This is a genomic window from Streptomyces sp. NPDC014894 (assembly GCF_043080985.1).
In the GTDB taxonomy this organism is placed as follows: Bacteria; Actinomycetota; Actinomycetes; order Streptomycetales; family Streptomycetaceae; genus Streptomyces.
The window spans coordinates 805,589-917,541 of sequence record NZ_JBIBWD010000002.1 but is presented as its reverse complement, the minus strand read 5'-3'; the positions used below and the strand labels follow the sequence as shown (position 1 = coordinate 917,541).

The window sequence follows — 111,953 nt, the reverse complement described above, 5'->3', positions numbered from 1 at the left end:
ATCGACTCGGACCCACCAGCACCAACCAGCTACCTGATCACCCCAGCTCAGAAGCCCATCAAACGCACATGATCACTGGGCGGGAACAGTCGAGGAGATCCGGCGGGCCGCCGACTACGTGGAGCCGGTCCGGCAGGAGCAGGGCAGTGAGGAGGAGGAGGCCGCGCTGGCGGAGTTCCACGCCGACGGCCCGGAGCTGGCGCGGCTGATCGGCGAGTTCGTCACGCCGCCCCTGACTCTGCCGCGGTACATGCGTGCACCTCGCCCTGGCGGGCGGATTGTCCGTCGCATGTCGAGTCGATCACGGTAGGGGTTCTCCTGCGGTAAGTCCGGTATTTACTGCGGCAGTTCTTCCGGTTCCCGCTGGGCGGCTGCGGTGAGCTGGGCGGCCAGATCCTTGAGCGCCTGTCGTAGTTCGTCGGGCTGGTGGATGGTGAAGGGCCATTCCAGGGAGGCGAGTATGTGGGCCATGCCGTCCAGGCGTTCTGCCCGTGCGCGCATGAGGACGCCGGTGGGCTGGGCGGTGAGGGTGACCGCTGAGCGGGGCAGTCGGCGGGCGATCTCGTCGAGGGGGCCGTGGATCGTCACCTCGACCTGCCAGTGGTAGGGCACTTGGGCAAGGGTCGAGGTCAGGTCGGCGACGGCGTCGAAGCCGTTGGGCGGGGTGAAGCTGTCGGCTCGGGGGATGACGGAGGCGATGCGGTCGATTCGGAAGGTTCGCAGGCTGTCACGGAGGTGGTCGTGGCCGACGACGTACCAGCGGCCGGTGTGGAAGACCACGCCATAGGGGTCGATGTCGCGTTCGGTGTGTTCCTGACGCCAGGACTGGTGCCTGATACCGACGGTGGTGTGGGCGCGGGAGGCCTGGGCCAGCGCCAGCAGGACGCCGGTTCCGGGCGCCTGCCCGATGACGGCGTTGGCGGTGAACGAGAGGGTGTCCCGCATGGCGGCGAGCGGTTCGCGCAGGGCGTGCGGGAGCACCCGCTCGATTTTGGCCAGGGCGCCGGCGCTGGCGGGTGCGGCAGTGCCCATGCCCAGGTGTTCCGCGGCGAGCAGGCCGAGGACGACGGCGAGGGCTTCGTCGTTGGTGAGGACCAGAGGTGGCATGCGGTAGCCGCGGGCGAGGCGGTAGCCGCCGTGGCGGCCGCGTTCAGCCTCCACGGGGATGCCCAGTTCGCGCAGGTGGGCGATGTACCGGCGCACCGTGCGGACGTCGGTGTCCAGGCGGTCTGCCAGCTCCGTGCCGGTGAGTCGGGGGCTGGACTGGAGGAGTTCCAGCAGGGTGAGGACGCGGGTGAGGGGATGCGACACGGATCACCTGGTATTTGAGGGCGGATTCTGTCCTGTATCGACTCTACGCTCCGGGCAGTACCTACTTCTGGGAGATCACATGGCCACCTTCGTACTCGTTCCCGGCGCCTGGCTCGGGGCGTGGGCCTGGGAACACACCGCCCGCGCTCTGCGGGAGCACGGGCACACGGCGCTGCCGCTGACACTGACCGGCCTGGCCGAGCACGTGGACCGGGGCGGACCCGGGACGGACCTGGATACGCACATCGCGGACATCACGGAATTCGTCGAGCGGAACGACGTGCGCGACGTCACGCTGGTCGCCCACAGCTACGCGGCCGCCCCGGTGACCGGGGCGGCCGGACGTCTCGGCGACCGGCTGGAGCGCGTGATCTACGTGGACAGCGCCCCGTTCACCGCGGGCATGTGCATGCTCGACCTCATGCCGCCGCAGGTGGCCGACCAGCTGAACCGGCAGGTCTCCGCTTCCGGTGACGGGTGGCGGCTGCCGCTGCCGCCGTTTGAGGTCCTGGGCCTGTCCAGCAGCCTCGACGGGCTCGATGAGGGCCGGCGGGACGCTCTGCGCTCGCGTGCCACTCCTCACCCGTTCGGCACCTACACCCAGCGCCTCGACAACCCGGCCGAACCCGACCCCGGTGTGGACCGTGTCCTGGTCGCGTGCCATGACTTCACGGGGCTGCTGGACTCGGGGATGCCGATGCTGGCCTACCTGAACCAGCCGCCATGGCGGCGCTTCGACCTGCCCACCGGGCACTGGCCCATGCTGTCCGCGCCCGCCGAACTCGCCGGCGTCCTCGACACGGCCGTCTCCTGACCACGCTGGACGAGAGGCACAGCCCCATGCATGACCACGAAAGCCTCCGCAGGCCGCGGGCGCCCGCCCGGGCCCTGGCCGACGGAGCACGGGAGACATCTGCGGAGGAGGCCGTCCGACAGGTCTTCGCCGTCCAGGCCCAGGACGCCTCGGCCCCCAACCTGGGTGTCCGAGTACGCGGCTCCACCACCGCCTCCGTCGACGCGATCGTCCCCGCCCACCCCGACATCGACTGCGACCAGCTCCGCGCGGTGGAGCAAGACCGGCGCTCCCCGCTCGCCGCCCCGCACCCCGCCCGGGCCGCAGCCGCCTGAGCCGGCGAGTCCGGCACGACGGCCGCGCCGCTCCCCCACCCGCCGTGCCCCGGCCGTCGAGGAAGGCGGCCAGGGCGCGGCGCCGTTCTTCCTCGCGGGGGATCATCTGCCGGTCGAGGACGGTGCGGTCGACGTACGGGGCGGCGACGGCGAGGACCAGGCGCCGAAGCTCGTCCGGCTCCAGGGCCTCCACCTCCCACCGCACCGGCCGGGCGGGGTCGACGCCGTAGCGGCGGGCGAAGGCGGGCCACCGCAGGCGGGAGGAGCTGTTCGGGCATGGCGGCCTGCTGGTGCGCGACGAAGTCGTACCCTCAGCACTGTCCGGCGGCGGTGAGGGTGGTGCGGAGCTTCCCAGGGATCACTCCGGCGGAGGACGGCCCGGGCGTATGTGAGCGGGACCCGCAGGATCTCCCACTCCCCCAACGTCTGGTCCGGGAGCCGGTGCGTGGCCGGGGCGCCCGTGTCGGGCGGGAGCTGCTTGTCCTCGGCCGGGGTGGCCGGCCGCCGGCGTGCGCCGCATCGACAGCGGCCACGCCACCAAGGCCGAACAAGCCCTCGTGGCCCGCGCCACCACAGCCCCGATCCCCGCCACCAGACATCCACAACACGACACCGGCCCCACCACCGACGAGTCAGCGCAGCACCGCGAGGACGACAGCATCGACGAACTGGACAGCGCACCCCCCAACGCGGACAGCGACGGTACCGCCGAGCCGTCCTGGCCTCTGACCATCCGGCAGGGCCGGCACCGCTTAGCCACCACCGACCCGCCTGCCCCGCCGAGACACCCCGCAGTGCGGAAGAACGCCTCGCCTACCACTCCGCGTTCGTCACCATCAGCACCCTCGCCACCCACGTCCGCACCCTGATGATCCTCGGCCGCCATCAGCAGACCAACGCACGGCCCTCCCTGATCGTCACCGGTCCTGGGGGCCGTCCTGGGCGGGCTCGATGTGGCTTGTGTATCCGTCAAGGTCGCGCACCTCAACGGACAGGTGAACCTCGGCATCCGGGGTGGGCCGGAGTTTCGTACGCAGGAACGCGAGGACGGATTCGCTCAGGTGTTGCTTGGCCTCGGGGCTCAGGCCGGGCGACAGCGCGATCTCAATGCGCATCGCTTGATGGGTCTCTGGCGTGCCCCCTGCGACAAGCCATACGTCATCCGGGCCGGTGAAACGGATTTGGCATTCCCCGGGCCGCGCGCCGCCGACGGCCACGACCACCGCCTGCAGATCCAGGGCAAACTGCTTTCCCTCTGAGTCACTACCCCATGGGTCCAGAGGGTGCAGGTAGGTATTCGTCACGGTTATATACGCCATGGGCTCAGCGTAGAGGTGACCGATCCGCGAGACGGCACCGTCTGACGGGCGCGGTGTTCACACCGGGCCGTCACGAGGACGACGGGCCCGGCTCGCCGGGATCTCTCCGGGCAAGCACGGCCACTGGGAACGGATCTGCGTCCTGGACGACGGCCATGAAACCTTGACGGAGGAGCCGCACTGGGGCCGCACCAGCGAGGGCCGGCCGGTCGCGTGGGCGGGCAGCGCACCCGACGACTGGGCCGCGGCTTCCCCCGGCCGGGAGGGTCTCCGCGGCCCGTGTCGTGTTGCGACTCGTCCGGGTGAATGATGCCCGGCTTCCATTCCCGGAAGCGGCTTGCGTGTGAGCGTCTGCACAGAAGGTTGCCGGGGTGTCACCGAGCGGCGTGTTCCGGGCAGGGCGGCCATATCGGTTCCCGTGCGGATCAGGCCGGCAAGGAGTGGATTCATGATCAAGGTTTCGGGCCGCAGGGTGGGAACGCTGGCCCTGGGGCTGGTGACGGCGGCCGGGGCCACGCTGCTGCCCCGGTCGCGGCGGCGCCGGCGCCGGCCGGGGTGGAGCAGTGTCCGGAGGGAAGTTTCTGTATCTGGTCGGAGCCCGACTTCACGGGGCAGTTCAAGGAGAGCGCGCTGCCGTTGGGCACGTGCGCCGCTCCCATCGCGGCCTGGCCGGACGGAACCTCCTCACGCATCCGGTCCCTGGTCAACAGGACCCGCTTCCAGCTCGAAGCCTCCGAGACCGAATCGTGCACCGAGGGGCTGTACCACGTGCTCAAGCCCGGTGGCGGCGCCAAGTCCGTCACCGACCGGCTGACGACGCTGCGCCTGGCGCCCGACTGCGATCTCAACAACGTCTGCGTCTACGAGAACAAGGACGCCACCGGAACCCGCTGGCAGTTCCGCCCCGCCACGGTCAACGAGTGCTACGAAGGCGGCTCCGACGTCTCGGGATATGCCTTCTACAACAACACAGCGCACTCCGCCACTTTCCACCACAGCTACATCTGCACCATCCGGCCCACCGCGCTCGTGGCGAAGCGGAGCTTCGGCGCCTTCAGCGAAAAGATCGGCCCCGTCTTCAAACTCGAATGATCCACCAGGACAGCCCCGGCCCACCGCCGCAGAACACCATCAGCCAGACAGGGCCGGGGGAAGCCGTCGCGGGAGGGCGCGGCCCCCGGCCCTGCCAACGCCGCCCTCCCGGCCGTCAACCCGGGGGTACTCCGGCGGCCGGCTTCCCGTCTGCTGGAGGAGTCTTCACCGAACACCCGCCGGGGCGCGGGGGCCGCGTCATCGTGGACGGTGCGAAGCGAACCAGGCCCCGGGGACGTTGGTCTCCGGGGCTCGTGGTCCGGCCGGGGGTCAGCTCTCGTTGTCGCGCGGGTAGGTGAGCCAGTCGACGACTTCGGCGTCGGTCATGACGATCGCCTGCGTCTCGTGGACGGCACTGTGCTGGACGACGTGGAAGCGGCCCGGGTGGCTGCTCTGCTTCGGGGCGGGCCCGACGACGGGGGCGAGCCTGCGCCAGGTGTCGGCCGTGACTTGGACAAGGATCACCGTGGCGAACTGATCGCGGGCCGCCGCTCCGAGGACCGGCGGCGGATCGCCCGTCGAGAATGACGTGGACGCGGGCCGCGCGCCCCGACCAGAGGGTGTCCTGGAGAGCGGTGATGGGCCGGACATTCTCGCGTTGTCGTTGTGCCGGAACGTCTTCCAGCAGCGGGCGAGTTCCCGCACGGTGGCGTCGGCCTCGTCGAGAGCGACGATCAGGCGGGGCATGCCGTCGAGGTCGTCTTCGAGGTCGAGGCGGCCGCTCAACTTCGGTGGCGAGGCCGGTCAGGGCGTCGTGGATGCCAACGATGTTCCTGCAGTGGGTGACCGTCGGCAGGGCCTTGGCCCACAGGTGGGAGATCCACTTGGGGCGAGGATGAAACGGGAGCGAGCCCCGGTGGAGCATAGGGCAGGTGATGGTGCGCAGGGGCACCGACTTCCCGCCGCTCGGCGAGGCGTTGACCGGATGTGCGGGGACTCGGCGTCCAGGTCCACGGAGACCACACGGCCGCCGGACCCGATCCCGACCCCGATGACCGGAGCGGACTCCGCCGCCTTCGTCACCCGCTCCCGCATCCCCGCGCCCTTGAAGACCGCTTCCGCCGGGGGCCAGCGGGCCTTCTTCACCATCACGTGCGGCTTCCGGCCCGCAGGGTGCCAGGAGAACGACACGCCCTCCAGGGCGAGCTTCTGTGTGATGACGTCGGCGACCACCTCGCGGGAGGACCGCAGGTGCGTGGGCAGGTCGACCCGTATTCGGGCGTCGTCGGTGAAGTACTCCGGGATGTGGAGATAGCGGCGCGGGCCGGTCTGCTCCGCGATCCCGAACGGACCCGCGAGCGCCTGGTGCAGCGGGCGACCCGCTCCTGGCGCAGGGAGCTGCGCCAGGAGCGGGTCAGAACTCCGTACGCGAGCCCGCCCACCGCGGTCGCGGATCCTGCGGTGATGCCGCCCGTCTCCAGAGCGGCGAGGACCTTGTCCTGGTTCTCCCGTAGGTTCTGGACGCTCTCCGCGGTGGCATCGAGGTCTGCGGCTGCCACATAGCCGCCCGCCCCGATCCCGCCCAGTACCGCGAGGCGGGGTATCGGGCGCTGCCAGCCGGCCAGGTACGAACGGCGGGGCACCCGGCCCTCGGTCTGCGGCAGGATCCGGGTCCCGCCCCCGCCAGAAGGCGGCGTCCGATGGATTGAACGTCTGAGCAGCTCGGAGCGGTTTCGGTCGGGTGGGAGGGCGTCACCACGGTGCGGTGCGCGGTCCAGCTCGGCGGGAGGGTCGGCGCGGAGCGGGCGGCCGGCGGGCCGTCCAAGCGGGGACGCATGGACCGGGGCCCGTGTCGATCCCCCGCAGGTGGGACAGGGCTTTGAGCCGACATGTTCGCGGCGGGGCCGCTGCCGCCCCTCGTCCCGACGGGCGGCAGGGCTTCAAACACGGACTTCGCTGGCTTGTTTGACGGCGGGGCAGGCATTCACCCGCCTGTGGGCTCATCGCATCGCGGAGGATGGCGGCCACTGACCGGTGCGAGGAAGGGGAGTTCTCGGCATGGCGGATTGGGTGAAGGTCGCGGGCAGTCTCACGGCCATCTCGGCGGGGTCCAGGACGACGGTGTGGGGTGTGAACGCGGCGAGCGCCGTCTACCACTACACGAACTACGACGGCAGCCCCTGGATCAACGTCCCCGGGGGCCTCAGCGACATCGGCGCCGCGTCGGACGGCACCGTGTGGGGCGTCAACAGCGGCAACCAGATCTACCGGTACACCGGCGACCAGTCCACGACGAACTGGGTCGGCGTCAGCGGGAGTCTGGTCCGTATCGACGCGGGCTCCCGGACGAACGTGTGGGGCGTCGACTCAGCCGGGGGCATCTACCGGTACACCAACCACGACGCCAATCCCTGGATCAAGATCCCCGGGACGCTGAGCGACATCGGCGCGGGCGCCGACGGCACCGTGTGGGGCGTGAACGCCGGGAACCAGGTCTTCCGGTACACCGGGGACCAGGACAGTGCGAACTCGTGGAAGAGCGTCAACGGCAGCCTCAAGCGCATCGCGGTGGGCTCCCGGACCAATGTGTGGGGCGTCGACCCGGCCGGCGGCATCTACCGGTACACCAACAACGACGCCGCCGGCGGCAACCCGTGGGTCAAAATCCCCGGCACAGCCACCGACGTCGCCGCCGGCGCCGACGGCACCGCGTGGCACGTCAACACCGCGGGCGAGATCTACCGCTACACCGGCGACCAGCCCAGCTGACCGCCGCCCCGCCCCGCGTGCGGGCCTCGGTCGGCACGCGGGGCGGGAGCGCGCACGCGTGTACCGAACCGGCCGCAGGCCCGCGGCTGGTGGCGGCCGTTCAGAACCCCGCGTGCAAGCCCTGCCCCCAGGGCCCGAGCCCGTACTCCTGAACCGGGCAGCCGACGGGCGGCACGGACGAACGCGTTCCGTGCCGCATACCGCGGCGCAGCGCCCCGTGCACGGGAAGGCGCTGGTTCACGGCGGCGGGCACGGGGGCCTTCCCCGGCGGGCAGGCGCGCTCCTGCGGCGGCCGGCCGTGGGGCTTCGCGTACGGGTCGGTGACCGCGGGCTGGGGCGGGAGAATCGTCGCGGTGGTCGAAGCGGAGGGCCGCCGGGGCGTGCGCGCGGCCGCCGGGGGCGTAGCGGGTTCATCATCCGGGGCGGTGTTCCGGGCCCGGGGGCTCGTCGCGCAGGGCCGAGCGGCGCAGCTTTCCCGACGGGGTGCGGGGCAGGGAGGTGCGGAACTCCAGGGCGCGGATCCGCTTCTCCTCGGGGAGTTCGGCCCGCAGCAGGGCGAAGACCGCGCGGGCGGCGGCGCCGGGACGGGAGCCGGGCGCGAGGACGGCGTACGCCTTGGGGACCTGGCCGCCGGCCGGGTCCGGGGCAGGGACCACGGCGGCCTCGCGGACGGCCGGGCAGCGCAGTACGACGGCCTCCAGTTCCTGGGGGGAGACGCGGTGGCCGAAGGAGTTGAACTGGTCGTCGGTGCGTCCCAGGCAGCGCAGGATTCCGTCCGGGGAGCGGATCATGAGGTCTCCGGTGCGGTAGAGGCCGCCGGCGAACGCCTCGGCGGTGCGTGCGGGGTCGCCGGTGTAGCCCCGCATCAGCCCGACGGGGTTCTCCGCGAGGTCGACGCACAGCTCGCCCGGGGTCTCGTCGGCGGCCTCGCGTCCGGTGTCGGGGTCGATCAGCAGGGCCCGGCAGCCCGGCAGCGGCCTGCCGATGCGGCCGGGCAGCGGGGTCGTGCCCGGCGTCCAGCCGATCCGGGCGGTGGTCTCGGTCTGGCCGTACCCGTCGCGTACATCGACGCCCCACGCCCGCCGGAAGGATTCGAGCAGCCCCGCGTCCAGGGGTTCGCCGGCGGACACCGCCTCCCGCAGCGCGAGCGGCCGGGGTCCGGGGCCGGCGGCGAGGAGGGCGCGCCACACGGTCGGCGGGGCGCAGAAGGAGGTGACGGCGCGGGTGCGCAGCACGTGGAGGACGGTGTCGGGCCGGGCCGAGTGGGCCGAGTCCAGCGCGACGACGGCGGCCTCCGCGTTCCACGGGGTGAACAAGGAGCTCCAGGCGTGTTTGGCCCAGCCGGGTGCGGAGACGTTGAGGTGGACGTCGCCGGGGAGCAGTCCGTTCCAGTACATGCCGGAGAGATGGCCGATCGGGTAGCTGGTGTGGGTGTGCTCGACGAGTTTGGGCCGGGTGGTGGTGCCGGAGGTGAAGTACCGCAGCAGCGGATCGTGCGCGCCCGTGGGCCCGTCGGGGCGGAAGGACGCGGAGGCGGTGCGGTGGTCCTCGTACGGCTTCCAGGGGGGCCCGGCGGCGGGTACGGCGATCGCGAGGGGGACCTCGGGCTGCCACTGCCGTGATCTGTCGATCAGTGTGGCGTCGGCGATGACGCAGCGTATCCGGGCGCGTTCGACGCGGTCGGCGAGTTCGGCGGGGGTGGCGGTGATGTAGGTCGGGACCAGGACCGCGCCGAGTTTGACGCAGGCGAGCATGGTCTCCCACAGCGCTTCCTGGTTGTCGAGGAGCAGGAGGACGGCGTCGCCCCGTCTCACGCCGAGGCCGCGGAGCCGGTTCGCGACCCGCGCTGAGCGGCGGGAGAGTTCGCCCCAGGTGAGGACGGCGTCGTCCTCGGGACGGGGTCCGCGCACCAGGCGCAGCGCTGTGCGGTCCCGGCGGGCCGGGTCGGCCGCGACGGTGTCGAACCAGTCGAGTGCCCAGTTGAAGGCGGCGGGGCGCGGCCACCGGAAGTCGCGGTGGGCGGCGGCCGGGTCGGTGCGGTGTCGCAGCAGGGTGTCGCGGGCCGTCCGGAACGCGGTCGTGGCACCGGACGGGGGCGGGAGCGGGAGCGGTCGGGTGTTCATCGCGGGGCCTCGTTCGTGGCGGGGTGCGAAGTCGGGGGCGGGACGGGGACGGGTGCGGGGACGGGCAGGGCCGGGACGGGTGCGGGGACGGGCAGGGCTGGGACGGGTGGCGGGACCGGGACGGGTGCGGACCGGCTCTCTGCGGGTGGCAGGGCCGGGACGGAAGAAGCCGGTGCGGGTGGGGCGGGGTGTTCGCGGGCGGGGCGCGGGCACGGCGCTCCCGCGGTCCCGGGCGGCGGCGGGCGGTCGGCGAGCATCGCGGCCGCGACGGCGTCGGCCTCCCGGTGGAAACGGGTGGGCGCGCCGGGCCTGCCGCTGCCGACCTGGGTGAACCAGCGGGTGTGCTCGGTGGGGATGCCCAGGGCGTAGAGACCCGCCGCCGGCTCGCCCCGGCCGTTCAGCACCCGGCCGCAGCCGTCGGTGACGTCGAGACCGCCCGTCGGGTGCCGCTCCCCGTCCGGGCTCACGGTCACGAACTCCCTGATCAGCCCCTGCGCGAGAAGCCACCGGGTGAGAGGCGAAGTGTCCCGGCGCAGGTCCGGAGCCGGGACACGGGCCTCCACCAGCACGGCGGCCGTGCGGACGGAGCCCCGCACACGGGGCGAGGAGACCGCGAACAGGCCGCTCGCCTCGTCGGCGCGAAACGCCGCCTGCGGGCCGACGACCTCGACCAGACCCTCGCGGATCAGCGCGCGAAGCTGCTCCACCCGTTCGGCGGGCGGGCCCGCCGACAGAAGCGAGTTGCAGGGGAGGAAACCGCGCACGAAGTCCTCCCGGTGGGACCGGGGAAGCAGCCCGCCGTGGTCGACGGCGTCCCGGAGCGTGGAGCGGATGTCCCTCAGCACGTCCAGCGCGGCCTTCGACGGACCGCCGACGTTGCCGAGCGCGGCCTCGGCCAGATCCTGGTCCAGGACCTCGAGGACCCGCGCACGGAACTGCCCGGGCCCCGAGAAGTCCTCGCCGGCGAACGGCCGGGCCAGCGCCGCCAGATCGAGCGGCGGGACGCCGCTCAGCCCCTCGCCGGCGAGAAGGGGCGCGGGGTCGCGGCCGCCGTGCAGGGCGGCGGCGTGACGGGCCGCGAAACGCGCCGCGCGCCGGGCCCCCGAGCGCGACCGGACGTGCGCCGTCCAGTAGACGTGTTCCAGCTCCTTCAGCAGCAGCGGCAGAACGTCCGCGGCGAAGTCCAGCCGCGGATCGCCGCCCGTGGCCGCGGCACGCCGTGCCCGGGCAGCCGCGAGCGCGGACGCGGTGAGGAACAGCGCGTGATGACGGTGACCGGGGCACTTCTCGTTGCGCCCGCGCGCGGGAATCGGAAGCCCCCCGCGGGACCCCGCGACGATCCGCGGCTCCCGCCCGCCGGACTCGTACCGCAGCAGCCCGCCCGGGGCGCGGACGAAGCGCCCGCCGCGCCCCACCGTGAGAGTGAGCAGCACGTCGTAGAAGGAGAGTCCGAGCCCCCGCACGGCGACCGGGGCGCCGGGCGGGATCGCGGACTCGTCGAGTTCGGCCTCCAGATCGGCCGCGGAATCGCCGCGCACGTAGTGCACGCCCGGGCGCCGGCGGGCGAACTCCAGCAGTTCGCGCTCCGAGGCGTCGGGTTCGGTGGGCGGATGGCCGGTCGCGAGCAGGACCGCGTGGGCGCGCAGGGCGTACGGGGGGCGGTCCAGGGTGAGCCGGTAGCCGCCCGTGGTCAGGGGCGCGATGGCGTCGACCCGGGCGGTGTGGGCGACGAGCCGCGTGCGGGGCGGCAGATGCGCGGCGATCGAGCGGTGCACGGAGCGCAGGTAGCGGCCGTACACGGCCCGGGGGGCGTAGTCGTCGGGTCCGGTCACCCGTTCGCCGGGCCGGGCGTGCGCGGCGAGCCATTCACCGAGCGAGGGACCCGCGCCCGGACGCGGAGGGCCGCCGTCCGGGCCGCCGGAGTACATGGTGACCTGGCCCGCGACGGTGTTCATCGTGTACCAGCCGGACTGGTCGGTGCGCCAGATCCGTCCCGCGCCCACCTCGTGGGCGTCGATGGCGTGGAGGGTGACGTCGGCGGGCCGCCGGCCCGCGCGCCGGGCTCGGGCCGCTTCCTCGGTCAGCCGTACGGCGAGCCGTTCCAGTACGGCGATTCCGCGCGGGCCCACGCCGACGACGGCGAGGGAGAGGGAGGGAGCGGGCGCAGCACCGGGTGCCGTTGCGGGAACGGGAACGGGCGCCGTTGCGGGCACAGCACCGGGTGCCGCGGGAACGGAGCCGGACGGCGCTGCGGGCACGGGACCGGGTGCTGCTGCGGGCATGGCGGTCTCCCTCGTTCGTCCCTGGCCGGGGGGCCGGTCCGGGGTCCGCGGGAAGGGGCCCGCGGTGTTCACGGGGTGGCGGGGGGTGTGTCGCATGGGGTTCTCACCGCTTCTGTCGAACAGGGGTGGAGGGGGCCGGGCCGGAGGGCCGGGGCGGGGGCTGGACCACGGACGGGCCAGAGGGCGGGTCAGGGGGCGGGAGAGGCTGGGGCGGGCCGGGAGGTTCGGGAGGCGCGGCCGGGAGCGGGGCGAGGGGCTGGGGTTCGCCGTCGTGGGCCCGCTGGACGTACGCCAGCATGTCGAGCAGGTCCCCGGCCTTCAGCGGCCGGCCCTCGCGGCCGGACGGGCTGCGCACCGGCATCGCCCCGCCCTCGCGCCACTGCAGGCTGCCGCGCCGGTCGATGAAACCGCGCGCGCGGTTGGCGTTGTCGGGATGCAGGCAGTAGGGCACGTCCAGCAGCCCGGCGGCGAACGCGCGGACCAGAGCCGTGCCGACGTCCGGTGCGAGACCGAGGACGGTCTCCACCAGGGTGCGGGCCTCGGCGAGGACGCCGAACTCGCCTGCGGCCACACCGCGGTGACCGGGCTCCGGACGCGGAGTGCGCCGGGCGGCGGCCGCCGCCTCCTCCAGCGCCAGGACGTTCTCCTCGACGGTGGGGATACGGTGCGCCTCGGCCGGGGTCTTCACGATGAGCCGCTCCACACCGCTGCGGGCGGCGAGTTCCGCACTCGCCCGCAGCAGCCGCAGCGCGCCGGACCGCGAGCGCGGGAAGACGCCCATGTAGGTGTAGAGCACCAGATGCACATCGGCTCCGGGAAGATACTCGGCCGCCAGAGCCCGCAGCGCGCCGACCGCCTCGGCGTCCTGGGCCGGACTGGTCTGCTGGGCATAGCTCAGAGAGATGCTGCGCAGCCCGTGCCGGCGGAAGAACAGCCCTTCCAGGACCCCGATCGCGACCAGCAGCGAGGGCGGGCAGAGCTGCCCGAGCAGACAGCCGCCGAAGCTCTCCAGATGAGCGGCGCCGCCGGACCGCTCGGCGAGCAGTTCACAGCTGCGGGCCCACGCCTCGACCGAAGCCCGCAGCGGGGTACGGCTGTAGGGCAGGCAGTACGAGACCGGACCGCCTTCGGTCGCGTCGAGCCCCGCGTCCAGCAGAGTCCGCACGATGACGTACGGATCGGCCGAGCCATGGCGTATCTGCACAGCGAAACCGGACGGCTCGTCCACAAGGCCCTCCAGCATCCGCCGGGTCACACCGGGGCCGTGCGCGACGAGCGGGTAGCCGTTGAGAGCGGCGCCGGAGCCGAGCGCGGCACGGGCACGGGCATGGTCGCCGACCCGGGTGTAGCTGTCGAGGGTGACGGTGCCGACCGTACGGGCGCGCGCGGCTCTCACCGCCAGCAGCCCCCGCCGCATCGCTGCCGGGCCGGGGAATCCCATACGCGGCTGGACCACCAGTTCTCCGCGCCGGCGCGCCGCCTCGACGGCGGCGGCGAACGCGGAGAGCGGCCGGGGGCGTACGGCGTTCCCCCCGGGGGCGGCCGGGGTGTTCCGTCCTGGGCGGTGCGGGAGGTTCACGGCGATCCTTCCGAGGCGGCGCACCCGCGGAGCGGCCCGCTGTCGTGCACAGGCTCGTACGCGGTCTCGTACGCGGTGGGGCGCGCGGCAGGGTTCGCGATGGGGTGCGCCGGGCGGTGCCCGGGGCGGTCGTGTGCCGACTCGTGTGCGCCGGCGAGTACCGGTACGGCCCGGCCGAGGCTGCGGCAGAAGTCCCCGGTCGGGACGCCGTCCTCGAAGACCGCGTCGAACCCGGCCTCGAGCAGCCGGGGTCCGTGGGCGCCGGAGGCGCCGTCGACGCCCAGCTTGCCGCCGATGACCGCGAACAGGCGCAGCAGTTCGGGATCGCGCCGCAGCCGGGCGATGACCCTGCCGCCGTCCAGGGCCCCGTGGCCGTTGACACTGCTGAGCACCAGGGCGTCGGGGCGCAGCCGGCGACAGGCGTCGATCAGCAGGTCGTCGGGGACACAGCTGCCGAGGTTGGTCACCCGGTACCCCATCTCCTCGAGGAGCAGATGAAGGAAGACGAGATTCCAGGTGTGGGCGTCGGAGGAGACACCCGAAACGAGGACATGCCGACGCGGGGGCGCGGGGCGCGCGTCGGCCGGTCCGGGGAACGGCCGTCGGGGAGCGACAGGAACCGGGGAGAGGGAGGTCATGAGGTGGTCTCCTCAGTGACTCGGAGCCCAGGGCGCGGGGGGCGCGGGGCCGGGGGCACGGTTCTCACTCCGCGTCCGGACCCCCGGGAGCCCGGGGGACACGGGGCGGAACGTGATCCGTACGGCCCGTACGGGCCGGGTTCGTACTTGCTCTCCGAGTCTGTGCCGGGGTGGCGCAAGGGGGTATCCCGAGTCCTGGGGGGGGTGGGATTCCCCAGCCGGGCGGCGTCTTCCAGACACGGGACCGAACGACACCACCCCAGGCACCAGACCACAGGCGCCGCAGCCCCAGGCACCGTACGAGGGGGGGCTCAAGCGATCAGACACCGGCCGGGTACCAGGGACAGCGAGGAATCAGCCGGTACGGGAGGAGAGGCCGCACACGGTCGGCCCTCCCACACCGACCGGGCACGGGAAGAGGACGATTCGCCTTCCGTACCCGGGCGGGTACGGGCACGCCGGCCCGGCCGGCGCCCCACACGCGGCCGTCACGCCAGGAGGAGGAGACCCGAGAGCACACAGCCGGGACAGAACACGCAGCAAGCCGGCAGGGACGGACGGAAGGCGAGGCCACCGGGGCCAGACGGGGAGGCGGGCCGGTCACCGGGGCCTGCGGACGGTCAGTGACCGAGCGCGGCGATGAGTTCGTCGCGGCCGTCCGCGCCGGTCTTGCGGAAGACCGCCTTGAGGTGGTCGTTGACCGTGTGCACCGACAGATCGAGACGGCGGGCGATGCGCTGGGAGGCCGCGCCCGAGCGGAGTTCGTCGATCACGTCACGCTCGCGGGGCGTGATCCCGTACCAGGCGCAGAACGACGGCAGGACCAGCTCGCCGACGGGGGCCTCGATCACCAGCGCGACGTCACCCGCGTCGCCGAGCGTCTGCCCCTGACAGACGATCCAGCGGCCGCAGACAGCGGGCGGGGAACAGATCAACGGCACGGAAGCGTTCCGCGGGCGTTCCGGGTTCCGGGTCTCGAGGGAGAGCGCCATCAGGAAGACCTCGGGCATCCAGTCCGGGACGATCCGCCGGCCATGCACACGGAAAAGATCCAGCCACGCACCCGCCTGCGGACTCACCGTTCTGACCCGGTGGTCGGGTCCCATCGTGATCACCCCAGCCGGCAACGCCGCCACGGCCGGCAGCAGCGGGCCCGCGAGAACGTGCTGCCGGACGGTGCCGATCAGCGCGGGCGCGAGGAGGCCGGCCAGGCGGGCGTCCTGGGCGTCGAAGGGCGGCCCGCCCTCGAAGCGGATCAGGGCGAGCACCCCCCAGACGCCGTGCTCGTCGCACAGCAGCATCCGAAGCTCGGACACGGCCTGGTGCGCCGCGAGGACCTCGGCGCGCCGCCGGTCGGCCGGGGGCAGGAACGGGTCACCGACGGTGATGACGTGGGCGGCTCCCGGGACGGCCGTTTCGGCGGGGCCGGTCCCTTCGTGGCGGTGGCGGACGAGCGCCCTGACGAGCCCGGGCGGGAATCCGTGCCAGAAGCTGAAGCTTCCGAAGCCGAGGCCGATCGCCGGGTCGGAGCCGACGAGGCTGAAGGCGTCGTGCGGGAGGACCGGGGCGATCAGCAGGGAGAGCATCCGCCCCCGGTCGTCGGCGTCGGCCCGCTGGACCGCGACGTAGCCGAGTTCGCGTGCCATCCGCCGGTCATCGACCGTCATACGACGCATAACCCAAAGTTATCACTTTGTCATATTTTTCACCATCTTGATTGAACGTCACACTATTTCTCCTGGTGGACCGAGCCGCGTACGCGGCCGCACCGGACACCGGGGTGCGCGAACGGGCGAGAACCCCGATCCGGTACCGCGAGTCGTGGCCCCTGACGAGCCGGCGGCCCCTCACCCGCCGGTGCGCGGAGCCGCCGCGGGCAGTTCCACCGTGACGCGGAGTCCCCCGGCGGAGCGCGGAGTGAGGGTGAGGGTCCCGTCGTGGGCCCGGGTGATGGTGTCGACGATGGCCAGGCCCAGGCCGACGCCCGCGTGGTCGGTGTGGACGCGCTCGGTACCGCGCTGGAAGGGCTCGGTGAGGGTCGAGACCCGCTGCGGAGTGAGCAGGTCGCCGGTGTTCTCGACCGTGAGCATGACGGTGCCGGGGCGGGCGCCGGTATGGATCCACACGGTGCCGCGCCGGGGCAGATTGTGGACGATGGCGTTCTGCAGAAGGTTCGTGACCAGTTGGAGCAGCAGCGGCGGCGATCCCGCCGCCTGGGCGACGTCACCGCTGGTCTCGAGGGTGACCCCGTGCCGTTCCGCGAGGAAGAGGAGCGTCTCGGCGGCTTCCTCCGCCACGAGGGACAGGTCGGTCCGTTCGCGGGTGAAGGTCCGCCGGTCGGCACGGCTGAGCAGCAGGAGCGCCTCGGTGAGGTCGATGGCCCGGGTGTTGACGGTGTGGAGACGGTCGACGAGTTCGCCGGCGCCGTGACGGGGATCGGAACGGGCCACGTCGAGCAGCGCCTTCGAGATCGCGAGCGGGGTGCGCAGCTCGTGGGAGGCGTTGGCCGCGAATCGCCGCTGTCCGGCGACGTGCGCCTCGAGCCGGGCGAGCATCGTGTCGAAAGCGTCGGCGAACTCACGGAACTCGTCCATGCGGCCCGGCAGCCGTATGCGGTGGGAGAGCGACCCGTTCGCGGCCATCCGGGCGGCGCGGGTGATGCGGTGCAGCGGGGCGAGCATGCGGCCCGCGAGAAACCACCCTCCTCCCAGGCCGAACACCAGCAGGAACACCATCGTGACCGCCGCCACCGGAACGAAGTCCCGCGCGACGGAGAGTCGGTACTCGGGTACGAAGACGAGCCCGACGTGCTGGACCCGGGTCAGGAACAGCCACCCGGCGACGAGCGTCAGAGCACCGGCCAGCACGAGGAATCCCGTATAGCTGAGGGTGAGTTTCAGGCGAACGCTCGCTCCGGGCCGCCTATCCACGGCGTCCCCCCTCCTCCCCGGCCGGGGACACCGCGTCAATCCGGTAACCCACACCGGGCACGGTGGCGATGAGCCAGGGTTCGCCGAGACGTTTGCGCAGCGCCGAGACGGTGATGCGCACCGCGTTGGTGAACGGGTCGGCGTTCTCGTCCCACGCCCGCTCCAGAAGCTCCTCCGCGCTGACGACACCGCCTCCGGCGGCGACGAGGACCTCCAGCACGGCGAACTGCTTACGGGTGAGCGCGACGTACCGGCCCTCGCGGTGGACCTCCCGGCGGAACGGGTCCAGCCGCAGCCCCGCGATCTCCCGCACGGGAGGCCTGTTGTGGGCGCGCCTGCGGTCGAGCGCTCTGATCCTCAGGACCAGCTCCCGGAGTTCGAACGGTTTGGTGAGATAGTCGTCGGCGCCGAGCCCGAACCCGGAGGCCTTGTCGTCGAGCCGGTCGGCGGCGGTGAGCATGAGGATGGGCGTACCGCTGCCGGAGGCGACGATGTGCCTGGCGATCTCGTCCCCGGACGGCCCCGGGATGTCGCGGTCGAGAACGGCGATGGCGTAGGCGTTGACGCTCAGCAGCCGCAGCGCGGTGTCGCCGTCACCCGCGATGTCCGCCGCGATCGCCTCCAGACGCAGGCCGTCGCGGACGGCTTCCGCCAGATAGGGCTCGTCCTCGACGATCAGCACGCGCATGCCGGCCAGACTACGAGCCCGCGCCTATCGCCGGCGTATCGAAAACCGCGTACGCGCCGACAGCGCCGTGCCGCCGCGACCGGAACCGAACCCTTCCTCACGGCGCCGGCCGGGCGACGCCCGCCTCGGGGTGTATCGCGGACGTATCGAGAAACGCATACGTCACCGCAACACTCCCCCGCCTTCAGTGGAGGCATGGGCGGCCGCGCGTCGACGGCCGGCCCTCGGCTCAGGAAAGGAACTGCTCATGGACTCGGATTCCGTACGGGGTCTCGACCGGCGGCGGCTGCTCGGGTGGAGCGGCGGGCTGGCGGCGGCCGGCGTGGCGGCGGCCGGGGCGCAGCTGGTGGAGGCCCCGCCCGGCCACGCCGCCCCGGCCTCGGCCGGTCCCGGCGCCGTCCCGCCGGAGACCCGCCCCGGCGGCGCCTACGACCGGTTCGTGGCGAAGCTGGCCGCCGAGGACCGGTTCTCCGGTGTGGTGCTGCTGTCGCACCGGGGCCGGACGGTGCTGTCGCGCAGCTACGGCATGGCCGACAAGGAGAAGGGGATCCGCAACCACGAGGACGTCGCGTTCAACCTCTCCTCGGCGGGCAAGCCGTTCGGCGCGGTGGCCGTCCTGCAGCTCGCGCAGCAGGGCAGGCTGCGGCTCTCGGACACAGTGGGGACCCATCTGAGCGGCTTCACCCGAGAGATCGCCGAGCGGGTGACCCTCCACCATCTGCTCTCCGGCACGTCCGGTCTGAACACGCCGGCGGAGGACCTGCGGCGCGTCTTCCACAGCCGGGACGAGGTCTACGCGTTCTACGAGCGGTGGGCCCGGGAGTCGAAGCCGGTCGCCGCCCCGGGCACGCCCACCGACCACGCCGGGGCCGAGGTCGCCATTCCCGCGCTGATCGTGGAGGCCGTGACGGGCACCAGGTACTGGGACTACGTCGAGAAGCACATCTTCGAACGCTGCGGCATGACCGGCACGGCGTTCCGCACCAGGCCGCAGTGGCTCACCGACGAGCGCGTCGCGCACTCGTACATGCGGCAGGCCGACGGGAGCCGGGTGGACGCCGTACGCAATCTGGACAAGGGCAGCCCGGACCCGCACCAGCTGGGCAAGAACCCGGGCCGCAGCTTCATCGATCCTCCCGGGGACGGCGGCTTCGCCACCGCGCCGGACCTGGTCCGGTTCGCGCACGCGCTGGGCGACGGCACGCTCCTGGACCGGCCCTACGCCGAGGTGGCCACCGCGGCCAAGATGCCCCTCGCTCCCCAGGGCGGCGGCCTGACGGGGCGCGCCGCCCCCGCGGACGCGTCGTTCACGAGCTACACGATGCCGATCAGCCTCGTCGGCGGCCAGTGGGTGAAAGGGCGCGCCGGCGTCAACCCCGGCAGCGTCGCGAGCTGGAACATCTACCCGTACACCGGCTGGGTCGGCGTCGTCCTCGGCAACTACGACGATGTGCCGTTCCAGGAGATCATCCAGCAGGAGATCCAAGCCGTCACCGGCCGACGCTGACTGAGCGATCGACCGGGGCGCGTTCGGTCCCGGGGGTTCCGCGCCGGTCCCGGGTGACTCAGCGGGTGGGGCCGTGGTGCGCCGGCCGGCCGATGCCGTGTTCGACGATCCACGGGTGCGGGATCACGACGGCCTGTCCGACGGGCGGTCGCCGGTGCGCGTCGCCGGCCGGACCGCGGAAGGCCGGCCGGCGCTGCTACGGGTGCCCGCGTCGGGTCGAGAGCGTCGCCGGATCCCGCTCCGGGTGCAGGTCCAGCATCATGTCGAGCGACCGGGAACCGTCCGCCTCGGTGAAGTGGCCGACCGGTTGGAAGCCGTTCTTCTCGTAGTAGCGAACGGCGCGGGGGGTGTCGGCGCGGACGCCGCCCCACAGGATGATCCTCGTCCTGCCGAGCAGTCGTACGACCTCCGTGACGAAGGGGAAGGCGAGCGTCCCGAGTCCTCGGTCCTGCTGGTCGTCGGCCAGGGTCGGGCCGAAGCGGCAGTCAGTCGCCCCGGTGAGGCGGATGCCAGCATTCCGGTAGCGCTCGATGTCCGCGGGAGTCAGAGCGAGGCTGAACTCGAGAAGGCCGACGATCCGGCCGGACGGCGCGTCCTCAAGCACCAGCCTGAGCTTGTCGTGGCGCGCGATCGCGTCACACAGCTCCCGGGCGGCCGCGAGATCGTACCCGCCGAACGTGCTGAAGCGCCTCGATTCGGAGGACAGCGAACCGAGGAACTCGGCCAATGGTCCCGTATCGGCTCCGGTCAGGGGGCGGAGGACGACCTCCGGACCGCCCTGGGGTGTCAGACGGCTCGTCACGCGAAGGGGATCGGCGGCAATCTCCGACAGCGTCAGCACCTCACAGCAGCCTCTCTCTCCGAAACGGCTTCGAGAGCGGAGAGGCCACCGGCCCCGGGATTCCGCACGAACGATTGCCCCTCGCCGGCACGGCACCGTGATCCACAGCTCTTGGCCGGGGCTCGCCGCCGGGACTCCACCACCCCCGCCGGACGCGCATCCGGACCTGGGGGGGAATCCCGGAGTCGCGTCCGGTGCGCGCCGTTCCTCGGGGGCGGTGGTGGTCGGGCCGCGGGACCCGTCGGTCAGACGTCGGCGCCCGGCTCGCGGCGCATGCACCACACCGGGGGCCCGCCGTCGGCGCCCGGCAGTTCGGCGGTGGTGCGGAAGCCCAGACGTTCGTACAGCCGGACGTTGCGTCCGGTCGCGGTCTCCAGGTAGCACGGCTGCCCGGCCCGGTCGGCGGCGTCGAGGCCGGGGCGGATCACGGCGGCGCCCAGCCCCCGGCCCTGCGAACCGGGGTCGACGGCGACCGCGCCGAGGAACCACACCGGCTCCTGCGGGCGGTACGCCTCCACCACGGCCTCCGTCGCCTCGTAGGCGGCCGCCCGGTCGCCCGCCAGCTCGGCGATCAACGGGCCGACCTCGACGAACCCGGGCGTGGGGTCCTTCTCGGGAGTCGTCCACACGGCGACGGCACGGCCCTCCCCGCCGACCCACACCCGGCCGTACGGCATCCCGATCCGCGTGAGGAACAGCTCCTGGAGCCGTCGCACCCGCTCCTCGTGACCGTCCGCGGCCACCACATGCCGGGTGTACGGATAGTCCGCGAACGCGCCCGCCAGGGTGCGCACGGCCGCGGGGACGTCCGCGGAGGTCGCGGGACGTACGGAGCCGGGGTCGGCGGAGGCGGGGATGCCGGGGCCGGGAATGCCGGGGCCGGGGGGTGTCATGAAGTCGTACTCCTGGAGTCGGGGGGCGAGGCCGCGCCGGAGGAACGGCCGGGAGAAACGATCAAGCAGAGAGCGGGGTCCCCGCAACCGGGTTTTCGGCGGGCGGGCGCGGTGCGGGCGGGCCGGGACGCGACCGGTCCGGCGGGGAGCGCCGTCACGGGACGGACGGGGAAGCGCTAGCCCTTGGGGTGCTGGCCCGCCCGTTCGAGGTGGATCTCGGTGAAGACGGCGACCTTGGCCCGCAGGGCCCAGGGGTCGAAGGGCTTGCTGATGTAGTCGACCGCGCCGGCCGCGTACCCGCGTGCGGTGTGTTCGGGATCGACGCCCATCGCGGTGAGGAAGATGATCGGCACATCCCTGTTGCGGGGGCGGCGCTTGATGTGGGCGGCGGTCTCGTAGCCGTCCATCTCGGGCATCTGGACGTCCATGATGATGACGGCGAAATCGTCGTGATGGAGCAGCGCCTTGAGGGCTTCGCGGCCGGAGGCGACGGTGACGAGTTCCTGGTCCAGCGTCTCGAGGACCGCTGTCATCGCGAGCAGGTTGTCGGGCTGGTCGTCCACGACGAGGATCTTGGGCATGCGCTGCGGCAGGGGGTGAGGCAGGGCCGTTGGACGTTCGACGGCTTCGAGCTGGCGTTCCAGCAGGTCGCAGCGCGCCTCCGCGTCCGCCCGCTGTGCCTGCGCCACCTGGAGTTCGCTTCCCAGCCGTGTCACCTCCTGGCGCAGGACGTCGCGCTCGCCCAGCAGCTCCGAGACGTCGGGGTGGGCCGCCGCCAGCTGGCCGGCGCGTTCGCGCTCGGCGGTGAGCATGGCCTCCATCTGGTTGAGACGCACCTCCAGGTCGGCGATCCGGTGCTTGCGGTCCAGCAGGGCATCGCCCAGGACGTCGCCCCGGACGCTGGAGCGGCGCGAGACGTGGTCGGCGTCGGCCAGCTGCTGCTCGATGATCTGTACCGCGTGCTTCGGCGAGGAGTTGGCGTCGAACGCCGAACCGTAGAGCCCGCGTACGTACTCGATGGTCTCGGGAGTGACGGTGGTGCCACGGTGCTCCGCGAGATCGGTAAGCATGTCCATGATGACCGGCCAGGGAGGTAACCGGGTCCCGTTGAGGTAGCGGGAGAACGTCCCCGGGTCACGCCGGCGTCTCGCCGCGTACCGGCGCACCGACACCTCCAGTCCCTCGAACAGCTCCCGCAGGACCTCGGCCAGCGCCCGTGACTCCTGTGTCAGATCTTGTCCCAGCGGCCGCAGTTCGCCCATGGCGCTACACCTTCCCGCCGGCGTCGCCGGTGCTCTCCGAGGTGATCAGACGGTCGAAGAACGGCACCGCGAGTCCGGTGACGGCGAGGCCGGCGAGCAGGCTGCGCGGTGCGCCTTCTCCGGCCAGCCAGGACAGCGTCCCCGCCGCCGCGCCGCTGAGCACCGCGAGCAGGAAGACCAGGGCCGTTCTCAGCGGAAGCAAGGGCCGATCCACATGATTCTCCATTCGTCCGTCCCGCGTCCCGAGCCGTGCGGGGTGGGTGTCCGTTCGGCAGTCCGCCGAGTGGGTGACACACAGCATGGAGCGTCACAGGGGTGTTGCCGTGCGTCATCGGGGAAAGAGGCAACGAAATCAGCCGTCGCGACGGATCCGGCGCAGCTGGAGGCGGCTGTCCCCGCAGATCAGAGTGCTGAGCGGGCGGCGTGTTGCCAATGCGTTGCCGTGCAACGTTGGCACGGCGGTGCGGGAGCGGCGGGCAACACCTCCCGGGGCCGGTCCAGGACGACGCCCAGGCCGTGGACGTCCCGACGCGCCGCCCGGTTTCCGCGCCGCGGGAGCCCAGGCCCCGGGCCCCATCCACGCGCGGCCCGTCCTCCCGGACCGACCGGCCGGCTTCGTGCGGGGCGGCGGGCCGTGGCCGGCGTCCGGTCGTGCCGTCGATCGGCTCGCGGAGGATGTCCGGGTGACCGGCCGATGGGATCCGCGCGCGGCCGGCTCGGGTACTCCGCACTCTCGCCTTCGGCAACCGCCGCTTCCACGAGTGGCGGGTGAACGGTGCGCCCGGGTGCTGGTCCGCCACGGGCGGCGGGGCCGTCGCCGATTCCGTACGAAGATCCTGGCCGGGCTGACGGTCCTGGTCTGCGCGCTCGCTACCATCGGCGGAATGGTCAGCGATGCGATCACCGGACTGCGCCTGCGGGGCGTGCCCACCGTCGGGCACATCGACTTCGAGGCGCTCGACGCGTACCGCTTCGCGGACGGCGGAGGGTTCCCCGCGTCGTATCGTGCTTTCGTTCGCCGTGCCGGGTGGGGACGCGCCTTCGGGCTGTGGCTGGTCTATCCGCCGGTCCTCCCGGGGTACGCCGACGGCTGGCACGGCCGGGGAACGGAGCTGACGAGGCGTTTTCGCGCGAGCTGCCGGGACGGAGAGAACGAGGCGTTCGACTGGATGGTGGAACCGGACGGGAACTGGTCCCTGCCCGCCTCGCTGGAGGTCTTCGCGTGGAGCGAGAACGGCGACGCGCTGCTCTGGAACAGCTCGGCCCGTGACCCGGACGGCGAGTTCCCCGTCTGGGAGTCACGCTCTCTCAACTCCCTGCACCGCCTCGGCCCGGACCTTCACCAGGCGCTGCCGCTGATACGCGCTCGATCCGCAGACACCCTGGGGTCCCGCCCCTTCGATGTGGAACCGCTTCGCGCCGCCCGCCTCGAATAGTTCACGGCCCCCTTCGCGACGCCACTCCTCCCTTCGCGAAGCCACGCCCCCTTCACCGCCGATGCCGAACCGGACGCGTCTCCGCGCCGGCGGCAGAGGCGGCCTTCCACGGACCGCGCGCCCGCCCCACGACAGCGAAAGGCTCCGGCCCCCTGAGGGGGCCGGAGCCTTGATCGAGCGCTGGGCAGGCCTCGCACCTGCATCCCCCCACGGGAAGTGGGGTGTCTTTCCTTGGACCACCAACGCCGGTCCCACCGCCGTGAACCACGGCCGCGAGCACATGATCACTATATCGCAGGAACAGCCGCCTTGGCTCGGGCCGCCGATCGCGGCCCGAGGCGTCCGCGGGTCAGGGCACGGTGATGACGATCTTGCCGCGCGCGTGGCCGACGGCGCTGACGTCATGAGCTGTGGCGGTCTCCGCCAGCGGGAACACGGCGGGCAGCGGGACGGCGAGGCGGCCGTGGTCGGCGAGGTCGGCCGCCAGGGAAAGTCCCGCCCAGCCCGGCGACCCTCCGGCCTCGGAGCGGGCGAACCGCACTCCGTGCCGGTCGGCGTCGAAGTCGGCGATGGTCACCACGCGGCGCGGGTCACCGACGATGGCCACCAGTTCGGCGAGAGAGCCCTTGCCGGCGGCGTCCAGAGCCACATCGACACCGAGCGGGGCCAGCGGGGCGAGGCGATCGGCCGGCCCCGCCCCGTAAGTGACCGGTACGACGCCGAGCCGGCCGAGGAATCCGCGGTCGCCTTCGCTCGCGGCGCCGATCACGGTGAGGCCGCGGGCCTGGGCGAGTTGCGCGGCGATGGAGCCGACGCCTCCGGCGGCGCCCTCGATCAACGAGGTCATGCCCTCGACGGCTTCCAGCACACGTGTGGCCGAGTCGATGTCGCCCGCGGCGCCGCCCGCCTCCTCGAACGACCACGACCACGACCGGGGCTTGGACGCCCACGCCTCCAGTACGGCGTACTGGGCCGCGGCGCCGCCCCGGTCCCGGAAGGGGACGAGGCCGAAGACCGCGTCCCCCACGGCGGTGCCGGTCACCCCCTCTACCGGCACTTCCCGACACGCGGCTCGCTGATCGCCGCCGCGTTCGCCGAACAGCTCGGCCGGTGCGTCGCGGCCCTCGACGAGGCCCTGCGGGACGACGATCCCTGGCGCGGACTTCGCGATGTCCTCACCCAGGTGTGCGTGATGCAGGCCCAGGGCCGCGGGTTCGGCGCCGCGTTCCTCTCCCGGTTCCCCGACGCGCCCGACGTCCACCGTGAGCGTGCCCGCGCCGAGGCGGGCCTCGCCCGGCTGATACGGCGCGCGAAGGACACCGGACGGCTGCGCGCGGACGTCGACCCCAGCGACGTCACCCTCCTGCTCCTGGCCGACAACGGCGTCGTACGAGAATCCCCGGCGGCCTCCATGGCCGCGTCCCGCCGCCTGCTCGCCCACTTCCTCCAGTCCTGCCGTCCGGCGGACGGCACGCCCCTGCCCCGGCCCGCGCCGCTCCGCCTCGACGACCTCTACGGGCCACCGCGCCGAACGGGGTGACCGCCGGGCGTCCTCGTACCGCCGGACGCCGAGTGCGGCGGGAGCGGTGGCCGGCCACCGCCGGTTCGCCGTCGCCCAGCGGCGGTCGGCCACCGCTGGGCGACGGTGAACCGGCGGGCGGCCCTTCGGCGATCTCCGGTCGTCGGCTCGGACTCCGACTACGCGCGCGATCACCGGCGGCGGCTGTTCGGCCGGGGCCCGCCGAGGCGATGCTCTCTCACGGGTTCTGTTGTTCTGTGCGCCGTCGAGAGCTGGAGGGCTGTTGTGTGGTTCTGGGTGTCGACCGACGATGTCGCGGCGGAGGACCGGGCGGACTGGTATCACGATGTGGTGTCCCAGACGGTGGCGCCCCATCGCCTGGTGATACCCGACCGGACGGCGTTCCGCGCGCGGGCCGGCGTACTGGGGATCGGGCGGATCGAGCTGTCCCGGCACGCCCACACCGACCATCGGGCCTGGCGCACCGAGCGGCTGATCCGCCAGAGCGACCCCGAGCACTACATCCTGGCGCTGATCACCCAGGGGACGAAGGGGATCTCCCAGTCCCGCAACGACACCAGGGCCGACCCGGGGGACATGGTCTTCTTCGACACCTCACACCCCTACGCCGCCGGCAATCCGGGCGTCGACGACCCCGTCATGTCCCTGCTGCACATCCCCCGCGACCTGATCAGGCTCCCCGCGGACCGTCTGGACGCGGCGCTCGGCAGCCGGCTCAGCGCCCGCCGGGGCATCGGCGCCGTCCTCCGCCAGTTCCTCATGTCCCTGGAAACGCTCGGCGCCGAATGCACCCCGCAGGAACTCCAGCTCCTGGAACGGCCCGTCCTCGACCTCGTCTCCGGGGTCCTCGCCCAGCAGCTCGACGCCTGGGACAGCCTCCCCGCCGGGACCCGCAACCAGGTCCTGCTGCGGCGGATCGACGCCTTCATCGACCACCATCTCGCCAACCCCGAGCTGACGCCCCGGGCCATCGCCGCCCACCACCACATCTCCCTGCGCACGCTCCACAGCGTCTTCCAGTCCTGCGGCGAGACCGTGGCCGCCTCCATCCGCCGACGACGTCTGGAGCGGGCCCACGCCGACCTCGCCGACCCCGGGCAGGCCTGCCGGCCCGTCCACACGATCGCCTGCCGCTGGGGCTTCACCAGCCCCGCCGCCTTCAGCCGGGCCTTCCGTGAGGCGTACGGCCTATCACCCCGTGAACTGCGCGGTTCCCGACCCGGCTGATCAGCCCGCACAGATAGTCAACAACCTTGCACTACGCGCCAACTCCCGGACCGGGCGACGCCCTAGCGTGTGACGGACCAGGCCCGGGGTGCGGATACGCGCCGCGGACGCGAAGGAGGCGGGTGCGGGACCGGGCCGGGTGCGAGCCGCGCTGACGAGCGCGGAGCGGTACGCGCGGAACGCCGAGGGGGCAGGCACGGCCTCCCGCGCCCCTCGTCCACCCGTCTGCCCGTCGTCCACCCGTCTGCTCGCTTGCCCGTCCGCCCGCCCCGGTGTCCGTGCCGGACGGATCGGCTCCAGCCGTCTCCCGTCCACCCGGGCACCCACCCGCCGCCGCCGGCGCGACCCTCACGCACACCGTCCGGCGGGCGTGCGCCGAGGGGCGCGTCACCCCGCCGGAGCGCCGCCCCTCGGGCTCCCCCGCGCCTCCGGCCCGGCTCCGGCGCCGTCCGCCCTCTCTCTCCGTCCACCGACCCGATCGGAGTATTGACGTGTCCATGCCCTCACTGCGTTCCGTTCTCACCGCCGCCGCACTCGCCGGCGTCGTGCTCGCCACCGTCCTCCCGGCCAACGCCGCACCCGCCCCGGGGGCCGCCGTCACCGGACAGGCCCCGAGCGCCGCGTCGAGCGTGGGCGGCCCCATCAGCCGCGGCGAGATCCTGCAACGCGCGCAGTACTGGGTCGACCAGCGCGTTCCGTACAGTCAGTCCGCCTTCCACGGGGACCCGCAGGGCCGTACGTACCGGACGGACTGTTCGGGCCTGGTGTCCATGGCCTGGCGTCTGACCGGGAGCGCGGTCACGGGGACGCTCCCGCAGTTCTCGACCGGGCTGGCGAGTCTGGACGACCTCCAGCCCGGGGACGCGCTGAACGACGTCGAGACGCATGTGATGCTCTTCGTCGGCTGGACCGACAGCACCCGCACCAGGGCCGAGATCATCGAGCACGCCAGGCCCGGAACCGTCGCCCGCAAGGAGTCGTACCCGCGCAGTTACCTCATCGACAAGGGCTTCAAGCCCTACCGCTACAACAAGGTGACCGACAGCCCGGTGACCGTTCCGGACAAGGGCATGACCCATGTGACCCCGGTCGGCGATCTGACGGGCGACGACATCCCCGACGTCATCGCGGTCCAGACGTCCAACGGCGACCTCTACCGCTACACCGGGCCGGCCTACACCGGCGGCGCCGCCCGCGTGAAGATCGGCAACGGCTGGAACGGCATGAGCGATGTCGTGGGCACGGGGGACCTGACGGGCGACGGCATCGCCGACATCATCGCCGTCGACGCCGACAACGGAGACCTCTACCGCTACACCGGACCCGCCTACGCCGGCGGCACCAGGGCCAAAATCGGCACCAGCTGGGACGCCATGACCAACATCACCCCCGTCGGAGACCTCACCGCCGACGGCATCCCCGACATCATCGCCGTCGAAAAAGCCACCGGAGACCTCTACCGCTACAGCGGCCCCAACTTCACCGGCGGCGCCGCCCGAACCAAGATCGGCAACGGCTGGAACACCTACTCCACCATCGTCGGCACCGGCGACCTCACCAACGACGGCAAAGCCGACATCATCGCCGTCCACGCCGAGAACGGAAACCTGTACCGCTACTCCGGACCGCACTACAACGGTGCGACCAAGGTGCAGATCGGCAACGGCTGGCACGCCATGACCAACCTGACCGGAGTCGGCGACATCACCGCCGACGGCATCCCCGACCTCCTCGCGGTCAACGCCAAGTCCCAGAAGCTGTACCGGTACTCGGGACCGGGCTTCGCCGGCGGCAGCGCGGTGCAGATCGGCAACGGCTGGTAGCACGCCCTCAGCGCGGCGGCGCCCCGAACCGGCGGCGCCGCCCGTTCCAGCCCCTTCCCGTCGTCGAACCGAGGTGCCTCATGCCCGTACGCCCCCGCACGAAGTCCGTCATGGCGACTCTGGTCGCCGCCCCGCTCGCCGCTCTGCTCCTCCCCCTGCCGGCCGCGCCGCCCGCGGCGGCGGCCTCCGTCGCCACCTGGGACAAGGTCGCGCAGTGCGAGTCGGGCGGGAACTGGAGCATCAACACCGGCAACGGCTACTACGGAGGACTCCAGTTCTCCCGGTCCACCTGGGACGCCTTCGGCGGCAGGCAGTACGCCGCCTACGCGCACCAGGCGACCAAGGAGCAGCAGATCCGTATCGCCGAGAAGGTCCTGGCCACCCAGGGCGAGGGCGCATGGCCCAACTGCGGACGCGCGGCAGGACTCGGCAGCGACCCCGCCGATCCGTACCCCGCGGAGCCGCCGCGCCCGCAGTCCAAGATGGCGCACCTGACGCCGGTCGGGGATCCGACGGGCGACGGGCGGCCCGACATCATCGCGGTGGAGAAGGCCACCGGGGACCTCTACCGCTACGCGGGACCGGGCTTCGCCGGCGCCGCCGCCCGGCTGAAGCTGGGGTACGGCTGGAACGGCATGAGCGATGTCGTGGGCACGGGAGATCTGACGGGCGACGGCATCGCCGACATCATCGCCGTCGACGCCGACAACGGAGACCTCTACCGCTACACCGGACCCGCCTACGCCGGCGGCACCAGGGCCAAAATCGGCACCAGCTGGGACGCCATGACCAACATCACCCCCGTCGGAGACCTCACCGCCGACGGCATCCCCGACATCATCGCCGTCGAAAAAGCCACCGGAGACCTCTACCGCTACAGCGGCCCCAACTTCACCGGCGGCGCCGCCCGAACCAAGATCGGCAACGGCTGGAACACCTACTCCACCATCGTCGGCACCGGCGACCTCACCAACGACGGCAAAGCCGACATCATCGCCGTGAACAAGGCCGACGGGGATCTCTACCGGTACTCGGGCCCTCATTTCAACGGCGGCGGCAAGCTGCGGATCGGCAATGGCTGGGGCTCCATGACGAGCCTGACCGGAGTCGGCGACATCACCTCCGACGGCATCCCCGACCTCCTCGCGGTCGACCCCGCCACCGACCGTCTCTACCGCTACTCGGGACCCGGCTTCACCGGCGGGAGCCGTGTCCAGATAGGCGTCAACTGGTAGTCCCCGCCGGACCTCTCAACCCTCTGGAGCATTCATGAGACGCGTCATCTCCCTCTGGGCCGGACTCAGTACGGTCGTCCTGGCCCTCATCGGCACCCTGGTCCTCGCTCCCGCCGCCCAGGCGGACAGCGTGGCCGGCCCCGACGCCCCGCCGGTCCGCTTCGTCAGCTACAACATCTGCGGCAACATGTGCGGCGACGCGGGCGGTTTCGACAACGCTCGCCGTATCGACACGGTCGTCGCCGAGGCCTCGGGCGCCACCTGGAACGCCGACCAGCTGCACCTTCAGGAGGTGTGCCGCCCCCAGTACGAGGCGATCCGCACCAGGCTTCAGCCGAAGGGATTCCAGGGGCTGTTCACCACCACCCTCCCCGGACGCCCGGGACTGTGCGGCGGAGCCGACTACGGAGTCGCCGTGCTGGTCAAGGGACCCGTCGTGGACACCAAGGAACTCAATCTGACGATCGGCGGCGAGTCCGAGCCGATCAAGGTCCCCTGCGTCAAGACCTATACGCAGAACCGCGCCAACTGGGCCTGCTCGGTGCATCTCTACTGGAGCGACGCCTCGCTGCGCGAGCAGGAGGCCGCCCTGCTCGCCGCTCAGGCCCGGCAGTGGCTCGACGCCGGAACGCCCGTGGTGCTCGGCGGTGACTTCAACGGCGGGCCCCGCTCCAAGATGGCCTCCTCCTTCTACGAGCCCGGCATCAACGACGGAGGCCGGGGCGACTTCATCGAGGCGGACGAGACGGACCGCGACCACTTCGTCGCGGACCCGTGCCGCGCCGACGGCCGTGACCGCTGCCGCAGCGGCGAGCCGACCCTGAACTCCACGAAGATCGACTATCTCTTCCTCTCCGCCCGCCACTTCAAGAACGCCAAGGCGGAGGTCCTGCCCCAGGACCCCCGGGTCTCGGACCACCGGCTGATCCGGGGCGCCGCGTACTGGGCCGACTGCGGCCCCGTCGGCAACTCCTCGGGCTCGCTCTTCCGCAGGGACGCCTCCGGCGCGCTCTACCGCTACGCGGGCCGCGGCGACGGCTCGATCGCGGGCGCCTGCAAGGTCGGTACGGGCTGGAGCGGTATGAAGGCCGTGACGCAGCAGGGCTCGGCGCTCCTCGCCGCCGACGCCGGCGGGGTCCTCTGGCGCTACCCGGCCGACCCCGCCACCGGCGCGTACTCGGGCTCCACCCGGGTCCGGGCGGGCGACGGCTGGGACGCCATGGACGCGCTGCTCGCGCCCGGTGACTTCAGCGGCGACCAGAAAACCGATCTCGTCGGCCGCGACAACGCGGGCGACCTCTGGCTCTACCGAGGCGACGGCCAAGGCTCCTACACCCCCCGCACCAAAATCGGCAACGGCTGGCAGATCTACACCGCCCTGCTCGCTCCCGGCGACTTCACCGGCGACCAGAAAACCGACCTCATCGGCCGCGACAACGCGGGCGACCTCTGGCTCTACCGAGGCGACGGCCAAGGCTCCTACACCCCCCGCACCAAAATCGGCAACGGATACCCCGCCGGAGAACTGCTCTTCTGACGGATCGGCGTCCCCGTCCCGCGCCGGGAACACGGCGCGGGGCGGGGGCGTCCCGCGATCGGCCGTACGCGTTACGGCTGCGGCCCGTCGTCCGGTTCGGGCCGCAGCCGGTACGGTCGGCCGCCGGGCGCCCCCGCAGCGGGGCCGCGCGACGGTACGGCCTCGACTCCGCCTCGCCTAGTTCCGGAACCGCTCCAACGGCGTGCGCCGACCGGCCCGGAAGTGGGTCAGGGCGGCGCCGATGTCGAGCGCCGAGCCGAAGAAGAGCACCGACCGGTCGGCTGCCACGAGGACCGTTCCGCCGCCGCGTGCTCGGTGCACGACGGCCACCGCCCCGTCCTCGGGCAGCAGCACGTGACCGAGGTCGGCGTCCGGAGCGACGCGACGGTACAGCGCACCGCCGAACTCGATGAGGCGACGCTGCTCGGGCGTGGGGTCCGGCCCGCGGGACGCCGACGTCTCTCCCCCACCGGCTTCCTTCACACCGCCGTCCCGTCCCCGTCGTGGACCGCCGCGAGGTCCGCGATCAGGTCCGCGTCGCGTATTCCGGGCAGGCTGTACCCCTCCGCCTCGTCCCAGGGGACGTCGAGGTCGTCCAGGTGCACACGCCACTCGGCGTCGGGAACGGCCCGGCGCAACGCCGACACGGAGTCCAGCAGATGGGCCGTCACCGGCAGCAGACGGGCGGGGTCGAAGGGCATCTTCGTGGACCCGGCGATGACCTCCCGCGGTTCGTCCTCGGCCTGGTCGTACACGTACAGGCCTTCCTCGTCGTCGTACGGGAAGGTCGCCGTGCGCGCGGCGACGACGCGCCTGACGGAGGCCGACTCCGCCTCGGTCAGGGGTGTCGCGCGGTGTGCCGTGTAGTAGAGAGAGACGCTCATGACGAAAGCGTAGGACCCGGGTCTGACAACGCGGGCCGGACGCCGGGGCGCTCCCCCCGCAGGCGCGGGTGCGGGCCGACTCCCGGATCGGCGGGGCGTCCGCGGGGACCGCCGTGACCTGGGCCACTCTCCGCGAACGGAGCGCGAGATCATCACTCCGCTGTGCTATACAAGAACCGAGGCCCGTACAGGGCCTGCGGACGACGGATCAGTACCCGCTCAGCGACAAGACTGGCCATATCAGGAGGTCAGTTCCGCCATGGCGTGGTTCATTCTCGTCGTATCAGGAGTGCTGGAGGCCGTATGGGCCACCGCACTGTCAGCTTCCAAGAACTTCAAGCGCCCCATCCCGACCGTCGTCTTCGGCGTCGCCCTCGCGGCGAGCATGACCGGTCTGGCATTCGCCATGAAGAGCCTGCCCACGGGAACCGCGTACGCGGTCTGGGTCGGCATCGGCGCGGTGCTCACCGCCGTCTGGGCCATGGCGACCGGCCAGGAGCGCGTCTCCACCGGGCGCGTGATCCTGCTGGTGGGTCTCGTCGGTTGTGTCGTCGGACTGAAGGCGGTCAGCTGATGCCTTGGGCGATTCTTCTCATCAGTGCCGTGTTCGAGGCCGTCTGGGCCACGGCCCTCGGTCTCTCCGACGGGCTGAGCAAGACCGGTCCCACCGTCGTCTTCTTCGTCGGGCTGGCGCTCAGCATGGCGGGTCTGGGCTACGCGATGATCCGGATCCCGATCAGCGTGGCCTACTCGGTCTGGATCGGCATCGGGGCGGCCCTGACGGTCATCTACGCCATGCTCACGGGCGAGGAGCCCGCTTCCGTGCTCAAGGGCGTGTTCCTCGGCGGGATCATCCTGTGCGTCATCGGCCTGAAGTTCGTCAAGACCAAGCCGGGGCCGAAGGCCGAGCAGCAGCTGCCGGAGGCGCAGAGCCCGCGGTGACCTCGGCCGGAGACCCCGGCGCGAGACCTCGGCGGGATGCGAGGCCGAGGTCTCCGCTCCGGTGTCAGCCGGACACGAGGACACCGCGATACCGCACCGCGCAGAGCCCGCCGGGCCGACCTTTCCAGGTCGGCCCGGCGGGCTCTTCCGCGTTCCGGAGCCGGGAGGCCCCGGCGCCGTCGAAACGGACGGACGCCTCGGTCCTGGCCGGCGGCGGGGCCGGGGACGGAGCGCCGCCGCCGGGATCGCCGGGCCGCCCGGGCGGGGCGCAGGTCAGTCCGCCGCGGGGCGCGTCCGGCGGGCGTAGGCGCGGGCCGCTCGGGCGCGGTCGCCGCAGCGGGTGGAGCACCAGTGGCGGCGGCCGTGCCGGAGGAGGTAGCGGTCGCAGGGGCTGGAGCCGCAGGCGGTGAGACGTTCGGCGTCCGGGCCGGTCAGCAGGTCGGCGGCGCCGGCGGCGAGGACGGCGAGGGCGTGCTCGACGATCTGGGTGACGGGGTGGGACGCCTCGCGGTACAGGCCGCGGGCGGGGTCCCAGTGGAGCAGGGAGGCGGCGGGGGCCCGGGTGAGCGCGGCGTTCACTGCGGTCAGCGCGTCGGCCGGGGCCGGCAGCCCCGCGACATGGGCGGCGAGCAGGGCGCGCACGTGGTCGCGGAGGGAGCGCAGCCGGGTGGCGCACATGTCCAGCAGCCCGGTGTCCGCCGGGGCGAGGCCGCGGTCGGCCAGCCACCGTTCGGCTCCGCCGGGCGTGCCGAGCAGGTCGCTGCGGTGACCGCCGGGGAGGGCGACGGCGCTGTTGGCCAGGTCGAGGGCGAGGTACTGCTCGGCGCCCGGCGCCGGGTGCAGCGATTCGGCGGTCACGGTCTCCTTCATATTTCTCATGGTACGGCTTGCTTGTATACGTGAGAAACGCTTACGGTGACTCACGAATAAGCGACCCTCTATCCGTGAGGTTTTGTTGTTCATGTCTGCCACCAGCCCTTCGGGCGAGCAGTTCCCCATCCGCGTGTTCGGCGGCCCGACCGCTCTCTTCGACTACGGCGGCCTGCGGTTTCTGACCGACCCGACCTTCGACGCCCCCGGCGACCACCGGACGCCCGGCGGCCCCCTCCTGACCAAGACCGCGCCCTCCTCCGGCAGCCCCGCCGACCTCGGCCGTGTCGACGTGGTCCTGCTCTCCCACGACGAGCACGCCGACAATCTCGACACCTCCGGCCGGGCCCTGCTGGCCGGAATACCGCTCACCCTCACCACCCCCGGCGGCGGTCGGCGTCTGGGCGGCCGCGCCAAGGGGCTGGCCGACTGGGAGTCCGTGGAGCTGGACCGCCCCGGCGGCGGCTCCGTCACGGTGACCGGCGTACCCGCCCTGCACGGTCCTGGGACGCGCGAGGAAGTCGAGGCGATCACCGGTCAGGTCGTCGGCTTCATGCTGACCGGGGAGGGGCTGCCCAGCGTCTACGTGAGCGGCGACAACGCCTCCCTCGATCTGGTCGGGCGGATCGCCGAGCGCTTCGCTCCCGTGGACACCGCCGTCCTCTTCGCCGGGGCTCCCCGCTTCCCCGGACTCTTCGACGGCGAGCCGATCGTCCTGGACAGCGCGCAGGCCGCCGAGGCCGCGCGGATCCTCGGCGCGCGCCGGGTGGTCCCCGTCCACCACGACAGCTGGGCCCACTTCACCGAGGGCCGTGACGAGCTGATCGCCGCTTTCGCCGCCGCCGGTCTGGCCGACCGCCTCCAACTGGGCTGAGCGGCCGGTCCGTCTCCTGGCGGCAGGCACCTCCCGGGGGTGGCGTCGGGCCCCCTCGCCCCGGAGCACCTGCACGGCGCCGCTGAGGGAGGCATGGATTCCGGCGACGATGGCGATCCACACGCCGAGCGTGGCGAGGAGCGTGGCGGCGGCAGCCGCGACGGCGGGGCGGCGGCCCCCGATCGTGCCGACGATCCGGGCGAGACCGGCGGTGCCCAGGGGCGCGCCGACGATCAGCGGAGCGCCGTTCACGAGCGACTGCTTCACCCGGTGGTCGGCGCGCCAGTCGGTGGCACTCTCCTTCTGCAGCGCCTCATGGGCCGCGTACCACAGCCCGGCCGGCAGGGGGAGCGGGAGCAGGGCGGTCACCACGAGGAGCTTGACGGCCGTCCGGCCGCGGTCGCCGGGCCGTCGCCGCGGGGGAATCCGTCGCTCGCGCCTCCTGCCCGGCGGTCGCGGCGCACCGCCATCCGTACAGGTGCTCAGTACGCGGGCCCGGTGCGTCGCCCGACGGCCCGACCCGACGGAGCGGCGCGTCGGTCGCGGGACGCCGGAAGGGCCCCGTCGGAGACGACGGGGCCCTCATCGGTCCGGGATCACGCCTGGTCGCCGAGATCACCGCGCCGGAGCCGGCGCTTCTTCCCCAACTTCCTCAGCACCGGCCAGGGATCGCGCACGGCTCGGCCGTATCCCCTGAGCTTGTGCGGCCTGCACAGCCCACAGCCTTTGCGGCGGCGGTGCGGTGAGTGAGCCATCTCTTCCTTCCCCACGCGCCCCGCCCTGGGGCCGGCGTAGGGAGTACGTCCTCAGCATGCAAGTCACTTTATCGACTCACGGGAGACCGCTCCGAGGCGGCCCGGGGAGTACGGACCCTCCGGTGACGGGCCGAAGACCCGCGGAGGTACGACGGTGTCGGCGGGCGGGCGGCGCGCTGCTCGGCCTCGGGGGAGGTTGTGCGTCGGGGGCGTCGTCGTACGGGTCGACGACGGTGAGGGCCCGGGCGCCGGATTTCCGGCGCGGCCTCCCGCTCTCCGCCCGACGCGTTGCGCGACACGAGTAACTCGTTTGGATGACATGGCCTTTCGCCGTCCACCGGAGCGGGCACGCCCTGTACAGGAGACCGGCGCATCTCCCCGAGCCGAAGGGCTGACCGCCGCGCCGCGGCGGGCGGCCGGGCCGGGTCCCGGCCGCCCGGCACAGGTCCGGCCGGCGGCCGGCGGACGGGGAGGTCACCGGACGCCGCGGAACTCGCCGTCGTCCGCCCGCCGTCGGCGCGACCGTCCATCGCCCCCGCACCGAAAGGACCGGCCATGATTCCGTCCTCCGCCTCGCCAATTCGGTGGAACCACCGAAGAATGCGGGTCGCCGCCACCGTCCTCGCGCTCGCCCTGTCCGTCCTCGCCGCCGGCGTCGCCCACGCAGCCACCGCCGGCCCGACCCCGGCCGTCGCCGCGCCACCGCTCTCCCCCGGCGTATCCGCGCACCCGGCGCAGAACGAGCGGCGCGCCCTGATCAACTTCGGCACCGTCAAGTTTTTCAACGCCGAGAAGGGGTTCGGGTTCATCGCTCCCGACGACGGCACCCAGGACGTCTTCGTCCACTACTCGAACATCATCGGCGTCGGCTACCGGACCCTGGACGAGGGCGAACGGGTCGAGTACCAACTGCGGCAGAGCCCCAAGGGTCCGGAAGCCGTCCTCGTTCTGCGCCTCGGATTTCCCTCCTGAACGGTACGGAGCCCTCACGCCGATCCGCCGCCGGGCGGCGACGCCCCGCGCACCGTCCGACGGGCGCGCGGGGCGAACGGCGCGCTCGCGGGACCGCCTTCCCCCAGCCGGACGCCCCCGGGGCATCGCACGAGAGCGATGCCCCGGGGGCGTCCGGCGTACTCACACCCCGCCGGCCGGGCCGGGCGGTTCCGCGCTCACCGTGCCGCCCGGCCGGGGTTCCGTCCCCTGTCGGGCGGCACACGCGGGTGAGGGGGCGCGTTGACGCCGGCCGGTTCAGGCCGCGTCCGCCTTGGCGAGACGCTCCTCGCCCTGGGAGGAACCCGGTGCGGACGGGGTGCGGAGGGTGAGCAGCGAGGCGAGCGCGCCGACGGCGGCGAGGGCGGCCGCGCCGAGGAAGGCGGCGGAGAACCCGTTGGTGAGCGCGCCGGGGTCGCCCAGCTCGCGGGCGCCGTACGCGGCGGACACGGCCGTCATCGCGGCCAGTCCGAGGGCCGAGCCGACCTGGTAGCTGGTGTTGACGATGCCGGAGGCCAGGCCGCCCTCCTCGGGGCGCGCGCTGGACAGCGCGGTGCCGAGGGAGGGGATGAACGCCAGCGACATGCCGGCCGCGGCCAGCAGGGACGCGGGCAGGACGTCGACCCAGAAGGTGCCGTCGGCCCGGGCGAAGGACAGCCACAGCATTCCCGCCGCGAGGGCCAGCAGACCGGTGACGATCAGCGGCTTGGCCCCGAAGCGGGCCATCAGCCGGGGCGCCAGCACGATCATCATGATCATGATGGCGACCGTCATGGGCAGCAGTGCCGCGCCGGAGGCGAAGGCGCCCAGACCCAGGACCTGCTGGAGGTAGAGGTTGAGGAAGAACCACATCGGGATCCACGCGGCGGCCATCAGCAGCTGCGCGATGTTCGCTCCGGCCAGGTTGGGGGCCCGCCAGATGCCCAGCCGCATCAGCGGCTCACGGCGCTTGGACTGGATGGCGACGAACGCGGCGATCAGGGCGACGCCGGCCAGCAGGACGAGCCAGGTCTCGGCCGAGCCCCAGCCGGTTTCGGGGGCGCGGACGATGGCGTAGACGGCGGTGGCCAGTCCCAGCGTGACGGTGGCCGCTCCCGCGAGGTCGACGGAGCCGCGACGGATCGGGGCCGAGGGCATGACGCCGGGGGTGAAGGCCAGTACGACCAGGGCGATCGGGATGTTGATGTAGAACACCCAGGGCCAGCTGGCGTACTCGGTGATGACTCCGCCGAGGAAGACGCCGGCGGTGCCGCCCGCCGGGGCCGCCGCGCCGTACAGGGCCAGCGCCTTGGTCAGCTCCTTGGGCCGGGAGCCGAAGAGCATCATGAGCAGCGTCAGGGCGGACGGGGCGATCAGCGCGGCGCCGACGCCCTGCAGGGCGCGGCCGGCCAGTTCGACCCACACCTCGGAGGCGAGTCCGGCGACCAGGGATCCGGCGGCCATCACGGTCCAGCCGGCGACGAAGATCCGCTTGGCTCCGAACAGGTCGGACAGCCGGCCGCCGAGCAGCAGCAGTCCGCCGAAGGCGATCACGTACGCGTTGAACACCCAGGACAGGCCCTCCTGGGAGAAGCCCAGGTCAACCTGCATCTTGGGGAGAGCCACACCAATGATGGACGTGTCCATGATGACCGTGAACTGGGCCAGGGCTATGAGAACGAGCGCTGTCCAGCGACGCGGGCTCGGCGGGGCGGATGGGGTTGACATAGCTGTCTCCTATACGGGAGGGGGGTATATCCTCTCGGGTGAGCAATATACCCCCCTCCCGTATTCCGAGCTGCACTGGTATCCGAATCGGCGACGACTCTCCCTCATCCGGGGTCCTCAGAGCAGGGGTGTGCGCCCCGGCCGGGGCGGCCTCCGCCCAGCGAGGTCATGACGGCGGCCTCCCCGCCGCCCCTCGGCAGTCCGGGCCGTCACGTCACGAGAGACCGGTCCGTCCACGGGCTCACGGAGCGCCGCCGCCCGCACGCGCTCGCCGAGGCTGACCCCGCCGTTCCGAGGCCGTGACGAGGGCATCGCCGCTGCCGCCCGGCGAGCGCCGGCGGACCGGGTCCGGGAGACCGGCCGGTGGCCGCTCCGGCACGGGACGGACGTCGTTCCGGTGGCCGTCGGGCGGGCTCTGCTCGCCGAGGTCGGGACGGTGGACGACATCCCGGGGATCCAGACCGTCGGTCTGGTCTCCCGAGTCTTCGGGCCCCTCGCGGTTCAGGCGCGGGAACGTCTGCCCGGTGGTGTCGAGGCGCTGATCCGGCTGGCCGAACGGGTCACCGGCTGGGGCCGCGTCCATACGGTGCTGAGCTTGTGCGCGCCCGCGAGGACCGGCGACGCGTCGGCGCACGCGAGCTGTACGCCGTGCGCCGCGCTCTCCCGTACCGGGGTCCGGCCGTGGACGGTGCGGTGGACGAAGCCGTGGCGGACTCCGTCGCGGACGCTCCCGGCCGTCCGCTGTCCGGCACCCGGACGGTACGGGAGACCGTGGGGCGGAGCCGGGCCGAGGAACCGGACGGCGGCCCGCCGGCGGCGGGCTCGGTGCCCGGGCCGACCGATCGCCCGGGGCCCCGGACCTCGTCGGCCGCGCCGGGAGCGATGTCTCCCACTTCCGCGCCGGCGGCACCGCCCCCTCCCCCGGATCCGAAGCCGAATCCGAAGCCGGACCCGGACCCGGTGCCGGACCCAGACCCGAAGCCCTGCGCACCGCCCCCTCCGGGATCGCGGCGGGGCGGATTCCGGGATGCCCTGCGACGGTTCACGCGCGGACGCCGGACGGCGAGCGAGCCCGATCGATCGGACGGCGCGGGCCCGGGCGGTGGTTCCCCGGCCCGGCGATGAGTTTTCGCTGCGGCACGGGTCTCACCGGCGGACACTGTGATCGAGTGAGGGAGACGCACGATGAACGACGTCTGGCCGCTGGTGCACGCGGAGCGCGCGGCGCTGATCGACGATCTCGCGCGTCTCGACGACGCGCGGTGGGAGGAGCCGTCGCTGTGCGCGGGGTGGACCGTGCACGACGTGGCCGCGCATCTGGTCGACACGGCGCGGACGACACGCCTCGGTTTTGTGGCCGGTCTCGTCCGGGCGGGATTCGACTTCGACCGCCAGAACACCCGCGGGGTGGAGCGGGAGCGGGGCGCGTCGCCGCGCGAGACGCTGGAGCGGCTGCGCCGGGTGGCGTCGCGCACCTCGACGCCTCCGGCTCCCCTCGACAGCCGGATCGTGGAGGAGGTCGTCCACGGTGAGGACATCCGCCGGCCTCTGGGGCTCAGCCGCGCCTACCCGAGCGAAGCCGTGCTCCGATCGCTCCGGTTGCAGCTCCGTACGCCGGCGTCCTTCGGCGGGGCCAAGGAGCTGACGGCGCGTGTCCGGTTGACGGCGACGGACGCCGATCTGTCCGTCGGCGACGGTCCGGAAGTGACCGGCGACGCGCTCTCCCTGCTGCTGGCGGTCTCCCGGAGACGGGTGGCGCTGAGCGAGCTGGAGGGGCCGGAAGCCGGCACGCTCGCCGGCCTTCTGTGACGGTCCGGGGCCGCGATCCGTCCACGCGGCCCGGCCCGAGGGCCGGGCCGCGACGCCGCAGCGAGGTGGTGAACCCCGCTGCCTCACCCCTTCGGTCATGACCCGATGTCGTGACATCACTGGACGGCGGTCGCCTAGGGGTGTCCGCGGCGGCTCATGCCGCGGAAACTCGTGACAAGAAAATCGTCACCATCAGAAGACCCGGAGCACGGGCAAGGCTCGTAGGACGAGGAAGGTCCGCGGGTCGAGGAAGGCCCGGGACGCCCGGCTCCGTCGCCCCGAGGGCGCACGGGCCGCGACGCCGGTCACTCCGAGCCGGTGCCCAGCGTCACCGCCGCGAGGAAGTCCACCGACTCCTCGGGAGGCGAGTACGGCGGCATGAAGACGGCGGCGCGGACATCGCGGTAGGCGCGGGCGAGCGGATGGTGAGCCGTGTAGCTGGCCCCGCCCGTCACCCGCATGGCGTGGTCGACCACGGTGGCGGCGGCGCGCTCCACCACCGTGCTGACGGTCTGGCACTCCTTCATCATGGCCCGGCTCATATCGTCGGTGGTCACCTGTGGCTTGTTCGTCAGCAGATAGGAGTCGAAGTCCTGGAGGGCGGTGGCGAGGGCGCCCCGCGCCGCGGTGAGGGCGATCTCCATCTCGGCCACCGAGGTCTTGACGGCGGCGGAGGCCGTGCGGCGACGGCCCGAGGAGCGGCTCAGCGCTGCCAGGGCCTCGTCACGGGCGGCTTCCGCCAGCCCCAGACAGACCCCGTTGAGACCCATCCCGCTGACCGCCCTGCCCTCCAGCATGCTCGCGTCCCGTTTCCCCCACGCGCCCCGGACCATCAGTGACTCCTCCGGGATGACGCAGTCGCTGAACTCGACGGTGCCGCTGCCCGATCCGCGCAGCCCCAGTCCCCGCCAGTCGTCCTCGACCCGCACGCCCGGGGTGTCGGCGGGGATCATCGCGCTCGCCAGATGGGCGCCCTGGCCGCGCTCGGCCTTGAGCCGGCAGTAGAAGTGGGTCGCGGCCGGCGAGATCGAGGCGAGAATCTTGCTGCCGTTGACCACCCAGCCGTTGTAGGAGGGCTTCGCGGTGGTGGCCAGGTTCCAGTAGTCGGCTCCTCGTTCGGCGACCGCCGAGCAGAGGAGCATACGGCGCGCGCCAATGGCTTCCAGCCACTCCCGGCGTGGCAGATATCCGGGCTCGCCGTCCGCCTCGAATCGGACGACTCGCGCGAAGTACCAGGCCAGCGCGGTGTGCATGTAGTGGGCGACGGCGACGGAGGGGTCGGCACGGGCGATGGAGGCGGTCAGGACCGTCAGGTCGTGCAGCCGCTCCACCCCGAATCCGCCCAGGTCGGCGGGGGCCGCGGCGGCGAACACGCCCGCGTCGACGAGGGCCTGGACGCTCTGCCGCGCGAACCGGCCCTCGCGGTCGGTCGCCTCGGCCTCCTTCACCAGGAAGTCGTGCAGTTTCGTGACCGCCGCGACGGCCTGTTCGCCGCTGGCGGTCGCGGGCCGCAGTTCCGAGTTGAGCGACAGGAGATTCGCCATTTCACGCCCTTGAGGTTTATCGGAGCACCGACGCGTTCAAGTCATAGCTGAGAGAAGATGCATCACGAAAGTAGTATCGGATGATGACTGGTCGTTCACGGTGGCATTGCATCGCCCGGGGGCTCGTGTATAACGTGAGATCTCTCCGGAGTGTGCGACTGCGAATCAGATGCTCCGGTCGACGAAATCGGCGAGGATTTCGACTGTGTGGTCATTGATGCTGCAATTTTCCGGTTGGTGGGGAGAGGATCCGGCGGGCCCCACGGTGCAGAACACCGCCGGTGGGCGCCCGAATCGCTGCGAGATAGGCGAGGACGGCTCGGCCGTCATCCGGTACGACGCGGACCGGGACATCCTCGCGTTCGCCCCGGTCGACGCCGGTGAACCCGGCCCGGCGGGAGCCGCGGTCGTCACCGCCCGGCGCGGGCACTGGTGTCTGACGAATCTGCACGCGGAGGACAGCTGTTTCGTCGAGAACATGGAGGGCGGCGGCGGAGAATTCGTGAAGGTCCCGCCCCGTCGCCGGGACACTCCCATCCCTTTCGAATTGGCGAGACTGGTGCTCGCGGTACCGCGCGGCACGGGCCTGGTGAGCATATTCGGCCCGGAGCCTCCATATCTCGCCGCCGCCGATACGGCATTGTCCGATCGTGTGACGAATTGGCCGCGGCTGGATGAGCAGGCCCTCTATTTCCGGGTTCTGGTGGCGCTGTGCGAGCCGCAGCTGCGGGGCGGTCCGCCGGGGGCCGTGCCGACGGTCGGCGAGGTCATCGCCCGGCTCGGCGCCGGTCGCCGGTCCGCCGAGATGACCCGCGCCGCCGTCAATCACCACATCGCCTATCTCGCCAACGAGAAGCTGCGGGTCGCCGAATGGGCCGGTCTGACCGAGGGCGGACGCTCGTACTGGAAGCGGGAGGCCATCGTGGCGATGGTCCTGCGCGCCGGGCTGGTGTGCGAGCGCCATCTGCGGCTGCTGCCGCCGCCCCGGCGGGTCACAGCCGGGCAACGGCCAGCTCCAGCGCCCGGACCAGTTCGGCGACCTCGGCTGCGTCGATGACCAGCGGCGGGATGGCCATCACCGCGCGGCCCTGCTGCCGCACCAGCACCCCCAGCCGTCGGGCCTCGGCGACCAGAGCGGCGGCGGACTCGGGCCGCCGGCACTCGACGGTGGCGACCAGGCCCAGCCCCCGGACGTCGGCCACCTCCGGATGCTCGGCCAGCGGCTCCAGCCCCGCGAGGAGTTCGGCCCCCAGCCGCTCGGCCGACCCGACCAGTCCGCTCTCCTCGATGACGTCGAGCACGGCGAGGGCGACCGCGCAGGCCACCGCGTGGCCGCCGGTGGTGTGCCCGTACCGCAGCCCGCCGAGCAGCGGGTCGGCGGCGAAGGAGCGGTAGACCTCGTCGGTGGTGGTGAGCGCCGCGAACGGCACGTACCCGCCGCTGATGCCCTTGCTCATGGTGACGAGGTCGGGGACGACCTCGTCGTGCTGGAAGCCGAACATACGGCCCGTGCGGCCGAATCCGCAGAACACCTCGTCGACGACGAGCAGGGCGCCGGTGCGGTCGCACAGCTCGCGCAGCGACCGCAGGAACCCGCGGGGCAGCACGACGCCGCCGCCCACGTTGAGCAGAGGCTCGATCATCACGGCGGCCGGCGGCGAACCGTCGAGCACCGCCCGCTCGAACGCCCCGGCCAGCGCCGGGAGCGCCTCCGGCGTGCGCAGCTCGGCGGGCTCCAGCGGCAGTTCCACCCGGGTGACGGGGAAGGGCGCGGTGCCGTGGATCGCGTTGGTCGGCAGGCCGGACAGATGCTGGGCGACCAGTGTGGCGCCGTGGTAGCCGGCCGCGAAGGTGACGAGCCGGTCCCGGGGCGCGCCCTGGTTGGTCCAGTAGTCGTGTGCGATCCGGACGGCGGCCTCGGTCGCCTCCGACCCGCTGTTGACGAAGAACGTCCGCTCCAGTCCGGCGGGCAGCAGACCGGCGATCCGCTCGGCGGCCAGGCCCGCGGGCAGATGGCTCCCCGCGCTCAGGTCGAAGTGCGGCAGCAGCTCCAGCTGCCGCCGGGCGGCCTCCAGCAGGGTCGGATGGGCGTAGCCGCAGCTGGAGTTCATGGCCGACGCCACCGCGTCCAGATACTCGGCGCCCGTCACATCACGGACCCGGCAGCCCTTGCCCGCGACCATGACCGGACGGTCGTCGGGGGGCCCGCTCACGGAGGACCACGGGTGCCACAGATGGCGGCGGTCGCGTTCCCGGGCCCGGTCCGGGTCCGTTCCGGCGGCGTGCCGGTCGCTTCCCACGTTGGTCGGGGACATTCCCACGTTGGTTGGGGACATGCCGTCGATCATCCAGGTGTAAGGCGCTCGGCACACCCGTACACCTGTCAGGGTCACAGATCGGCGCGGCCCGGTGATCATTGCTCCGGTCGGCCGGGGAAGGTCCGCGGCACCCCGTGGCCCTTCCCCGGCGAAGGTCCGCGGCACCCCGTGGACGCCCCGCGACCGGCACCCCGGACCGAGAGGACCGCGCCCGTGACCCTGCGCCTGCTCGACCCGGCGTCGCCGCCGCCGTACCGCCCCGACCGGGTGCTGGTCGCCGGAGCCAGCGGCGCCGGCAAGACGACCGTGGCCCACAAGCTCGCCGCCCTCCTGGAGCTGGACCACATCGACCTGGACGGGCTCTACTACCGGCCCGGCTGGCAGCCGCGCGAGGAGTTCGCCGACGATGTGGCGCGGCACACCGGCTCCGCCCGCTGGATCACCGAATGGCATTACCCGGAGGTGGCCGGACTGCTGGCGCGGCGGGCGCAGTTGCTGGTGTGGCTGGACTACTCCGTCCCCGTGACCATGACCAGTCTGCTGCTGCGCACCCTGCTGCGGTCGCTGCACCGGGAGGTGCTCTGGAGCGGCAATCAGGAGCCGCCGCTGCGGTCGGTCCTCACCGACCCGGAGAACATCCTGCGGTACGGCTGGGCCACCCGGCGTCTCACCCGCGACAGCCTGCGGGAACTCGGCCGCCGGCGGCCGGCGGCGGACCTCGACGTACTGCGCTTCACCCGGCCCGCCGCACTGTCGGACTGGCTGCTCGGCGCGGTTCGCGCCGAGGGCGTCCGGCCCGCACTCGGAAGGAGCACGGATGCCGCAGGGCTTCGATGACATCGTGGTGGGCGCGGGTTCGGCGGGCGCGGTCCTCGCCGCCCGGCTGTCGGCCGACCCCGCGCGGCGGGTGCTGCTGGTCGAGGCCGGTCCCGACCACGCGGACCCGGCCTCCCTCCCCGCCGATCTGCGCGACGGCTGCACCCCTTCGATGGTGGACCACGACTGGGCGCTCGAAGGCGTCCGCGAGGACGGCGCGCGGCTGCCGCTGCCGCGCGGCCGGGTCGTCGGCGGGTCGTCGGCGGTCAACAGCTGCGTCGCGCTGCGGCCCGCTCCGGGCGACTTCGCCGACTGGGACGAGAGGGTCGGCGGCGACTGGTCGTGGCCCCTGGTGCTGCCCTTCTTCCGTCTGCTGGAGACCGACACGGACTTCGCGGGCCCCGTCCACGGCGCGGACGGCCCGCTGCGGCTGCGGCGCTGCGCCGGGGACGGGCTCAGTCCGCTGTCGGCCGCGCTGGTGGAGACCGCGACCGCCGCCGGGCACCCGTACACGCCCGACCACAACGCGCCGGACGCGACCGGGGTCGGGCCGCTGCCGCTCAATCTCACCGAGGACGGCACCCGGATATCGGCGGCCTCCGCGTATCTGGACCCGGCGCGCGCACGGCCCAATCTGACGCTGCTGGCCGAGACCCTGGCCGACCGGGTGGTGTTCTCGGGCTCCACCGCGACGGGCGTCGTCCTGCGCTCCGGCGGGCGGACCCGGACGGTGTACGCCGACCGGGTCACGCTGTGCGCCGGCGCCTACGGCACCCCCGCGCTGCTGCACCGCTCCGGCGTCGGCCCCCGCCGGGTGCTGGACGCGCTCGGGGTGCGGCCGGTGGCCGAACTCCCCGGGGTCGGCGCCGGGCTCGCCGACCACTCGCAGGTGCCCATCGGCGTGCTGCCCGTCGCCGGGCTGTGCGACCCGGCCGATCCCTGCGCCCAGGTGGTGCTGCGCTGCACCGCCCCCGGCTCCGCCGTCGCCGACGACCTCCAGATCTACGCGCTCAACCATGTGCGGCTGGACGTGTACGCGCCTCATCTGGCCGCGCGGGCGCCGGACGGCCGGGCGTTCATGATCACCGCCAATCTGATGGCCCCGCGCGGCCGCGGGAGCGTCACCGCCGTCTCCCCCGACCCCGCCGTCGCCCCGCGCATCGCCATCGACTACACGGCGCACGAGGAGGACGCGCGGCGGCTGCGGGCCGGTGTCGCCCTCTGCTGGGAGCTGCTGCGGCAGGCCCCGTTCGCCGCGCTCACCAAGGAGATCATCGACCTGGACGAGCGGTCCGCCGGGTCGCCCGCGCGGCTGGACGCGTACGTCCGGGAGGCGGCCCGCACCGCCCACCACCCCATGGGCACCGCCCGGATGGGCCGGACCGACGACCCCGAGGCCGTCGTGGACACCCGGCTGCGGGTGCACGGCACCCGGGGGCTGCGGGTGGCCGACGCCTCCGTCGTCCCCGTTCCCGTACGGGCCAACACCAACCTCCTGGCGCTCGCGATCGGTGAGCGGGCGGCCGCGTGGTAGGCCCGCCGACGCGAGCCCCGGCCGGGGCCGCGACCCACCGCGGACATGACGGACAGGCCGCGCACGCGGCGGATCGGAGACTCGGATGACGACCTGCGACCCGGTGCTCAAACACCGCCCCGAGGACTTCCGGGTACGGGAGAACCTGGTGGTGCCCCTCACTCGCGCGCGGTCCGCGGCCCACCGCTATCTGCTGCTGCACAAGTGCGGCTACACCACCATGGAGGCGGTGCGCTGGGCCGCCGACCGGCTCGGGCTGCCCGCCCGCGACATCGGCTACGCGGGGCTCAAGGACGAGGACGGCGAGACCGAGCAGCTGCTGTCCGTACCGTTCTCCGCCGCCGAGGACGCGCGGCCGGAGGAGGAGCTGGCCCACAGCGCCGAGCCGGGGCGCTGGCTGCGGCTGCGCCACTACGGCTACGGGCACGAGCCGCTGACGGTCGGCCGGCTCAACGGCAACGGCTTCCGGGTGGTGCTGCGCGACCTGGACGGGGCGACCGCCGCCCGGCTGGAGGGCCGGGGACGCCTCAGTCTGCTGTTCGTCAACTACTACGACACCCAGCGCTTCGGCGTCCCCGGCGGCCCCAAGCGGACCCATCTGGTCGGCGAGGCGCTGCTCAAGGAGGACTGGGGGCTCGCCCGGCGCGAACTGGCCGGGCTCGGCGCGCCGGAGAGCGGGACCGCCGAGCGGTGGACCGGTCCCGACCGGGAGCTGTTCCGCGGCGGGCTGGACCCCAGGACCACCGCCTTCTATCTGGCCGCGCACTCCTCGGCGGACTGGAACGCCCGGGTGCGGGACCTGGTCGCCGACCGCTGCCCCGAGGACAGCGTCGAGACGAGCGTCGACGGTCTGCCGTACCGGTTCCCGACCTCCGGGGCCGGCGCGGCCTCGCTGCTGGCCGCCCGCCACGAACTGCCCTACACGCGCTACGCCTGGCGGGACGGGCCCGTCGAGCGGGCCACCGTACGCCCCACCGTCGTCCAGACGCTGGTGACCGTGGAGCGGTCCGGTCCCGACGACGCGTTCCCGGGCCGCCGTGCCGTCGAGGTCGGCTTTCTGCTGCCGTCCGGCTGCTACGCCACCGCCGCGCTGAGGCAACTGGTCCTCCAGCGCTGAACACCCCGCCGGCGGTCCGCGGCCCGCGGTCCCGCACGGGACACGCGCGGCCGCCGGGCGGCCGGGCCGGAGAGGAGACCGATGGCGCTGCTGCTGCTCAACCGCAGGCCCATCCTGGACCGGGTGCCGACCTGGCTGCCGGGCGCGTCGCTGATCGTCGTCACCGAGCGCTCCGCCGCGCGGTCCGCGCCCACGGGCGACTTCGTCCGCACCGAGATCGTGGACGACTACACCTCGCCCCGGGTGGACCGTCTCATCGACGCGGTCTGCGCCACCGGGCGGATCGAGCGGGTGCTGACCACCGCCGAGAGCGATGTGGTGCGGGCGGCCCGGGCCCGGGAGCGGCACGGGCTGCCCGGGCAGCGGACGGCGAGCGCGCTGGCCTTCCGCGACAAGCTCCGGATGCGGCGGCTGGCGGCCCGGCACGGGATCGCGGTGCCCGCCGCGGCCGTGGCGCGCGACGCCGGGGACGTCGCGGACTTCGTCCGTGCGCACGGGCTGCCGGTGGTGGTCAAACCCGCCGACGGCGCGGGCTCCGTCGGCGTACGGGTGCTGCGCGACCGCCGGGCGGTGCGCGCCTGCGTCCTGCCCGCCGGCCGGACGCATCTGGTCGAGCGCTTCGTGCCCGGCACGGTCTGCCATGTCGACGGGCTCATGTCCGAGGGGGCCGTGCTGCACGCCGTCCCCTCCCGATATCTCCACCCCAATCTGGCCACGGCGACCGACGGCGTCCCCAGCGTCAGCGGCATGCTCGCGCCCCGCGACCCGCTGGCGCGCCGGCTGGAGGAGGCGGCCTCGGCCGTCGTCGCCGCCCTGCCGCCGGTCGCCGGGACCACCGCCTTCCACGCCGAGTTCTTCCACACGCCCGAGGACGCGCTGGTGCTGTGCGAGATCGCCTGCCGGCCGGGCGGCTGCGGCATCGTCGAGGCCCACGAGCTGGCCACCGGGGTCAATCTGTACGCGGCCCAGCTGCGCGGCCAGGCCGGACTGCCGGTCCCCGGCCGGGAACCGGGGCTGCCGCGCCACGGCTGGGCCTGGTTCCCGCCGCTTCCGGCCACCCTGGAGCGGCTGCCGGAGAGCTGCTCCCTGCCGTACGCGCACCGGTTCGCCGCCCACGGCGAGACCGGCGTCCGCCACGACGGGCCCCGCTCCAGCACCGACAGCATCGCCGAGCTGGTGTTCCGGCTCGACGACGGCGGCGCGGACGGAAACCGGGACGGAGTCGGAGACGGAAGCGAGGACGTGACGGAGCGGCTGCGCGAGGTCGAGGACTGGTGGTCCCGGGAGGTGCGATGGGCGGCGTGACGACGGCGACCGCCGACCGGCCGCCGGTGTCGGCCGGCCGGAACCGGGGCTTCATGGCGGCCATGGTGGTGGACGCCGTGGGCAGCGGGGTCTGGATCACCTTCTCCCTGCTGTACTTCGTCTACGGGCGGGGCATCGAGCTGACCGCCGCGGGCTCCGCGCTCAGCGCCGGCTCCCTGACCGCGCTGGCCGCCGGCGGACTGGCCGTGGGCACGCTCACCGACCGGCTGGGCCCCTACCGGGCCGCGGTCCTCAGCTGCGCCTGCCGCGCGGTCGCCTTCCCCTGCTATCTGCTGGCCGACGGCGTGGCGGCGGTCGCCGTGATCGCGTTCACGGTCAGCTTCGGCGACCGGCTCTACTGGGCGGCGCACGGCGGTCTCGTGGACAGCGTCGCCTCCTCGGAACAGGCGCAGCGCGGTCTGTTCGCCCTGCTCAACAGCTTGCGCAATGTGGGGCTCGGGGTCGGTGCGCTGGCCGTGGCCATGGCCTCGTCGCTCCAGGGCGCGGACGCCGCGCTGTGGAACGCGATCCCCCTGGTGAACGCGGCGAGCTTCGCCGTCGCCGGGGTGCTGTTCGGGTGGGTGGGCCGAACGCTCGCGCCCGCCCGGGACCGGGCGGCGGCGGGGCGGCACGGGCGGCGGAAGGGCGGCGGGCGCGCCTCGTACCGGGGGGTGCTGGGCAACCGGGCCTTTCTGGCCTTCACCGGCGCGACGCTCGCCCTCACCCTCTCCAGCGTGGCCTTCGACTCGATCCTCCCCGTCTATCTGCGCTCCCTCGACGCGCCGCTGTGGGCGCCGCCCGCCGCGTATGTGCTGTCCTGCGTCGCGATCCCGGTCTTCCAGCCGCTCGCGCTGCGGCTGGGCCGACGGCACGCGCCGCTGCGGCTGATGTCCGCGGCGGCGGTGCTGGTGGCGGCGGCGTTCGGCGGGCTGGCCGCGCTGAGTCTGCTGAGCGGTACGGGCGTCGTCGTCGGGATCGGCGTTCCCGTCCTGGTGTTCAGCCTGGGGGAGGCCGTCTTCGGGGCCGTCGCGATGACCATCGTGCTGGCGTACGCCGCCTCCGGCGAAGCGGGCCGCTACAGCGCCTTCTACCAACTCGCGTGGGGGCTCTCCGGCGCCCTGGGCCCCGGCGTGCACACCTTGCTGTTCTCCGCGTCGGGCAGCGCGCCCTGGCTGGTGCTGGGCTGTGCGCTGCTCGTGGGCGCGGCGGTCCATCTCCGGCTCGACAGGGCGGCGGCCGCGCCGGCCGAAGCCCCCCACCAGCGGAAATCGGAGGCATGATGCCCCTCACCCGACCGGCCGCCGCACCCCTGCCCGCCGGGGTGACCGACCCCGAGGACATCCGGGGGACCGTCGACCGCGCCCTGCGCCGTTTCTGGAACGGGCGCGAGACGGTGCTGCTCCTGGACGACTTCGACCACCGGTCCACCGCGCTCGTGGCGGAGCTGGGCGCCTGCGGGGCACGGGTGGCGGCCGTCGTCACCCGTGCGGGTCCCGGTCCCGGAGCGCCTTCGGTGGCGAAGGGGTGGCACTGCGCCGACGCGGGTCAGGAGCTGACGCGCCCGCGGTTCGAGTCGTGGCTGCGGGACCCCGGCCCGGAGGTGCGCCGCTGGCTGGACGGGCTGGACCCGGACCGGCGCTGGATCGCGCTGGGCACCACCCGCACCGGGATCGCCCGGTTCTGCGGGCGGCCGGTGCACGGGTGGCGGCGTCCGAGCTGGGCGGGCGTCGAGGACAAGACCACCATCGACCGGCTCTGGGCCCGTACCGGGGTGGCCTCGCCGCCGTACGCCGTGCTGTCGGTGGCCGACGCGCTGCGCGAGCCGGGGACGGCCGGGCGGCTCGGCGGCCCGGCGGGGGTGGTGGTGGCCGCCGACTCCTCCCAGGGGCACGTCGGCGACGCGCTGGGCCTGCGCTGGGTGCCGCCCACCCGTCGGTTCGAGGACGCCGTACGGGAGTTGGGCGCGGCCGCCCGCCGGGTGCGGGTGGCGCGCTTCGCCGACGGGGTGCCGTGCAGCGTGCTGGCCATGGCGCTGCCCGGCTCGCTCGCCGTCTTCTCGCCGATCGAGATCGTCACCCTCGGGGATCCGGCGGCCGGACGGCTGCTGTTCTGCGGCTCGTCGACCCACTGGCGGCCCGGCGACAGTGCCGAGCGGGAGATCCGCGGGGCCGCCCGCCGCGCCGGCGCGGAACTGGTCCGCACCACCGGCTACCGGGGTCTCTTCAGCGTCGACGGTCTGCTCACCGAGGACGGGTTCACCGCCACCGAACTCAACCCCCGGCACGCCTCGGGCCTCGGTCTGCGCGCGGGCGTGCCCGACTTTCCGCTCTACCTCTTCAACCGGGCCGTACAGGAGGGCGTACCGGGTCTGGAATCCGTCCGGGGCGCGGCGCTGGAGCGGTTCGTCCGCGACGCGGTGGCCGCGTCGCCGTCGTACGCGCTGTCGGTCCCGGTGACCGGCCCCGGCCTTCCGGACGGTCCGGGGCGGCTCGCCGACGGGTCGTCGCACGTCGACTACCGCGTCGCGGACGGCTTCGCCGTGCCGACCGCGATCACCCCGCGGGCGGCGGACCGCCGGGCGGGCCCGGCCTGCGCGCTGCTGGCGGCCCGGCTCGGCGATCCGGCCCTTCGCTCCTTCCCCCTCGGGGCCGCGCCCTGAGGACCCGGCTCCAGAAACCGTCACGTCACCCCGGAGAAAGACACCCCGGAGAAAGAGGGGACATCCCGTGAACCGACCGTCGACCCTGGTCAACTCCTGGAACGAGTGGGACCCACTGCGCGAGATCATCGTGGGCACCGCCGACGGCGCCTGCTTCGAACCGACCGAGCCCGGCTACCGGCCCGCGTTGCGCGGCCGCTCCGACGCCTTCCCCACCGGCCCCAAACCCGCGGAGATGATCGAGCGGGCCAACGCGCAGCTGGACGGTCTGGCCGCCCTGCTGCGCTCGCGCGGAGTCACCGTCCGGCGGCCCGGGCCGTACGACCCGACGACGCCGCTGCGCACTCCGACGTTCGAGGTGGCCAACCAGTACTGCGTGGTGTGCCCCAGGGATGTGATGATCACCCTCGGCCATGAGATCGTCGAGGCCCCCATGTCCCGCCGGGCCCGCTACTTCGAGTATCTGGCCTATCGCGAGCTGGTCTACGAGTACTGGAACGACGACCCCGGCATGGTGTGGACGGTGGCCCCCAAACCGTCGATGGCCGACGGGATGTACCGCCAGGAGTTCTGGGAGTGGCCGCTGGAGAAGCGTCATCGCGAGATGCGCTCGTCGGAGTTCTGCGTCACCCAGGACGAGGTCCTCTTCGACGCCGCCGACATCAGCCGCTTCGGCCGTGACCTGGTCGTGCAGGAGTCGATGACGACCAACCGGACCGGGATCCGCTGGCTCGCGCGTCATCTGGAGCCGCGCGGCTTCCGCGTCCACCCCGTGCACTTCCCGCTGGACTTCTTCCCCTCGCACATCGACTGCACCTTTGTTCCGCTGCGCCCCGGCCTCGTGCTGACCAACCCGGAGCGCCCTCTGCGGGAGGGCGAGGAGCAGCTGTTCCTGCGCAACGGCTGGGAACTGGTCGAGGCTCCGCAGCCGACCACGGGGAACGACGAGATGCCGCTGTACTGCCAGTCCTCGAAGTGGCTGTCGATGAATGTGCTCAGCGTCTCGCCGACGCAGGTGATCTGCGAGGAGCGGGAGGCTCCGCTGCACGATCTGCTGGACAAGCTCGGCTTCGAGGTGCTGACCGTCCCGTTCCGCGACGTCTTCGAGTACGGCGGCTCCCTGCACTGCGCCACCTGGGACGTCAACAGGGCGGGGGTGGCGGAGGACTACTTCGCCGACGGCTACCGTCCGCTCGCGGCGGGACGGCGCGCCGACGGCTGACCGGGCCGGCGGCGCGGGAGCCGTCCGCGCGCCGCGCGGTTCAGCCGCGCTCGCGCGCGTACCAGGCGTCGAACGCCGCCGGGTCGCCGATCCCGTGGTCCAGCACCGCCCGGTACACCTCGTAGCTGGGCGGCCGCCGGTCCGCGGGGCGTTCGGACAGGGCCTGCTTGATGGCGAGGATGTCGGCGCGGTGGGCGTCGGTGAGCCGTGGGGGCAGCTCACGGACGTGGGCCAGATCGGGCTGCCGGTCCGGCTCGTCGACGAACCAGATGTCCAGCGTCCAGTCCTGTCCGCCCGCGGCGCGGTACGCCACGTTCAGATAGAGGCCGTCGGGATAGGCCGGGTCGGTGTTCCACTCCCCGGTGTCGTCGCGGAAGGTCACCTGCCGCACCCGTTCGTGCACGCCGAGCGTCGCGCCCACGGCGGTCACCGACCGCTTCACGGACTCATCCAGCCGGGGGCACACCACCGTCAGGTCCAGGTCCGCGGCCACCATCAGTCCCAGCGCGGCGCTCCCCACGCGTACGACCCGCCCGTGGGGCGGCAGAAGCCGGGCCAGTCCCAGATCGTCCGCGACGGCGTCGGCCTCCCGCTGCAACCGGTCCTGCCGCTCCCGCAGCCGCTGTCCGTCCGCTGTCTTCTCTCGCGTCACCACGCCCGGCCCTTCGCCTCGCTCCCGCCGGGACCTCCGGCGGACCGCATGCTGCCAGCTCCGCCCGGCGTACGGCCCGCTTTCGGCCATCGACGGCTCCGGGCCGTCCGCGCGGGCGCGGGCGTCACGGCCCCTCCCCGGCCCCTCCCCCGGCTTCGGGACCGGCGCGCGTGTCGGCCGCGCGCGCCGGGGGTCATGGGCGCGCACAGCGCGAAGGCCCCGGTCTCCTGACGGAGGCCGGGGCCTTGATCGAGCGCTGGGCAGGCCTCGCACCTGCATCCCCCCACGGGAAGTGGGGTGTCTTTCCTTGGACCACCAACGCCGGTCCCACCGCCGTGAACCACGGCCGCGAGCACATGATCAACTATAGCGCAGGGTTTCGAGTGCCCCGGCACGGACGGGCCCGCCGGCCGGGCGTCACCAACGGGCGACGAGGGTCTCCTCGCGCCCTCTGACGCGATAGAGCCAGGTCGTCCCCGGTGCGACCCGCCCGGTGAGATGGCCGACGATGGGATCCCGCTGGACGGCGCTGTCCAGCTCGCCGAGGAGCTTCAGGGCCTCGGGCAGGGGGAAGAACGCCGCCTGCTCGATATCGCCGTCCCCCGGCGCGATCTCCCCCGACCACTCCCCGATCTCGAGGGCGACGGCCACGGCCGACGGGCGCCGCTCGGAGTCGATGTGCATCAGGAAGGCGGTCGAGACCGGGTCGCCCGCCGACAGACCGGTCTCCTCCCGCAGCTCGCGCCGGAGCGCCTCGTGCATCAGCTCGCCGTCCTCGACCCCGCCGCCGGGGAGCGACCAGAGCGGTTCGCCGCCGGCGCCGAGGCTCTCCCGTACGAGCAGGATCTCGTCGCCCCTGCGGACGATGCCGATGACGAGCTGTGCCCGTGGCACCGGAGTCTTTGACGGGTCGACGGTCATGGCCCTGACCATAGGCGATGGCGCGGGCCGCGGCCGCCGCGGCGGGAGGCGACGCGGCGGAAGCCCGGTCCGCCCGTGGTCAGCTCTGCCGGAGACCGGCGAGTTCGGCGTCGACGGCCCCGCGCATCAGCTCGCGCGCGTGGCCGATCTCGACGCCGCCGCTGAGCCAGCGCATGCTGAGCCCCTCCAGCAGCGCGGTGAGCCGTTCGGCGGCCGAGGCCAGCGACGAGGCCGGGGCGAGCGGCAGGACCCGGCCCAGCAGGGCGGCGACCTCCTGCACCCAGACCAGGGTGGCCCGGGCGAGATCCTCGCGCAGCACCTCGTCGAAGACGGCGCTCGCCCGCAGCTCGCCCCAGGCGGAGCTGTTCTCCCGCACTTCCACGGTGTCCTGGAGCTCCGCGAGGAGAGATTCCTCCAGCTCCTCCCGAGGGGTGAGCGGCGGATCGTCCGGGCCCCGGTCGGTGGTGTAGCGCTCGGCCCGGTCGCTGATGAATTCGAGGGTCTGGCGCAGGACGCCCGTCCGGTCCTTGAAGTGGTAGTAGATCAGCGCGGTGGAGACGCCGGCCTCCGCCGCGAGTTCCTCCACCCGCAGCCCTCGGACCCCGCGCCGGGCGATGACCCGGGCGGCCGCTTCGAGGATCTGGGTGCTGCGAGAGGCCATGACCTGCACTTTACCGGGGCGCTCCGGCGCGGGTGTACGCGGCCCGTCACCGGGTGTGCCGGCCGGCGGCGGCGCGACCCGCCGCACTGGATCTCCGCATCCGGGGCCCGGCCGGGGCGGCCCTCCGCCGGGCCGGAACAGTAGCTTGACTGAATTTTCAGTCAGTGTCACAGTGGCGACATGGCCGCACCGCTTCTTCCCGCGGTCCGGCCGTTCGCGGGGTTGAGCGCGCACCCTTGTCCCAGGGGCTCGTGCCGTGCCTCCCGCGCCCGTCAGGGCCGGATGCGCTCGTTCCGCCCAGTCCCACGATCGGAGTTCCCATGACGAACCGTTTCCCCGCCCGCCGGACCGCCCTGCGAGCGCTCGCCGGGCTCGGCGCCGCCCTCGGCGTCGCGTCCTGCGGCGACTCCGGCGCCTCCGTACGGTCCAGCGCGCCCGCCGACTCCGCCCGGCAGACCTCGGCGGGCCGGGGCCGCCGTCTCGGCGCCGAGTGGGAGAGCCACACCCGCACCTTCATGTCCTGGCCGGCCCTGACCTCGGTCTGGGAGGAGGACCTGTCCTATGTGCGCGAGGACATCGCCCGGATCGCCCGCGCCGTCGGGGAGTACGAGGCGGTCGTCATGATGGCCAGACCCTCCCAGGTGAGCGCGGCCCAGCGGGCCTGCGGCTCCCAGGTCGAGGTCATTCCGCTGGCCGTCGACGACCTCTGGGCGCGCGACACCGTCCCCGTCTTCGTGGAGGAGGACGGCGAGGTCGTCGGCGTCGACTTCAACTTCAACGGCTGGGGCCGGAAGCAGGAGCACGCGAACGACGCCCGCGTCGCCCGCGAGCTGCTGCGCGAGTACGGGATCCCCCGGGTCGAGGCCCCGCTCGTCTCGGAGGGCGGCTCCTTCGAACCCGACGGCGAGGGCACCCTGCTGATCACCGAGAGCTCGATCGTCAACGACAACCGCAACCGGGGCATGAGCCGGGACGCGATCGAGGCGGAGCTGAAGCGGACCCTGGGCGTGCAGAAGGTGATCTGGCTGGAGGGCGTGCGCGGCGAGGACATCACCGACGCCCATGTGGACAGCCTGGTGCGCTTCACCGCCCCCGGGGTGGTGCTGCTGGACCGCGCGCACCCCAGCACCCCGCCGGACTCCTGGTCGCGCTCCGCCGACCAGGCGAAGTCCGTTCTGTCGCAGGCGACGGACGCCCGCGGCCGGCGTTTCGAGATCGTCGACCTGCCCCAGCCCGACCTCGACAGGATCACCGGCGAGGGCGACGACTTCGTGTCGACGTACGCCAACTTCTACATCGCCAACGACTCCGTCTTCATGCCCCGGTTCGGCGACCGCAAGGCCGACGACCGCGCCCGCGGCATTCTGCGGGACCACTTCCCCGGCCGGGACGTCGTGCCGGTCCGGATCGACACGATCGCCTCGGGCGGCGGCGGCATCCACTGCGCGACCCACGACCAGCCCGGCGAGCCCGCCGCCTGACCCCGGCCGCCGCGCACCGCCGCGGACGACCCCGGCGGCCGGGCCCCCGGCGGGGTCACGGTCGCGGCCCCGCCGTGCGGAGGGAGCGGGCCGGTGTCACCCGCCGCCGGTGGACGAGCACGTCGAACCACTCGGCCAGGGAGCCGCCCGTCATGTGGTGATCGGTGTCGCGCCGGGGGTCGTGGCGCGGCCCGACGAGCCTGGACTCGGCGGTCCGGTTCAGCCAGTCGGCGACGAGCGGCGGCGCGGCCGCGCGGAGGTCCAGCAGATAGTCGCCCGTCGCCTCGTCGTCCAGCACCGATTCCGCCAGCGGCGGCGCGGGTTCGGGCACCCGGTGGGCCGGGGCGTCGCCGTAGGCGGCCAGTTCGCCCGCGCCGAAGGTGAGACCGATCGACAGATACCGGTCACCGAGGTGTTCGCGGAGGAGGCTGCCGGCGTTCCGGGACGAGCCGCCCGCCGGGTCCGGCGGGAAGCTGACGACCCTGGCGGGCGCGTTGGCGGTGTGGGAGCCGGAGGACCAGAACGTCACCCGGTGACCGGTGTGCCGGTGCCACCACAGGACGTTCTCGGCGAACGACCGCTCGTAGCAGGCCATGTTGTGCGGGTCCAGCGGATCGTCGTCGTGGTCGTGCAGCTCGTAGTACTGGACGATCAGCCGGGCGTTGTACAGCGCCCACGCGTGGCCGTCGTGGCCCGGGGCTCCCGCCACCAGGTCGTGCGCCGCCCGCGCGCGGTCGCGCCAGGACCGCCGGTCGGGCAGGGCGCGGAAGCGGCGGACGTGGTCGGGCGTCCCGGCCCCCGGGCGGAGGCCGGCGTAGCAACGCTCCAGCTCGTCCAGCAGACCGGGGGCGGCGGCGCGCACATGGCCGGCCACCGTGTCGTACGCCGAGCCGTCGGTCCCGTGGGGGCTGACGCCGACGAGGCGGACCGGATCGTCCGGGTGCGTCTCGTTGAAGGCGCGCGCCCACCGGACGAGCGCGAGGACCTCCTCGGTACGGGAGAAGGGCTCGGCGGACTCCAGCAGCGCCACGGGGTCCCCCGCGCCGGTGCGGACATGGGCGTCGAGCCGGGCCACGAGCGTCCCGTCCTGGTCGAGGGCGACGGCGCGGAAGCCGGCCTCGCCGACCAGCAGCCGGACGAGGCGCGTCTGAAGGGTGAAGACCTGGTGCGCGCCGCGCGTCCCGGCGCCGTGGCCGACCACGGCGGTCCGCCCGTCGACCATGCCGAGCAGCGGCCGGAGGTCGTCCAGCGGCTCCGAGGCGTCGGCGGTGGTCAGGGGGTGCGCGGTGTTCTTGATCCAGTCCTGGACCGCCGTGCGCTGTTCCGGTGAGATCGTCATGGCGTCACCCTCGGACCTCAAGGCTGGTTGAGGTCAAGCCGGATCCCTGGGCCGGTCCTCGCCCGTCCGCCCCTCGCTCGCACCGGTCCTCGCCCGCCCCGGCCCGCGTCCGCCGACCCCGTCCACGATGGCCGAAAGGCGACTGTGCCAGGGTGACCGTATGACGTGGAACGGTGACGAGTACCAGGCCCGGTTCGACCGCATCGCCTCCGAGGGCGGCGACGTTCACGGCGAGGCGGATCTGGTGCGCTCCTTCGCGCCCGCGACCGTGCTCGACGCGGGGTGCGGCACCGGGCGGGTGGCGATCGAGCTGGCCCGGCACGAAATCGCCGTGACGGGCGTGGACCTGGACGAGTCGATGCTCGCCACCGCCCGGCGGCGGGCGCCGGGGATCCGCTGGCTCCGGCACGATCTGACCGGGCTCGACCTCGGGCAGTCGTTCGACGTCGTGGTGATGGCGGGCAACGTCCCCCTGTTCACCCCGCCGGGGACGGAACCGGCCCTGGTCGCCGGAGTGGCGGGCCATGTCCGGCCGGGAGGCCGGCTCGTCGCGGGGTTCTCCCTGGACCGGGGGTACGGCCTGGACGACTACGACGCCCACTGCCGTGCGGCGGGGCTCGTCCTCGAAGCCAGATACGCGACCTGGTCCCGGGCCCCGTACGACGGGGGCGCGTACGCCGTCTCGGTCCACCGCCGGCCCTGACCGCCGGCCGCCCCGGCCCCGACCCCGACCCCGGCTCCGGAGACTTCGGGGGCTCCGGTCCGACGCCGCCCGGCCCGGCGGGCGATGGCCGGAATCGGCCGTGACCTTCGCGCCGCGCGGCACGGACCCGGCGCGCGTGCCTCCCCGTACCGGCACGGCCGTGCCCCCGGCCTCGGCGGCCGGAGGCACGGAATCGAACGGGTCGAACGGGTCGAACGGGATCAGAAGAGGCCCGCGTAGCCCTTCCAGCCGCCGGAGATCTTCGTACGGGAGCCGAACGAGCCCTTGCCGTCGCCGCTGTTGCGGTAGAGATCGCCCGCGGCGTCCCGGGACACCAGGTCGGGACGGCCGTCGCCGGTGATGTCGCCGGCGCCGAGCACGGTGTTGTACGAGGAGCCCCAGCGGGTGAAGAGCTTCACCCGGTTCTTCAGGGCGCCCTTCCCGGTGCCGTCGAAGCGGTAGAGCACCCCGTCCTTGGCGCGCGCCACGACATCGCCGGCCTTGTCGCCGTTGAGGTCGCCCACGCCCGTGATGTGGGTGTAGTTCCAGCCGGAGGCGATCTTCTTGCCCGCCGCCAGGGTCCCGTCGCCCTTCGCCGCGAAGAGGTGCAGCGACGCGTCGGACGCCTTGCGCGCCAACAGGTCGGCCCGCCCGTCGCCGGTGAGATCGCCGGGCGAGGTGAGGACGTTGTACGCGTTCCAGCCCCTGCCCAGCGAGGCCGACGGGGTGGCCGGGGTCAGCGCCTTGCCGCAGCCGGGGCGGTGGGCGCGCAGCTCGCCGTCGGGCAGCCGCACCAGGACGTCGTTGCAGCCGTCGCCGTCGAGGTCGCCGAAGGGCACGGCGGTCGTCCTCGCCTTCCAGCCGCCGCCCGAGACCTTCCCGGCGTAGCCGCCGGCGCCGGTGCCCTTCTGGAAGGTGAACGCGCCCGAGGAGTTCAGCGTCAGCAGATCGGCGACGCCGTCCCCGCCCGCGTGGTCCCGGGCCGCGGCGGGAGCCGCGGGAGCCGCGTCGATCAGATGGAGGGCCCCCTTCGGGCCCGTGTGGGCGACCCGGTTGGTGTGCGGGTCGAGGGTCCAGCGGAGATGTCTGCGGTCGCCGACGGAGCCGCCCTCGTCGGGGGTGAGCCGCCCCAGCCGGCTGGTGACCGCCTTGCCGGAGGTCAGCACCGTACGCCACAGATCCGGTCCGCCGTCGTCCTTGTGGACGAGTACGCCGTCGCCCAGCAGGGCGGGGCTGTCGCTCACCGGGACGGAGCGGCCGCGGGCCCGGTCGAGGACGCCCGCCTCGTTCTCGGCGTCGCAGTTCCAGTACACCCAGCGGCCCACGGCCTGGAGTTCGTCGGGGACGCAGGAGGCCCCGGTGTTGACCGTGACCGCCGGTTCGGAGGAGCCGGGGCGGGTCAGGGAGAGCTTGCCCGGCTTCTCCGCGGTCCACAGCTGTCCCTCCCAGAGCGCGGCGGCCCTGGCCCGGAACTCCTTGGGCGCGGTGGGCGCGCGCCAGTCGAGGAGGGCGTACCGGTCGCCGTGCCGGGTCAGCGTGTGCACGCCGCCGACGCCCGCGACCGCGCTCCCGGCGGGCCCGGGAACGGCCGTCTCGGTGACCTTGCCGCGGTCGTCCTGCCGGAACAGCCGGGAGCCCGACTGATAGACCACGGACCCGTCGCCGGCGCCGTACAGCTCCGCGCAGGCGATGCCGATCCCGCACGGCGCCTGCCAGGTGCCGCCCAGCCGTACCGGCCCGGCCTGCGGGTTCTTTCCGGCGGGGATCGTACGGGACTTGAACTGGACCTCGCCCGTGGCCGGGGCCGTACGGTCCGTCCAGGTGAGCGTGGAGCGGGAGAACGCCAGACCGGTGACGGACGCCTCGATCCGGGGCAGTTCGGCCAGCTCGGTGACGGCGAGCGCGCCGTCGGCGCCCTGGGCGACCCGGTGCACGGCCCAGTCGTCGGGGCCGGTGCCGCCCGCGTAGACGCCGGAGCCGTCGGCCGCCCCGCCGGGGCCGCCGCCGGACTGCGCGCCGTGCGACTTCTCCAGGAGCCGCTGCCTCGGACCGCCGTCGAGCGGCAGGGCCACCAGCGCCCCGAGTTCGCCCGACTCCCGCGCCACCACGTGGTCGCCGACGAGGGTGTGCCCGAACGTCCCCGCCAGGGACTCCGCGGTGAGGGCGATCTCGGGAGCCTTCGGGTCGTCCCGGCGCAGCAGCCGGATCTCGCCGCTCTTCGCGCGCAGGCCGACGTACCGGTCGGAGAGCAGATACCGCCGTGCGTCGCGCATCGTGTAGGGCTCGAAGAACCGGGTCGCGCGGCCGGAGTCCAGGTCGATCAGGGCCGCCTGATGGGCCGCCGGACCGGTGATCTCGTCGGCCACCCGGTAGGTGATCAGCGCGGTACGGGCGTCCCGCGCGGCCACGGACACGACCGAGTCCGTGCCCGGGAAGTCGCTGACCTGCTGCTGGAGGGTGGCGCCTCCGGGGCCGGGCTTCAGGAGCCAGAGCGACCGCGTCGAGGTGGACTCCATCCGGGAGGCGACGACGGTGGTGCCGACGACCTTGAGGGAGCGCAGCTCGCGGGGGACGGTGACCGAGCCCTGGTCCCCGCCGTCCGGGCCGGTGAAACGGTACTTCCCCTGCTGGTACTCGTAGAACGTGTCCGCAAAGCTGGACCGGGGCTGGTACTGGCCGGTCAGCCAGGGCAGATCCCAGGACCTGCCCGTCGCGTACTCAGTCCAGCGGTGGTGCGCGGAGCCCTCCGGGCGGGAGACCAGGCCGGTTTCGCCGAGGCCGCTGACCCGCAGCTCACGCGGCGCGGGGCGCATCGCCCCGGGCAGCACGGTCTCGCCCGCGGCCCGGGCGTCGGTCGGCGGCTTCGCCGGAGTCCGCTCCGGAGCCTGGGCCAGGGCCTGCGGGGCGGCGGCGAGCAGCCCCGCCCCGACGGACAGCGCCAGCGCCGCTGCCGCTCCCCGGCGCGCCCCTCTCGGGCCGTCCGCACGTCCGTGGGCCGACGCACGCGGGCGCGGCTGAATCGATTCGGTCAACAGGGTCCTCCCCAGAACCTGACTGCCCGGAGGCAGAAGAAGAAAGCGCGGGCACGAGGCTGCCCGGAGATCATCACCGCGGGATTTCCGGCACCGGCCGGCCGACGGCCTCCCCGGGGCCTTCGGTGTCCTCATGCGATTGGGCCGGATGCTAACAGCCAGGTCAGCGCCCGTGTTAGTGCGGGTGGCGGCGCGGCCGTCCGCTGCCGCGCCGCAGAGCGCCCGGCCGCGCCCGTCCCGGGGACGGCGGGAAATCCGGTGATCGCGTACAACCTTCCGGCCCTCCGGCGGGTCTCCCGGACGACGGGAGCGAGACACACAGCCGGGCCATGAGTCGTCGCGACGGCGGTGGGCCTGTCGGGAGGGGGCGGGGCCGTCCGGCGCCGGGCGGATCGGGCCGGGGCCGGTGCGGGGGGACGGCTTCTGGTTCGAGGACGGTGACGTGAACGCCTCGGCGGGTGGGGGGAGTCGGCGTGCGCGGCGGGGGAACGGACGGTGCGCGGTGGGGAGTTCTTGCGAGCAGGGGCGGCTTCCGGCCCCGCCCGTCCCGGTCGCGCCGATGGCGTCGGCCCCTGGGAGGGGCCGACGCCATCGGCCGGGCGGTGCGTTCGGACGCCGTCGGCGCGCGGGACGCGGGCGTCAGCGCCGGGGCGCGTCCACGGCCTTCCCGGTGAGGAGCGGGCCCTCCACCCACTCGTGCCCCTTCAGATACGACATCCGCATCCGCAGGGACTCCTCCGGTTCGGTCAGCGTGTCGGCGACGGTGGGCACGGAGACCTCGGCGCTCGTCCGGCCCTCGGGGAAGGAGACCCAGAGGGAGAAGGCGTCCGCGGACAGCGGCCGCTCCGGGTCGGCGGTCCCGCCGAGGCCGGCGAGCCACTCCTCGTCCACGTCCTTCGTGGACAGCTCCGCGCCCCCGGACACCGGCAGGAGTGCGAACCGTGTGTCGACGAGGGCGTCGGCGGGCTCGGACAGCGCCACCCTCCAGCTGAGCCTGCCGCCCTCGGTGACGGAGTCGGCGACCGGGGTCACGGTGACCGCGGGCATGGGGTCGTCGTTCTCGACCAGCACGCCCCCGGAGGCGCTGCCGACCGCCGTGCCGCGTACGGCCTTGACCGCGATCTCGTGGTGGAGGTCGACGTCGTAGCGGGGGTTGCCCTCGACCGTGATCGACGTCTCCGGGGAGCCGCCGGGCCCCACCTCGACCGTGCGGACCGTGGAGGTGCCGGTCCGCGGATCGCGAACGGCGAGCTTGATCACTCCGGCGCCCTCGCCGGTCGCCCGGACCGGCACACGGTAGGTGCGCGCGCCGGAGTCGCCCTCCTTGACGGTCAGCCGGCCGATGTCGACACGTGTGAGCGGTACGGGTCGCACCGCCGGGGCGCCGGGTCGCCAGCCCCAGGCGTCCATCAGCCAGAACTCGCCGGGGCCGCCGCGCGGGGTGAGTTCCAGCGACTTCGTCCGCCGCAGGTCGACGCCGGCGCCGACGGCGGCCTTCAGCGGGACGCGGATCTCCCTCGCCCAGTGGGCGGCCGTCAGGCCGGAGCCGGGCAGACCGTCCACGCTGACCTCGCCGAGCCGTACCCGCTTGCCCGAGGCGTCGGTGAGGGCGAGGTCCAGCCGGGTGCCGCGGGTGTTCGGCGGGACGATCACGCGCAGGGCGACCGCGTCGGAGCCCGCCAGGGAGAAGGCGCGCTTCGGCGTCAGCCGGATGGGGGCGCCCGGCTCGGTCCAGCGGGCGGTGACCGCGTGACGGCCCGGCTCGTTCTCGAAGAGCGACCAGGGCGCGAAGTGCGGCGAGCGGCCGGGGCCGTCGGCCGGCCGGCAGGCGTCGGTGTCGCTGGTCGTGATCTGCCGGCACACGCGCCCATTGGTCACCGAGAGCGGGGCGTCGGGCAGGATCGCCGGGGTGCGGTGGCCGCCGAGGGCGTGGGTCAGCACCCGGGCGGGGTCCGCCGAGGGGGCGCGGCGGCCGGTGCCGTCGAGCAGCGGCCGGACCCGGTCGTCGCCCGCGAGGAAGAGCCGCGCGGCGGCGGCGATGTAGGTGCCGCCCGCCTTCTGCTGCTGTGCGGCGCTCAGCCGGGTCTTCGCCCGTGTCGAGCAGACCGGGTCCTCGTCGTCCCAGAAGTCGTCGGCGGCCGGGGCCTCGGCCTGGCCGGGCGTCCACTCCGTGTTGAAGTAGTTGTGGTTGGCCCCGACCATGTACACCGTGCTGTGCAGCGCGGCGCCCCGGCCGACGCCCCGGGAGCCGTCGGAGTAGATCTGGCCCTGAAGGTCGCTCACATCGCCGTCGCAGCCCGGCAGGATCGTCATCGAGGGCACGTCGGGCGCGGGGTTCTGGCCGAAGAGGGTCGGTCCGATCAGGACGGTGCCGCGAATCCGCCAGTCCACCGGCCCCCGGTGGCCGTTCTCCGCGGGCGGCGGCGGGGAGACGCTGTCGAGAGCCGCCCGGTTGACGCCCTCGCCGCCCCGGGAGTGGCCCACCAGCAGCACCTTGGAGAGGTCGGCGGGATCCGTCGCGCGTACCGCCTCGGGAGCCTTCGCGGGGTTCGCGCCCCACTCGGCCCAGCGGGCGAGATGGCCGCGTACCAGGGAGGAGCGGGCCTGCGCCCCGGCGTCGGCGGCCCGGTGGTCCTGCGCGTTGACGCCGTTGGCGGAGATCGAGACCGTCACATGGCCCTGGGACGCCAGGAGCCTCTGGTCGTGCAGATGGCCCCGATGGCTCGGGACCTCCTTGGAGCCCGGCCCGCACGGCCACCGCATACCGGCGCTGTTCTCGCCGGGCTCGTAGCAGGTGGCGTTGCGGCCGTGGAGGAAGAGCGCCAGCGGCCGCTTCCCCGGCGCGTCGGTCGGGCCGACGACCGTGGCGCGCATCTCCACGGGCTCCTTGTAGCCCGGCAGCCGCACCGGCTCGAGGGTGTACTCACCGACGGCGGTGCGGTGCTTCCCGGGGACGCCGGGGTCGACCGGATGGGCCGGGAGCGGGGCGAGGGGCGCCGCCGGGCCCGGCGCGCTCCGCCGCCCGGGCGTCCGTCCGGCCCCGGCGGCGTCCAGCCGCCGCGCGCCGGCGACCGCGCGGAGTTCGCCCGCCGGTCCGGCCTTCGCCCGGTCGAGACGGAGCCGGAAGGTGCGGTGGTCGGGTGAGGGCTCCGGTATGCCGAGGGTCCGCTCACCGGAGCGGAACTCGACCCGGGCGCCGCCCGTGCCCACGGGCTCGGGCGAACTCCACACCAGTTCACCGCCCTCGGCACGCCAGCCCTCCGGCAGCCGCTCCCCCGAGACGCCCGGCGGCGCGCCCGGTAGGGACTCGGCGGCCGGCCGCGCGTGCGCCGGCGTCGGCGCACCCGCCGCCAGCGCCATGGCCGCCAGGGCGGCCGTCAGCGCGCGTGAGACCTGTCTCACGATGGTTCTCCTCGTCGTCGGTCGTGCGTGATGGCCCCCGTGAATCCCGGGGGCGTCCCCCTCGCGGGGGCGGTGCGGCGCCGTCACCGGGCGTTTCCGCGAGGCGTACGGCGGGGTCCCGGGGCAGGCGCGCTGCGGGTGGTAGGGCGTTTCCGCGCGGGGCTGGGCGGCGGTCGCCGAGGCCGCGTCCGGGGCTCGACGCCGTCGTACGGCCGCCGCCCGGCTCGGCGCCGAACTCTGCACCGGGCGGAGGCGGGTCCGGGTCCGGGTCCGGGTCCTGGGCTCCCCCGGCGGCGGAGGGACGGGGTGCGGGGACCGCCGTGTCCGGTGGGGTCAGACCCGGTGCCTGCGGGGTCGGGCACGGGTCCTCCTTCCCTGGTTGCTCCGGCGTCTCCGGCGTCCTTGGTGTCCTCGCCGTCCTCGGCGGCTCCCGCTCCTGCGGTGCTGCGGCTCGTACGGCGCCTCCGGCTCATCCGGCCGGCGGGGCGCCGGCGGACGCCGGTGGACGCCGTTCGGAGCGCGCGGGTCGGCGGACGCCGGAGGGCGACTGCCTCTCGGCCCGGTCCCCGGCTCGTACACGTCCGGCCGGAACGCCGTGCGCCGAATCCTGGCGCGCCGATGTGAGGATCCGGTCAGGGAGATCTTTCGGTGGTGTTGCCCTGGCGGCGGGCGGGCCCGGCGGGGCGGTCGCGGGCAGCGCGGTGACCAGCGGGGCGGCGGGCGCGAGCGGGGCGGTCGCCGGCGGGGCGGGGCGGTCGCCGTCAAGGCGGGGCGCGGGCGGGCTCCTCCCCCGGCGCGCCCTCGCGCGGCACGACCGCCGGGGGTGGGCCGGCGGTGTCTTGACCGTGCGTTACGCGGCGAAAGGGCCGGTGCCTGCCCGTGAGAGGACGTTCGAGGTCCGGGCGACGGCGACCGGTCCGACAGGCGCGGCGGCCGGCCCCCGCGCCGGGCCCGGCGGACCTCCGCGAGCCACGAGCCGTCAGGCGTGAGGAGTCAGGCGTGAGGAGGGAGGCGTCAGGCGCCGAACCCGGCCGCGCCGAACCGTGTACCGGCCCGGAAGCCTTGCGCGGCGCCCGCTGTCGGAGGGCGCCGGGGATCAGCGGCTCCGCTCCCACCGGATCTCGCCGTCGTGCCGTCGGCCGGTCGGAGCGAGCCCTGCGGACCGGGCCACGGACGCGGAGGCGTGGCGGTCCGGGTGGATGTGGGCGACCAGGGTCTCCACCGGCCCCCGGGCGAGGCTGTCGGCCAGGGAGCGGGCCGCCTCCCGGGCGATGCCCCGTCCCTGACCGCGGACCCCGACGACCCGGGCGATCTCGGCGACCCGGTCGACGATCGTCGCCTGGACCGTTCCGACCGGGCGATTCTCGTCCCGGAGGAGGATGACCCAGTTGAGCCAGGTCTCGTTCGGGCGGGGCGATCCGGCGGTCATCCGCTCGTAGCGGGACCGGAGCCGCTCGACGCTGTCGGGCTCTCCGCCGATGAACTCGTGCGGCCGGGGATCGGCGAGGACCTCCGCCATCTCCTCGGCGTGCGCCACGCGCAGCGGCAGCGGCTCCAGCCGGGCGGTCGGCGGGACGACCGGCCCGGAGTCCCGCCGGTTCACCCGGCCCATGCAGGCGGCGCTCCCCCGAAGGAACGGCGGACGCCCCACCGTACGGGAGTGCCGCCCGGCGTGGGCCCGACCCCGGCCGGGGGCCGGGCGCTCCACTCCCAGCACCGGCCGTGGAGCGCCCGGCGCGGTGGTCAGGACCCGTCGGCCGGGCCGGGGTCGACGGGGTGCGCGGCCATCGCGTGCACGGTGACGTCCATCCAGGGCCACACCGGCAGGGAGGCGATGATCGTGTGCATCTCGGTGGGGTCGGCCGCCCGCCACAGCCCCCAGTTCTCGGTCCGCCCGGGGACGCGCCACATACGGACGAGGTGCCCGGCGTCGACGAGTTCGGCGGCCCGGAGGCGTTCGGCGGCGGAGACGGACTCCTTGCGTTCGGGGTCCATCGACTCCGGCCAGGTGATCTTGATGTTGACGAGGAACTCCATGAGCCGTCCTTGGCTGGTGGTGACGGGGAAAGGGGAAAAAGGGGGCGGGGACCGGTCAGTGGCCGAACGGGTCCGCGGGGGCGCCGTGCTCGGTGACGACGGATTTCGTGCGCAGGAACTCGGCGACGGCCTCGACGCCGTTCTCCCGGCCGATCCCGGACTGCTTGTAGCCGCCGAACGGGACGCTCCAGTGCAGCAGCCGGTAGGTGTTCACCCAGACCACGCCGGCCTCCAGCCGCCTGCCCAGCCGGTGCGCGCGGGCGCTGTCACGGGTCCAGAAGCCGGCCGCGAGGCCGAACTCGGTGGAGTTGGCGAGGGCCACCGCCTCGTCCTCCGTGTCGAAGGGGTGGACGGTGACGACGGGGCCGAAGACCTCCTCCCGGCAGACCGCGAGGTCCACACCGGCGTTCACCAGCACGGTCGGCTCGTACCAGAATCCGTCGACCGCCCCCTCGTCCACCGCCGGACGGCGGCCGCCGGTCAGGGCTTCGGCGCCGTGCCGCAGCGCGTCCTCGACATAGGACTCGACGCGCGCCAGGGCCGCGGCGGAGGCCAGCGGGCCGACATGGGTGGCAGGGTCGCCGGGGTCGCCCACCCGCAGCCGCCGGACCGCTTCGGCGTACCGGGTCAGGAACTCCTCGTACACCTCGCGCTGGACCAGGATCCGGGAGCCGGCGACACAGGTCTGTCCGGCGGCGGAGAAGGCTCCCTGCCGGGCGGCGGTGACGGCCGCGCCGAGGTCGGCGTCGGCGAAGACGATGTGCGCGGACTTGCCGCCCGCCTCACAGACGTAACGTTTCATCCTTCCGCCCGCCAGCGCGCCGAGGGTACGGGCGACCTCGGTGCTCCCGGTGAAGGTCACCATGGCGACGTCGGGGTGCTCCACCAGCCTGCGGCCCTCGTCGGCCCCGCCGATGACGACGCTGACCACGCCCGGCGGGAAGCCCGCCTCCCGGGCCAGTTCGGCGAGGCGGACGGAGGAGGCGGGGGCGTGCGGCGGCGGTTTGAGGATCACGGTGTTGCCGGCCGCGAGGGCGGGGGCGAGCTTCCACGAGCCGAGCGACAGCGCGCCGTTGAAGGGGGTGAGCGCGGCGACGACGCCCAGCGGCTCATGGGTGATCAGCGCCTGGGCGGTGCCGCTGAGCGGGCGGGACACGCTCTGGAGGGTCTCGGCGGTCGCCGCGAAGTAGCGGTACCAGCGGGCCAGGGCGCGGACCTCGGCGCGGGTCGCGGACAGCGGTTTGCCGTTGGCCAGGGTCTCCAGCCGGGCGAGTTCGTCGGCGTGCGCGACGAGCACGTCCCCGAGCCGGTACAGCAGATCGGCGCGGGCGTGACCGGGCAGCTCGGCCCAGGACGCGTCGGCGAACGCGGCGCGCGCCCCGCGCACCGCGTCCTCGACGGCGTCCGGGTCCAGGTGGGCGTGGGCCCAGACGCGGCCGGTGGCCGGGTCGGTCAGCGGTACGGCCTCGCCCGCGGGAGCGCGCCGGGCGCCCTCGGTGTGGGAGGTGTAGTGCTCGGCCGTGGTGGGGATGGCGGTCATGGTGCGGTGGTCCTTTCCGGGGACAGGGCTTCGCGTACGGCCGGGGTGTCGGCGTGGTGGCAGGCCACGGTGTGTCCCGGGGCTCCGGCGGGGAGCCGGGGCGGCGGGTCTCCCTCGCGGCAGATCGCGGTGGCGAACGGACAGGAGCGCTGGAAGCGGCACCCCGCGGGCACGGACGCCGGGTCGGGCGGTTCGGCCCGGGTGCGGACGCCGCCGCGCAGGCCCGGCGACCTCGGGTCGGGGACCGGGACGGCGGCCAGCAGGGCGTGGGTGTAGGGGTGGCGGGGCGCGGCGAACAGTTCCTCGCTGGGCGCGCTCTCCATGATCAGACCGCCGTACATCACCACCACCCGGTCCGAGATGTGCCGGACCACGCTCATGTCGTGGGAGATGAAGAGGAAGCTGACGTCCTGGTCGCGGCGCAGGTCCTGGAGGAGATTGACGATCTGGCCCTGGACGCTGACGTCGAGCGCGGAGACGATCTCGTCGCAGACGATGAAGCGGGGCTCGACGGCGAGGGCGCGGGCGATCGCGGCCCGCTGGCGCTGGCCGCCGGAGAGTTCGTGCGGGTAGCGGTCGGCGAGTTCCGGGCGGAGGCCGACCTGGCCGAGGAGTTCGGCGACCCGTCCGGCGACCGCCTCCGGGGGGACGGTCCGGTGCACGCCCACGACTTCGCCGATCATCGCGCGTACGGTCATCCGGGGGTTGAGGCTGGCGTACGGGTCCTGGTAGACGATCTGCGCCAGCCGGGGCAGGGTCTTGTCCCGGCGCAGCTCGTCCAGGTCGGCGCCGTGCACCCGGACCCGGCCGGAGGCGATGGGCGAGAGGCCGACCAGGGCGCGTCCGGTGGTGGTCTTGCCGCTGCCGCTCTCGCCGACGAGGGAGACGATGCCGCGGGCGGGCACGGTGAAGGAGACTCCGTCCACGGCGCGAACCGTGCCCACGACACGGCGCAGGACACCGGAGCGTACGGGGAAGCGGACGGTGAGGTCCTCGACGGTGACGGCGTCCGGGGCGGGGGCTTCGGCGGTCATGCGGTCTCTCCTTCGGCGGACGGGCCGGCCGGCGCGGAGGCGGGCGGTGGGGAGGCGTTCGAGGCGGAGGCGGGCGGTGCGGAGGGGTCCGAGGCGGAAGCGCTCGGCGGGCCGGGGTACGGGCAGCGGACCCGGTGTCCGTCCGCTCCCCGCTCCACGGCGAGCAGCGGGGGAACGGCGTCTCCGCACTCCGCGCGGGCGACGGTGCAGCGGGGCTGGAAGGCGCAGCCCGGCGGCGGGGCGGCGGGGTCGGGCGGGAAGCCGGGGATGGCGGGCAGCCGGTCCGTCCGGGCCCGGTCCATCCGGGGGACGGACTCCATCAGGGCCCGGGTGTACGGGTGCGCGGGCGTGTCGAACAGGGCCGCGGTGGGCGCGAGTTCCACGATCCGGCCCGCGTACATCACGGCGATCCGGTCGGTGATCCCGGCGACGACGCCCAGGTCGTGGGTGATCAGGATCAGCGCCATCCGCAGCTCCTTGCGGAGCCGGTCGATGAGCTGGAGCACCTGGGCCTGGATGGTGACGTCGAGGGCGGTGGTGGGCTCGTCGGCGATCAGGACCTTGGGGTCGCGGCTGACGGCCATGGCGATGAGCACGCGCTGGCGCATGCCGCCGGAGAGTTCGTGCGGGTGGTTGCCGAGGCGTTCGCGGGCGCCGGGGAGGCCGACGAGGTCGAGCAGTTCGGCGCATCGGGCGGCGGCGGCGCGGCGGCTGAACCCGTCGTAGTGGATGAGCGGTTCGGCCATCTGGGCGCCGATGGTCATGGCGGGGTTGAGGGCGGAGAGGGCGTCCTGGGAGACGAGTCCGATGCCGGATCCGCGGATCGCGCGCATCTGGCGCGGTGTGAGCGCGGTGAGGTCCTCGCCCGCGAAGTCGACCCGGCCCGTGATCTCGACGCCGGAGGTCCCGAGCATGCGCAGCACCGCCAGCATGGTCTGGCTCTTGCCGCATCCGGACTCGCCGACGACGCCGAGCGATTCGCCGGCCGCGACGCTGAACGAGACGTCCCGGACGGTCTCCAGGGGGGCGTCTCGGCCCGGGCCCCGGCCGCCGTGGGCGACCTTGAGGTGTTCCACGTTCAGAACGGTCATGGTGGTTCGCTCCCTCTAGGCGAGTTTGATCTTCGGGTTGAAGTACGCCTGGAGTACGTCGACCAGGAAGTTGATCAGTACGAAGGCGATGGCGATCACGAGGATGCCGCCCTGGACGAGGGGGATGTCCCGGGTGGAGATCGCCTGGTGGAGGGCGAGTCCGATGCCCGGCCAGGAGAACACCGTCTCGGTGAGGACGGCTCCGCTGAGCAGGAATCCCGCCTGGAGGCCGATCACGGTGACGACGGACGGCATGGCGTTCGGGAGGACGTGCCGGACGATGACCCGGAATTCGCCGACGCCGCGGGAGCGGGCGGTGCGCACATAGTCGTTGCCGATGACCTCCAGCACGGCGGAGCGGGTCATCCGGGCGATCACGGCCAGCGACCAGGCGGCGAGGGTGATGACCGGCAGGACCATGTGGGCGGCGACGTCGAGGGCTCCGCCGCCGCCGATGGAGGTCATCCCGGTGGCGGGCAGGATCCGCAGCTGGAGCGAGAACACCACGATCAGCACCAGGCCGAACCAGAAGGACGGGACGGAGTTGAAGAAGAGGACGCCGACCGTGAGTCCGCGGTCGCGGGCGGATCCCGGCTTCTGCGCGGCCCAGGTGCCGATCGCGACGCCCAGCACCGCGGCCACGACGATCGCGGTGCCGGAGAGGAGGACGGTGTTGAGCAGCCGTTCGGACAGCACCTCGGAGACCGGCCGGCCGAAGGAGAGCGAGCGGCCCAGATCGCCGCCGAGGAGATTGCCGAGGTAGCTGAAGTAGCGGGAGATCGCCGGTTCGTCCAGGCCCAGGTCGGCGCGGAGCGCCTGGCGGTCCTCTTCCGAGGAGCTGGGGCCCAGCAGGGCGCTCGCCTGGTCGCCGGGGATGATCTGGCCGAGACCGAAGGTGGCGATGGTCACCCCCAGGACGACGGGAAGCATCTGCAGGGCGCGGCGCAGGGTGAAGGTCAGCATGCCGAATCTCCAGGACTGTTCATGACCGGCGCCACCGGTTCCATGGCGCGGGCTTGCTGCCGCGGGCGGCCCGGGACTGCCGGGTGCGGGGGTCGAGACGGTCGCGGATGCCGTCGCCGAGCAGATTGAAGCCGACGGCGAGGACCACGATCGCCAGGCCGGGGACGGTGGCGACGTGCTGTGCCGTCACCAGCAGGGCGCGGCCGCCGCTGAGCATCTGGCCCCAGTCGGGGGTGGGGGGCTGGGCCCCCAGTCCGAGGAAGGCGAGGCTGGAGCTGAGGATGACGTTTCGCCCGGTCTGGAGGGTGGCGAAGACGACCACGCCGCCGAGGAGGTTCGGGGTGATGTGGCGGAAGGTGATCCTCAGATGGCCGTAGCCGAGGGCGCCGGCGGCCTCCACGTACTGCTCCTGGCGGAGCGCGACGACCTGGCCGCGGACGATCCGGCCGAATTCGGGGACGGTCACCACCACCATCGCGACGATCATGGAGGTGATGCCGGGGCCGAGCGCGACGCCGATGCCCAGGGCGAGCAGGATGCCCGGGAAGGAGAACATCACGTCGAAGATCCGCATGAGGGTGCTGTCGAGCCAGCCGCCGGCATAGCCGGAGAGCAGTCCGAGACAGCCGCCGACCACCAGGGCGAGGAGGGTCGGCAGGACCGCGACGAGCAGGGCGAGCCGGGCGCCGTGCATCAGCCGGCTGAGGATGTCCCGGCCGACCTCGTCGGTGCCGAGCAGGTGTCCGTCGCTGAAGGGGGTGAGTCCGACGGCCGACGGATTGACGGCGAGCGGGTCGTAGGGGGCCAGGACCGGCGCCAGGACGGCGACGAGGACGGTGGCGGCGACGATCGCGCCGCCGATGACGGCGGTGGCTCCGCCGCCGCCGGCGCGGGCTCGCAGCCGGTCGCGCAGACGCGGGGGTACGGGGGGCACGGTGTCGGGACGGGGTGCCGCAGTGGCCTTCATGGCTGCTCTCCTCACCCGCGGCGGAGGGTGGTGTAGTCGATGTACGGGGAGGCGGCGGCGGTGACGCCGCGCACCTGGTGGCTCAGCAGCCGGGGCAGCCGGTCCTGGTAGAGGAAGAGCCAGGGCGCGTCGGCGGCGATCCGGGCGGCCGCCCGCCGGTAGAGCGCGGTTCTGCGGGTGTCGTCGCGCTCCGCGCGGGCCCGGTCGAAGAGGGCGTCGACGGCGGCGTCGCGGTACCAGCCCCGGTTGACGCCGTTGGGCGGGTGCAGCTCGCCGCTGAACATCCGTTCGAGGAAGTCGGCGGCGTCGGCCCCGGTGGTCCAGCCGTTGAAGGAGCCGTGGGTGGTGTCGTCGTAGCCCTTGCCCTCCTCGGCGACCAGGGAGGCGAACTCCATGTACTGAAGGTCCAGCTGGACGCCCACCGCCTTCAGGTCCTGCTGGACCAGGGACATGATCTCGGTGGCCTGGGAGAAGCCGGGTCCGCTGTCGGGGGCGAGCAGTCTCAGCCGTACCGGCGTGCGGACCCCGCTCTCCCGGATGAGCTGGCGCGCCCGCTCGGGATCGTGGGTGTACGGAGTGGTCCCGCCGTTGCCGGACGCGGCGGAGTACGCCTCGTTGCCGCGCGGCAGGGGGCCGGTGGAGGGGGTGACCTGGCCGCCGGTGAGGGTGGCGATCGCCTTGCGGTCGACCGCGTGGTTCAGCGCCTGCCGGAAGACGGCGTCGTCGGTCGGGGCGATCCGGGTGTTGAGGCGGAGGAAGTACTGGTTCGCGGGCTCGGGGTACTGGACCGCCATGGCGTTGTCGTGGGTGAGCTGCTGCACCTGCTGCGCGCCCGCGCTCAGGATGGCGTCCACCTCGCCGGTCTGGGCGGCGATGGCGAGGGTGGTGGGGTCGGTGACGGATTCGACGATGATGGAGGGGGCCTTGGGGGCTCCGCCCCAGTAGGCGTCGTTCCGCTTCAGTTTGACGCGTTTGCCGTGGTCGGCCTGTTGCTGGCTGAAGGGTCCGGTGCCGACCGGGTGCAGTCCGATGTCGTCGGGCCGGCGGTCGCGGAGCGACTGCGGGCTGATGATCGACATCCGCCGGTCGGTGAGCATCCGGGGCAGACCGGCGTAGGGCTGGGTGAGCCGGAGCGAGAGGGTGTGCTCGCCGCCGACCTCGACCCGTTCGATCCAGCGGGTCAGGAACTTCATGTTCCCGCCGGCGGTCGCGTCGTAGACGGCGGACTTCTTGTTCATGATCCGGTCGAAGTTGACCTTGACGGCGGCGGCGTCGAAGGGCGCTCCGTCGGCGAAGGAGACGTTCTCGCGGAGGGCGAGGGTGTGGGTGCGGGCGTCCGGTGAGACGCTCCAGGACTCGGCCAGCCCGGGGCGGAGTTCGGGCGCGCGGTCGGTCCGGGTGCCGAGGTCCTCGCGGATGAGGGGGTCGAAGAGGGCGTCGACGAGCCGCAGTCCCACGGTTCCGGAGAGCCGGTGCGGGTCCAGGGCGGGTATCTCGCCCTCGGCGCCGATGACCACGGTGTCCGGGTCGCGGCCGAAGCCGGGGTGGGCGGTGCAGCCGGTGAGCAGGGCGGCGGCGACGAGCGCGCAGCCGAGGGTCCGGGGCGGCCGGTGTGCGCGTGGGCGGGCCGGCCCAGGGGGATGCGAAAGCCTCATGCCTGTCGCCTTCACTTGTCGGAAAGGTCGTGGAGAATCGCGGTCGCCGCGTTTCTGCCGGGAGTGCCGGTGACATAGCCGCCGGGCCAGGTGCCCGCGCCGGTGAGATAGAAGCCGGGGAGCGGGGTGCGGTATCCCGCCACGGCGGGGTGCGGCCGGTTGCCGAAGAGGTTCTCCGGCAGCATGTCGCCGTGGGTGATGTTGCTTTCCATCAGACCGAGTTCGCTCTCCAGTTCGACGGGATTCATGAATCGGTGGTCGATGACGCGGTCGGCGAGTCCGGGCATCAGCCCCGAGAGTTCTTCGACGCACCGCCGGCCGAATTCCTCGGTCCGGGCGGCGTCCCATGCGCCGTCGTCCAGGCGGTAGGGGGCGTGCCAGGCGTTGACGCTGATGAGATGGGTGTCCCCGGGGGTGAGTCCGGGCGAGGTCAGGGTGGGGATCAGTCCCCACATCAGGGGGTGCTCGGAGGGGCTGCCGGCCAGGGCCCGGCCGACGGACTCCTCGATGTGGGCCAGCGAGGAGCCGACCCGGAACTGGCAGGCCCGGACCTGATCGGCGGCCACGTCCCCGGGGAGTCCCGCGTAGTCGGGCAGCGAGTCGACCTCCAGGACCAGCTTGAACGCCGAGCCGCGCGGCCTCGCCCCGGCGACCGCGGCGCGGACCGGCGCTCCCATGGCCCCGTCGTCGAGCAGATCGCGGAAGAGATGGACGGGGTTGACGGCCGACACCACCCGGTCGGCGGTGAGCTCCTCCCCGGTGGCGGTGACGACGCCGCGCGCGCCGGCCGCGTCGTAGAGGACACGGGCGACCGGCGTGCCGGTGCGGATCTCCACGCCGTGGCGGCGGCAGCAGCTCTCCAGGGCGTCGACGATCGCGCTCATGGACCCGACCGGGAGGCCGGTGGAGCCGCGCAGGGCCACCCGCTCGGCCGCGTCGGCGGCGTTCGCGCCCGCCGCCGCGGCGGCGAGGGCGAACGGACGCATCATCAGCCCGACGGCGGTGCCGGGGGCGGACGGCGGGACGAGCTGCGCGTTGAGGGCGAGCATCCCCAGCAGCGCCTTGGCCTGGTCCGACACCAGATGGTCGTCGAGGAGCGAGGTGAGGCTGCCGTCGAAGACGGCGGCGAAGAGCCGGCGGTCCGCCGGGTCGGAGAGCCGCTCCCGCAGGGTGTCCAGAGCGGGCGGGGGCTCGTCCAGCGAGACTCGCAGGTTCGCTCCGAGGCGTTCCAGGGCGCCGATCAGCTCGCGGTACCGGCGGGCCTCCCCCGGCGCGAAGGCGTCGAGCTGGCGGTCGACCCGGACGGGGTCGCGCCAGCCGAGGAAGCAGCGCCCGCCGAACCGCTGGACGACGGTGGGGTCCGCCCGGACGAACCGGAGGCCGTGCTCCGCCAGCCGCAGTTCGCCGACCACGGCCGGGTTGAGGGAGCCGGGCGAGTTGGTGAAGGCGAGGCGGCGGCCCGGCAGGAACTCATAGCCGCCGCACGGACCGCCGAGTCCCTCCCGGGCCTCGACCACGGCGACGCTCAGTCCCGCCCGGCCCAGATAGGCGGCGGTCACCAGGCCGTTGTGACCACCTCCGACGACCACCGCGTCAAACCGGTTCATGCCCACCCCTGTCCCTCTCCACGCCGTCGCGCCGTTGCTCTGGACGTCAGTTCCGCGGACCGGCCGCGAAACCCTCGTCGAACATCCGGAGCCAATTGCCGCCGGATATCCGCTCGACCTCCTGCTCGCTGAATCCGCGGGTGCGCAGCTCCTTCAGCACCGCCGCGTATCCGCTGCCGGCCGCGAACCACTCGGGGAATTCGACGGGCCCGGAGATCGGCACCATGGGCTTGCGGCTCCAGCGGCCCTGACGCCACCAGTGCAGTTCCTCGTCGCCCTGTCCCGCGTAGTAGTCGGAGCCGAGTCCGACATGGTCCACGCCGATCAGATCGGCGGTGTAGGCGACCATGTCGCAGAATTCGCCGACGCTGCACGCGACGCCGTTCGGCGCGATACGCGGGTACATGCTCAGTCCGACCACCCCGCCCTTCTCCGCGGCCTTCTTCAGCACGGTGTCGGACTTGTTGCGGAAGGCGAGTTCGACGTTCTCGCCGACGAACGCGCGGGGGTTGGAGTGGGTGATCGCGACGGGCCGGTCGGACGCCTCCAGGGCTTCGAGGGAGGTGCGTTCATTGCAGTGCGAGATGTCGACGACCATCCCGACCTGGTTCATCTCGCGGATCAGATTGACCCCGTAGGTACGGGAGAGCCCGGCGTCGTCGCCCTCCCAGCAGCCCGCTCCGGCGGAGTTCTGCGTGTTGTAGGTGAGCTGCGCGATCCGCACCCCGGCCTGGTGGAACGCGCCGACCAGATCGAGGTCGTCCTCGAACGGGCTGCTGTTCTGGAATCCGAGGACGACGGCGGTACGGCCGGCTTCCCCGGCGGCGCGGATGTCGTCGCCGGAGCGGCCCTCGCGGAGCAGATCGGCGTTCTCGGTGAGCAGCCGCTGCCAGCGGCCGACCTCACGCATGGTCTCGGTGGAGTCCTCCCAGATCGCGACGGTGGCGTGGACACCGGCGATTCCCGCGGTGTGCCACTCCTCGAATCGTTCCCGGGAGGGCTTGACGAACTGCAGCGCGTCTACGAGCACGGTGATGATTCCTCTGCTGGTGGGAAGGGTCGGACGGCCGGTACGGGTCGGTCGAGCCGAGGGGCGCCGGTACGGGTCGGTCGAGTCGCCGGACGGCCGGCATGGATCGGCGGCCGCGGGTCAGTCGAGCCGGCCCAGCCGGCCGAGCGCCGGGATCTCGTCGCGCAGTCCGAGGTGGCGCAGGGCCTTCCACAGCGACGCCTGATTGCTGGTCACCACCGGCAGCCCGGTGTCCATTTCCAGATAGGGCAGGATCTCGAAGGTCCGGTAGGTGCCGCAGGAGATCAGCAGGGCGTCCACGCCGGGGGCCGCCCGGTGCAGCCGCCGGCCCAGCCGGTACGCGCTGTCCGCGTCGTGGACGCTGGCCTCGTAGGGATCGGTCATCTGGAGGCCCTCCATCACCGGGACCTCGAAGCCGAGCGCCGTGAGATAGACCCGCAGCGCCTCGTTGACCTCGTCGGTGTAGATGCTGCCGACGGCGACCGAGGTCGCCCCGACCGCCCGCAGGGCGTCGACGGTCGCCTGCATCATGGTGATCGCCGGGACGCCGGTCTCGGCGGCGATCTCGGCGGTGACCTTCTCATCGGTTCCGGGTCCCGGGATGAAGGTGCCGGGCGCGCCGCACTGGACGATCAGGTCCACCTTCGCGGTCGCGAGCTGCCGGGAGGCCTCCAGGACCTGGCTCATCATCTCCTTGAGCCCTTCCTCGTCGACGCGCGGGACGATGGTCCGGGCGTCCGCGAAGGCGACTCCGGTGGGGGCCACCGATCGCCACTCCTCCGCCCCTTCGATGGCCGTGGCGGGGCGTATCTGCCCGATTCGTGCACGCCAGCCGAGCAACATAAGGCATTTCTCCTCAACATCGGACTATGGACAGAACTGTCATGCCGCCGGGCATAAGTCCACCCTTGACATGAGGTCTCGGACATGCCCCTCATGCGGTGCCGCTCAGCGGCGATCAACCTCCGGCGGCACGGGGATCAACCCGGGTCCGACCTTTGGGCGAGCAATCTGGGACAGTGGACCAGATCGTGTGGGACAACGTACCGACGGCTTTCGGCCAGGTCAATGGGGTACGTCAAAGCGACCGGCGAGCGGTCCTGCGGCAGGGCAGACGGAAACACCGCACCGGTGTCCGGTGCGGTGGAGGTGTGAGGGCGGGGCGGGGGGGGGCGTCCCCCCGGGCGTCAGGCCGGCTGCCGCCAGCGGACGGCGATCTGTCCGGCCGCCGACACCAGGGCGGGGACGAGGTCCGTCATGCGCTGGTCGCTGAGCCGCGCCTCGGGACCGTAGATGCTCAGGGCGGCGGTGATGCTCCCCTGGACGCCGATGGGCACGGCCACACCGCAGCCGCCGTTGATCCACTCGCCCCGGCTCAGCGCGTAGCCCCGCTCCCTGGCGGCGGCGATACGGGCGGTGATCTCCTGGTGCGCGGCGTCCGGCCCCTCCTGCTCCCGCGCCCGGACCAGCCGTTCGGCCTCCGCCTCGGGCAGCATCGAGAGCAGGACCCGGCCGGTGGCCCCCGAGAACAGCGAGTAGGGCCGGCCGACACCGGTGATCAGCCGCAGCGGCTGGGAGCTCTCGGCCTCGAAGACCGTCACCCGGCGGCCGTCCACGACGGTGGAGACGCACGCGGTCTCCCCGGTCACGGCGGCGATGCGGGTGGTGGCCTCGGCCGCCGCGCCCACCAGATCGCTGTTGGCCGCGTGCTTCCAGGCGAGGGTGAGCGCCGCCGGACCGATCACGTACTTCCGGGAGTGCTCCTCCAGGACGGCGAGCCCGACCCGTTCCAGGGAGGCCAGGATCCGCTGGGTGGAGCTCTTGCTGATCATCAGATCACGGCTCAGTTCCCGGACCCCGCGCGGCCGGTCGGCCTCGGCGATCGCCTTGAGGACGAGCAGGGCGTGATCCACGATCTGTACGGTCGCGCCGCCCGTCGCACCGGCGGCGGCTCCCGCGGGCCGCGGCCCGGTCCCCTCGCGGGCCGTCTCCGCGGGCTCCGAACCTTGCTCGGTCGCCATGGAGACCGGTCCTCTCCCTGTGAACGGCGCGGGCCCGTCGCGGGCCCCGCCCGGCGGAACAGCTCTCCGCCGTCGGACAGTGGTGCACGAAGTGATCAGTCGCGATTATCACACAGCGGTCCCGGACGGCTCACCTCTCCGGCGGCGGACGGCCCACGGCCCTCGGGAGCCCCCGGCTGCGCGCACGAACGTCGGCGGCCGGCGGGACGCGCCGGCGACCGGCGGCCCTTCGGCGGCCCGGGACTCTCGCCGCGAGCACGGCGGACCGGGCCCGGCCTCGGGGGAGTTCGCCCTCCGAGGCCGGGCCCGGCGGGCCCTCGACGGCTCAGCCGACCAGCTCGGCCTTGTTCATCGCCAGTACGGCGTGCCCGGAGGCGGTCCCGGCCGGGGCGTCGTCGGCGGTCTGCGCGGAGGCGCCGATCAGAAAGCCGCCGATGAGGATCGGGGCGACGTCGCTGATCCGCTTGTGGGCCTGCGGGGAGCCCTCCGGGATGATCATCTTGGCGATCTGGCCGGCGGCGCCGATCAGCAGGAGCCCTCCGACGATCAGGGCGGTCAGGGCGGTGAAGCGGCGGCGGCGAGCGGTCATGGCGCACTCCCTGGGAGATGGGGCGGATCCGTCCGCGTCGGCGGCGTGCTCGGGATCGTAAGCCCCGCGCCGCCGCGCACGCCACCCGTTCGGACAAGCGGAACGCGCCCTCCCGGCTCCGCTCCCCCAGCGGCCTCCTCCGTCTCCCGGATTCCCCCTCCGAGCCTCTCGCGGAGCACCGCCCGCGCGGCCGCTCGGCCCCGTCGAGGGCGGGCGCCGCCGCATATGATCGGCCGGTGAACACCCCCGTCGCCCTGCGGGCGGCCGCGACGCCGACCGCTCCCGCTCTCGTCCTCCGCCCCTGGCTCGGCGAGGACGTCACCGCCCTGGTCGAGGCCTGCCGGGATCCCGCGCTGCGTCGCTGGACGAGCCATGTCGTGAACGACGAGGCCGACGGGGAACGGTGGGTGCGCACCCAGCAGCGGGGCTGGGCGGCCGGGGACCGCTTCGCCTTCGCCGTACTGGAGACGCGCCCGGACGGAACGCGTCCGGACGGGGTTCACGAGCGGCTGGTGGGCCACGCGGTCGTCAAGGAAGTGGCCTCCAGGAAGCCGTCGGCCGAGGTGGGCTACTGGACGGCGGCGAACGCTCGCGGGAAGGGAGTCGCTCCCCGCTCCCTTCAGGCTCTCACCGACTGGGCCTTCGACACCTTCGCGGCCGGCGGGCTGGAGCGTCTCGAACTCCTGCATCCGGTGGGCAATCCGGCCTCCTGCCGGGTCGCGCAGAAGAGCCGGTACGGCCTCGACCGCGTCCTGCCCGCCGCGCCGCCCTCCCTGCCCGGCGAAGGCCATTTGCACATCCGGCGCTCGCACGGCTGAGAACGGTCCCCGCCGCTCGCGGGCTCCCGCGCGCGGACGCCGAAGGCGCATCCCCAGGGTCGCCTCTGTCCTGAAATCGTCTGCCTGTCAGCGGCTTCTGGTCCAGACCAGTAGGAGGGTGCGCTTCGGAGCCGGCCGTCCCGACTCCTCCGGGCCCGGGTTCACCCTCCCTCGGCACCGCCGCGTCTCGCCGGCGGAAGGGCCCTGGCCCGGGCGACCAGCTCCGGCAGGATGCTCTCCAGGGGATAGCTGCGCCCGGGCTCCATGCCCTCGGGCGCCGGGGTCGCCGGGAGCAGCCGGTCCTCCCCGGAGGGGGCGTGCAGCCATACGGCGATCAGGTGCAGCGCCGGGACATGGAGCAGGCGCGACTCGGCGTCCGTCGTACCTTCGTTCCGCTCCGCCGCCTCCAGCGCCTCGGTGATGCCGGCGACGAACGGGCCATAGTTCACCTGCGCCAGGACGTCGGAGCCGTCGGGCGTGGTCATGGTGTCGGCGAAGGCGACCGCCCGGCCGTCCAGTTCCACGGTGTACCGCCACAGGACCGGCCGGGCCGCGGACAGCGCGGCGCCGGCCAGCAGGTCGTCGCGGTCGATCTGGTACAGCCTCCGGGGGTGGGTGAGCACGGGTTCGGCGCCCCGTTCGGCCCGCGCGAGGGGCGGGATGGACCCTCCCGCCGCGAGTTCGCGTACGCCGTCGCGCGCGGCGGCCAGGGATGTGGCCGGTGGTTCGGGCGCGTGGAGCGCCATGGGTGCCTCCTCGGGCTGGGTCCTGTCCTGTGGATCGGGCCGGATCCGGCCGGATCAGGGAGCGTCGCGGCACACGGGCCCGGCGGGATCCACAAGGCAGGGTCTAGACCGTGTAGTAGGAGTGGGTCCAGGTGCCCGAGCCCTGGTAGGCGGTTCGCAGGGCGCTGTCGAGATAGGCGGCGGGGCCGTAGATCGGGTCGTCCACGAAGGTCACCGGGGCCTCCTCCGCGTAGCCCGTCACGGTGAGGAAGTGCCCGCTGCCGTCGGTCCACTGGACCCGGAGACAGACCGGGCGGCTGTCGGCGATCTCCGTCACGACGTCGGCGGAGGAGACGGCGAAGCCGAACATCTGGCTGAAGCGGCCCACGATCGACAGCGGGGCGTCGAGCACGCTGGGCACATTGCACGGGTCGCCCGCGGGGGATCCGCAGCAGTCGCCCCGGCCCAGATGGGCGTCGGCCACCGTGCACTGGGTCCAGCCTCCGGCGTTGCCGTAGAAGTCGGCGACGCTGGACGCGACCGCCGCCCAGCACCAGTTGCTCTTGGTCTGCTGCTGCATGGTGAAGGGGAGCATGGTCATCTGTGCCTCCTCGGGCCCGATGGCGGCACGATAGGCACGGGCCGGCGCGGCGCCCGGGAGCCGCTGCCGTGTTCCACACGGATGGCGCTCGCGGAAGGCCGTTCGGCGTAGGGCGGGGCAGGACGAACAGGCGCGTCGCGGGACGGAACAGGCGCGTCGCGGGACGGGACGGGCTCGGGGCAGGACGGGACCGTGCGGCGTTCGCGGCGGGCGCCGCCGGCTCGGGTGTACGGCCGTGTCCCTCGCGCCCCGGCCCCGGAGTCGGGTCAGCTCAGGCCGGTGAGGGCGTCGGAGACCGCCCCGGGCCGTCCGGGCCTCAGCAGCTTCTCGAAGAGGGTGAGGATCAGTTCGTCGGTGTCGTCCAGAGTTCCGTGGTCGTCCCGGTCGACGTCGCCCTCGTGGGCGCGGAGGCCGTGTTTGACGAAGGACGCGATCCGGGTGCCGTCCCGGGTCGCCTCGGCGCGCTGTCCTCCGGTGTGGAGGAGTTCATAGCCCCGGCCGTGGACGAGGGCGCGACCGGTCTTGTCACGGCGGCGGCCGTCGGCGGAGCCGTCGCTGACGAAGGCCCGCTCGTCGTGCGGGTGCAGCATGATCGGGACGGGTCGGCGGGAGGGCAGCGACGGCCCGTTCGTCTCGAAGGACCGGGCCACGACCGCGTTCTGCCGCTTGGCGAACCAGCCGGTGAAGTGCTGCACGGGCTCCGTGGCGACGGTCGCCCTGACCCGTCCCGCCGGGTCGATCACCTCGACACGGGTGCGCGCCTCGTCGGCCTCGACGCGCCAGCCGCCGTGGGTGGGCCTGCGCCAGAGGGGGATGTCCGTCATGGTCACAGCCTCTCAGACGGCCGGGACGCGTTGATCACGAGGTCGGCGCGGCCGTGGACCGCGCCTGCGGGGCGGGTCTCCCCCGACGGTTCCCCGGCCGACCGGCGCGTTCCGTCCGCCGCCGGTGGACGGCGGACGGAACGCACCGAACTCATTCGGCTCAGGGGGCTTCGACGATGGAGATGCTCGCTCCCCACAGACTGCCGAGCGCGCCGGGGGCGAGGACGGCGGTCTCCGAGCCGGTGCAGTCGTCGGTGGCGAAGACCACCGCGGTGCCCGTGGTCTGGTTGATGACGTCCAGGAAGTCCGGAACGTCGCTGATCTTCAGACAGCCGGACGGATTCGGGTGCACCTCGTCGCCGACGATGAGGAAGCCCTCGGCGGCGGCCGCGGGCACCGCCGCCATCAGCAGGAAGGCGGAGGCCAGGGCCCCCAGCAGGGGCATCGCACGCCTGGTCATGGATCGATCTCGCTTTCTGTCGTCGCCGGAGGCGGCGGGCCGCCGTCTCCGGCGGGCAAACGACCGTCAGCGGTTCAGGCAACGGGATGCGGCCGTGACGCGGACGAAACCCACGGAAAGAATGCATTCCCTGCGCCGTGCGGCGGCGTTCGGGGCCCGCGCCGTCCGCTCTCCCGGCGGAACGACGGAACGACGGCACCACGGCCCGGACGAGAAGGCCGCCCGCGGATTCCCGCTCCTGGCGCGGGCCGAACGGCGCGGACGGCCTCTCCCCCACGGCCTCGGTCAGCCGTGCGTCGCCACGCGGTACAGAGCCGCCAGCGCGTCGTCGATGGGATGGGGCCGCGGCCTGCCGGCGGAGTCGAGGCTGTTCCATCTCTGCAGGTTCACCGCGACGGCCAGCCGCCGGCCGTCGGCGCGGGCCATGGCCAGCGTGCCGCCGCCCCAGACCGTGCCGCCGTGGCCCCAGAAGTCGCCCTGGCCGGGCCCCTCCATCGGGTGCAGTCCGAGGCCGTACTCGATCGTCCTTCCCTCCTGGGAGACGACCGGGACAGTACGCCGCATCTCCGCCAGCGACGACGCCCCGACGATCTCCCCGGCCAGCAGCATGCCGTAGAAACGGTTCAGGTCCGTGACGGTCGATATCAGCGAGGCCGCCGCCCTCACCCAGGACATGTCGTAGACGCTGTAGTCGCGCGGCGGGTCGATCATGCCGAACCACGCCTCGTAGATCCGTGAGTGCGGCCCCTCCACGTACGGACCCGCGGGGAATCCGGTGTCCGTGAGCCCGGCGCGCTCGATGACGTTCCGGGTGATGTACCGCTCGGCCGTGGTGCCGGTCACCCGGTCCAGGAGTGCGCCGAGGAGCAGATAGTTGGTGTTGGAGTACACCCCCGGCGTACCGCCCGGAGCGCCGACGGCGGGCGCGGTCGTCCCCATCCCGATCAGTTCGGCGGGTTCGAACCGTGTGAGCCGGTTGTCGTCGAGGCTCTGGGGTCCGGTGTCCGCGAGGGCGGGGAACGCCTTGAGGGAGGGATAGGCGTACGGGAAGTACTCGGCGAGACCGCTGGTGTGGTTGATCAGCATCCGGACCGTGATCGCGTCACCGCGTTCCCCCGGGACAAGCTCCGGGAGGTAGCGGCCGATCGGTGTGTCGAGACCGATCCGGCCGCTCTCGACCTGTTGCAGGACCGCGGCGGCGGTGAAGGTCTTGGTGACGCTGCCGACGCGGTGCCGCATGCCGGCGGTGACCGGTCGGCCGGTGGCGACGTCGGCGACCCCGGCGGCGCCGCGCCAGACCCGGTCGCCGTCGCACACCTCGGCGAACAGACCCGGAATACCGGCGCGGCGGACGTTCTCGACGGCGGCGTCGAGCGCCGCGAAATCCAGTGAGTTCTCCACGTCATGCGTCCTTTCGTGTTCCCCGGGGCGCGCTCCACAGCGGCCGCCCGGCCCGGACAGCAGGGCAGGAGCGGCGTGACGCCCCGCCCGGCACACCCATGCCTCCATTATGCACGCAGTGCGTGCAACAGCGAGTGCACAGATAGGCTGGGATCCGGCGAGAGGAGCGGAATGGCAGGCCGAAGGCGTTGGTCGACCGAAGAGATCCTGGATACGGCGGCGGAGCTGCTGCGCACGAGCGAAGCGGATTCGTTCAGCGTGCGCAAGCTCGCCGCGGTCCTCGGGACCGATTCCTCCAGTCTCTACCGGCACTTCCGCAGCAAGACCGAACTGCTGCGCGCGGTCGCCGACCGGATCCTGCTGGCCGCGATGGACGGCTACCGCCCCGAGGGCGACTGGAAGCAGCGCGTCATGACCCTGGCCCTGTGCATGAGAGAGGCCTTCGGACAGCAGCCCCAGCTCGCCGCGGTCTGGGGGCGCTACGCGTCGAGCGGCACCGGATCCCGGCTGGCCATGGAGGAGGTGCTGCAGGCGCTGCGCGCGTCGGGACTGCCCGACGAGGAGATCCCGGCGCGCTACCACCGGCTCGCGGTTCTCATCGCCGCGCTGATCGCCTCCGAGGCCGGGGCCGGCACCCTCACTCCCGAAGACCACGAACAGGGCAGGGAACTGTTCCGCGTCGCGGTACTCGGCGCGGATCCCGAACGCTTTCCGGCCCTGGCCCACTTCGCCCGCGACGTCCGCCCCCTCGGGGTGGAGCGCCGCGCCGCCTTCGAAGAGATTCTCGCCGCCCAACTCGCCCACATCGAGGCCTCGGTCAGCCCGGGCCGGGCCGTTCCTCGCGGATCATCCCGCTGACCGGACGCGGACGGCGGCGGGGCAGAGCCCTGCGCGGCGGGTGGTGACGGTGTTGTGGCCTCGGGCGGCCGGGCCGCTGTCGCAGCCTCTCCGTCGAAGGCGGGCGGACGGCCGAAGAAACGCTTGACCGGCGGACCGGGAGGCACGACCGCCCGGATCCCGCGGCGGCGCGGATCGCGGCGGACGGCGGTCGCGTCCCCGGCGCGCCCGCGAAAAGAGCCGCGTGCGCCGCCGCGAACACCATCGGCACGCCCCGTTCGGAGCCCCCGAGCATGGATTCTGTGCCGCCCGGTGACCGGACCGGTCGTCAGGGCCGCCCGTCCATCGGCGAACTTGTCGAGCTTCAGGGCCTCCGCCCGATGGGGATTCGGCTCGGAATCCGGCGCCGTCGCCGGCCTTCGGCGGGAACGGAAAGGCCGACCCGGGCCCGCCGGCGGATCTCCGCATTACAGCCGACAAACACCCCCCGCACCGCGGAACTTTCTCCTCCGCCGAAGACGCCCGCGCGTATCGCGGTCGCGACGACCGACGACCTCCCCGGCGTCCCAAGATCTGTATCCACCCCTTCTGTGAATGTCCCCCCATAGCGTCGGATACCGGGGATTAAGGATCAAGCCAACCGGCAAGAACGAGACACGACAAGGGGGAGGAACCATGGATCACAAGAACGCGTACGACATGTCGGTCGAAGCCCGCCTCGCCGACGGCGGACATGTCCGTCTGCATATCGCGGCCGGCCACGCCCTCGTGCGCGCGGACGGCACCATCGTGCAGTTCAGCCTGGCCAGAGCCGACGGCTCCGCCGCGGGGAACTACATATTCGACGAGCACGAAACGGACTTCTACGACCGGGCGGAGAGCATCGCCAAGATCTGCCTCAGGTACGGACTCACTCTGGCCGAGGGTAAGTATCTGGTCAGGAGGGGCCTGACCAGGCCCGAGCATTTCGCGCAGTACGTCACGACTCACGAACTCAACACCACGGTCGTGGAGGCACTGGCCAGTTGGGCCCGGAAGTGGTTCAACCACGACGACCACGGCTACTACGACATGGCGGGCCTGGATCTCGTCTTCCTCGGCGTCCTCAAGGAGCCGCACGGTGGATGACATCTTCGTCTCCTACACCGAGGAGGACTCCGACTGGGCGACCTGGATCGGCGAAGTCGTGGAAGCGGCCGGCCGGACGTGCGTCCTCCAGGAATGGGATTCCCTGCCGGGTCGGAACTTCGTCCTCTGGATCGATGAGCAGTTGTCCCGTGCGCGCTGGGTCATGCCCCTCTACTCCCCCGCCTACTTCACATCGAAGTGGTGCACGACGGAGTGGACATCGGCGATGGCCCGCACGGAGCTTCTGCCCGTCATGGTCAAGTCCTGCACCGTTCCCGCGGTGCTCTCCGCCATCACCTACGCGAACATCTCCGCGGCGGACGAGGGGACCGCACGCGACAACCTCATCTACGCCGTCCGGGCCCAACCCCGGCCCAGAAGGTCGAGAGCCGGGTTCCCCGGACGGAAGTCTCAGCCCCGTCAGGATCCCGACGAGAAGGCCGTCGTGGGGACCCGGTGGACCAGAATCGCCGGAGCCCTCGCCGTGGGCACAACACTGCCCGAGGTGCGGAAGGCGGCCATCGCCGCCGTTACGCACGCGGATGACGACGACTTCGACGACTTCGGCGATGCCGACTGAGACCTCCGGAGAGTGACCGGCCCGCGCACCCGGCCCGGGCCGGCCGCGATGCCCTCCGGCTCCGTCCGCGGCTCTCCGCCCCGGTCCGAAGGCTCATCGCCGGACGCCGCCACTCACCCGCCCAGCCCTCTGTCCGCTCCCGGAAGCGGGCCGGGCCGTACGGCGGCCGGCCCTGCCTGCGGCCGTCCCGGGATCATTCAGCGGTCAGCCTCGGGTGGCATCCTGCTGTTCCAGCCATGTCGTGATCACCTGGTTTGTTTCTTCCGGCTTTTCCTGCTGGATCCAATGGCCGCAATCCAGATTCACCACTTCCACACGGGGCACGAACTCCGCCAGCCTCTCGGACTTCCGAACGGCATCCCGGTCGCCGTAGATCATGAGCGCGGGCTGCTGGACGATCGGGTCCACGTCCGCCAGCAAACGCCAGTTGCGGTCGAGGTTCCTGTACCAGTTCACACTGCCCGTGAACCCTGTCGATTCGAAGGAGGAGACGAGAACGGCCAGTTCGCCGTCGCTCATGACGGGATCACCGAGGGGCGTTTCCGCTCTGGCGAGATCGATCAGCGCCATACCCGGACGCGGCTCCCCGGGGGGCTCGTTCTTCCGGTACATGTTGCGAAGGAACCGGAAGGTGTTCTCTTCGAACACGGCGTCCGCGACGCCTGGCTGCCGATTGAAGTGGACGAAATAGAAGTCGCCGCCGAGCACGTCTTCCATGACCTCGATCCAGGGCCTTTCTCCGCGCTCCTGGTAGGGCAGGCTCAGGTTGATCACTTTGTCGACACGGTCGGGATGCAGCAGGGCCAGTCCCCAGACGACCATCGCACCCCAGTCATGACCGACGAAGGCGGCGTCCTCGTACCCGTAGTGATCGAGGAGTGCGACGAGATCACCCGCCAGGTGTTCAAGGTCGTATTCCGTCACTTCGGCCGGTCGGGATGAATTGCCGTAGCCCCGCTGGTTGGGGACGATGACGTGGTAGCCCGCCGCGGCAAGGGCGGGCATCTGACGACGCCAGGAGAAGGCGTGCTCCGGCCAGCCGTGACAGAGCACGATGGGCTTCCCGGCATTCTGCCGACCCGCTTCGAAGACCTCCAGTTCGACACCGTTGACGGAGACAAGGGTGGGCTCGGGGAAATCTGCTGGATCGTACATCGCGATTCCTCACTTTCTCTTCGGAGTGATCGGGCTCAGGCGACGAAGGTCCCGACGACGGCGTCGGCGCACCCCCGACAGACCGAGGGCCGGTGCGGTCGTGGGCAGTGGGACTCGCCGCTGAGGTGATGTCGCCATCCTGCCGACGAAAACCGGTCACCCCATGACCGGTTTGATGTGAAAGTGTCGTCGGTATGCGAACCGACCGGCTGGTGGCCGTCCTCCTTCTGCTGCAGCGGCGTGAGCAGGTGACAGCGGCGGAGGTCGCGCGCGAGCTGGAGATCTCCGAGCGCACCGCCCGCCGTGACCTCGACGCCCTGGCCATGGCCGGGGTGCCGGTGTACTCCACGCAGGGGCGGGGCGGCGGCTGGCGGCTCGTGGGCGGCGCGCGCACCGATCTGTCCGGGTTGACCGCGGGTGAGGCCCGCGCCCTGTTCCTGGTCGCCGGGCAGGCCTCGGCCGCGACGCCGGCCGTGAGAGCGGCTCTGCGCAAACTCGTCCATGCCCTGCCGGAGCCCTTCCGGGAGCAGGCCGAGGCGGCGGCGTCGTCGTTGGTCATGGACCCGCGGCGATGGGGGGTGAGCCGGGTCGAGCACCGGCCGCCTCGTTTCCTCGGCGAACTCCAGGACGCGGTGATCCGCGGCGTCCAGGTCCGGCTCGGCTACGTCGACCGCGAAGGCGCCGAAACGAAGAGAACCGTCCACCCGTTGGGCATCGTCGCCAAAGGTCCGTCGTGGTATCTCGTCTCCCACACCGAGGCCGGCCGGCGGACCTTCCGGATCGACCGGGTGTCGTCGGCCGACCCGACCGGCGATCCCGTGCACCGGCCCGAGGACTTCGACCTGGCCGAGAGCTGGCGCGAGATCGCCGACGAGGTCGACCGCAGACGAACGCCCCTCTCGATCCAGGCGGTGTGCGTGCCCCACGGGATGGGCCTGCTCCGGATGGCGCTCGGCGTTCGGCTCGAAGTGGGAGGTTCCGCGCCCGACGGCCGCATCGAGGTCGTGATCCGCGGCCACGACGAGTACATGCTCGCCGGCGAGCTTGCCGGGCTGGTCGAATGGCTCGAGGTGACTGGCCCTCCGGAGGTGCGAGACCGTCTGGCCTCGATCGGCGACGCGCTCGTCGAGCGATACGGCTGAGACCGTCCCCGGGGGCGAAACGCGGCTCCTGGAGTCGCGGATCGGATCGGTCCGGATCCGGGAACGGCATCCGCTGCATCGCCCGCGCATGTCGAAGGCCCCGGTCTCCTGACGGAGGCCGGGGCCTTGATCGAGCGCTGGGCAGGCCTCGCACCTGCATCCCCCCACGGGAAGTGGGGTGTCTTTCCTTGGACCACCAACGCCGGTCCCACCGCCGTGAACCACGGCCGCGAGCACATGATCACTATATCGCAGGAACGGAGTGCCCCGGCGAACCCGCCCCCGGTGACGCATCGCTCGCCCGACGCTCAGGACGGCGTGCTCTCCCAGGACCGCCGTACGCGGCGCATCACCTCCTCGCGCTGGTTCGCCCGTACCGTCCCGGGGCACGCGTGGCCGCCCCAGGCGGCCTGGCCCATGGAGTGGGTGCCCAGGCCCCTGCCCTTCGGGGAGTCCGTCACCTCAAGGGGCCAGTCGTGTTCACGGGCGCCCCAGGAGTAGACGTGCGCGACGGCGTCGATCTGGGCCGGGGTGAGCGGTTTGCCGTAGAAGCCCGAGGTCTCTATCGACACCCACGCGGCATTGCCCGCGCGCTGTGTCCAGGCGCGGTCGTGGACCGATACGTACTGCTCGATCTCACCCGCCTGGGACACCCAGAAATGGGCCGAACTCCGCGTCGCGGGGTTGGAGAACCGCTCGAACAGCGATCCTTCGCCCTCCTGCACATGCAGGATCAGCCCCCGCTGCCCCTCCCGTTCGCCCGGGCTGAAGTTCTCGTCGATCTGTTTCCTGACGACGCCGTCCATCCAGCCGGGGGGCGGGGAGACGGAGGAGGGCGACGCGACCCGGGGCCGCTGGGGGACGGCGCGGATCTCCGGACCGGCCGGGGGCGAGGGCGCGCTCCACTCGTCGCGGAGGAGGACGGCCGCCGACGCCGGGGCGAGGAGAAGCCCTCCCCCGAGGGCGAACAGACGACGCCGGTTCGGTCGCCGATGCTTCCGCGTCACCGATGCCTCCGCGTCGGCGCGCCGGGGGACGCAGGGCTGTTGCAGCGAGTGTCCATGCCGAACAACGTGGCCCGCGAATGTGATCGTCACCGCATGGCAATGTGATGAGACGGCAACAGCGTGCCGGAGAGACCCTTACGGCCGCGTCACGCACCGCGCGACGCACGGCGGTACCCCCCGATGCGGTACGGCCGGACCCGCACCCTCGCACGGGCGGTCCGGGCCGCTCTGTGATGCTGACGCCATGTCGACCGCCGAGCGCCGCCCCGTCCCCGTCAGCCCGGACGCCCCGTCGGCGATAGCGAGTCCGTTGCTCACCCAGTGGTGGCTGGATCTCGCCTTCGTCCACTGGCCCGTGGACCCTGACCTGGTGGCCGGGCTGCTGCCGGCCGGAACCGTTCCCGACACCCTCCACGGGACCACGTACGTCGGTCTGGTGGCCTTCCGGATGCACCGGGTCGGCTGGTTCCGGCTGCCCGGGGTCCCCTACTTCGGCGCGTTCCCGGAGACCAACGTACGTCTGTACTCGGTCGACGCCCACGGCCGGCGCGGGGTGGTGTTCCGGTCGATGGACGCCTCCCGGCTGCTGCCGGTGGTCATGGGCCGGGCCGGTTTCCGGCTGCCGTACCTGTGGTCCAGGATGGCCGTCCGCTCCGAGGGCGACATCGTCGTCTACACCAGCTCCCGGCGCTGGCCCGGGCCGCGCGGCGCGAGCAGCCGGATCGTGCTGCGCAAGGGCGGGCGGGTGACGGAGCCGACCGAGCTGGAGCATTTTCTGACCGCCCGGTGGGGGATGCACAACGCGTTCCCCGGCGGGGTGGCCTATCTGCCCAACGACCATCCGCGCTGGCCGCTGTACCGGGCCGAACTCGTCGAGTGCCAGGAGGGGCTGGTGGCGGCCGCGGGGCTGCCCGAGCAGCGGGGAGAGCCGGTCAGCGTGCTGTACTCGCCGGGGGTGCCGGTCCGGCTGGGCGCACCCGCGCGCCCGCGCGGGGTCCGGGGCCGGTGAGCCGCCGGCCGTGATCCGTTCCGGAGGCGTCGGGGCGTGCGCGCCGGACGGCTCGTGCGCGGCGGGCCGCCCACTCCCCCGCCGTCAGATTCCGGTATCGGTACCGGATGCGGTTCCGGTTCCGGCTCCGGTTCCGGCGGAGATCTTGTGGACGGTGGTGTCGTCCGGGTCCAGCCGCCGCCCGTCGGCCGATCGGACCTCGAGCGGGCGCAGACGGCGTCCCTGCCGGCGGTCGACCAGCTCCGAGTGCGGTTCGCCGGGGGCGAAGAAGTTCTGTTCGCCCCACTGCCGCAGCGCCACGATGACGGGGAAGAGGGCTCGGCCGGCCGGCGTCAGCACGTACTCGCGGTAGGCGCTGCCGTCGGAGGCGGGGACGGATTCCAGCACGCCGCCCTCGACCAGGGCGCGCAGGCGCGCGGCGAGGATGTTCTTGGCGACGCCCAGGCCGCGCTGGAACTCCCCGAAGCGGCGGCTGCCGTCGAAGGCGTCCCGCACGATCAGCAGCGACCACCAGTCGCCGATCGCGTCGACCGATCGCGCGACGGGACAGTCGCTTTCGTCGAAGCGCGTCCTCTTCACCATGTCGTTCTCCACTCTCCATCTGGTTGCAACATGCTACCAAACTGACTACCGTCCAGCTGGTAGCAAGATGCAACCAGATGAGGGAAGGGGAGCTGCATGACCGGCGACACCGACGAGGACGCGATACCGCGGACCGGGGAGCGGAGCGGAGGTACGAGCCCGTACGTCCTGTCCCGCGGGGCGGTCGCGCTGTTCGCCGTCGCCGGTGGAACGGCGGTGGCCAACGTCTACTTCGCGCAGCCGCTCCTGGTGACCATGGGCCGCGAACTCGCCATGAGCCCGGCGCTCGTCGGGAGCGTCGTCACCCTCACCCACATCGGGTACGGGCTGGGGCTCCTCCTCCTCGTACCGCTGGGCGACGTGACCGACCGCAGACGGCTCATCGTGATCCAGCTGCTTCTTTTGGCGGCGGCGCTGACGGCGGTCGCCGCCGCCCGCACCCCGGCGGCCCTCCTCGCGGGGACGGCCGCGGTGGGGCTGCTCGCCGTGGTGACGCAGACGCTGGTCGTCTTCGCCGCCTCACTGGCCCCGCCCGACCGGCGCGGACGGGTCGTCGGCCTGGTGACCGGCGGTGTGGTCATCGGGATCCTGCTCGCCCGCACCGTGTCCGGGCTCATGGCCGACCTCGCGGGCTGGCGCTCCGTGTACGCCGCGTCGGCGGCGGTGATCGCGCTGCTCGCCCTGGTCCTGCACCGGGCGCTGCCGCGGCACGGCGATGTCACGACGCCCGCGCCGCGCTACGGACGGCTGTTGCGCTCCACGGTCACCCTCTTCGCGACCGAGCGGCTTCTGCGGCTGCGGGCCCTGTTCGGACTGCTGATCTTCGCCGCGTTCAGCACCCTGTGGAGCGTGGTCGCGCTGCCGCTCAGCGAGGCCCCGTACTCCCTCTCCCACACCGCGATCGGCGCGTTCGGGCTGATCGGAGCGGCGGGCGCGCTCGCGGCGACCGTGGCGGGCCGTCTGAACGACCGCGGGCTCTCCCACCGGACCACCGGCGCCGGGCTGGCGCTGCTCGCCGTCTCCTGGCTGCCCCTGGCCTTCACCCGCAGCTCGCTCTGGGCGCTGGTCGTCGGCGTGATCGTCCTCGACCTCGCCGTACAGGCGGTCCATGTCACCAACCAGAGCCTGATCTACGCGCTCCACCCCCGGGCGGGCGGCCGGCTGATCGGCGGGTACATGCTCTTCTACGCGATCGGCAGCGCCGCGGGCGCCATCGCATCGACCGCCCTCTACGCGGCGGCAGGCTGGGGCGCGGTCTGTGCGCTGGGCGCGGGGATCAGCTGCCTCGCGCTCCTGCTGTGGGCGCTCACGCGGCACAGCGTCCCGGGCCCGGCCGGCAGCCTCGCCGGCAGTGCTTCCGGCGGCGCCGCCGGTCCCGCGGGCTGAGCCCGGCGCCGCGTCGGCCGCGCCCTTCGGCGTGCCCGGCCGACCGCGCCGCCCGCGCCCCGGACCGGACGGATCACGGGCGGCGCGGCGTCACAGCGGTGCGGCCACCGGCCCTTACGCGCGGGCGCGTTCACCGGCTCGTCCGAGCCGGACCTCCGCGCGGCGTCCGGTCAGCGGCTCTGGTGGGCCTCGTCGGGGCGGAGGGCGTCGAGGATGAGGGAGAGGCCGAACGCGAACTCGTGGCCGGGGTCGTATCCGGGGCGAAGGGCGTGCTCGGTGATCAGCTCCGCGAGGTGCGGGTGGGTGCCGGCCGGAGCCTCACGCAGGATCCCGCCCGCCACGTCGTCGAGTTCGCCCTCGCCGGCGAAGGGCAGGCTCAGCTCCTGGAGGACGAACCCGTACACATAGCTGTCGATCACCGAGACGGCGTGCGCGGTCATCGCGACGGAGAAGCCTCCGGCCCGCAAGGCCCCCAGGACGGCGTCGTGGTGACGCAGCGTCGCCGGGCCGGGCCGGCCCCGGGAGTCCATCAGGCCGACGGCCCACGGGTGGCCGCGGAGCGCCGCGCGCGCCGATCCGGCGCGGTCGCGCATGGCCGTCTTCCAGTCCGCCGCCGGGGACGGCAGCTCGATCTCGCCGAACACCGCGTCGACCATCCCGTCGAGGAGGTCCTCCCGGCCGCGCACATGGTTGTAGAGCGACATCGCCTCCACGCCCAGCCCGGCGGCGAGCGCCCGCATGGTGACCCCGGCGGCGCCCTTCTCGTCGGCCAGCGCGACCGCGGCGGTGACCACCCGTTCCCGACTGAGCGGCGCTCTCCCGGATTTCGCGCGCCGACCGGCGCCGTGCTCGCTCATGGGACCCCTCCGCCGCGGCCTTGTCCGACGTACGGTGTAAGTATATCGTTACTTACACTGTAAGTTCGCTGTCGGACGAAAGCAGGGCTGAGCGATGGGCACGGAGCGGATACGGAAGGTCTGCGTCATCGGCGCTTCCGGAAAGCTGGGGCAGTACATGGTCCGGCAGGCGCTGGACCGGGGCCACGAGGTCGTCGGCGTCTGCCGCGAGCGCAGCGTCGGCAAGCTCGCCGCGCTCGCGGACCGGATCACGATCGTCCCCGGGCCCACGAACGACCGGGAGGTGATCGGGCGAGCCGTCGCCGGGTGCGACGGCGTGCTGACCGTGCTCGTCCCCTGGGGGGTGCGGCAGTACTCGTCGGGCACCGCGCAGGCGGTGCTCGATCTCGCGGACCCCGGCGCGCGCCTGGTCTTCTCCTGCGGCTGGCACGTCCCCCGGGACGATCAGGACAGGTACTCCTGGAAGTTCAGGGCCTCCGCCCGCGTCGCCGCCCGGGTGGGCCGCGCCCTGCGCGTCATCGACATCGACGACCAGGTGGAGGCGTCACGCCGGATCTTCGCCAGCGACCGGCGGTGGACGGTGGTCCGGGGCAGCGACCTGGAGGAGGGCCCGAGCCAGGGACTTCCCCTGTGGAGCCGTCATGTGGGCGCGCCGCTGCTCGCGAGCAATCTGACCCGGCGCGTGGACTACGCCCTGTTCATGGTCGAGGCGCTCACCGACGACGCGCTTCTTCACGAGGCCCCGGCGATCGTCGGACGCCTCACTCCCAGCGCGCTCGCCCACGCGGGCGACCGCTGACGCCCGATCCCCCTGTGCGGCGAAGGACGGGACAGCACATGACCGTGCCGACTGTCATCACCCGGCTCGCGACGATTCCCGAACTCGACGAGGTGGCGGCGCCGTGTGCGGCCGCCTTCGCCGACGAGGCCGTGACCGCCTGGGCCTCCCCGATCCCGTCACCCGGCCGGCGCGCCCGCGCGGCATGTTCGGCGCGTCCCTCGGCGCGGGGGCGCTGATTCTCGCGGTCGCCGACGGCGAGCCCGTCGGAGCCTCGATCCGGTTGCCGCGATCGGGCGGGCCGGAGCCGTCCGCACCTCCCGCCGGGGGCGATCCGACGGTCCGCCGGCTGTCTGCGGTCCAGCGGGCGACGGACCTCCGGCGTCCCGGCCGGGCCCATCTCCATCTCCATCTCCAGTCCATGGCCGTCCGGCCGGAGCACCGCCGCCGGGGAGCGGGGGCCGCGATGCTCGCGTCCGGGCCGGCACGGGCGGACGAACTCGGTCTGCCGGTCCGTCTGGAGGCGTCCACCTCCGAGGACCGCCGGCTGTACGAGCGGCTCGGGTGCCGCGACCTCGGCGAGCCGATCCGCCTCCCGGAGGGCGGTCCGTCGCCGCGGCCGATGTGGTTCGAGAGCTGAGCCGCGCCGCTCGCACGGACCGGGTGCGCCGGTGCGGCTCGGGCAGTAACAGGGCCGACGGGGGGCTCGAAGGGCGGAGGCTCCGGCACAGGAGTCCCGGTGCCGGAAAGGGATCCGGGCATGGGCCCTGGAACGTTTTCGGGGCTCAGGCCGGGGTGAAGTCGGTCGGGCCGGTCCACCAGGTGCCCGGCGCGTGCGGATCGCGGCTCGTCCAGAATTCGACGAGGGCGCCGACGAACTCCTCCCGGGAGAGCCTCCCGTCCCCGTCCCGGTCGAGACGGCGGAATGCCTCGGCGGCCTGCCCGCGCGTGAGCGCGGGAAAGTGTCCGCGCTGGAAGACGAAGAACTCCTCGCCGTCCACCGTCTCGTCGCCGTCCGTGTCGGCGACCGCCAAGAACGCCTCCGCGAGCGCGCCGAGCGTCCTCCGGGCCGCCGGCGGGTCGTCGGCGAGCGTCCGCGTGGACGCGATGAACTCCGCCCGGCTCACCGCGTCCGCGCCGGGCGGCAGATGCGGGAGATGCAGCTCGCGCCAGATCGTCGAGTAGGCCGCGATCACGAGCTGTTCGGCCCGCGACCCCGGGTCGTGCCCGAGGGAGGCGGCGACCGACCGCCCCATCAGGACGTGGTCGTGCTCCGTCAGACGGCCGTCGCCGTCCCGGTCGAGATGGTCGAAGCCGTGGCCGATCTTCCGGGTGAGCAACTCGTCCGACATGCCGTGCCTTCCGGTCGGGGTGCGGTGGGCCCTCCCCTGATACATACCAGGCGGGCGGCGCGCCGATGCCTGCCGCCGGCCGCTCCCCCGGTTCCGGCGCTCACCGCCGACCGGCAGGAAGCAGATCTTCCAGTTCGGCCGCGAACAGTAGGGCCGGGTCGAGCCCCATCCCGCCGAAGTGTCCGGCGAGTTCCAGGGAGAGCACGCCGTGCAGCCGGGTCCAGAAGATCAGGGCCCGGTGGAGGACGGCGGGCGGGGCGGAACGGTCGCCCGCCCAGTGCCGGTGCTCGTCGAGGTGTGCTTCGAGGCGCTCTTCGAGCGGTGTGGCGGCACGGTCCGGCGACATCGCCGAGCAGGCGTCGAGCAGCATCGTCATGATCTGGTCGGAGATGGCGGTGATGTCGTCGGGCGCGTGATAGCCGGGGACGGGCGTGCCGTAGATGAGGAAGTACTGCTGCGGATCGTCGAGGGCCCAGCCGCGCAGGGCGTTGGCCAGCACGGCCGGGTCCGGGGCGGACGGCGCGCAGGCGGCGGTGAGGGTGTCGGCGAGGCTGCGGTAGGCGTCGGTGACCATCTCGGTGATCAGCTCGTCGCGGCCGGCGTAGTAGCGGTAGAGAGCGGGGCCGCTCACTCCCATCCGCTTGGCGATCGCGTTGAGCGAGAGCGCGGAGGCCCCGGCGGCGGCGATCTGCTCCCGGGCGTGCTGCTTGATCTCCGCGCGCACCTGGGCGCGGTAGCGCTCGCGCGGGGTCGCCGTACCGGTCTCCGCCATGATCCGCCCTCCGACTCGTGATGGCTACAAGCTCAAGTTCTGGCTAGAAGGTATCACGCACGCTATTGACGATAATCTCTCACGGGAGTTATAACTTATAACGAACGGCAAGGCGGCTCAGCGGCAGGCCTCGCCTTCGGACCCGCGCGTCCGAGCCGACCACGCGCACACGAGGGGAATGTGACGTCATGTCAGCCACATCCGTGTCACCCGTCAGCGGCACGGCACCGCGCGTCCCCCGGGCGGTGACGATCTGCGCCTGGGCGGTCCCCGTCATGGTGCTCGCCCAGTTCGCCCTGATCTCCGGCGTGCCGGTCGTCATCGCGCTGGTCACGGCCCTCACCCGGGTACGCGACCGAGCGGTCCGCGGAGCGGCCCTGTTCCTGGCCCTCTCCTTCGGGGCGCCGCTCACCGTCTGGCTGACGCGGCCCGACGGAGCACCGAGTCTGTCCAAGGACATCCACCCCGCGTTCGTCGGCCTGATCGTCGCCGCATCCGCCGCGCTCGTCCTCGCCGGAGCCCGCGCGCGCCGGGGCTGAGCCCGCCGGAGCACCGGAGGGACCGGAACGCCGGTCCGCACACCGCCCGCCCCGGCGCCGGACACCGACGTCTCCACGTGACCGTGTGCCCACGCGCCGAGGGCCCACCCCGGCGTGCCCACGTGACCACGCGCCGAGGGCTTGCCCCGGCGTGCCCGCACCACCTCGTAACGAAGGGAGCACCACCATGTCCGACCTCCGCGCCCTCACCTCACCGGAGCACCGCGGCCGGAGCCCGCGACCGGCGGCCGTTCGACGCCGTACCGGCCGCCTTCTCACCCTCCCGGCGCTCGCGCTCGCCGTCGCCGGTCTGCTCGGGACCTCCGTGCCGGCCGTCTCCGCCCAGCCCCGGAGCGTCCGTCACAACGGTTCCGCCGAATGCCGGGGAGAGGGCGTCGACCCCGAGGCGCTCGTCCGCCACGAGTCCGAGATCGTGATCGACGCGCCGCTGAGCACCGTCTGGAAGCTCCAGACCGATGTGGAGCGCTGGCCGTCCTGGCAGGCGCCGGTCCTCACCGCGGACCGCCTCGACCCCGGCCGGCTGAAGAAGGGCTCGCGATTCCGCTGGACCACCCCCGCGCCTCCCACCCCCACCACGCCCGCGACCACCTTGACGATCACCTCCACCGTCGGCCGGGTCGAGTCCGGCAGCTGCCTGCTGTGGCGCGGACCCGCCGTCGGCGAAGGAGTGCGCATCGACGAGGGAGTCCACTTGTGGACCTTCGAGAAGGTCCGGGGCGGCGTCCGGGTGCACACCGCGGAGACCTGGACCGGCGACCAGGTCGAAGCGGACGTGGCCCACTCCACCAAGCTGCTCGGAGAGGGACTCGAAGCCTGGCTGCGCGACCTGAAGGCCACCGCCGAGGCCCGCACCGGCCGTTCGTAGCCCGCGCCGCGCGGCCCTTCGGCGGGTGCCCCGGCCCGTGGTCCGAGCCCGCCCGAGCCGTCCGCCGGGAGCCTGCGGCGGGCGGCGGGCGGCGGGCGGCTCAGCCGACGAGCCCGCTGCGGACCGCCAGTACGGCGAGCCGGATCCGGTTGTCGCGGCCGGTCTTGGCCATCAGGCTCGCCACATGCGTCTTGACCGTGGTGACGCCCAGATGGAGCCGGTCGGCGATCTCCCGGTTGGACAGCCCCTCGCCCAGCAGCCCCAGCACCTCCCGTTCCCGGGGCGTGATCCCCGGGGGCGGCTCCTCGGCCGGCTCTCCGGCGGTCCGGTGGCCGCTCATCGCCCGGTCCACCAGCCGTCTCAGAGTGTCCTGACTGAACGGGGTCCCGCCGGCCGCGGCCCGGCGCACCGCGTCGAGCAGTTCGTCCGGCGGCGCGTCCTTGACCAGGAAGCCGCAGACGCCGGCGGCGAGCGCGGGATACAGATGCGTGTCGTCGTCGAAGGTGGTCAGCGCCACGATCCGGGTCGCGGGCCGGGCGGCGAGGATCCGCTCGGTGGCCGCCGTGCCGTCCAGCCGGGGCATCCGCAGATCCATCAGCACCACGTCGGGGAGGGTCCGTCCGGCGAGCCGCACCGCCTCCGCCCCGTCGCCCGCCTCCCCCGCGACCTCGATGTCCTCCGCGGGTTCGAACAGCATCCGCAGCCCCATCCGCACCAGGTGCTGATCGTCCGCGACCAGGACACGAATCACCGTACGGCCTCCTGTCGTTCGAGCGTCGCGGGCAGGGTCGCCCGGAGCCGCCAGCCGCGTCCGTCGGGGCCGGCCTCCATCCGGCCGCCGAGGAGGGCGACCCGTTCCCTCATGCCGATCAGGCCGTGCCCGGCGGGACCGGGCAGTCCGGAGGCGGCCGGAGCGCGGCCGGGGGCGCGGGCGCCGCCGTCGTCGCGGAGCGTCAGCCGTACCTCTCCGCGGTCCAGGATCCGCACCGAGAGCCGCGCCCTCGGTCCGGCCCCGGCGTGTTTGGCGGTGTTCGCCAGCCCCTCCTGGACCAGCCGGAGCACGGCGAGCCCCCGTACCGTGCCGATTTCGTCGAGACCGGCGTCCAGGGCGGTCTCCACGCGTACGCCGATCAGCGCGGCCCGGCCGGCCGCCGCCTCCAGCTCCGGCCGGAGCGCCCGGGGGCCGCCGGGGGGCGGATCGGCGCCGTCGGCGTCCGGGGCTCTCAGCACGGCGACGAGTCTGCGCAGATCGGCCAGCGCGGCGGCGCCGCTGGTGTGCAGATCGTCGAAGACCTCGCGCACCCGGGGTTCGGCGTCCGGCAGCACATGCCGGGCCACCCCGACGCGCAGCACCATGGACGAGACGTGGTGCGCCACCAGATCGTGCAACTCGCGCGCGAAGGCGGTGCGTTCGGCGGCGCGGGCGGCGGCGATGTCCCGCTCCGCCCGCCGGGCCCGCAGATCAGCCTCCGCCCGGGTCCGCTCCGCCGCCTTCCGCACCCCGCGCACCTGGGAGCCCAGCAGCAGCGGCAGTCCGGCGACGACCACCGCCCGATAGAGCACCGGAAGCGACTGCTCCGGCAGATCCGGGAGTCTGTTCAGCACCACCGCCGAGGCGAGCAGGGCCGCGCCCCTCAGCGCCGTACGGCCGCCGTGGCGCAGGGCGAGTTCGAAGAGGAACACCGCCGCGAGCGCCTTCAGCGCCGGAACCACTCCCGCGCCCGCGTGGTGTCCCGCCACCACCAGGACGCTTCCGGCCGACAGCGCGAGGGGCGGATGACGGACCGTCACCGCGCAGAGCAGCAGCCCGCAGACGGCCAGCGCGTGGTCCAGCGGGGTTTCCGGCCGTTCCAGCAGCAGCAGATCGCCCGCCAGCGCCAGGGCCGTCAGCACGGCCCGCACCGTCGCGTACCGCTCGTCGAAGGCGCGTACCGGCCAGGGGGAGTTCACGGATCCACGATAGGCGCGCGCCCGGCCGCCACGGCTCCTGCCGAAGGAGGAGGGCGCTCCTCCCGACGGCCGGAACAGCGGCCGCGCGGAGGGCGGCGGTCCCCTCGGCGGACGGCGAGAGTGGGGCCATGACCAACGATGTGAACAGCCCGCCCGTCCGTGCCGCCGAGGTCGCCGCCCCCGGCGGCCCCCGACTCCCCTCCCCGTCCGGACCCGGCCGGCGGACCCTCCTCGGCGGCGCGGTGGCCGGGGCGGCCGGAGCCGCCGCGCTCGGCGGAGCGGCCGAGGCCGCCGCCGTCGGGCCGCGATCCGGGCGGGGCCGGTTCGCCGGCAGGACGGTACTGATCACCGGCGGCACGTCCGGCATCGGCCGGGCGACCGCGCTGGCCTTCGCGGCGGAGGGCGCGCGGGTGGGCTTCTGCGGCCGGCGGACCGCTCTGGGCCGGGCCGTGGAGCGCGAGATCCGGGACGCGGGCGGGGAGGGCGTCTATGTGGAGGCGGACGTACGGATACCGGAGCAGGTGGAGCGCTGTGTGGACCGGGTGGTGAGCCGCTACGGCGGGCTGGACATCGCCTTCAACAACGCCGGGATCGGCGGCTCCAAGGAGCTGCGGGAACTGACCGTCGAGGAGTGGGACGACATCCAGAACACCAATGCCCGGGGCGTCTTCCTCGCCGTCAAGTACGAACTCGGCCCGATGCTGAGGGCCGGTCGCGGCGTGATCGTCTGCACCTCGTCGTCGGCGGCCGAGCAGGCCCGGCCCACGGGAGCGGCCTATACGGCGAGCAAGCGCGCGGTCCAGGGCATCGTGAAGGCCGCCGCCCTGGCGTACGGGACCCGTGGCATCCGGATCAACGCCCTGCTGCCCGGCACCACCGACACCCCCTTCGTCCGTCCTCCGGGAATCCCCGACGCCGACTGGGCCCGCTACCGGGACGCCTTCGGTCCGCTGAACGTCGACGGACTGGAGCGGATGGCCACCGCGGCGGAGATCGCCTCCTCGGTCCTGGGCCTGGCCTCGGACGACTTCCCCTTCATGACCGGCGCGTCGGTCGCCGTCGACGGCGGTGCGACGGCGGGCCGCCGTCTGGTGCAGCCGCCGCGCTGACGCGGTCCGGGGCGGGTCCGGCGGTTCTCCCGGGAGATGCGCACGGCGGGCCGGCGGGCCCACGTCCCCGGGGGGCGTGCTCCGCCCGGGCCCGTGCAACCGTGGAAGGGGTTGGTTCGTCCGTATGATCGAACGGTACGACCCGGGGGGATCGATGAGGCTGAGGATGCGCGAGCGGCACGCCATGGCGGCCGTCCTGACGGCGGCGGCGGTGCTGCTGACGGGCTGTGGCGGAAGCGGCGACGGGGAGAGGAAGGAGCAGGACGGCGGGCGGAGCCCGGCGGCCGCGCTCACCCCGGCCGAGGTCAAGGCGGTGCTGCCGCGTACGGGAGACGTTCCCGGCTGGAAGCCGGCCGATTCGATGGTCCTGGATATGAGCAAGGGGGCCTCCGCCGGGGCGTGCGCGGGCGGGAAGCAGGGCGAGTGCGCCCGGGCGAGGGCGATCGGGAGCATCGTGCTGAGGAAGGCCGGTGAGGGGGAACTCGACTTCAGGGTCTTCGCCCACCGGGACGCCGAGACCGCGACGGAGGCGTACCCGTTCCTCTGGAAGGACGCGTCCGAGTCCTGGATCACTCCGGCGGAGAAGGTCTCGATCGGGACCCCGGGCGACCGGCGCGACGCGCTCCGCGGCGAGTTGGAGACGGGCTACGGCTCGCATGTGCAGATACGGGTCGGTCCCACGCTGCTGCTGCTCAGGGTGATCACCCCCGACGGACGGCCGCACCGGACCGACGCGCAGCTGCGCGCCCTGGGCGAGATGTTCGCCGAGCGGGCCCGGGAGGCGCACGACGGCGAGCTTCCCTCGGCCGTACTGCGGGGCTGAGGGCCGCCGCCCCGGAGCGCCTCGGGCGGTGACGGCGGCTCCGGAACGGCTGCGTCCGGAGAGCGGCCGGTCCCCGGGGCCGAGCGTCGCAGCCGGTCGACGCCGGGGGCGGGCGGCGGAGGCGGGCGGCGGTCCGGCCTGGTCACGGTCGTCGCGGGGGCCCGCGTCGGCCCGGCCTCCGCAGGACGACGGCCGTCACCGGCCCCGGGCGGGGACGGCGGGCGGAGCGGGCCCCGGGCCGCCGACGAACTCGGCGGGCTCGCAGTCGAGTCGTCCGCTCTCCACCGGGTCGGCGGCGATCCGGGGAAGCAGCAGACGCCAGAAACCGGCGAGCGTACCGGAGGAGAGCCAGCCGGGGTCGGACCGTGCGAGGGCCTCGAATCCGAGTACGGCGGCGGCGACGGCGGCCGCCGTGTCGGACGGCGGCACGGCGCGGGAGAGCGAGCCGTCGGCGTGGGCGCGCTCCACCAGCCGCACCACACTGCGGTGCCACTGCTGCGGGAGGCCGAGCGCGGATCCGCGGGAGGCGTCGGCGCCGAGGCGGAATCCGGCGCGCACCACGACGTCCTCCCGCAGCTGACGGGTGATCGCGTGGGCGGCGTCGGCCAGCGCCTGGAGCGCGGGGGCCGAGTCCGGTGCGCCGGCCGCCCGGCGCACCCGCTCCGCCGCCTCGGTCTCCACCGCGACGGCCAGGGCCTCCTTGCTCTCGAAGTGGAAGTGCAGGGCGCCGTTGCTGACGCCCGCGCTGCGGCTGATGGCGGTGAGCGAGGCGACCGCGAAACCCTGCCGGTCGAAGGCCTCGGCCGCGGAGAGCACCAGCCGGCCGCGCGTGCGGACGGCACGTTCCTGTTTGGGCGTCAAGGGAGCTCCTGGCCTGGGCCTTCGGACGCGCGCACACGTCCGGCCGATGAGGGGATACCCCGCGGCGGCGGTCCGCCCCGGGACGGCCCATGAGGCCCCCGGGCGGGCAGCGGGGGGCTGGTGGCGTCCACGATACAAACCGTCTGACCTGCTGCCAAGTCAAAGCAGACCGATTGCCTTGTTTTTCTGAGCGCCCTCACCCGGCGGACCGCACCCGGAAGAAGAGGGCGACGCGCGTACGGGAGGGAGGAGGCCGGGCGCTCCGTCACAGCGCGCCCGGCCGGGCGGGGTTCAGACCGCGGCGCCGGCGGCCTTCCCCTCGGGTCCGGGATCCTCGGCGGACCCCGCCCCCGCCTCCGAGGCCGCCGCCGCGGCGGCGGCCTCGGCCACCTTCTCTATCCGCCCCTCGCTGACGTCGATCCAGGTCAGCATGGAGGCGGGCACGATCGAGGGCAGTACGTGATTCCACATCACCGCTATCCGGCGGACGAGGTCGTCACGGTCGGAGGTGACGCGTGAGACCGCCTGGAGTCCGGTGAAACAGCCCACGATGAAGTCCCCGGTCTCCTCGGGGTTCACATGCGGGAGCACCTCGCCGCGCTCCTTGCCCTCCGCCAGCAGCCGTGCGCAGACCTCGCCCCAGGCCCCGAAGGGGCTGATGTCCGAGAAGTCCACCGTTCCCTGGTCCAGCGACAGCCGGGTGCCGGCCCGCAGCACCGGGTCGTGCAGCAGACCGTGGGCGACCAACAGACTCAGATCGACCAGCTCCTGGGCCCTGGAGCCGGACTCGGGCACCGTCACCCGCAGGGTCTGCTCGCTGAGCACGCCACGGGCCAGGTCCTCCTTGGAGGCGAAGTGGAAGTACATCGCCCCCTTGGTGACCGAGGCCCGCGACAGGATCTCGGCCACCGGGGCGGCCTCGAATCCGTACTCGTCGAAGACCGATGCGGCTGCCCGCACGATCGCGCGCCGGGTCCGGACCGCCCGTTCCTGTCGCACTGCCATAGGGACTCTCCTGTCGTACACGCGCCACTCGAGGGCGATCCGGTCACTCAGTCTGGTAGATCCATGCCCATCTATCAAAAGAACCGGTTGGTATGTATCTTACTGGCACGGGGGACGGAGACGCCGCCCCCGAGCCGCCCGCACTCATGGGGGATTCGTGTCTGTCGTAACGCTTCCGCGCCGCACCGTGCAGTCCATCGAGGCCCAGGCGTCGCGCGCCATGCCGGAGAAGCACCGCTCCATACCCCGTGAAATACGCCTGACCAGCACTGTTCCCAAGGAACTCGTTCATCGGGCGGCCATCGCCGAAGTCTTCCTCACCGGCTGGGAGCGCACCGGCGACGACCGGTTCGCGGTCACCGCCCAATGGCCCAGGGCGCACAGCTTCTTCACTCCGGTCAGCGGCTGCTACGACCCGCTGCTCGCCGCAGAAACAATCCGGCAGGTCGGTACTCTTCTGGCGCATGCCGAGTTCGATGTGCCGCTCGGGCACCAATTCCTCATGTGGAACCTGCACTACGACATCCGTCCCGGGCGGAACGCGGTCGGCGGCGCGCCCGCGGACCTCGAACTGGACGTGGTCTGCCTCGACGTCCGCCGCCGCGGCCGCCGGCTGGCGGGCATGCGGTTCGAGACGACCATTCGCGACGCGGGCCGTGTCATCGCCTCCGGCGGCGGCCACTTCGACTGCACCAGCCCCGAGGTGTACCGGCGGGTCCGCGGCGAACGGGTCGGCGCGACCGGCCCCCGTACGCTCCCGCCGGCCCTCGCGCCCGCCGCCGTGGGCCGGTTACTCGACACCGACGTCGTCCTGTCCCCCACCGACGAGTCCCGGGTGTGGCGGCTGCGCGCGTTCGAGCAGCACCCCGTTCTCTTCGACCACCCCGTCGACCACGCCCCCGGCATGGTCCTCATCGAGGCCGCCCGTCAGGCGGCCCGGGCCCTCGACCCCGCGGAGCCGTTCCTCCCGACGCGTATGCGCAGCGAGTTCACCCGGTACGCCGAACTCGACACCCCCTGCTGGATCTCGGCCGAGGAGGTGACCGAGGCCGGGAGCACCGGCCGGACGGTCCGGGTCCTGGGCCACCAGGACGGCAGCCTCGTCTACAGCAGCCTCCTCAGCTCCCCCGGCGACGGCCGGTGAACACGCTCACCGCGGCGCCGCCCGCCCCTCGGAGACCGGGCCCGCCCACGGCGCCGCGGATTCTGGTGACCGGGGCCGGCGGCTTCATCGGCGGCAGGGTGGCCGCGGCCGCCCGGGCCGTCCCCGGCGCGCGGGTGATCCTGATGTCCCGCAGCCCCCTGCCGGACCGCGCCGACCGCACCCACCACTCCGACGCCGCCGACCCCGCCGACGCCTCCGACCGGTCCGAGTCCGGCGACCGGTCCCCATCCCGCGACCGCTCCGCATCCGGCGATCCGGCGGTCCGGCACGTCCGCGCCGATCTCCGCGACCCCGCCTCCCTGCGCGGCGTCTGCGACGGAGTGGACATCGTTCTGCACTGCGCCGTTCGGATCGGCGGCCCCGACCCGGCCGTCCGCGCCGTCAACGAACACGGCACCCGGGCCCTGGTCGCGGAGGCGGAACGGGCCGGAGTGGGGCGTCTGGCCCAGGTGTCCACCGCGTCGGTCTACGGCCGGGGCGTCTTCCGCGACGCGGAGCCCTCCGGTCTCCCGATCGCGCCCGGCTCGGAGACCAGCCGCAGCCGGGCGGCGGCCGAACACATCGTGCTCGCCGCCGGGGGAACGGTCCTCCGCCCGCATCTCGTCGTCGGCGCGGGCGACCGGTGGGCCGTGCCCGGACTGGTACGGCTCCACCGGCGGCTGGCCGCCACCGTCGACGGATGGCGGGCGCTGCTCTCGGCGGTCGACGTGGACGACCTCGCCCGCGCCGTCACGGCGGTGGCGACCGCGCCCGGAGACGCCTCCGGCGTCTGGCACCCCAACCATCCGGCCCCGGTGTCCTGCGCCGATGTCTTCACCGCGCTGGAGCACGGGCTCGGCCTGCCGCCCGCCACCGCCGACATCGGCGTCGAGGAGGCCCGGCGGCGGCTCGCCGGCGACAGCGTCTCCCTCCACCATCTCGCCATGCTGACCACCGACCACTGGTTCGCCAGCACGCGCCTGTGGAAGGAGACCGGCTGCCCGCCCGGCCGGGGCATCGCCGAGAGCCTCGCCCGCCACGCCCCCTGGTACCGCCGCCACCTCGGGCTCTCCGTACCGCCGGGGTGATCTCCCCCGGGCTCCCCCGGATCCGGCCGGACACGACGGCGCGCGCCCGGCCGGATCGGGGGAGACGGCGGCGGTTCTGTCCGGGGAGACAGCGGCGGCGGTTCAGAGGATGGTGAAGCCTCCGTCGACGACCAGGGTCGACCCCGTCACATAGGAGGCGCGTTCACTGCACAGCCACGCCGCCGCCTCCGCTATCTCCTCCGGTTCGGCCGTACGGGGCTGAGGAGTGGCGCGGTGCAGGGCCTCCTCCACCCCGGGGTTGAGCGCGAACCAGTCGGCGACCATCTCACTGCGCGTGGTCCCCGGCGCTATCGCGTTGACCCTGATGTTCCGGTCGCCGTACTCGGCCGCCGCCGCCTTGGTCAGCCCGATGACGGCGTGCTTGGACGCCACATACGGAGCCGCCACCGGTGTGGCCACCAGCCCCCCGGTGCTGCTGGTGTTGACGATCGCGCCGCCGCCGCTCTCCAGCATCGCCGCGAGCTGCGGACGCAGGAAGTTGAACACCCCCCGGACATTGGTGTCCATGATCTCGTCGTAGACCCGGTCCTCCATCAGATGCAGCGGTGTACGCGGGGCTCCGAACCCGGCGTTGTTGAACGCCGCGTCCAGTCCCCCGAAGCGCTCGACCGCGAACTCCACCGCCCGTACCGCGTCGCCGGGGACCGTGGCGTCGGCCACCGTGTACGCCGCGCGGGCACCTTGGTCGCGGAGTTCGCCGGCCAGAGCCGCGAGTCTCTCCTCCCGGCGGGCGGTGAGGACCACCGCCGCCCCCTCCCGTGCGAACACCCGGGCCGCCGCGGCCCCGATACCGCTGCTCGCGCCCACGATCAGAACCCTCTTGCCCGTCAGAAACCCCTGTGTGTCAGCCATGTACGGAGTCTGGCGCGGCCCGGGCCCGGACACACCACAACAGCGGAATCGCCCTGCCCGCCCGTCGCCGGGATCTCCGCGCGGCGGCGGGATCCGTCAGTGCCGCACGACAGCCCGCGTCCGAGGGGAGGTCCCGGTGCCGGAGCGCGAGACACGGCTTGCCGTCTCCACCAGTACGACGCCGTCGGCCTCGCCGGCGCCTGTCCGGGACCGCGGCTGACGGACGCGCGGGCCGTCACCGGACCGCCCGGGGACTGGCCGAAGCCGCCGGAGCGGGACCGCTGCGGCGGACGGGGCGGCCGTTCCGGAATCCGCCGTGCCGGGGCGGCGGAGACGCCCCGGGCCTCTGGAGAAGGGGTGGGGTGCCTCCGCCACCGCGCCGGCCGCCGGGGCAGTGCCTACGGGGCTTCGACGCCGGACACCCGGTACCTGCTCACCTCGGCGTCGCGGATCGCCGCCGTCTGCTCCGGCTCCGGGCCCGTGCCGCGGAAGCACTCCAGCTCCTCGTCCGTCTCCCAGCGTTCGTACACATTGATCCTGTCCGGCTCCAGAGGGTCGGCCGACAACGTGAAATCGAGGCAGCCGGGGGCGGCCCGGGCCTGTTCGACGACGTTCGCGCATCCGGCCAGATAGGCGTCGCGCACGTCGGCGTCCACATACAGCTTCCCGGCAATGATGATCACAGCACTCCTCGTATCGCGCTCATTCGCCCGGCGGTCACGGACAGCGTGGCCGCCCCGCCGGGCGACACGGCCACCACGGGTCGGACTCCGGCGGCCCGCCGAACTCATCGGTCCTCCCCGCCATCACGGGGAAGCGTCACGACCGCACCGGCCGCGACTCTCGAATCAGGGATCGGCGCGATCTCCGTCATCCGCGTCTCCTCCCCGTCGGGAGCGGCCCGGGCTCGGGCCGCTCGCTCTGTTCGGGACCGCGGCCCGTGCTGTCAGGGGCGTCCGTCCTCCTACATCGGCAGCGAGAGCAGCGCGGCCCGGCCCGCCGGCCAGGCTCCCCCGGCCAGCGGGGTCCACAGGGCCGGGAGCGGCATACGGACGGGACCGCCGGGCTGCTCAACGTCCAGACCGCCGTCGACGAGCCGCCATCCGAGGTGTTCGTAGAGCGGCACGCGCTCCGGCAGGCAGAACAGAAGCCCGTACTCCGCCCCCGTGTCGCGGGCGTGCGCCATGGCCGCGGCCACGACCGCGCGGGCCAGCCCCCGGCCGCGCGCATCGGGCGCGACGACGACACCGCCGAGGCCCGCGACCGGCGAGCGGGCCGCGCCGACCGCGACCGTCACCCGCACCAGACCGGCGTGGGCCACCAGGCGGTCGTGGTCCCGGACGCCGAAGTGCGCTTCCTTGGGGAGCCAGGTCAGCCCGGTTCCGGCGACGCCGAAGGGGTCGGGGACGCCTCCGGTGATCTCGTCCAGCTCGGTCGTCGTGTATTGCGCGAGCCTGATGACGGAGGGCGGGGAAGAGATCATCCACGCATCATCGCGCGGTCCCGCGCGGGTGTCACCCCGGCGCGGCCCCGGTCCCGCACCCGGGATCCATCGGTCTCGGCGAGCAGCCGCCCGCGCCGCCTCCGGCGGTCCCGCCCATGCCGCGTCCGCCCGGTGAGCATGCGGCCGGACCCGGTTCCCCCAGGGGCGCTTGGGGGCTGAGGGCACCAACGACGGCTATCGGCCAGATGGTTCCCGGGCAGCCCGAATCCATCCTCGTGTACGTCATGCTCAGATCAACCCGGGCGGCCGGACGGGCCGCCCATGGAGCAAGAGGGGAATTCGTTGAATTCACCGTATTCGCTCACTCGCACCACCAAGCTGTTCACCTCGGTCGCCGCATCGCTCCTGCTGGCGGGGGCGACGCTCACCGTGGCCGCGCCCGCGGCCGGCGCCGCCGACACCGGATCGGCCGCGTGTCCCAACCCCGCCTGGTCGAACAAGTCGCCGGGCAAGGGGACCCCGAAGGGCGCCAGCGCGCTGATCAGGGTCGGACCCAGCGCGGACTGCGCGGTGGCGTACGAGGTGGGCACCGCGGTCGTGATGCAGTACCACTGCTGGGTGACGAACGCCGCGGGCAACAAGTGGACCCATGTACGGGTGGACAACACCAACTACGAGGGCTGGGTCTACAACGAGCGACTGGACGACGGCGGCTCCGTGCACCCGGACAACCGGTGCTGAGCTGAGGCCATCACCGCGTGATGCCGACGGGAGCGGGCCGCTGGGGCCGCTCCCGTCGGCGCGTCTCCCACCGATCGGGCCGCCCCTCGCCGTCGACCACGGCGCGCGTGGCGGACGAGGCGGGCACGGCGCGCGATCGCGTCGCCCGTTCGGCCGATCACCGGAACCGAATCCGGAGCGGCGAAGTCCGCAAGGGCGGGTGGAGTGTCGCAGCGCGTGCCGTCGAGGCGCTCGCTCCGCCCCGGAAGCCCGCGGGACACGGAGCACGCGGGAGTACGCGAGGAACACGGAGGTGCGCGAAGTGGACGACTTGCAGGCCCTGTTCGCCATGATGGGCGAACCCGACGGGCGTCATGCCGACCCGGCCGCGTGGGAAGCCCTGGAAGATGAGCTGGAGGTGGTGCTGCCGGACGACTACAAGACCTTTGTCGACGCCTACGCGCCGATCCAGGTGAACGGAATGCACTTCGACCATCCCGCCGCACCGGGGACGCTGCTGCGCTTCATGAAGCAGACCATCAGCACCTTCCAGGAGGTCGTCTTCGAAGAGGACGTCCTCTGCCCCGGATACGAGTCGACCGGCCCGCTGTTCGGCGGCGCGGAGGGAATGACGCCGCTGTGCCAGAACGACCGGGGCGACTATGTCTTCCTCGCTCCGGCGGGGAAGACCGAGCCGTGCCGCATTCTCAGCTGCGACGCGGACGAGCAGGACTTCTACGGCTACCGGATGAGCTTCTCCACCTGGTTCCGCCGGTACTTGGACGGCGACGACATGGTCGGCCCCGACAGCTCCGCCCACTACCCGGGGCCGCTGCTGCTGGAACGCTGGCCGGCGGGCGGCCCGCACGAGTCCTGGTTCGGTCCGCAGCGGGACGGGTAGGGGCTCCCGCGGTCCGCACGCGGAGGGCCGCAGGGCGCGGCGACCGGACCGCGCTCACTCCGGTTTACGGGCCTCCACCAGGAGCCGGGCGGTGTGCGCGACGAAGGGCCCCTCGTCCTGAATCCTCCGGTGGAGGGCCTTCAGCCGGTCGCGGTACCGGTCGACCGTGAAGCCGGGCACCATCCAGACGACCTTGCGCAGGAAGTAGACCACCGCTCCGATGTCGTGGAACTCGGTGCGCAGCGACTCCGCGCGCAGATCCGTCATCAGGAGACCGGCGGCCTCGGCCCCGGCCCGGGCGTCGTCCGGGTGCCGCGCCCGGCGGACCTCGGGCGGCTGGGGGCCGAGGAAGTACTCGACCAGTTCGAAGACGCTGGCCGGGCCGACCTGCTGGGAGAAGTAGACGCCCCCGGGCCGCAGCACCCGGGCGATCTCCTCCCACCACACGGTCACCGGATGGCGGCTGACCACCAGGTCGAACGCGTTGTCGGCGAAGGGCAGCGGAGGCCGGTCCTCCGCCGCGACGACCACGGCGCCGCGCGGATGCAGCAGCGCGGTCGCCCTGGCCACGTTCGGCGGCCAGGACTCCGTGGCCGCCATGAGCGGCGGGAACACCGGCGCCTCGGCGAGCACCTCGCCACCGCCGGTCTGGAGGTCGAGCGCGGCGGACGCCCGGGCCAGCCGGCCGGCCATCGCCCGGGCGTACCCCCAGGAGGGGCGCTCCTCCACGGCGCGGCCGTCCAGCCAGGAGAAGTCCCATCCGTCCACGGAGACCGACGCGGCCTCGGAGATCAGTTCGTCGAAGGTGCGGCTCATGGCGCAATCCTCGCAGGCCGCCGGTCTCGCGGGCACTCGATAGGACCGCCGCACGGCCGCCGCCGATCGGGCCGCACGCACAGCGCCCGGCGGCCGGGGGAAGCGGAGACGGCCTTGTTCCCAGAGGGCGGGCGCGGGATACGGGGCATGAGCGGGGTCCACGAGGACGAGCGGCTCGCGGCTTCTACGGAATGCCCGAGCGGTCGCCTCTCGACCGGGCGGATCCGATCGGCTCCTTCGCGGGGCCGCCTCGCCGGAGGTGGTGGAGGTCGGGGCGGCGACGGGCGTGTTCCGCGCGGCGACGGACCGCCGGCCGGGCGCGCGGATCGTGGTCGGGGTCGGTCTCTCCGCGCCGGTGCCCGTCCGCGCCCGGCGGGTCAGTACCCATCCGTCGGTGCGCTGCGCGGGGGCGTCGCGGAGGCCCTTCCGATACGGTCGGGGCGCTTCGACGCGGCGGCGTTCGACGAGGGGCTGCGGCGTCTGGGGGCCGACGCCCGCCCCGGGCTCGCGGGGCGGGGCCCGTCCCGTCTCGGAGCGCTAAGACCTGGCCGTACTCGCCGTATGACCGCCCGCTCTTGGGCGCGGCGGATCGGCGGTCCCGGCCGCCCATGGACGGCGCGGGAAACGGGCCGTTCCCCCTGTCAGGTACGGCCGCCGGCTCCCCCGTCGGCCCGGGCCGTACGGCGGCGGTGGGCCGCGCGATGGCTGGAGGGCGTCGTTCCGTAGTGGGCGAGGAACGCCTGGCGGAGGGTCTCGGTCGAGCGGAAGCCGCAGTGGACCGCCACGGCGGGCAGCGGAAGCTCGGTGGTGACGAGGAGCCGCTCGGCGGCCTCGGCCCGGGCCTCCCGGACGTACTGGGCCGGGGTTCGGCCGAGGTGGTCGGTGAAGAGCCTGTTCAGATGGCGTTCGCTGACCGAGGCCAGGGCGGCGAGCGCCTCCGTGCCGAGATCGTCGGCGAGGTGTCCGGCGATATGCCGCACCAGATGGTGCACGGCGCCGTGCCGTGGCGGCGAGTCGTCGACGAACGCGCTGATCTGGGCCTGGTCGCCGGGTCGTTGCGCGTGCGTCACCAGCGTCCGGGCGACGGACCGGGCGAGTTCCGGACCGTGGTCCTCCTCGACCAGCGCGAGGGTGAGGTCGAGCGCGCTGGTCACCCCGGCCGAGGTGCAGACGGCTCCGTCGCGGATGTAGAGGGGGCCGGGGTCCACC

Annotated in this window: 104 protein-coding genes, 1 pseudogene and 1 riboswitch (1 of these 106 cut by a window edge); of the genes and pseudogenes, 45 read left to right on the top strand and 60 right to left on the bottom strand. The window is 73.3% G+C overall.

The features are described from left to right. Window positions 1-336: 336 nt before the first annotated feature. Complete coding sequence (locus ACF089_RS07980) at window positions 337-1,311, bottom strand: helix-turn-helix transcriptional regulator (protein WP_392023340.1); 975 nt, start codon at window positions 1,309-1,311, stop codon at window positions 337-339. Window positions 1,312-1,390: 79 nt separating this feature from the next. On the opposite strand from ACF089_RS07980, the gene ACF089_RS07975 reads away from it, so the two are divergent. Together ACF089_RS07975 and ACF089_RS07970 are read left to right on the top strand one after the other, a co-directional pair. Then, complete coding sequence (locus ACF089_RS07975; protein WP_392023338.1) at window positions 1,391-2,125, top strand: alpha/beta fold hydrolase; 735 nt, start codon at window positions 1,391-1,393, stop codon at window positions 2,123-2,125. Window positions 2,126-2,151: 26 nt separating this feature from the next. Further along, complete coding sequence (locus tag ACF089_RS07970; RefSeq protein ID WP_392023335.1) at window positions 2,152-2,439, top strand: hypothetical protein; 288 nt, start codon at window positions 2,152-2,154, stop codon at window positions 2,437-2,439. Between the two features lie 917 nt (window positions 2,440-3,356). Here ACF089_RS07970 and ACF089_RS07965 read toward each other — a convergent pair. Then, window positions 3,357-3,758 (bottom strand): hypothetical protein, encoded by a 402-nt coding sequence (locus tag ACF089_RS07965; protein WP_392023332.1) that lies wholly within the window; start codon window positions 3,756-3,758, stop codon window positions 3,357-3,359. Window positions 3,759-4,064: 306 nt separating this feature from the next. On the opposite strand from ACF089_RS07965, the gene ACF089_RS07960 reads away from it, so the two are divergent. Further along, the gene (locus tag ACF089_RS07960; RefSeq protein ID WP_392023330.1) at window positions 4,065-4,850 is read left to right on the top strand and encodes a peptidase inhibitor family I36 protein; all 786 of its coding nucleotides are present in this window, start codon (window positions 4,065-4,067) and stop codon (window positions 4,848-4,850) included. 270 nt (window positions 4,851-5,120) lie between these two features. Here the strand turns inward: ACF089_RS07960 and ACF089_RS07955 are convergent, their stop codons facing one another. Continuing rightward, window positions 5,121-5,576 carry a hypothetical protein gene (locus tag ACF089_RS07955; protein WP_392023328.1) on the bottom strand — a complete coding sequence of 152 codons (456 nt, stop codon included), beginning with the start codon at window positions 5,574-5,576 and terminating at the stop codon, window positions 5,121-5,123. Window positions 5,577-6,041: 465 nt separating this feature from the next. Here ACF089_RS07955 and ACF089_RS07950 point away from each other — a divergent pair, with 465 nt between their 5' ends. Continuing rightward, window positions 6,042-6,353, top strand: a complete 312-nt coding sequence (locus ACF089_RS07950) for a hypothetical protein (RefSeq protein ID WP_392023325.1) — start codon at window positions 6,042-6,044, stop codon at window positions 6,351-6,353. Window positions 6,354-6,848: 495 nt separating this feature from the next. Next, the gene (locus ACF089_RS07945) at window positions 6,849-7,559 is read left to right on the top strand and encodes a tectonin domain-containing protein (RefSeq protein ID WP_392023323.1); all 711 of its coding nucleotides are present in this window, start codon (window positions 6,849-6,851) and stop codon (window positions 7,557-7,559) included. A gap of 413 nt (window positions 7,560-7,972) precedes the next feature. On the opposite strand, the gene ACF089_RS07940 is transcribed toward ACF089_RS07945, so the two are convergent. The 7 genes from ACF089_RS07940 to ACF089_RS07910 all read right to left on the bottom strand — a co-directional run bounded on the left by ACF089_RS07940 (window position 7,973) and on the right by ACF089_RS07910 (window position 17,799). Next, window positions 7,973-9,682 (bottom strand): AMP-binding protein, encoded by a 1,710-nt coding sequence (locus ACF089_RS07940; RefSeq protein WP_392023319.1) that lies wholly within the window; start codon window positions 9,680-9,682, stop codon window positions 7,973-7,975. Next, the gene (locus tag ACF089_RS07935; protein ID WP_392023316.1) at window positions 9,679-11,811 is read right to left on the bottom strand and encodes an FAD/NAD(P)-binding protein; all 2,133 of its coding nucleotides are present in this window, start codon (window positions 11,809-11,811) and stop codon (window positions 9,679-9,681) included. Before ACF089_RS07935 ends, ACF089_RS07940 begins: the two co-directional genes overlap by 4 nt. A gap of 256 nt (window positions 11,812-12,067) precedes the next feature. Next, window positions 12,068-13,543 carry a methylaspartate mutase gene (locus tag ACF089_RS07930; protein ID WP_392023314.1) on the bottom strand — a complete coding sequence of 492 codons (1,476 nt, stop codon included), beginning with the start codon at window positions 13,541-13,543 and terminating at the stop codon, window positions 12,068-12,070. Next, entirely contained in the window at window positions 13,540-14,181 is a 642-nt protein-coding gene (locus ACF089_RS07925; protein WP_392023311.1) for a cobalamin B12-binding domain-containing protein, read from the bottom strand. Before ACF089_RS07925 ends, ACF089_RS07930 begins: the two co-directional genes overlap by 4 nt. Before the next feature lie 620 nt (window positions 14,182-14,801). Further along, on the bottom strand, window positions 14,802-15,848 hold the full coding sequence (locus ACF089_RS07920; protein ID WP_392023308.1) for a helix-turn-helix transcriptional regulator: 1,047 nt from the start codon (window positions 15,846-15,848) through the stop codon (window positions 14,802-14,804). Between the two features lie 180 nt (window positions 15,849-16,028). Further along, window positions 16,029-17,111 carry a sensor histidine kinase gene (locus ACF089_RS07915; RefSeq protein ID WP_392023305.1) on the bottom strand — a complete coding sequence of 361 codons (1,083 nt, stop codon included), beginning with the start codon at window positions 17,109-17,111 and terminating at the stop codon, window positions 16,029-16,031. Then, window positions 17,104-17,799, bottom strand: a complete 696-nt coding sequence (locus tag ACF089_RS07910; RefSeq protein WP_392023302.1) for a response regulator transcription factor — start codon at window positions 17,797-17,799, stop codon at window positions 17,104-17,106. Before ACF089_RS07910 ends, ACF089_RS07915 begins: the two co-directional genes overlap by 8 nt. A gap of 247 nt (window positions 17,800-18,046) precedes the next feature. Here ACF089_RS07910 and ACF089_RS07905 point away from each other — a divergent pair, with 247 nt between their 5' ends. After that, window positions 18,047-19,306 carry a serine hydrolase domain-containing protein gene (locus ACF089_RS07905; RefSeq protein ID WP_392023299.1) on the top strand — a complete coding sequence of 420 codons (1,260 nt, stop codon included), beginning with the start codon at window positions 18,047-18,049 and terminating at the stop codon, window positions 19,304-19,306. 196 nt (window positions 19,307-19,502) lie between these two features. Here ACF089_RS07905 and ACF089_RS07900 read toward each other — a convergent pair whose 3' ends face one another. The 4 genes from ACF089_RS07900 to ACF089_RS07885 all read right to left on the bottom strand — a co-directional run bounded on the left by ACF089_RS07900 (window position 19,503) and on the right by ACF089_RS07885 (window position 22,516). Next, the gene (locus ACF089_RS07900) at window positions 19,503-20,108 is read right to left on the bottom strand and encodes a GNAT family N-acetyltransferase (RefSeq protein ID WP_392023296.1); all 606 of its coding nucleotides are present in this window, start codon (window positions 20,106-20,108) and stop codon (window positions 19,503-19,505) included. Between the two features lie 284 nt (window positions 20,109-20,392). After that, a complete protein-coding gene (locus tag ACF089_RS07895) occupies window positions 20,393-21,040 on the bottom strand; it encodes a GNAT family N-acetyltransferase (RefSeq protein WP_392023293.1) in 648 nt (215 codons plus the stop codon). Window positions 21,041-21,216: 176 nt separating this feature from the next. Then, window positions 21,217-22,302 (bottom strand): response regulator, encoded by a 1,086-nt coding sequence (locus ACF089_RS07890; protein ID WP_392023291.1) that lies wholly within the window; start codon window positions 22,300-22,302, stop codon window positions 21,217-21,219. A 4-nt stretch (window positions 22,303-22,306) separates the two neighbouring features. After that, window positions 22,307-22,516 carry a hypothetical protein gene (locus ACF089_RS07885; protein ID WP_392023289.1) on the bottom strand — a complete coding sequence of 70 codons (210 nt, stop codon included), beginning with the start codon at window positions 22,514-22,516 and terminating at the stop codon, window positions 22,307-22,309. 547 nt (window positions 22,517-23,063) lie between these two features. Between ACF089_RS07885 and ACF089_RS07880 the strand changes: the two genes are divergently transcribed. Continuing rightward, entirely contained in the window at window positions 23,064-23,738 is a 675-nt protein-coding gene (locus tag ACF089_RS07880) for a hypothetical protein (RefSeq protein ID WP_392023286.1), read from the top strand. A 349-nt stretch (window positions 23,739-24,087) separates the two neighbouring features. Here ACF089_RS07880 and ACF089_RS07875 read toward each other — a convergent pair. Continuing rightward, window positions 24,088-24,786, bottom strand: a pseudogene (locus ACF089_RS07875) (zinc-binding dehydrogenase); the annotation flags it as partial. Window positions 24,787-24,930: 144 nt separating this feature from the next. Between ACF089_RS07875 and ACF089_RS07870 the strand changes: the two are divergent. From ACF089_RS07870 to ACF089_RS07850, 5 genes are all read left to right on the top strand, one after another. Further along, entirely contained in the window at window positions 24,931-25,278 is a 348-nt protein-coding gene (locus ACF089_RS07870) for a hypothetical protein (protein ID WP_392023284.1), read from the top strand. Between the two features lie 276 nt (window positions 25,279-25,554). Next, window positions 25,555-26,505 carry a helix-turn-helix domain-containing protein gene (locus ACF089_RS07865; RefSeq protein ID WP_392023281.1) on the top strand — a complete coding sequence of 317 codons (951 nt, stop codon included), beginning with the start codon at window positions 25,555-25,557 and terminating at the stop codon, window positions 26,503-26,505. 497 nt (window positions 26,506-27,002) lie between these two features. Then, the gene (locus ACF089_RS07860) at window positions 27,003-28,328 is read left to right on the top strand and encodes an FG-GAP-like repeat-containing protein (RefSeq protein ID WP_392023278.1); all 1,326 of its coding nucleotides are present in this window, start codon (window positions 27,003-27,005) and stop codon (window positions 28,326-28,328) included. 110 nt (window positions 28,329-28,438) lie between these two features. Beyond that, window positions 28,439-29,563, top strand: coding sequence for a transglycosylase family protein (locus ACF089_RS07855; protein ID WP_392023276.1), 1,125 nt, complete (start codon window positions 28,439-28,441; stop codon window positions 29,561-29,563). 34 nt (window positions 29,564-29,597) lie between these two features. After that, window positions 29,598-31,100: an endonuclease/exonuclease/phosphatase family protein gene (locus tag ACF089_RS07850; RefSeq protein ID WP_392023273.1), complete on the top strand. Its 1,503-nt coding sequence runs from the start codon at window positions 29,598-29,600 to the stop codon at window positions 31,098-31,100. Window positions 31,101-31,277: 177 nt separating this feature from the next. On the opposite strand, the gene ACF089_RS07845 is transcribed toward ACF089_RS07850, so the two are convergent. Then, window positions 31,278-31,583: a hypothetical protein gene (locus ACF089_RS07845; protein ID WP_392023270.1), complete on the bottom strand. Its 306-nt coding sequence runs from the start codon at window positions 31,581-31,583 to the stop codon at window positions 31,278-31,280. Continuing rightward, complete coding sequence (locus ACF089_RS07840) at window positions 31,580-31,984, bottom strand: hypothetical protein (RefSeq protein ID WP_392023267.1); 405 nt, start codon at window positions 31,982-31,984, stop codon at window positions 31,580-31,582. The genes ACF089_RS07845 and ACF089_RS07840 overlap by 4 nt, the downstream gene beginning before the upstream one ends. A gap of 175 nt (window positions 31,985-32,159) precedes the next feature. Beyond that, window positions 32,160-32,224: riboswitch (guanidine-III (ykkC-III) riboswitch) on the top strand. A 19-nt stretch (window positions 32,225-32,243) separates the two neighbouring features. Here ACF089_RS07840 and ACF089_RS07835 point away from each other — a divergent pair. Both ACF089_RS07835 and ACF089_RS07830 read left to right on the top strand, forming a co-directional pair. After that, complete coding sequence (locus tag ACF089_RS07835) at window positions 32,244-32,558, top strand: DMT family transporter (protein WP_392023265.1); 315 nt, start codon at window positions 32,244-32,246, stop codon at window positions 32,556-32,558. Next, window positions 32,558-32,926: a DMT family transporter gene (locus tag ACF089_RS07830; protein WP_392023263.1), complete on the top strand. Its 369-nt coding sequence runs from the start codon at window positions 32,558-32,560 to the stop codon at window positions 32,924-32,926. The genes ACF089_RS07835 and ACF089_RS07830 overlap by 1 nt, the downstream gene beginning before the upstream one ends. Before the next feature lie 273 nt (window positions 32,927-33,199). Here ACF089_RS07830 and ACF089_RS07825 read toward each other — a convergent pair whose 3' ends face one another. Then, window positions 33,200-33,796: a CGNR zinc finger domain-containing protein gene (locus tag ACF089_RS07825; RefSeq protein WP_392023260.1), complete on the bottom strand. Its 597-nt coding sequence runs from the start codon at window positions 33,794-33,796 to the stop codon at window positions 33,200-33,202. A gap of 91 nt (window positions 33,797-33,887) precedes the next feature. On the opposite strand from ACF089_RS07825, the gene ACF089_RS07820 reads away from it, so the two are divergent. Both ACF089_RS07820 and ACF089_RS07815 read left to right on the top strand, forming a co-directional pair. Further along, window positions 33,888-34,670, top strand: a complete 783-nt coding sequence (locus tag ACF089_RS07820; RefSeq protein WP_392023257.1) for an MBL fold metallo-hydrolase — start codon at window positions 33,888-33,890, stop codon at window positions 34,668-34,670. Between the two features lie 1,511 nt (window positions 34,671-36,181). Next, the gene (locus ACF089_RS07815) at window positions 36,182-36,397 is read left to right on the top strand and encodes a cold-shock protein (protein ID WP_392023421.1); all 216 of its coding nucleotides are present in this window, start codon (window positions 36,182-36,184) and stop codon (window positions 36,395-36,397) included. Window positions 36,398-36,673: 276 nt separating this feature from the next. Here the strand turns inward: ACF089_RS07815 and ACF089_RS07810 are convergent, their stop codons facing one another. Continuing rightward, complete coding sequence (locus ACF089_RS07810; RefSeq protein ID WP_392023254.1) at window positions 36,674-38,122, bottom strand: MFS transporter; 1,449 nt, start codon at window positions 38,120-38,122, stop codon at window positions 36,674-36,676. 1,185 nt (window positions 38,123-39,307) lie between these two features. Here ACF089_RS07810 and ACF089_RS07805 point away from each other — a divergent pair. After that, complete coding sequence (locus ACF089_RS07805) at window positions 39,308-39,931, top strand: maleylpyruvate isomerase family mycothiol-dependent enzyme (protein WP_392023251.1); 624 nt, start codon at window positions 39,308-39,310, stop codon at window positions 39,929-39,931. A 305-nt stretch (window positions 39,932-40,236) separates the two neighbouring features. Here the strand turns inward: ACF089_RS07805 and ACF089_RS07800 are convergent, their stop codons facing one another. Next, the gene (locus ACF089_RS07800) at window positions 40,237-41,475 is read right to left on the bottom strand and encodes an acyl-CoA dehydrogenase family protein (RefSeq protein WP_392023249.1); all 1,239 of its coding nucleotides are present in this window, start codon (window positions 41,473-41,475) and stop codon (window positions 40,237-40,239) included. 205 nt (window positions 41,476-41,680) lie between these two features. On the opposite strand from ACF089_RS07800, the gene ACF089_RS07795 reads away from it, so the two are divergent. Then, window positions 41,681-42,532 (top strand): hypothetical protein, encoded by an 852-nt coding sequence (locus tag ACF089_RS07795; protein WP_392023246.1) that lies wholly within the window; start codon window positions 41,681-41,683, stop codon window positions 42,530-42,532. On the opposite strand, the gene ACF089_RS07790 is transcribed toward ACF089_RS07795, so the two are convergent. Beyond that, the gene (locus ACF089_RS07790) at window positions 42,468-43,811 is read right to left on the bottom strand and encodes an aspartate aminotransferase family protein (protein WP_392023244.1); all 1,344 of its coding nucleotides are present in this window, start codon (window positions 43,809-43,811) and stop codon (window positions 42,468-42,470) included. The genes ACF089_RS07795 and ACF089_RS07790 overlap by 65 nt on opposite strands. Before the next feature lie 195 nt (window positions 43,812-44,006). Here ACF089_RS07790 and ACF089_RS07785 point away from each other — a divergent pair, with 195 nt between their 5' ends. The 7 genes from ACF089_RS07785 to ACF089_RS07755 all read left to right on the top strand — a co-directional run bounded on the left by ACF089_RS07785 (window position 44,007) and on the right by ACF089_RS07755 (window position 52,446). Continuing rightward, complete coding sequence (locus ACF089_RS07785; RefSeq protein ID WP_392023241.1) at window positions 44,007-44,630, top strand: zeta toxin family protein; 624 nt, start codon at window positions 44,007-44,009, stop codon at window positions 44,628-44,630. Further along, window positions 44,611-46,143 carry a GMC family oxidoreductase gene (locus tag ACF089_RS07780; protein WP_392023240.1) on the top strand — a complete coding sequence of 511 codons (1,533 nt, stop codon included), beginning with the start codon at window positions 44,611-44,613 and terminating at the stop codon, window positions 46,141-46,143. Before ACF089_RS07785 ends, ACF089_RS07780 begins: the two co-directional genes overlap by 20 nt. A gap of 85 nt (window positions 46,144-46,228) precedes the next feature. Beyond that, entirely contained in the window at window positions 46,229-47,260 is a 1,032-nt protein-coding gene (gene truD / locus ACF089_RS07775; protein ID WP_392023237.1) for a tRNA pseudouridine(13) synthase TruD, read from the top strand. An 81-nt stretch (window positions 47,261-47,341) separates the two neighbouring features. Then, the gene (locus ACF089_RS07770) at window positions 47,342-48,565 is read left to right on the top strand and encodes an acetyl-CoA carboxylase biotin carboxylase subunit family protein (RefSeq protein ID WP_392023235.1); all 1,224 of its coding nucleotides are present in this window, start codon (window positions 47,342-47,344) and stop codon (window positions 48,563-48,565) included. Next, a complete protein-coding gene (locus tag ACF089_RS07765) occupies window positions 48,553-49,845 on the top strand; it encodes an MFS transporter (RefSeq protein WP_392023232.1) in 1,293 nt (430 codons plus the stop codon). The genes ACF089_RS07770 and ACF089_RS07765 overlap by 13 nt, the downstream gene beginning before the upstream one ends. Further along, complete coding sequence (locus ACF089_RS07760) at window positions 49,845-51,224, top strand: hypothetical protein (protein ID WP_392023230.1); 1,380 nt, start codon at window positions 49,845-49,847, stop codon at window positions 51,222-51,224. Before ACF089_RS07765 ends, ACF089_RS07760 begins: the two co-directional genes overlap by 1 nt. Before the next feature lie 67 nt (window positions 51,225-51,291). Continuing rightward, window positions 51,292-52,446 (top strand): glycine amidinotransferase, encoded by a 1,155-nt coding sequence (locus tag ACF089_RS07755; RefSeq protein WP_392023227.1) that lies wholly within the window; start codon window positions 51,292-51,294, stop codon window positions 52,444-52,446. Between the two features lie 40 nt (window positions 52,447-52,486). On the opposite strand, the gene ACF089_RS07750 is transcribed toward ACF089_RS07755, so the two are convergent. The 3 genes from ACF089_RS07750 to ACF089_RS07740 all read right to left on the bottom strand — a co-directional run bounded on the left by ACF089_RS07750 (window position 52,487) and on the right by ACF089_RS07740 (window position 54,680). After that, complete coding sequence (locus ACF089_RS07750) at window positions 52,487-53,101, bottom strand: hypothetical protein (RefSeq protein WP_392023226.1); 615 nt, start codon at window positions 53,099-53,101, stop codon at window positions 52,487-52,489. A 414-nt stretch (window positions 53,102-53,515) separates the two neighbouring features. Continuing rightward, a complete protein-coding gene (locus ACF089_RS07745) occupies window positions 53,516-54,019 on the bottom strand; it encodes an NUDIX domain-containing protein (protein WP_392023224.1) in 504 nt (167 codons plus the stop codon). A gap of 79 nt (window positions 54,020-54,098) precedes the next feature. Continuing rightward, on the bottom strand, window positions 54,099-54,680 hold the full coding sequence (locus ACF089_RS07740; protein ID WP_392023222.1) for a TetR/AcrR family transcriptional regulator: 582 nt from the start codon (window positions 54,678-54,680) through the stop codon (window positions 54,099-54,101). A gap of 320 nt (window positions 54,681-55,000) precedes the next feature. Here ACF089_RS07740 and ACF089_RS07735 point away from each other — a divergent pair, with 320 nt between their 5' ends. Further along, entirely contained in the window at window positions 55,001-56,161 is a 1,161-nt protein-coding gene (locus ACF089_RS07735; RefSeq protein WP_392023219.1) for an agmatine/peptidylarginine deiminase, read from the top strand. 55 nt (window positions 56,162-56,216) lie between these two features. On the opposite strand, the gene ACF089_RS07730 is transcribed toward ACF089_RS07735, so the two are convergent. Beyond that, window positions 56,217-57,500 (bottom strand): erythromycin esterase family protein, encoded by a 1,284-nt coding sequence (locus ACF089_RS07730; protein ID WP_392023217.1) that lies wholly within the window; start codon window positions 57,498-57,500, stop codon window positions 56,217-56,219. A 160-nt stretch (window positions 57,501-57,660) separates the two neighbouring features. Between ACF089_RS07730 and ACF089_RS07725 the strand changes: the two genes are divergently transcribed. Then, the gene (locus ACF089_RS07725) at window positions 57,661-58,203 is read left to right on the top strand and encodes a class I SAM-dependent DNA methyltransferase (RefSeq protein WP_392023214.1); all 543 of its coding nucleotides are present in this window, start codon (window positions 57,661-57,663) and stop codon (window positions 58,201-58,203) included. 221 nt (window positions 58,204-58,424) lie between these two features. On the opposite strand, the gene ACF089_RS07720 is transcribed toward ACF089_RS07725, so the two are convergent. The 15 genes from ACF089_RS07720 to ACF089_RS07650 form a co-directional block, all read right to left on the bottom strand. Further along, window positions 58,425-61,235, bottom strand: coding sequence for an FG-GAP repeat domain-containing protein (locus ACF089_RS07720; protein ID WP_392023212.1), 2,811 nt, complete (start codon window positions 61,233-61,235; stop codon window positions 58,425-58,427). Between the two features lie 639 nt (window positions 61,236-61,874). Further along, window positions 61,875-64,637, bottom strand: a complete 2,763-nt coding sequence (locus ACF089_RS07715) for a hypothetical protein (RefSeq protein WP_392023209.1) — start codon at window positions 64,635-64,637, stop codon at window positions 61,875-61,877. A 1,096-nt stretch (window positions 64,638-65,733) separates the two neighbouring features. Then, window positions 65,734-66,249: a GNAT family N-acetyltransferase gene (locus tag ACF089_RS07710; RefSeq protein ID WP_392023208.1), complete on the bottom strand. Its 516-nt coding sequence runs from the start codon at window positions 66,247-66,249 to the stop codon at window positions 65,734-65,736. 131 nt (window positions 66,250-66,380) lie between these two features. Further along, window positions 66,381-66,674 (bottom strand): muconolactone Delta-isomerase, encoded by a 294-nt coding sequence (locus tag ACF089_RS07705; protein WP_392023205.1) that lies wholly within the window; start codon window positions 66,672-66,674, stop codon window positions 66,381-66,383. 55 nt (window positions 66,675-66,729) lie between these two features. Further along, window positions 66,730-68,214 (bottom strand): aldehyde dehydrogenase, encoded by a 1,485-nt coding sequence (locus ACF089_RS07700; protein WP_392023203.1) that lies wholly within the window; start codon window positions 68,212-68,214, stop codon window positions 66,730-66,732. Next, window positions 68,211-69,248, bottom strand: coding sequence for an ABC transporter ATP-binding protein (locus tag ACF089_RS07695; protein ID WP_392023200.1), 1,038 nt, complete (start codon window positions 69,246-69,248; stop codon window positions 68,211-68,213). The genes ACF089_RS07700 and ACF089_RS07695 overlap by 4 nt, the downstream gene beginning before the upstream one ends. Next, the gene (locus tag ACF089_RS07690; protein ID WP_392023197.1) at window positions 69,245-70,339 is read right to left on the bottom strand and encodes an ABC transporter ATP-binding protein; all 1,095 of its coding nucleotides are present in this window, start codon (window positions 70,337-70,339) and stop codon (window positions 69,245-69,247) included. The genes ACF089_RS07695 and ACF089_RS07690 overlap by 4 nt, the downstream gene beginning before the upstream one ends. Window positions 70,340-70,354: 15 nt before the next feature. Then, a complete protein-coding gene (locus ACF089_RS07685) occupies window positions 70,355-71,302 on the bottom strand; it encodes an ABC transporter permease (RefSeq protein ID WP_392023195.1) in 948 nt (315 codons plus the stop codon). A 19-nt stretch (window positions 71,303-71,321) separates the two neighbouring features. Further along, entirely contained in the window at window positions 71,322-72,269 is a 948-nt protein-coding gene (locus ACF089_RS07680; protein ID WP_392023193.1) for an ABC transporter permease, read from the bottom strand. A gap of 11 nt (window positions 72,270-72,280) precedes the next feature. Beyond that, window positions 72,281-73,924 carry an ABC transporter substrate-binding protein gene (locus tag ACF089_RS07675; RefSeq protein WP_392023190.1) on the bottom strand — a complete coding sequence of 548 codons (1,644 nt, stop codon included), beginning with the start codon at window positions 73,922-73,924 and terminating at the stop codon, window positions 72,281-72,283. An 11-nt stretch (window positions 73,925-73,935) separates the two neighbouring features. Next, window positions 73,936-75,531 carry a phytoene desaturase family protein gene (locus ACF089_RS07670; RefSeq protein WP_392023188.1) on the bottom strand — a complete coding sequence of 532 codons (1,596 nt, stop codon included), beginning with the start codon at window positions 75,529-75,531 and terminating at the stop codon, window positions 73,936-73,938. 46 nt (window positions 75,532-75,577) lie between these two features. Further along, window positions 75,578-76,561, bottom strand: a complete 984-nt coding sequence (locus tag ACF089_RS07665) for a dipeptidase (protein WP_392023185.1) — start codon at window positions 76,559-76,561, stop codon at window positions 75,578-75,580. Between the two features lie 120 nt (window positions 76,562-76,681). Then, window positions 76,682-77,404, bottom strand: coding sequence for an aspartate/glutamate racemase family protein (locus ACF089_RS07660; RefSeq protein WP_392023183.1), 723 nt, complete (start codon window positions 77,402-77,404; stop codon window positions 76,682-76,684). Between the two features lie 344 nt (window positions 77,405-77,748). Beyond that, on the bottom strand, window positions 77,749-78,582 hold the full coding sequence (locus tag ACF089_RS07655) for an IclR family transcriptional regulator (protein WP_392023180.1): 834 nt from the start codon (window positions 78,580-78,582) through the stop codon (window positions 77,749-77,751). A 325-nt stretch (window positions 78,583-78,907) separates the two neighbouring features. Further along, entirely contained in the window at window positions 78,908-79,171 is a 264-nt protein-coding gene (locus ACF089_RS07650; RefSeq protein ID WP_392023178.1) for a hypothetical protein, read from the bottom strand. A 236-nt stretch (window positions 79,172-79,407) separates the two neighbouring features. On the opposite strand from ACF089_RS07650, the gene ACF089_RS07645 reads away from it, so the two are divergent. Continuing rightward, entirely contained in the window at window positions 79,408-79,989 is a 582-nt protein-coding gene (locus ACF089_RS07645) for a GNAT family N-acetyltransferase (protein ID WP_392023176.1), read from the top strand. 161 nt (window positions 79,990-80,150) lie between these two features. Here the strand turns inward: ACF089_RS07645 and ACF089_RS07640 are convergent, their stop codons facing one another. From ACF089_RS07640 to ACF089_RS07620, 5 genes are all read right to left on the bottom strand, one after another. Then, a complete protein-coding gene (locus tag ACF089_RS07640) occupies window positions 80,151-80,735 on the bottom strand; it encodes a hypothetical protein (RefSeq protein ID WP_392023173.1) in 585 nt (194 codons plus the stop codon). A 103-nt stretch (window positions 80,736-80,838) separates the two neighbouring features. Continuing rightward, window positions 80,839-81,315: a papain-like cysteine protease family protein gene (locus ACF089_RS07635; protein WP_392023170.1), complete on the bottom strand. Its 477-nt coding sequence runs from the start codon at window positions 81,313-81,315 to the stop codon at window positions 80,839-80,841. A gap of 266 nt (window positions 81,316-81,581) precedes the next feature. Further along, window positions 81,582-82,139 (bottom strand): hypothetical protein, encoded by a 558-nt coding sequence (locus ACF089_RS07630; RefSeq protein WP_392023167.1) that lies wholly within the window; start codon window positions 82,137-82,139, stop codon window positions 81,582-81,584. Window positions 82,140-82,299: 160 nt separating this feature from the next. Next, entirely contained in the window at window positions 82,300-82,599 is a 300-nt protein-coding gene (locus ACF089_RS07625; RefSeq protein ID WP_392023165.1) for a hypothetical protein, read from the bottom strand. Window positions 82,600-82,884: 285 nt separating this feature from the next. Then, on the bottom strand, window positions 82,885-84,000 hold the full coding sequence (locus ACF089_RS07620; RefSeq protein ID WP_392023163.1) for a serine hydrolase domain-containing protein: 1,116 nt from the start codon (window positions 83,998-84,000) through the stop codon (window positions 82,885-82,887). Between the two features lie 171 nt (window positions 84,001-84,171). Here ACF089_RS07620 and ACF089_RS07615 point away from each other — a divergent pair, with 171 nt between their 5' ends. From ACF089_RS07615 to ACF089_RS07605, 3 genes are all read left to right on the top strand, one after another. Then, entirely contained in the window at window positions 84,172-84,858 is a 687-nt protein-coding gene (locus tag ACF089_RS07615; RefSeq protein ID WP_392023160.1) for a TetR/AcrR family transcriptional regulator, read from the top strand. A gap of 654 nt (window positions 84,859-85,512) precedes the next feature. Further along, complete coding sequence (locus tag ACF089_RS07610; RefSeq protein ID WP_392023158.1) at window positions 85,513-85,965, top strand: hypothetical protein; 453 nt, start codon at window positions 85,513-85,515, stop codon at window positions 85,963-85,965. Then, window positions 85,958-86,545 carry a toll/interleukin-1 receptor domain-containing protein gene (locus ACF089_RS07605; RefSeq protein ID WP_392023156.1) on the top strand — a complete coding sequence of 196 codons (588 nt, stop codon included), beginning with the start codon at window positions 85,958-85,960 and terminating at the stop codon, window positions 86,543-86,545. Before ACF089_RS07610 ends, ACF089_RS07605 begins: the two co-directional genes overlap by 8 nt. A gap of 204 nt (window positions 86,546-86,749) precedes the next feature. Here the strand turns inward: ACF089_RS07605 and ACF089_RS07600 are convergent, their stop codons facing one another. Further along, on the bottom strand, window positions 86,750-87,700 hold the full coding sequence (locus tag ACF089_RS07600; protein WP_392023153.1) for an alpha/beta fold hydrolase: 951 nt from the start codon (window positions 87,698-87,700) through the stop codon (window positions 86,750-86,752). 194 nt (window positions 87,701-87,894) lie between these two features. Between ACF089_RS07600 and ACF089_RS07595 the strand changes: the two genes are divergently transcribed. Further along, window positions 87,895-88,842, top strand: coding sequence for a helix-turn-helix transcriptional regulator (locus tag ACF089_RS07595; RefSeq protein ID WP_392023151.1), 948 nt, complete (start codon window positions 87,895-87,897; stop codon window positions 88,840-88,842). A gap of 308 nt (window positions 88,843-89,150) precedes the next feature. Here the strand turns inward: ACF089_RS07595 and ACF089_RS07590 are convergent, their stop codons facing one another. Beyond that, on the bottom strand, window positions 89,151-89,849 hold the full coding sequence (locus ACF089_RS07590; RefSeq protein ID WP_392023148.1) for an N-acetylmuramoyl-L-alanine amidase: 699 nt from the start codon (window positions 89,847-89,849) through the stop codon (window positions 89,151-89,153). A gap of 244 nt (window positions 89,850-90,093) precedes the next feature. Here ACF089_RS07590 and ACF089_RS07585 point away from each other — a divergent pair, with 244 nt between their 5' ends. Continuing rightward, entirely contained in the window at window positions 90,094-90,858 is a 765-nt protein-coding gene (locus ACF089_RS07585; protein ID WP_392023145.1) for a YqjF family protein, read from the top strand. 84 nt (window positions 90,859-90,942) lie between these two features. Here the strand turns inward: ACF089_RS07585 and ACF089_RS07580 are convergent, their stop codons facing one another. Then, on the bottom strand, window positions 90,943-91,440 hold the full coding sequence (locus tag ACF089_RS07580) for a winged helix-turn-helix transcriptional regulator (protein ID WP_392023142.1): 498 nt from the start codon (window positions 91,438-91,440) through the stop codon (window positions 90,943-90,945). Window positions 91,441-91,536: 96 nt separating this feature from the next. Between ACF089_RS07580 and ACF089_RS07575 the strand changes: the two genes are divergently transcribed. Further along, window positions 91,537-92,826, top strand: a complete 1,290-nt coding sequence (locus ACF089_RS07575; RefSeq protein WP_392023139.1) for an MFS transporter — start codon at window positions 91,537-91,539, stop codon at window positions 92,824-92,826. Between the two features lie 170 nt (window positions 92,827-92,996). On the opposite strand, the gene ACF089_RS07570 is transcribed toward ACF089_RS07575, so the two are convergent. Then, entirely contained in the window at window positions 92,997-93,683 is a 687-nt protein-coding gene (locus tag ACF089_RS07570) for a TetR/AcrR family transcriptional regulator (RefSeq protein ID WP_392023136.1), read from the bottom strand. Between the two features lie 94 nt (window positions 93,684-93,777). On the opposite strand from ACF089_RS07570, the gene ACF089_RS07565 reads away from it, so the two are divergent. From ACF089_RS07565 to ACF089_RS07555, 3 genes are read left to right on the top strand one after another with little or no spacing between them, the layout of a single operon-like run. After that, a complete protein-coding gene (locus ACF089_RS07565) occupies window positions 93,778-94,482 on the top strand; it encodes an NAD(P)-dependent oxidoreductase (protein WP_392023133.1) in 705 nt (234 codons plus the stop codon). A gap of 38 nt (window positions 94,483-94,520) precedes the next feature. Continuing rightward, window positions 94,521-94,700 (top strand): hypothetical protein, encoded by a 180-nt coding sequence (locus ACF089_RS07560; RefSeq protein WP_392023131.1) that lies wholly within the window; start codon window positions 94,521-94,523, stop codon window positions 94,698-94,700. Next, window positions 94,667-95,101: a GNAT family N-acetyltransferase gene (locus ACF089_RS07555; protein ID WP_392023129.1), complete on the top strand. Its 435-nt coding sequence runs from the start codon at window positions 94,667-94,669 to the stop codon at window positions 95,099-95,101. The genes ACF089_RS07560 and ACF089_RS07555 overlap by 34 nt, the downstream gene beginning before the upstream one ends. A 145-nt stretch (window positions 95,102-95,246) precedes the next feature. On the opposite strand, the gene ACF089_RS07550 is transcribed toward ACF089_RS07555, so the two are convergent. Together ACF089_RS07550 and ACF089_RS07545 are read right to left on the bottom strand one after the other, a co-directional pair. Then, the gene (locus ACF089_RS07550; protein WP_392023126.1) at window positions 95,247-95,813 is read right to left on the bottom strand and encodes an EF-hand domain-containing protein; all 567 of its coding nucleotides are present in this window, start codon (window positions 95,811-95,813) and stop codon (window positions 95,247-95,249) included. Window positions 95,814-95,913: 100 nt separating this feature from the next. Continuing rightward, window positions 95,914-96,585, bottom strand: coding sequence for a TetR/AcrR family transcriptional regulator (locus ACF089_RS07545; RefSeq protein WP_392023125.1), 672 nt, complete (start codon window positions 96,583-96,585; stop codon window positions 95,914-95,916). A gap of 188 nt (window positions 96,586-96,773) precedes the next feature. On the opposite strand from ACF089_RS07545, the gene ACF089_RS07540 reads away from it, so the two are divergent. Further along, window positions 96,774-97,124 (top strand): hypothetical protein, encoded by a 351-nt coding sequence (locus ACF089_RS07540; RefSeq protein ID WP_392023123.1) that lies wholly within the window; start codon window positions 96,774-96,776, stop codon window positions 97,122-97,124. A gap of 187 nt (window positions 97,125-97,311) precedes the next feature. Then, window positions 97,312-98,010, top strand: a complete 699-nt coding sequence (locus ACF089_RS07535; RefSeq protein ID WP_392023121.1) for an SRPBCC family protein — start codon at window positions 97,312-97,314, stop codon at window positions 98,008-98,010. Window positions 98,011-98,110: 100 nt separating this feature from the next. Here ACF089_RS07535 and ACF089_RS07530 read toward each other — a convergent pair whose 3' ends face one another. Both ACF089_RS07530 and ACF089_RS07525 read right to left on the bottom strand, forming a co-directional pair. Continuing rightward, window positions 98,111-98,761, bottom strand: coding sequence for a response regulator (locus ACF089_RS07530; protein WP_392023118.1), 651 nt, complete (start codon window positions 98,759-98,761; stop codon window positions 98,111-98,113). Next, window positions 98,758-99,960, bottom strand: coding sequence for a sensor histidine kinase (locus tag ACF089_RS07525; protein ID WP_392023115.1), 1,203 nt, complete (start codon window positions 99,958-99,960; stop codon window positions 98,758-98,760). The genes ACF089_RS07530 and ACF089_RS07525 overlap by 4 nt, the downstream gene beginning before the upstream one ends. Window positions 99,961-100,088: 128 nt before the next feature. Here ACF089_RS07525 and ACF089_RS07520 point away from each other — a divergent pair, with 128 nt between their 5' ends. After that, window positions 100,089-101,069, top strand: coding sequence for an SDR family NAD(P)-dependent oxidoreductase (locus ACF089_RS07520; RefSeq protein ID WP_392023114.1), 981 nt, complete (start codon window positions 100,089-100,091; stop codon window positions 101,067-101,069). Window positions 101,070-101,235: 166 nt separating this feature from the next. After that, window positions 101,236-101,892 (top strand): hypothetical protein, encoded by a 657-nt coding sequence (locus tag ACF089_RS07515; RefSeq protein ID WP_392023111.1) that lies wholly within the window; start codon window positions 101,236-101,238, stop codon window positions 101,890-101,892. Window positions 101,893-102,087: 195 nt separating this feature from the next. On the opposite strand, the gene ACF089_RS07510 is transcribed toward ACF089_RS07515, so the two are convergent. Continuing rightward, a complete protein-coding gene (locus ACF089_RS07510; RefSeq protein ID WP_392023108.1) occupies window positions 102,088-102,753 on the bottom strand; it encodes a ScbR family autoregulator-binding transcription factor in 666 nt (221 codons plus the stop codon). Between the two features lie 291 nt (window positions 102,754-103,044). Continuing rightward, a complete protein-coding gene (locus tag ACF089_RS07505) occupies window positions 103,045-103,758 on the bottom strand; it encodes a ScbR family autoregulator-binding transcription factor (protein WP_392023105.1) in 714 nt (237 codons plus the stop codon). Window positions 103,759-103,915: 157 nt separating this feature from the next. Here ACF089_RS07505 and ACF089_RS07500 point away from each other — a divergent pair, with 157 nt between their 5' ends. Together ACF089_RS07500 and ACF089_RS07495 are read left to right on the top strand one after the other, a co-directional pair. Continuing rightward, window positions 103,916-104,902, top strand: coding sequence for a ScbA/BarX family gamma-butyrolactone biosynthesis protein (locus ACF089_RS07500; protein ID WP_392023103.1), 987 nt, complete (start codon window positions 103,916-103,918; stop codon window positions 104,900-104,902). A 65-nt stretch (window positions 104,903-104,967) separates the two neighbouring features. Beyond that, entirely contained in the window at window positions 104,968-105,990 is a 1,023-nt protein-coding gene (locus ACF089_RS07495) for an NAD-dependent epimerase/dehydratase family protein (protein ID WP_392023099.1), read from the top strand. Between the two features lie 102 nt (window positions 105,991-106,092). Here the strand turns inward: ACF089_RS07495 and ACF089_RS07490 are convergent, their stop codons facing one another. From ACF089_RS07490 to ACF089_RS07480, 3 genes are all read right to left on the bottom strand, one after another. After that, window positions 106,093-106,863, bottom strand: a complete 771-nt coding sequence (locus tag ACF089_RS07490) for an SDR family NAD(P)-dependent oxidoreductase (protein ID WP_392023096.1) — start codon at window positions 106,861-106,863, stop codon at window positions 106,093-106,095. A 398-nt stretch (window positions 106,864-107,261) separates the two neighbouring features. Next, window positions 107,262-107,546 carry a putative quinol monooxygenase gene (locus ACF089_RS07485; protein WP_392023094.1) on the bottom strand — a complete coding sequence of 95 codons (285 nt, stop codon included), beginning with the start codon at window positions 107,544-107,546 and terminating at the stop codon, window positions 107,262-107,264. Window positions 107,547-107,827: 281 nt separating this feature from the next. After that, window positions 107,828-108,346: a GNAT family N-acetyltransferase gene (locus ACF089_RS07480; RefSeq protein ID WP_392023092.1), complete on the bottom strand. Its 519-nt coding sequence runs from the start codon at window positions 108,344-108,346 to the stop codon at window positions 107,828-107,830. Window positions 108,347-108,649: 303 nt separating this feature from the next. Between ACF089_RS07480 and ACF089_RS07475 the strand changes: the two genes are divergently transcribed. Further along, window positions 108,650-109,048: an SH3 domain-containing protein gene (locus ACF089_RS07475; protein WP_392023089.1), complete on the top strand. Its 399-nt coding sequence runs from the start codon at window positions 108,650-108,652 to the stop codon at window positions 109,046-109,048. Between the two features lie 301 nt (window positions 109,049-109,349). After that, window positions 109,350-109,928, top strand: coding sequence for an SMI1/KNR4 family protein (locus ACF089_RS07470; protein WP_392023086.1), 579 nt, complete (start codon window positions 109,350-109,352; stop codon window positions 109,926-109,928). A 54-nt stretch (window positions 109,929-109,982) separates the two neighbouring features. Here ACF089_RS07470 and ACF089_RS07465 read toward each other — a convergent pair whose 3' ends face one another. Continuing rightward, the gene (locus tag ACF089_RS07465) at window positions 109,983-110,744 is read right to left on the bottom strand and encodes a class I SAM-dependent methyltransferase (protein WP_392023084.1); all 762 of its coding nucleotides are present in this window, start codon (window positions 110,742-110,744) and stop codon (window positions 109,983-109,985) included. Between the two features lie 641 nt (window positions 110,745-111,385). Then, a protein-coding gene (locus ACF089_RS07460; protein ID WP_392023082.1) for a GlxA family transcriptional regulator crosses the window boundary here: on the bottom strand, window positions 111,386-111,953 show its 3' portion. Its footprint extends 437 nt past the window's final position; the window shows 568 of its 1,005 coding nt (coding positions 438-1,005); the start codon falls outside the window, past its right edge; its stop codon occupies window positions 111,386-111,388.

What these genes read in the sequence shown, in the direction of transcription:
- ACF089_RS07975 (WP_392023338.1), top strand. Translation starts at nt 1,391, where the DNA reads ATGGCCACCTTCGTACTCGTTCCCGGCGCCTGGCTCGGGGCGTGGGCC.
- ACF089_RS07970 (WP_392023335.1), top strand. Translation starts at nt 2,152, where the DNA reads ATGCATGACCACGAAAGCCTCCGCAGGCCGCGGGCGCCCGCCCGGGCC.
- ACF089_RS07965 (WP_392023332.1), bottom strand. Translation starts at nt 3,758, where the DNA reads ATGGCGTATATAACCGTGACGAATACCTACCTGCACCCTCTGGACCCA.
- ACF089_RS07960 (WP_392023330.1), top strand. Translation starts at nt 4,065, where the DNA reads ATGATGCCCGGCTTCCATTCCCGGAAGCGGCTTGCGTGTGAGCGTCTG.
- ACF089_RS07945 (WP_392023323.1), top strand. Translation starts at nt 6,849, where the DNA reads ATGGCGGATTGGGTGAAGGTCGCGGGCAGTCTCACGGCCATCTCGGCG.
- ACF089_RS07940 (WP_392023319.1), bottom strand. Translation starts at nt 9,682, where the DNA reads ATGAACACCCGACCGCTCCCGCTCCCGCCCCCGTCCGGTGCCACGACC.
- ACF089_RS07925 (WP_392023311.1), bottom strand. Translation starts at nt 14,181, where the DNA reads ATGACCTCCCTCTCCCCGGTTCCTGTCGCTCCCCGACGGCCGTTCCCC.
- ACF089_RS07920 (WP_392023308.1), bottom strand. Translation starts at nt 15,848, where the DNA reads ATGACGGTCGATGACCGGCGGATGGCACGCGAACTCGGCTACGTCGCG.
- ACF089_RS07910 (WP_392023302.1), bottom strand. Translation starts at nt 17,799, where the DNA reads ATGCGCGTGCTGATCGTCGAGGACGAGCCCTATCTGGCGGAAGCCGTC.
- ACF089_RS07905 (WP_392023299.1), top strand. Translation starts at nt 18,047, where the DNA reads ATGGACTCGGATTCCGTACGGGGTCTCGACCGGCGGCGGCTGCTCGGG.
- ACF089_RS07895 (WP_392023293.1), bottom strand. Translation starts at nt 21,040, where the DNA reads ATGACACCCCCCGGCCCCGGCATTCCCGGCCCCGGCATCCCCGCCTCC.
- ACF089_RS07890 (WP_392023291.1), bottom strand. Translation starts at nt 22,302, where the DNA reads ATGGGCGAACTGCGGCCGCTGGGACAAGATCTGACACAGGAGTCACGG.
- ACF089_RS07870 (WP_392023284.1), top strand. Translation starts at nt 24,931, where the DNA reads ATGCAGGCCCAGGGCCGCGGGTTCGGCGCCGCGTTCCTCTCCCGGTTC.
- ACF089_RS07860 (WP_392023278.1), top strand. Translation starts at nt 27,003, where the DNA reads ATGCCCTCACTGCGTTCCGTTCTCACCGCCGCCGCACTCGCCGGCGTC.
- ACF089_RS07855 (WP_392023276.1), top strand. Translation starts at nt 28,439, where the DNA reads ATGGCGACTCTGGTCGCCGCCCCGCTCGCCGCTCTGCTCCTCCCCCTG.
- ACF089_RS07850 (WP_392023273.1), top strand. Translation starts at nt 29,598, where the DNA reads ATGAGACGCGTCATCTCCCTCTGGGCCGGACTCAGTACGGTCGTCCTG.
- ACF089_RS07840 (WP_392023267.1), bottom strand. Translation starts at nt 31,984, where the DNA reads ATGAGCGTCTCTCTCTACTACACGGCACACCGCGCGACACCCCTGACC.
- ACF089_RS07835 (WP_392023265.1), top strand. Translation starts at nt 32,244, where the DNA reads ATGGCGTGGTTCATTCTCGTCGTATCAGGAGTGCTGGAGGCCGTATGG.
- ACF089_RS07830 (WP_392023263.1), top strand. Translation starts at nt 32,558, where the DNA reads ATGCCTTGGGCGATTCTTCTCATCAGTGCCGTGTTCGAGGCCGTCTGG.
- ACF089_RS07825 (WP_392023260.1), bottom strand. Translation starts at nt 33,796, where the DNA reads ATGAAGGAGACCGTGACCGCCGAATCGCTGCACCCGGCGCCGGGCGCC.
- ACF089_RS07820 (WP_392023257.1), top strand. Translation starts at nt 33,888, where the DNA reads ATGTCTGCCACCAGCCCTTCGGGCGAGCAGTTCCCCATCCGCGTGTTC.
- ACF089_RS07810 (WP_392023254.1), bottom strand. Translation starts at nt 38,122, where the DNA reads ATGTCAACCCCATCCGCCCCGCCGAGCCCGCGTCGCTGGACAGCGCTC.
- ACF089_RS07805 (WP_392023251.1), top strand. Translation starts at nt 39,308, where the DNA reads ATGAACGACGTCTGGCCGCTGGTGCACGCGGAGCGCGCGGCGCTGATC.
- ACF089_RS07800 (WP_392023249.1), bottom strand. Translation starts at nt 41,475, where the DNA reads ATGGCGAATCTCCTGTCGCTCAACTCGGAACTGCGGCCCGCGACCGCC.
- ACF089_RS07790 (WP_392023244.1), bottom strand. Translation starts at nt 43,811, where the DNA reads ATGTCCCCAACCAACGTGGGAATGTCCCCGACCAACGTGGGAAGCGAC.
- ACF089_RS07780 (WP_392023240.1), top strand. Translation starts at nt 44,611, where the DNA reads ATGCCGCAGGGCTTCGATGACATCGTGGTGGGCGCGGGTTCGGCGGGC.
- truD (WP_392023237.1), top strand. Translation starts at nt 46,229, where the DNA reads ATGACGACCTGCGACCCGGTGCTCAAACACCGCCCCGAGGACTTCCGG.
- ACF089_RS07770 (WP_392023235.1), top strand. Translation starts at nt 47,342, where the DNA reads ATGGCGCTGCTGCTGCTCAACCGCAGGCCCATCCTGGACCGGGTGCCG.
- ACF089_RS07765 (WP_392023232.1), top strand. Translation starts at nt 48,553, where the DNA reads ATGGGCGGCGTGACGACGGCGACCGCCGACCGGCCGCCGGTGTCGGCC.
- ACF089_RS07760 (WP_392023230.1), top strand. Translation starts at nt 49,845, where the DNA reads ATGCCCCTCACCCGACCGGCCGCCGCACCCCTGCCCGCCGGGGTGACC.
- ACF089_RS07745 (WP_392023224.1), bottom strand. Translation starts at nt 54,019, where the DNA reads ATGACCGTCGACCCGTCAAAGACTCCGGTGCCACGGGCACAGCTCGTC.
- ACF089_RS07740 (WP_392023222.1), bottom strand. Translation starts at nt 54,680, where the DNA reads ATGGCCTCTCGCAGCACCCAGATCCTCGAAGCGGCCGCCCGGGTCATC.
- ACF089_RS07735 (WP_392023219.1), top strand. Translation starts at nt 55,001, where the DNA reads ATGACGAACCGTTTCCCCGCCCGCCGGACCGCCCTGCGAGCGCTCGCC.
- ACF089_RS07730 (WP_392023217.1), bottom strand. Translation starts at nt 57,500, where the DNA reads ATGACGATCTCACCGGAACAGCGCACGGCGGTCCAGGACTGGATCAAG.
- ACF089_RS07725 (WP_392023214.1), top strand. Translation starts at nt 57,661, where the DNA reads ATGACGTGGAACGGTGACGAGTACCAGGCCCGGTTCGACCGCATCGCC.
- ACF089_RS07710 (WP_392023208.1), bottom strand. Translation starts at nt 66,249, where the DNA reads ATGGGCCGGGTGAACCGGCGGGACTCCGGGCCGGTCGTCCCGCCGACC.
- ACF089_RS07705 (WP_392023205.1), bottom strand. Translation starts at nt 66,674, where the DNA reads ATGGAGTTCCTCGTCAACATCAAGATCACCTGGCCGGAGTCGATGGAC.
- ACF089_RS07700 (WP_392023203.1), bottom strand. Translation starts at nt 68,214, where the DNA reads ATGACCGCCATCCCCACCACGGCCGAGCACTACACCTCCCACACCGAG.
- ACF089_RS07695 (WP_392023200.1), bottom strand. Translation starts at nt 69,248, where the DNA reads ATGACCGCCGAAGCCCCCGCCCCGGACGCCGTCACCGTCGAGGACCTC.
- ACF089_RS07690 (WP_392023197.1), bottom strand. Translation starts at nt 70,339, where the DNA reads ATGACCGTTCTGAACGTGGAACACCTCAAGGTCGCCCACGGCGGCCGG.
- ACF089_RS07685 (WP_392023195.1), bottom strand. Translation starts at nt 71,302, where the DNA reads ATGCTGACCTTCACCCTGCGCCGCGCCCTGCAGATGCTTCCCGTCGTC.
- ACF089_RS07680 (WP_392023193.1), bottom strand. Translation starts at nt 72,269, where the DNA reads ATGAAGGCCACTGCGGCACCCCGTCCCGACACCGTGCCCCCCGTACCC.
- ACF089_RS07675 (WP_392023190.1), bottom strand. Translation starts at nt 73,924, where the DNA reads ATGAGGCTTTCGCATCCCCCTGGGCCGGCCCGCCCACGCGCACACCGG.
- ACF089_RS07670 (WP_392023188.1), bottom strand. Translation starts at nt 75,531, where the DNA reads ATGAACCGGTTTGACGCGGTGGTCGTCGGAGGTGGTCACAACGGCCTG.
- ACF089_RS07660 (WP_392023183.1), bottom strand. Translation starts at nt 77,404, where the DNA reads ATGTTGCTCGGCTGGCGTGCACGAATCGGGCAGATACGCCCCGCCACG.
- ACF089_RS07655 (WP_392023180.1), bottom strand. Translation starts at nt 78,582, where the DNA reads ATGGCGACCGAGCAAGGTTCGGAGCCCGCGGAGACGGCCCGCGAGGGG.
- ACF089_RS07650 (WP_392023178.1), bottom strand. Translation starts at nt 79,171, where the DNA reads ATGACCGCTCGCCGCCGCCGCTTCACCGCCCTGACCGCCCTGATCGTC.
- ACF089_RS07640 (WP_392023173.1), bottom strand. Translation starts at nt 80,735, where the DNA reads ATGGCGCTCCACGCGCCCGAACCACCGGCCACATCCCTGGCCGCCGCG.
- ACF089_RS07635 (WP_392023170.1), bottom strand. Translation starts at nt 81,315, where the DNA reads ATGACCATGCTCCCCTTCACCATGCAGCAGCAGACCAAGAGCAACTGG.
- ACF089_RS07630 (WP_392023167.1), bottom strand. Translation starts at nt 82,139, where the DNA reads ATGACGGACATCCCCCTCTGGCGCAGGCCCACCCACGGCGGCTGGCGC.
- ACF089_RS07625 (WP_392023165.1), bottom strand. Translation starts at nt 82,599, where the DNA reads ATGACCAGGCGTGCGATGCCCCTGCTGGGGGCCCTGGCCTCCGCCTTC.
- ACF089_RS07615 (WP_392023160.1), top strand. Translation starts at nt 84,172, where the DNA reads ATGGCAGGCCGAAGGCGTTGGTCGACCGAAGAGATCCTGGATACGGCG.
- ACF089_RS07610 (WP_392023158.1), top strand. Translation starts at nt 85,513, where the DNA reads ATGGATCACAAGAACGCGTACGACATGTCGGTCGAAGCCCGCCTCGCC.
- ACF089_RS07600 (WP_392023153.1), bottom strand. Translation starts at nt 87,700, where the DNA reads ATGTACGATCCAGCAGATTTCCCCGAGCCCACCCTTGTCTCCGTCAAC.
- ACF089_RS07595 (WP_392023151.1), top strand. Translation starts at nt 87,895, where the DNA reads ATGCGAACCGACCGGCTGGTGGCCGTCCTCCTTCTGCTGCAGCGGCGT.
- ACF089_RS07585 (WP_392023145.1), top strand. Translation starts at nt 90,094, where the DNA reads ATGTCGACCGCCGAGCGCCGCCCCGTCCCCGTCAGCCCGGACGCCCCG.
- ACF089_RS07580 (WP_392023142.1), bottom strand. Translation starts at nt 91,440, where the DNA reads ATGGTGAAGAGGACGCGCTTCGACGAAAGCGACTGTCCCGTCGCGCGA.
- ACF089_RS07575 (WP_392023139.1), top strand. Translation starts at nt 91,537, where the DNA reads ATGACCGGCGACACCGACGAGGACGCGATACCGCGGACCGGGGAGCGG.
- ACF089_RS07570 (WP_392023136.1), bottom strand. Translation starts at nt 93,683, where the DNA reads ATGAGCGAGCACGGCGCCGGTCGGCGCGCGAAATCCGGGAGAGCGCCG.
- ACF089_RS07565 (WP_392023133.1), top strand. Translation starts at nt 93,778, where the DNA reads ATGGGCACGGAGCGGATACGGAAGGTCTGCGTCATCGGCGCTTCCGGA.
- ACF089_RS07560 (WP_392023131.1), top strand. Translation starts at nt 94,521, where the DNA reads ATGACCGTGCCGACTGTCATCACCCGGCTCGCGACGATTCCCGAACTC.
- ACF089_RS07555 (WP_392023129.1), top strand. Translation starts at nt 94,667, where the DNA reads ATGTTCGGCGCGTCCCTCGGCGCGGGGGCGCTGATTCTCGCGGTCGCC.
- ACF089_RS07550 (WP_392023126.1), bottom strand. Translation starts at nt 95,813, where the DNA reads ATGTCGGACGAGTTGCTCACCCGGAAGATCGGCCACGGCTTCGACCAT.
- ACF089_RS07545 (WP_392023125.1), bottom strand. Translation starts at nt 96,585, where the DNA reads ATGGCGGAGACCGGTACGGCGACCCCGCGCGAGCGCTACCGCGCCCAG.
- ACF089_RS07540 (WP_392023123.1), top strand. Translation starts at nt 96,774, where the DNA reads ATGTCAGCCACATCCGTGTCACCCGTCAGCGGCACGGCACCGCGCGTC.
- ACF089_RS07535 (WP_392023121.1), top strand. Translation starts at nt 97,312, where the DNA reads ATGTCCGACCTCCGCGCCCTCACCTCACCGGAGCACCGCGGCCGGAGC.
- ACF089_RS07520 (WP_392023114.1), top strand. Translation starts at nt 100,089, where the DNA reads ATGACCAACGATGTGAACAGCCCGCCCGTCCGTGCCGCCGAGGTCGCC.
- ACF089_RS07515 (WP_392023111.1), top strand. Translation starts at nt 101,236, where the DNA reads ATGCGCGAGCGGCACGCCATGGCGGCCGTCCTGACGGCGGCGGCGGTG.
- ACF089_RS07505 (WP_392023105.1), bottom strand. Translation starts at nt 103,758, where the DNA reads ATGGCAGTGCGACAGGAACGGGCGGTCCGGACCCGGCGCGCGATCGTG.
- ACF089_RS07490 (WP_392023096.1), bottom strand. Translation starts at nt 106,863, where the DNA reads ATGGCTGACACACAGGGGTTTCTGACGGGCAAGAGGGTTCTGATCGTG.
- ACF089_RS07480 (WP_392023092.1), bottom strand. Translation starts at nt 108,346, where the DNA reads ATGATCTCTTCCCCGCCCTCCGTCATCAGGCTCGCGCAATACACGACG.
- ACF089_RS07465 (WP_392023084.1), bottom strand. Translation starts at nt 110,744, where the DNA reads ATGAGCCGCACCTTCGACGAACTGATCTCCGAGGCCGCGTCGGTCTCC.